The organism is Actinoallomurus sp. CA-150999 (assembly GCF_050942425.1).
In the GTDB taxonomy this organism is placed as follows: domain Bacteria; phylum Actinomycetota; class Actinomycetes; order Streptosporangiales; family Streptosporangiaceae; genus Actinoallomurus.
Map to the genome: position 1 here is coordinate 3426339 of NZ_CP192063.1, position 115343 is coordinate 3541681.

At 70.7% G+C, this 115343-nt stretch carries 98 protein-coding genes (2 of these 98 cut by a window edge); 65 read left to right on the forward strand and 33 right to left on the reverse strand.

Features of this window, described 5'->3' with window-relative positions; translation table 11 throughout:
* Nucleotides 1–2456 carry the 3' portion of a DNA polymerase III subunit alpha gene (dnaE, locus tag ACQP2O_RS16360; RefSeq protein WP_433185172.1) on the forward strand. The gene continues 1069 nt to the left of window position 1, outside the view, so 2456 of the gene's 3525 nt are visible here — the last part of the coding sequence; its start codon lies beyond the left edge, outside the window; the stop codon is at nucleotides 2454–2456.
* A 195-nt stretch (nucleotides 2457–2651) separates the two neighbouring features.
* On the opposite strand, the gene ACQP2O_RS16365 is transcribed toward dnaE, so the two are convergent.
* On the reverse strand, nucleotides 2652–4052 hold the full coding sequence (locus ACQP2O_RS16365) for an FAD-binding oxidoreductase (protein ID WP_433185174.1): 1401 nt from the start codon (nucleotides 4050–4052) through the stop codon (nucleotides 2652–2654).
* Nucleotides 4053–4275: 223 nt separating this feature from the next.
* Between ACQP2O_RS16365 and ACQP2O_RS16370 the strand changes: the two genes are divergently transcribed.
* Nucleotides 4276–5802 (forward strand): sensor histidine kinase, encoded by a 1527-nt coding sequence (locus tag ACQP2O_RS16370; protein WP_433185177.1) that lies wholly within the window; start codon nucleotides 4276–4278, stop codon nucleotides 5800–5802.
* The gene (locus ACQP2O_RS16375) at nucleotides 5799–6488 is read left to right on the forward strand and encodes a response regulator (RefSeq protein ID WP_433185180.1); all 690 of its coding nucleotides are present in this window, start codon (nucleotides 5799–5801) and stop codon (nucleotides 6486–6488) included. The genes ACQP2O_RS16370 and ACQP2O_RS16375 overlap by 4 nt, the downstream gene beginning before the upstream one ends.
* 5 nt (nucleotides 6489–6493) lie before the next feature.
* On the opposite strand, the gene ACQP2O_RS16380 is transcribed toward ACQP2O_RS16375, so the two are convergent.
* On the reverse strand, nucleotides 6494–7459 hold the full coding sequence (locus tag ACQP2O_RS16380) for a GlxA family transcriptional regulator (protein WP_433185183.1): 966 nt from the start codon (nucleotides 7457–7459) through the stop codon (nucleotides 6494–6496).
* A 71-nt stretch (nucleotides 7460–7530) separates the two neighbouring features.
* On the opposite strand from ACQP2O_RS16380, the gene ACQP2O_RS16385 reads away from it, so the two are divergent.
* Entirely contained in the window at nucleotides 7531–8802 is a 1272-nt protein-coding gene (locus ACQP2O_RS16385) for an MFS transporter (protein ID WP_433185186.1), read from the forward strand.
* Nucleotides 8803–8857: 55 nt separating this feature from the next.
* On the forward strand, nucleotides 8858–9487 hold the full coding sequence (locus ACQP2O_RS16390; RefSeq protein ID WP_433185189.1) for a GOLPH3/VPS74 family protein: 630 nt from the start codon (nucleotides 8858–8860) through the stop codon (nucleotides 9485–9487).
* Between the two features lie 30 nt (nucleotides 9488–9517).
* Here ACQP2O_RS16390 and ACQP2O_RS16395 read toward each other — a convergent pair whose 3' ends face one another.
* Nucleotides 9518–9922: a RidA family protein gene (locus ACQP2O_RS16395; RefSeq protein WP_433185192.1), complete on the reverse strand. Its 405-nt coding sequence runs from the start codon at nucleotides 9920–9922 to the stop codon at nucleotides 9518–9520.
* Nucleotides 9915–10679, reverse strand: a complete 765-nt coding sequence (locus ACQP2O_RS16400; RefSeq protein WP_433185194.1) for an IclR family transcriptional regulator — start codon at nucleotides 10677–10679, stop codon at nucleotides 9915–9917. The genes ACQP2O_RS16395 and ACQP2O_RS16400 overlap by 8 nt, the downstream gene beginning before the upstream one ends.
* 162 nt (nucleotides 10680–10841) lie before the next feature.
* Here ACQP2O_RS16400 and ACQP2O_RS16405 point away from each other — a divergent pair, with 162 nt between their 5' ends.
* The 3 genes from ACQP2O_RS16405 (at nucleotide 10842) to ACQP2O_RS16415 (ending at nucleotide 15412) form a co-directional block, all read left to right on the forward strand.
* A complete protein-coding gene (locus ACQP2O_RS16405) occupies nucleotides 10842–12098 on the forward strand; it encodes an amino acid deaminase (RefSeq protein WP_433185197.1) in 1257 nt (418 codons plus the stop codon).
* Nucleotides 12098–13687, forward strand: coding sequence for an N-acyl-D-amino-acid deacylase family protein (locus ACQP2O_RS16410; protein WP_433185199.1), 1590 nt, complete (start codon nucleotides 12098–12100; stop codon nucleotides 13685–13687). Before ACQP2O_RS16405 ends, ACQP2O_RS16410 begins: the two co-directional genes overlap by 1 nt.
* Nucleotides 13688–14026: 339 nt before the next feature.
* On the forward strand, nucleotides 14027–15412 hold the full coding sequence (locus ACQP2O_RS16415; RefSeq protein ID WP_433185201.1) for a GntP family permease: 1386 nt from the start codon (nucleotides 14027–14029) through the stop codon (nucleotides 15410–15412).
* Between the two features lie 53 nt (nucleotides 15413–15465).
* Here the strand turns inward: ACQP2O_RS16415 and tuf are convergent, their stop codons facing one another.
* Both tuf and ACQP2O_RS16425 read right to left on the reverse strand, forming a co-directional pair.
* A complete protein-coding gene (gene tuf, locus ACQP2O_RS16420) occupies nucleotides 15466–16650 on the reverse strand; it encodes an elongation factor Tu (RefSeq protein ID WP_433185204.1) in 1185 nt (394 codons plus the stop codon).
* 265 nt (nucleotides 16651–16915) lie between these two features.
* A complete protein-coding gene (locus ACQP2O_RS16425; protein ID WP_433185207.1) occupies nucleotides 16916–17596 on the reverse strand; it encodes a DUF6882 domain-containing protein in 681 nt (226 codons plus the stop codon).
* Nucleotides 17597–17755: 159 nt separating this feature from the next.
* Between ACQP2O_RS16425 and ACQP2O_RS16430 the strand changes: the two genes are divergently transcribed.
* Complete coding sequence (locus ACQP2O_RS16430) at nucleotides 17756–18307, forward strand: hypothetical protein (RefSeq protein WP_433185210.1); 552 nt, start codon at nucleotides 17756–17758, stop codon at nucleotides 18305–18307.
* Here the strand turns inward: ACQP2O_RS16430 and ybaK are convergent.
* Together ybaK and ACQP2O_RS16440 are read right to left on the reverse strand one after the other, a co-directional pair.
* Entirely contained in the window at nucleotides 18191–18688 is a 498-nt protein-coding gene (gene ybaK / locus ACQP2O_RS16435) for a Cys-tRNA(Pro) deacylase (RefSeq protein WP_433185213.1), read from the reverse strand. The genes ACQP2O_RS16430 and ybaK overlap by 117 nt on opposite strands.
* A 24-nt stretch (nucleotides 18689–18712) precedes the next feature.
* On the reverse strand, nucleotides 18713–19375 hold the full coding sequence (locus ACQP2O_RS16440; protein ID WP_433185216.1) for an LON peptidase substrate-binding domain-containing protein: 663 nt from the start codon (nucleotides 19373–19375) through the stop codon (nucleotides 18713–18715).
* 265 nt (nucleotides 19376–19640) lie between these two features.
* Here ACQP2O_RS16440 and ACQP2O_RS16445 point away from each other — a divergent pair, with 265 nt between their 5' ends.
* The 7 genes from ACQP2O_RS16445 (at nucleotide 19641) to ACQP2O_RS16475 (ending at nucleotide 25156) form a co-directional block, all read left to right on the forward strand.
* Nucleotides 19641–19814, forward strand: a complete 174-nt coding sequence (locus tag ACQP2O_RS16445; RefSeq protein WP_433185218.1) for a hypothetical protein — start codon at nucleotides 19641–19643, stop codon at nucleotides 19812–19814.
* A gap of 150 nt (nucleotides 19815–19964) precedes the next feature.
* Nucleotides 19965–21272 (forward strand): histidinol dehydrogenase, encoded by a 1308-nt coding sequence (gene hisD / locus ACQP2O_RS16450; protein ID WP_433185221.1) that lies wholly within the window; start codon nucleotides 19965–19967, stop codon nucleotides 21270–21272.
* Entirely contained in the window at nucleotides 21269–22342 is a 1074-nt protein-coding gene (locus ACQP2O_RS16455; RefSeq protein ID WP_433185224.1) for a histidinol-phosphate transaminase, read from the forward strand. The genes hisD and ACQP2O_RS16455 overlap by 4 nt, the downstream gene beginning before the upstream one ends.
* A gap of 20 nt (nucleotides 22343–22362) precedes the next feature.
* Complete coding sequence (gene hisB / locus ACQP2O_RS16460; protein ID WP_433191046.1) at nucleotides 22363–22953, forward strand: imidazoleglycerol-phosphate dehydratase HisB; 591 nt, start codon at nucleotides 22363–22365, stop codon at nucleotides 22951–22953.
* Nucleotides 22950–23576: an imidazole glycerol phosphate synthase subunit HisH gene (gene hisH, locus ACQP2O_RS16465; RefSeq protein ID WP_433185227.1), complete on the forward strand. Its 627-nt coding sequence runs from the start codon at nucleotides 22950–22952 to the stop codon at nucleotides 23574–23576. Before hisB ends, hisH begins: the two co-directional genes overlap by 4 nt.
* Nucleotides 23576–23908: a hypothetical protein gene (locus ACQP2O_RS16470; protein ID WP_433185230.1), complete on the forward strand. Its 333-nt coding sequence runs from the start codon at nucleotides 23576–23578 to the stop codon at nucleotides 23906–23908. The genes hisH and ACQP2O_RS16470 overlap by 1 nt, the downstream gene beginning before the upstream one ends.
* A 222-nt stretch (nucleotides 23909–24130) precedes the next feature.
* Nucleotides 24131–25156 carry a trypsin-like serine peptidase gene (locus ACQP2O_RS16475; protein ID WP_433185233.1) on the forward strand — a complete coding sequence of 342 codons (1026 nt, stop codon included), beginning with the start codon at nucleotides 24131–24133 and terminating at the stop codon, nucleotides 25154–25156.
* Between the two features lie 177 nt (nucleotides 25157–25333).
* On the opposite strand, the gene ACQP2O_RS16480 is transcribed toward ACQP2O_RS16475, so the two are convergent.
* Nucleotides 25334–34693 carry an ADP-ribosyltransferase gene (locus ACQP2O_RS16480; RefSeq protein ID WP_433185236.1) on the reverse strand — a complete coding sequence of 3120 codons (9360 nt, stop codon included), beginning with the start codon at nucleotides 34691–34693 and terminating at the stop codon, nucleotides 25334–25336.
* 144 nt (nucleotides 34694–34837) lie between these two features.
* Nucleotides 34838–36937 (reverse strand): hypothetical protein, encoded by a 2100-nt coding sequence (locus tag ACQP2O_RS16485; protein ID WP_433185239.1) that lies wholly within the window; start codon nucleotides 36935–36937, stop codon nucleotides 34838–34840.
* A gap of 386 nt (nucleotides 36938–37323) precedes the next feature.
* Between ACQP2O_RS16485 and ACQP2O_RS16490 the strand changes: the two genes are divergently transcribed.
* The 10 genes from ACQP2O_RS16490 to ACQP2O_RS16535 all read left to right on the forward strand — a co-directional run bounded on the left by ACQP2O_RS16490 (nucleotide 37324) and on the right by ACQP2O_RS16535 (nucleotide 46916).
* Nucleotides 37324–37626, forward strand: coding sequence for a hypothetical protein (locus ACQP2O_RS16490; protein ID WP_433185241.1), 303 nt, complete (start codon nucleotides 37324–37326; stop codon nucleotides 37624–37626).
* A gap of 241 nt (nucleotides 37627–37867) precedes the next feature.
* Nucleotides 37868–39238 carry a C40 family peptidase gene (locus ACQP2O_RS16495; protein WP_433185244.1) on the forward strand — a complete coding sequence of 457 codons (1371 nt, stop codon included), beginning with the start codon at nucleotides 37868–37870 and terminating at the stop codon, nucleotides 39236–39238.
* A gap of 819 nt (nucleotides 39239–40057) precedes the next feature.
* Complete coding sequence (locus ACQP2O_RS16500; protein ID WP_433185246.1) at nucleotides 40058–40333, forward strand: hypothetical protein; 276 nt, start codon at nucleotides 40058–40060, stop codon at nucleotides 40331–40333.
* Nucleotides 40334–40416: 83 nt separating this feature from the next.
* Complete coding sequence (locus tag ACQP2O_RS16505) at nucleotides 40417–40983, forward strand: hypothetical protein (RefSeq protein ID WP_433185249.1); 567 nt, start codon at nucleotides 40417–40419, stop codon at nucleotides 40981–40983.
* A 181-nt stretch (nucleotides 40984–41164) separates the two neighbouring features.
* Nucleotides 41165–41893, forward strand: coding sequence for a bifunctional 1-(5-phosphoribosyl)-5-((5-phosphoribosylamino)methylideneamino)imidazole-4-carboxamide isomerase/phosphoribosylanthranilate isomerase PriA (priA, locus tag ACQP2O_RS16510; protein ID WP_433185252.1), 729 nt, complete (start codon nucleotides 41165–41167; stop codon nucleotides 41891–41893).
* Nucleotides 41890–42294 carry a RidA family protein gene (locus ACQP2O_RS16515; RefSeq protein WP_433185254.1) on the forward strand — a complete coding sequence of 135 codons (405 nt, stop codon included), beginning with the start codon at nucleotides 41890–41892 and terminating at the stop codon, nucleotides 42292–42294. The genes priA and ACQP2O_RS16515 overlap by 4 nt, the downstream gene beginning before the upstream one ends.
* Nucleotides 42291–43043, forward strand: coding sequence for an imidazole glycerol phosphate synthase subunit HisF (gene hisF, locus ACQP2O_RS16520; RefSeq protein WP_433185257.1), 753 nt, complete (start codon nucleotides 42291–42293; stop codon nucleotides 43041–43043). The genes ACQP2O_RS16515 and hisF overlap by 4 nt, the downstream gene beginning before the upstream one ends.
* Before the next feature lie 391 nt (nucleotides 43044–43434).
* The gene (locus ACQP2O_RS16525) at nucleotides 43435–44493 is read left to right on the forward strand and encodes a glucose 1-dehydrogenase (RefSeq protein WP_433185260.1); all 1059 of its coding nucleotides are present in this window, start codon (nucleotides 43435–43437) and stop codon (nucleotides 44491–44493) included.
* Entirely contained in the window at nucleotides 44490–45905 is a 1416-nt protein-coding gene (locus ACQP2O_RS16530) for a sugar porter family MFS transporter (protein ID WP_433185263.1), read from the forward strand. Before ACQP2O_RS16525 ends, ACQP2O_RS16530 begins: the two co-directional genes overlap by 4 nt.
* Nucleotides 45906–45935: 30 nt before the next feature.
* Entirely contained in the window at nucleotides 45936–46916 is a 981-nt protein-coding gene (locus ACQP2O_RS16535; RefSeq protein WP_433185265.1) for an aldo/keto reductase, read from the forward strand.
* Nucleotides 46917–47025: 109 nt separating this feature from the next.
* On the opposite strand, the gene ACQP2O_RS16540 is transcribed toward ACQP2O_RS16535, so the two are convergent.
* Nucleotides 47026–47499, reverse strand: coding sequence for a RidA family protein (locus tag ACQP2O_RS16540; protein WP_433185268.1), 474 nt, complete (start codon nucleotides 47497–47499; stop codon nucleotides 47026–47028).
* Between the two features lie 77 nt (nucleotides 47500–47576).
* Between ACQP2O_RS16540 and ACQP2O_RS16545 the strand changes: the two genes are divergently transcribed.
* Both ACQP2O_RS16545 and ACQP2O_RS16550 read left to right on the forward strand, forming a co-directional pair.
* On the forward strand, nucleotides 47577–48365 hold the full coding sequence (locus tag ACQP2O_RS16545; RefSeq protein WP_433185270.1) for an IclR family transcriptional regulator: 789 nt from the start codon (nucleotides 47577–47579) through the stop codon (nucleotides 48363–48365).
* Entirely contained in the window at nucleotides 48362–49135 is a 774-nt protein-coding gene (locus tag ACQP2O_RS16550) for an alpha/beta fold hydrolase (RefSeq protein WP_433185273.1), read from the forward strand. Before ACQP2O_RS16545 ends, ACQP2O_RS16550 begins: the two co-directional genes overlap by 4 nt.
* An 85-nt stretch (nucleotides 49136–49220) precedes the next feature.
* On the opposite strand, the gene rfbB is transcribed toward ACQP2O_RS16550, so the two are convergent.
* The 5 genes from rfbB to ACQP2O_RS16575 form a co-directional block, all read right to left on the reverse strand.
* Complete coding sequence (gene rfbB / locus ACQP2O_RS16555; protein WP_433185276.1) at nucleotides 49221–50267, reverse strand: dTDP-glucose 4,6-dehydratase; 1047 nt, start codon at nucleotides 50265–50267, stop codon at nucleotides 49221–49223.
* Between the two features lie 45 nt (nucleotides 50268–50312).
* Nucleotides 50313–51182 carry an SDR family oxidoreductase gene (locus ACQP2O_RS16560; protein ID WP_433185278.1) on the reverse strand — a complete coding sequence of 290 codons (870 nt, stop codon included), beginning with the start codon at nucleotides 51180–51182 and terminating at the stop codon, nucleotides 50313–50315.
* Nucleotide 51183: 1 nt separating this feature from the next.
* A complete protein-coding gene (locus tag ACQP2O_RS16565; protein WP_433185280.1) occupies nucleotides 51184–51732 on the reverse strand; it encodes a PadR family transcriptional regulator in 549 nt (182 codons plus the stop codon).
* Between the two features lie 95 nt (nucleotides 51733–51827).
* The gene (locus ACQP2O_RS16570) at nucleotides 51828–53201 is read right to left on the reverse strand and encodes a glutamine synthetase family protein (RefSeq protein ID WP_433185283.1); all 1374 of its coding nucleotides are present in this window, start codon (nucleotides 53199–53201) and stop codon (nucleotides 51828–51830) included.
* Between the two features lie 27 nt (nucleotides 53202–53228).
* Nucleotides 53229–53786 (reverse strand): TetR family transcriptional regulator, encoded by a 558-nt coding sequence (locus tag ACQP2O_RS16575; protein ID WP_433185285.1) that lies wholly within the window; start codon nucleotides 53784–53786, stop codon nucleotides 53229–53231.
* A gap of 106 nt (nucleotides 53787–53892) precedes the next feature.
* Here ACQP2O_RS16575 and ACQP2O_RS16580 point away from each other — a divergent pair, with 106 nt between their 5' ends.
* On the forward strand, nucleotides 53893–55029 hold the full coding sequence (locus ACQP2O_RS16580; RefSeq protein ID WP_433185286.1) for an FAD-dependent oxidoreductase: 1137 nt from the start codon (nucleotides 53893–53895) through the stop codon (nucleotides 55027–55029).
* Between the two features lie 166 nt (nucleotides 55030–55195).
* Here the strand turns inward: ACQP2O_RS16580 and ACQP2O_RS16585 are convergent, their stop codons facing one another.
* Both ACQP2O_RS16585 and ACQP2O_RS16590 read right to left on the reverse strand, forming a co-directional pair.
* Nucleotides 55196–56425 carry a HEAT repeat domain-containing protein gene (locus tag ACQP2O_RS16585; RefSeq protein ID WP_433185289.1) on the reverse strand — a complete coding sequence of 410 codons (1230 nt, stop codon included), beginning with the start codon at nucleotides 56423–56425 and terminating at the stop codon, nucleotides 55196–55198.
* Between the two features lie 96 nt (nucleotides 56426–56521).
* Nucleotides 56522–57493, reverse strand: a complete 972-nt coding sequence (locus ACQP2O_RS16590; protein WP_433185291.1) for an Lrp/AsnC family transcriptional regulator — start codon at nucleotides 57491–57493, stop codon at nucleotides 56522–56524.
* Nucleotides 57494–57604: 111 nt separating this feature from the next.
* Between ACQP2O_RS16590 and ACQP2O_RS16595 the strand changes: the two genes are divergently transcribed.
* Nucleotides 57605–59080 (forward strand): MFS transporter, encoded by a 1476-nt coding sequence (locus tag ACQP2O_RS16595; RefSeq protein ID WP_433185294.1) that lies wholly within the window; start codon nucleotides 57605–57607, stop codon nucleotides 59078–59080.
* A 68-nt stretch (nucleotides 59081–59148) separates the two neighbouring features.
* Here ACQP2O_RS16595 and ACQP2O_RS16600 read toward each other — a convergent pair whose 3' ends face one another.
* Entirely contained in the window at nucleotides 59149–59787 is a 639-nt protein-coding gene (locus tag ACQP2O_RS16600) for a TIGR03085 family metal-binding protein (protein WP_433185296.1), read from the reverse strand.
* Nucleotides 59788–59899: 112 nt separating this feature from the next.
* On the opposite strand from ACQP2O_RS16600, the gene ACQP2O_RS16605 reads away from it, so the two are divergent.
* The 3 genes from ACQP2O_RS16605 to ACQP2O_RS16615 all read left to right on the forward strand — a co-directional run bounded on the left by ACQP2O_RS16605 (nucleotide 59900) and on the right by ACQP2O_RS16615 (nucleotide 63957).
* On the forward strand, nucleotides 59900–61693 hold the full coding sequence (locus ACQP2O_RS16605; protein ID WP_433185299.1) for an ABC transporter ATP-binding protein: 1794 nt from the start codon (nucleotides 59900–59902) through the stop codon (nucleotides 61691–61693).
* The gene (locus ACQP2O_RS16610) at nucleotides 61690–63465 is read left to right on the forward strand and encodes an ABC transporter ATP-binding protein (RefSeq protein WP_433185302.1); all 1776 of its coding nucleotides are present in this window, start codon (nucleotides 61690–61692) and stop codon (nucleotides 63463–63465) included. Before ACQP2O_RS16605 ends, ACQP2O_RS16610 begins: the two co-directional genes overlap by 4 nt.
* 288 nt (nucleotides 63466–63753) lie before the next feature.
* The gene (locus tag ACQP2O_RS16615) at nucleotides 63754–63957 is read left to right on the forward strand and encodes a cold-shock protein (protein ID WP_360878471.1); all 204 of its coding nucleotides are present in this window, start codon (nucleotides 63754–63756) and stop codon (nucleotides 63955–63957) included.
* Between the two features lie 12 nt (nucleotides 63958–63969).
* Here the strand turns inward: ACQP2O_RS16615 and ACQP2O_RS16620 are convergent, their stop codons facing one another.
* Nucleotides 63970–64524 carry a PadR family transcriptional regulator gene (locus ACQP2O_RS16620; protein ID WP_433185305.1) on the reverse strand — a complete coding sequence of 185 codons (555 nt, stop codon included), beginning with the start codon at nucleotides 64522–64524 and terminating at the stop codon, nucleotides 63970–63972.
* 98 nt (nucleotides 64525–64622) lie between these two features.
* Here ACQP2O_RS16620 and ACQP2O_RS16625 point away from each other — a divergent pair, with 98 nt between their 5' ends.
* The 13 genes from ACQP2O_RS16625 (at nucleotide 64623) to ACQP2O_RS16685 (ending at nucleotide 77188) form a co-directional block, all read left to right on the forward strand.
* Nucleotides 64623–66098 carry an MDR family MFS transporter gene (locus tag ACQP2O_RS16625; protein WP_433185308.1) on the forward strand — a complete coding sequence of 492 codons (1476 nt, stop codon included), beginning with the start codon at nucleotides 64623–64625 and terminating at the stop codon, nucleotides 66096–66098.
* Between the two features lie 9 nt (nucleotides 66099–66107).
* A complete protein-coding gene (hisI, locus tag ACQP2O_RS16630; RefSeq protein ID WP_433185311.1) occupies nucleotides 66108–66476 on the forward strand; it encodes a phosphoribosyl-AMP cyclohydrolase in 369 nt (122 codons plus the stop codon).
* A complete protein-coding gene (locus ACQP2O_RS16635) occupies nucleotides 66473–67060 on the forward strand; it encodes a Trp biosynthesis-associated membrane protein (RefSeq protein ID WP_433185314.1) in 588 nt (195 codons plus the stop codon). Before hisI ends, ACQP2O_RS16635 begins: the two co-directional genes overlap by 4 nt.
* A complete protein-coding gene (locus tag ACQP2O_RS16640; RefSeq protein WP_433185317.1) occupies nucleotides 67060–67707 on the forward strand; it encodes a response regulator transcription factor in 648 nt (215 codons plus the stop codon). The genes ACQP2O_RS16635 and ACQP2O_RS16640 overlap by 1 nt, the downstream gene beginning before the upstream one ends.
* A 236-nt stretch (nucleotides 67708–67943) precedes the next feature.
* Nucleotides 67944–68333, forward strand: a complete 390-nt coding sequence (locus ACQP2O_RS16645; RefSeq protein ID WP_433185320.1) for a DUF2752 domain-containing protein — start codon at nucleotides 67944–67946, stop codon at nucleotides 68331–68333.
* A 356-nt stretch (nucleotides 68334–68689) separates the two neighbouring features.
* Nucleotides 68690–69496 carry an indole-3-glycerol phosphate synthase TrpC gene (gene trpC / locus ACQP2O_RS16650; protein WP_433185323.1) on the forward strand — a complete coding sequence of 269 codons (807 nt, stop codon included), beginning with the start codon at nucleotides 68690–68692 and terminating at the stop codon, nucleotides 69494–69496.
* A 109-nt stretch (nucleotides 69497–69605) separates the two neighbouring features.
* The gene (gene trpB / locus ACQP2O_RS16655) at nucleotides 69606–70832 is read left to right on the forward strand and encodes a tryptophan synthase subunit beta (protein ID WP_433185326.1); all 1227 of its coding nucleotides are present in this window, start codon (nucleotides 69606–69608) and stop codon (nucleotides 70830–70832) included.
* A 68-nt stretch (nucleotides 70833–70900) separates the two neighbouring features.
* Nucleotides 70901–71719 (forward strand): tryptophan synthase subunit alpha, encoded by an 819-nt coding sequence (gene trpA / locus ACQP2O_RS16660; RefSeq protein WP_433191048.1) that lies wholly within the window; start codon nucleotides 70901–70903, stop codon nucleotides 71717–71719.
* Between the two features lie 111 nt (nucleotides 71720–71830).
* Nucleotides 71831–72466 carry a DoxX family protein gene (locus ACQP2O_RS16665; RefSeq protein WP_433185329.1) on the forward strand — a complete coding sequence of 212 codons (636 nt, stop codon included), beginning with the start codon at nucleotides 71831–71833 and terminating at the stop codon, nucleotides 72464–72466.
* 23 nt (nucleotides 72467–72489) lie between these two features.
* Nucleotides 72490–73323: a DsbA family protein gene (locus ACQP2O_RS16670; protein WP_433185332.1), complete on the forward strand. Its 834-nt coding sequence runs from the start codon at nucleotides 72490–72492 to the stop codon at nucleotides 73321–73323.
* A gap of 209 nt (nucleotides 73324–73532) precedes the next feature.
* Nucleotides 73533–74972, forward strand: a complete 1440-nt coding sequence (gene lgt / locus ACQP2O_RS16675) for a prolipoprotein diacylglyceryl transferase (RefSeq protein ID WP_433185335.1) — start codon at nucleotides 73533–73535, stop codon at nucleotides 74970–74972.
* Between the two features lie 202 nt (nucleotides 74973–75174).
* Nucleotides 75175–75939 carry a hypothetical protein gene (locus ACQP2O_RS16680; protein WP_433185338.1) on the forward strand — a complete coding sequence of 255 codons (765 nt, stop codon included), beginning with the start codon at nucleotides 75175–75177 and terminating at the stop codon, nucleotides 75937–75939.
* Between the two features lie 484 nt (nucleotides 75940–76423).
* Entirely contained in the window at nucleotides 76424–77188 is a 765-nt protein-coding gene (locus tag ACQP2O_RS16685; RefSeq protein ID WP_433185341.1) for a hypothetical protein, read from the forward strand.
* Between the two features lie 119 nt (nucleotides 77189–77307).
* On the opposite strand, the gene ACQP2O_RS16690 is transcribed toward ACQP2O_RS16685, so the two are convergent.
* Nucleotides 77308–78831, reverse strand: coding sequence for a bis-aminopropyl spermidine synthase family protein (locus tag ACQP2O_RS16690; RefSeq protein WP_433185343.1), 1524 nt, complete (start codon nucleotides 78829–78831; stop codon nucleotides 77308–77310).
* A gap of 99 nt (nucleotides 78832–78930) precedes the next feature.
* On the opposite strand from ACQP2O_RS16690, the gene ACQP2O_RS16695 reads away from it, so the two are divergent.
* From ACQP2O_RS16695 to ACQP2O_RS16715, 5 genes are all read left to right on the forward strand, one after another.
* Nucleotides 78931–79956: a hypothetical protein gene (locus ACQP2O_RS16695; RefSeq protein ID WP_433185346.1), complete on the forward strand. Its 1026-nt coding sequence runs from the start codon at nucleotides 78931–78933 to the stop codon at nucleotides 79954–79956.
* Nucleotides 79957–80373: 417 nt separating this feature from the next.
* On the forward strand, nucleotides 80374–84930 hold the full coding sequence (gene gltB / locus ACQP2O_RS16700; protein ID WP_433185349.1) for a glutamate synthase large subunit: 4557 nt from the start codon (nucleotides 80374–80376) through the stop codon (nucleotides 84928–84930).
* 10 nt (nucleotides 84931–84940) lie between these two features.
* Nucleotides 84941–86404: a glutamate synthase subunit beta gene (locus tag ACQP2O_RS16705; protein ID WP_433185351.1), complete on the forward strand. Its 1464-nt coding sequence runs from the start codon at nucleotides 84941–84943 to the stop codon at nucleotides 86402–86404.
* A 265-nt stretch (nucleotides 86405–86669) separates the two neighbouring features.
* Nucleotides 86670–88190 carry a substrate-binding domain-containing protein gene (locus tag ACQP2O_RS16710; protein WP_433185354.1) on the forward strand — a complete coding sequence of 507 codons (1521 nt, stop codon included), beginning with the start codon at nucleotides 86670–86672 and terminating at the stop codon, nucleotides 88188–88190.
* A 248-nt stretch (nucleotides 88191–88438) separates the two neighbouring features.
* The gene (locus ACQP2O_RS16715; protein ID WP_433185357.1) at nucleotides 88439–89197 is read left to right on the forward strand and encodes a trypsin-like serine peptidase; all 759 of its coding nucleotides are present in this window, start codon (nucleotides 88439–88441) and stop codon (nucleotides 89195–89197) included.
* Nucleotides 89198–89310: 113 nt separating this feature from the next.
* Here ACQP2O_RS16715 and ACQP2O_RS16720 read toward each other — a convergent pair whose 3' ends face one another.
* Together ACQP2O_RS16720 and ACQP2O_RS16725 are read right to left on the reverse strand one after the other, a co-directional pair.
* Entirely contained in the window at nucleotides 89311–90327 is a 1017-nt protein-coding gene (locus ACQP2O_RS16720; RefSeq protein WP_433185360.1) for a hypothetical protein, read from the reverse strand.
* Between the two features lie 12 nt (nucleotides 90328–90339).
* Nucleotides 90340–92427: a hypothetical protein gene (locus tag ACQP2O_RS16725; RefSeq protein ID WP_433185362.1), complete on the reverse strand. Its 2088-nt coding sequence runs from the start codon at nucleotides 92425–92427 to the stop codon at nucleotides 90340–90342.
* Nucleotides 92428–92596: 169 nt separating this feature from the next.
* Between ACQP2O_RS16725 and ACQP2O_RS16730 the strand changes: the two genes are divergently transcribed.
* From ACQP2O_RS16730 to ACQP2O_RS16740, 3 genes are all read left to right on the forward strand, one after another.
* The gene (locus tag ACQP2O_RS16730) at nucleotides 92597–93673 is read left to right on the forward strand and encodes a WD40 repeat domain-containing protein (protein ID WP_433185365.1); all 1077 of its coding nucleotides are present in this window, start codon (nucleotides 92597–92599) and stop codon (nucleotides 93671–93673) included.
* A gap of 88 nt (nucleotides 93674–93761) precedes the next feature.
* The gene (locus ACQP2O_RS16735; RefSeq protein ID WP_433185368.1) at nucleotides 93762–94343 is read left to right on the forward strand and encodes a hypothetical protein; all 582 of its coding nucleotides are present in this window, start codon (nucleotides 93762–93764) and stop codon (nucleotides 94341–94343) included.
* 138 nt (nucleotides 94344–94481) lie between these two features.
* Nucleotides 94482–97304 (forward strand): tetratricopeptide repeat protein, encoded by a 2823-nt coding sequence (locus ACQP2O_RS16740; RefSeq protein WP_433185370.1) that lies wholly within the window; start codon nucleotides 94482–94484, stop codon nucleotides 97302–97304.
* Between the two features lie 15 nt (nucleotides 97305–97319).
* On the opposite strand, the gene ACQP2O_RS16745 is transcribed toward ACQP2O_RS16740, so the two are convergent.
* Nucleotides 97320–97592, reverse strand: a complete 273-nt coding sequence (locus ACQP2O_RS16745; protein ID WP_433185373.1) for a hypothetical protein — start codon at nucleotides 97590–97592, stop codon at nucleotides 97320–97322.
* 119 nt (nucleotides 97593–97711) lie between these two features.
* Here ACQP2O_RS16745 and ACQP2O_RS16750 point away from each other — a divergent pair, with 119 nt between their 5' ends.
* Nucleotides 97712–98548, forward strand: a complete 837-nt coding sequence (locus tag ACQP2O_RS16750; RefSeq protein ID WP_433185375.1) for a helix-turn-helix domain-containing protein — start codon at nucleotides 97712–97714, stop codon at nucleotides 98546–98548.
* The gene (locus tag ACQP2O_RS16755) at nucleotides 98548–98664 is read left to right on the forward strand and encodes a DUF397 domain-containing protein (protein ID WP_433185378.1); all 117 of its coding nucleotides are present in this window, start codon (nucleotides 98548–98550) and stop codon (nucleotides 98662–98664) included. The genes ACQP2O_RS16750 and ACQP2O_RS16755 overlap by 1 nt, the downstream gene beginning before the upstream one ends.
* A 63-nt stretch (nucleotides 98665–98727) precedes the next feature.
* On the opposite strand, the gene ACQP2O_RS16760 is transcribed toward ACQP2O_RS16755, so the two are convergent.
* The 3 genes from ACQP2O_RS16760 to ACQP2O_RS16770 form a co-directional block, all read right to left on the reverse strand.
* The gene (locus ACQP2O_RS16760; protein ID WP_433185380.1) at nucleotides 98728–99465 is read right to left on the reverse strand and encodes a dienelactone hydrolase family protein; all 738 of its coding nucleotides are present in this window, start codon (nucleotides 99463–99465) and stop codon (nucleotides 98728–98730) included.
* Nucleotides 99466–99623: 158 nt separating this feature from the next.
* A complete protein-coding gene (locus tag ACQP2O_RS16765) occupies nucleotides 99624–100007 on the reverse strand; it encodes a TIGR03618 family F420-dependent PPOX class oxidoreductase (protein ID WP_433185383.1) in 384 nt (127 codons plus the stop codon).
* Between the two features lie 72 nt (nucleotides 100008–100079).
* Entirely contained in the window at nucleotides 100080–100463 is a 384-nt protein-coding gene (locus ACQP2O_RS16770; protein WP_433185385.1) for a hypothetical protein, read from the reverse strand.
* Between the two features lie 117 nt (nucleotides 100464–100580).
* Between ACQP2O_RS16770 and ACQP2O_RS16775 the strand changes: the two genes are divergently transcribed.
* From ACQP2O_RS16775 to ACQP2O_RS16785, 3 genes are all read left to right on the forward strand, one after another.
* The gene (locus tag ACQP2O_RS16775; RefSeq protein ID WP_433185388.1) at nucleotides 100581–101405 is read left to right on the forward strand and encodes a helix-turn-helix domain-containing protein; all 825 of its coding nucleotides are present in this window, start codon (nucleotides 100581–100583) and stop codon (nucleotides 101403–101405) included.
* A gap of 54 nt (nucleotides 101406–101459) precedes the next feature.
* Nucleotides 101460–102779 carry an FAD-binding oxidoreductase gene (locus tag ACQP2O_RS16780; protein WP_433185390.1) on the forward strand — a complete coding sequence of 440 codons (1320 nt, stop codon included), beginning with the start codon at nucleotides 101460–101462 and terminating at the stop codon, nucleotides 102777–102779.
* Nucleotides 102780–102970: 191 nt separating this feature from the next.
* Complete coding sequence (locus ACQP2O_RS16785; protein WP_433185392.1) at nucleotides 102971–103591, forward strand: dihydrofolate reductase family protein; 621 nt, start codon at nucleotides 102971–102973, stop codon at nucleotides 103589–103591.
* A gap of 136 nt (nucleotides 103592–103727) precedes the next feature.
* Here the strand turns inward: ACQP2O_RS16785 and rox are convergent, their stop codons facing one another.
* A complete protein-coding gene (gene rox / locus ACQP2O_RS16790) occupies nucleotides 103728–105164 on the reverse strand; it encodes a rifampin monooxygenase (protein WP_433185395.1) in 1437 nt (478 codons plus the stop codon).
* A gap of 358 nt (nucleotides 105165–105522) precedes the next feature.
* Here rox and ACQP2O_RS16795 point away from each other — a divergent pair, with 358 nt between their 5' ends.
* Complete coding sequence (locus ACQP2O_RS16795) at nucleotides 105523–105852, forward strand: hypothetical protein (RefSeq protein ID WP_433185397.1); 330 nt, start codon at nucleotides 105523–105525, stop codon at nucleotides 105850–105852.
* A 62-nt stretch (nucleotides 105853–105914) separates the two neighbouring features.
* Nucleotides 105915–106133 carry a hypothetical protein gene (locus tag ACQP2O_RS16800; RefSeq protein ID WP_433185400.1) on the forward strand — a complete coding sequence of 73 codons (219 nt, stop codon included), beginning with the start codon at nucleotides 105915–105917 and terminating at the stop codon, nucleotides 106131–106133.
* Between the two features lie 55 nt (nucleotides 106134–106188).
* Here the strand turns inward: ACQP2O_RS16800 and ACQP2O_RS16805 are convergent, their stop codons facing one another.
* The 3 genes from ACQP2O_RS16805 to ACQP2O_RS16815 form a co-directional block, all read right to left on the reverse strand.
* Entirely contained in the window at nucleotides 106189–107553 is a 1365-nt protein-coding gene (locus ACQP2O_RS16805) for a pyridoxal phosphate-dependent decarboxylase family protein (protein ID WP_433185402.1), read from the reverse strand.
* Nucleotides 107554–107728: 175 nt separating this feature from the next.
* Entirely contained in the window at nucleotides 107729–108631 is a 903-nt protein-coding gene (locus ACQP2O_RS16810) for a Gfo/Idh/MocA family protein (protein WP_433185405.1), read from the reverse strand.
* Nucleotides 108632–108745: 114 nt separating this feature from the next.
* Nucleotides 108746–109114 carry a DUF427 domain-containing protein gene (locus ACQP2O_RS16815; protein WP_433185408.1) on the reverse strand — a complete coding sequence of 123 codons (369 nt, stop codon included), beginning with the start codon at nucleotides 109112–109114 and terminating at the stop codon, nucleotides 108746–108748.
* Between the two features lie 65 nt (nucleotides 109115–109179).
* Between ACQP2O_RS16815 and ACQP2O_RS16820 the strand changes: the two genes are divergently transcribed.
* The 3 genes from ACQP2O_RS16820 (at nucleotide 109180) to ACQP2O_RS16830 (ending at nucleotide 110872) form a co-directional block, all read left to right on the forward strand.
* Nucleotides 109180–109620, forward strand: a complete 441-nt coding sequence (locus ACQP2O_RS16820; protein ID WP_433185410.1) for a helix-turn-helix transcriptional regulator — start codon at nucleotides 109180–109182, stop codon at nucleotides 109618–109620.
* A 75-nt stretch (nucleotides 109621–109695) separates the two neighbouring features.
* Nucleotides 109696–110151, forward strand: coding sequence for a VOC family protein (locus tag ACQP2O_RS16825; RefSeq protein WP_433185413.1), 456 nt, complete (start codon nucleotides 109696–109698; stop codon nucleotides 110149–110151).
* Nucleotides 110152–110296: 145 nt separating this feature from the next.
* Nucleotides 110297–110872 carry a YceI family protein gene (locus ACQP2O_RS16830; protein WP_433185416.1) on the forward strand — a complete coding sequence of 192 codons (576 nt, stop codon included), beginning with the start codon at nucleotides 110297–110299 and terminating at the stop codon, nucleotides 110870–110872.
* 114 nt (nucleotides 110873–110986) lie between these two features.
* Here the strand turns inward: ACQP2O_RS16830 and ACQP2O_RS16835 are convergent, their stop codons facing one another.
* Entirely contained in the window at nucleotides 110987–112108 is a 1122-nt protein-coding gene (locus ACQP2O_RS16835) for a hypothetical protein (RefSeq protein WP_433185419.1), read from the reverse strand.
* 27 nt (nucleotides 112109–112135) lie between these two features.
* On the reverse strand, nucleotides 112136–113566 hold the full coding sequence (locus ACQP2O_RS16840) for an alkaline phosphatase family protein (protein WP_433185422.1): 1431 nt from the start codon (nucleotides 113564–113566) through the stop codon (nucleotides 112136–112138).
* A gap of 539 nt (nucleotides 113567–114105) precedes the next feature.
* Here ACQP2O_RS16840 and pyk point away from each other — a divergent pair.
* Nucleotides 114106–115343 carry the 5' portion of a pyruvate kinase gene (gene pyk / locus ACQP2O_RS16845; RefSeq protein WP_360878613.1) on the forward strand. It continues 199 nt past the right edge of the window, so the window shows 1238 of its 1437 coding nt (coding positions 1–1238); it begins with the start codon at nucleotides 114106–114108; the stop codon falls past the right edge of the window.

Consider the following 115343-nt stretch of genomic DNA (forward strand, 5'->3'; position numbering starts at 1 on the left):
TCGTCGTCGCCGACTTCATCATGTGGTCGAAGAACAACGGCATCGCGGTCGGCCCCGGCCGTGGCTCGGCGGCCGGGTCGCTCGTCGCGTACGCGATGGGCATCACCGACCTGGACCCGCTCCCGCACGGACTGATCTTCGAGCGGTTCCTCAACCCCGACCGCGTGTCCATGCCCGATATCGACGTCGACTTCGACGAGCGTGGGCGGGCCGACGCCATCCGCTACGTCACCGAGAAGTGGGGCGCCGACAAGGTCTCCATGATCGCCACCTTCGGCACCATTAAGGCGAAGGCTGCGATCAAGGACGCGGGCCGCGTCCTCGGCTTCCCGTACGCCCTCGGCGACCGCATCTCCAAGGCGTTCCCGCCCGCCGTCATGGGCAAGGACATCCCGCTGTCGGGGATCTTCGACGACAAGCACCCGCGGTACGGCGAGGCCGGCGAGCTGCGCAAGCTGTACGAGGAAGAGACCGACGTCAAGCAGATCATGGATCTGGCGCAGGGCCTCGAGGGCCTGATCCGCCAGACCGGCGTGCACGCCGCCGGTGTGATCATGTCGGCGGAGCCGCTGACCGACCACATCCCGATCATGCGCCGTGACTCCGACGGTGTGATCATCACGCAGTTCGACTACCCGACCTGCGAGACGCTCGGCCTGCTGAAGATGGACTTCCTGGGCCTGCGCAACCTGACGATCATGCAGGACGCGCTGAAGGCCATCAAGGCCAACAAGGGCGTCGAGCTCGACCTGCTGAAGCTGCCGCTGGACAACAAGAAGGCGTACGAGCTGCTGGCCCGCGGCGACACGCTCGGCATCTTCCAGCTGGACGGTGGCGGCATGCGCTCGCTGCTGCGGCTGATGCGCCCCGACAACTTCGAGGACATCTCCGCGGCCCTCGCGCTGTACCGCCCCGGCCCGATGGGCGCCAACTCCCACACCAACTACGCGCTGCGCAAGAACGGCCAGCAGCCGATCAGCCCGATCCACGAGGCGCTCGAGGACGACCTCAAGGACATCCTCGACACGACCTACGGCCTGATCGTCTATCAGGAGCAGGTCATGGCCATCGCGCAGAAGGTCGCGGGCTACAGCCTCGGACAGGCGGACCTGCTCCGCCGCGCGATGGGCAAGAAGAAGAAGTCGGAGCTGGACAAGCAGTACGCCACCTTCGAGTCCGGCATGAAGGAGCGGAAGTACCCGGCCGCGGCGATCAAGGCGCTGTGGGACATCCTGCTGCCCTTCTCCGACTACGCCTTCAACAAGGCGCACACCGCCGGGTACGGCCTCGTCTCGTACTGGACCGCCTACCTCAAGTCCAACTACCCCGCCGAGTACATGGCGGCGCTGCTCACCTCGGTCAAGGACGACAAGGACAAGAGCGCGCTCTACCTCAACGAGTGCCGCCGCATGGGCATCAAGGTGCTCACGCCCGACGTCAACGAGTCCGACTCCGACTTCACGCCGAAGGGCGACACCGAGATCCTGTTCGGCCTGTCCGCGATCCGCAACGTCGGCGAGAACGTCGTCGACGCGATCGTCAAGGCCCGCATCGAGAAGGACCGCTTCACCGACTTCCAGGACTTCCTGCGCAAGGTGCCGCCGCAGGTCTGCAACAAGCGGGTCGTCGAGTCCCTGGTCAAGGCGGGCGCGTTCGACAGCCTCAAGCACGAGCGCAAGAGCCTCGTCATGGTCCACGAGCAGGCCATCGACGCGATCATCGACATCAAGCGCAACGAGGCGATCGGCCAGGACTCCCTGTTCGGCGGGGGCGAGGACGTGGTGGACACGACGTTCGACATCGCCATCCCGGAGGGGGAGTGGGACAAGACCACCCTGCTCGCCTTCGAACGCGAGATGCTCGGCCTCTACGTCTCCGACCACCCGCTGCTCGGCATCGAGCACATCCTGTCCGCGAACGTCGACTGCTCGATCGCCGCTCTCACCGCCGACGAGCGGGCGGACGGCCAGATCGTCACCGTCGGTGGCCTGGTGTCGGGCCTGCAGCGGAAGGTCACCAAGAAGGGCGACTCCTGGGCGCTGACCGTCCTCGAGGACCTCGAGGGCGCGATCGAGCTGATGATCTTCCCGTCGGCGTACCAGCTGTGCTCGACGCTGCTGGCCGAGGACGCCATCCTCGTCGTCAAGGCACGCCTCGACAAGCGCGAGGACACCCCGAAGCTGATCGCCATGGAGGTCACCCAGCCGGACCTCACGGTGAGCGACTCCGGCCGGCCACTCACCGTCTCGATGCCGGTGACCCGGGTGACCCCGCCGGTCGTGCAGAGCCTGAAGGAGGTGCTGGGCGCCCACCCCGGGCAGACCGAGGTCCACCTGCAGTTGCAGAACGGCCCCCGGACCACCGTCGTCCGTCTCGACGACAGGCTCCGGGTCACGGCCTCCCCGGCGCTGATGGGCGACCTCAAACAGCTCCTCGGCCCCACCTGCCTGGTCTGATCGGCCGGCCCGCCCCCAGCGGCGGGCCCCGCGGCCTCGTCACGGCGGGGGCAGTGGCCCGGACGCAACAGGCCGTCCGGGCCCCACGCCGCGCGTCACAGCCGGGGCGAGACAGGCCGTCCGGGCCCCACGGCGCGTCACAGCGGAGGGACGCGGCGCGGACGGCGGAGGTCGTCCGGGTCGCGCGTGGCTCCGTCACAGCGGGGGGATGTGGTGGCCCGGGCGGAAGAGGTCGCCGGCGTCCCAGGTCTTCTTCGCCTGGGCCAGGCGCGCGTGGTTCTCCGGCGTGTACGCGGTCGCGGTCCGGTCCGGGTCGGCCAGGAAGTTCAGGAAGGACCCGCCGGTGGCGTACGGTCGCAGCCGGCCGGCCAAGCCGTCGACGGCCGCGTCGACGCGGGACCGCTCGGCAGGGTCGCCGTACCCGGTGCCGGCGGGCCCGTACGGCTCGCTCGCGAGCACCGAGAACGGCACGTCGCGGTGGCCGACCGGCCCGGCGTCCGGCGCGGGCCGCGCCATCGCGCCGCCCCAGTGCCGGACCTCGACCGCCGGTGCCGGCGTCCCGCCGAACACCGCGTCCGGCAGCGCTTCGAGCACCGCGCCGGGCAGGTCACGGAACAGGTCGATGTGCTGGCGGACCGCCATCGGAGGCGGCGGCGACCCGGAGATCGCCGTGCTCGCCTCCCCGAACGTCATCGCCCGGAAGCCGTCGGCCAGCGGCGGCCCCGCCGCCTCCAGCAGCGAGTCGAGTCGCGGCTCGGCCTCCTCGTACGTGCCCAGATGGAACACCCGGACGCCGACGACCGGCCGGCCGCGTACCGTGTCGGGGAGCCCCGGGGCGTCCGGCATCCGCATCAGCACCACGGCGGTGTTCAGCTCGTCGGGCTCATCGGCCGCCCACTCCCGGTAGCGGGCGAGCGTGTCGGCGGCACGCTCGGCGTCGTAGAGGGAGAGGCCCGCGAACACCCGGCCGACGCGGTGCAACCGGACCTCCAGCGCGGTGACCACGCCGAAGTTCCCGCCTCCGCCGCGCAGCGCCCAGAGCAGGTCGGCGTGGTGGTCGGCGTCCGCCGTGACGTGCTCGCCTTCGGCGGTGACCACGTCGGCCCGCACCAGGCCGTCGGCGGCGAAGCCGAATTTGCGGGACGGCCAGCCCGCCCCACCGCCGAGCGTGTACCCCGTCACGCCGACGAACGGGCTGCCCGACACCGGCACGAGACCGTACGGCGCGGCGGCGGCGATCACGTCCGACCAGCGCGCGCCGGGGCCGACCCGCGCGACGCTCCGGTACGGGTGGACCCGGACCTCCGCCATCCGTGACGTCTTGAGCAGGAGGCCGCCGTCGGCGGGCACGATCGTGCCGTGCCCGGTGGCCTGGACGGCGAACGGCAGGCCGTGCTCGCGTGCGGTGACGACCGCGGCCCGTACGTCGCCGGGACAGGTCGCCTCGGCGACGATCAGCGGGTGCGGGTCGACCCGGAGATTCCAGGCCGTCCGCGCCTCGTCGTACGCCGCGTCGCCGGGCAGGTGCACCGGTCCGGCGAAGGCCTCACGCAGCGTGCGCGCGATGCGTTCCGCGGTCGTCGCAGTCAACGTCATGTCGTTCGCTCCCCGGGAGTGTCGGCCGTCACCGGCGTGACGGCGGCCGTCATCGGTCGTCTCCGATGCTCGCCCCCCGGCCGCCCCGCCGTCGTCGGCCGGGGGACGGGAGTCGCGCTGCCCCACGCGGCGCAGCGACGGCCCACGTACTCCCGGGGGAGTAGCGCGCGGCTCCGCTTCCCGGAGGAGCCGCGGGGCGACGTCCGCGGTTTAAGCTGCCCGAATGGGGATCCAGCACCGGCTGCGTCCGCCGGCCTCCGACCTGATCGTCTCGACCGCCGTGGCGGCCGTCGCCCTGATCGGCGCCGCGATCGCGCCTCCCGGGCGTACCGGCCTGGACGCTCTCGGCTACCTGCTCCTGCTGGCCGGGTCGGCCGCGCTCGTCGTACGCCGCCGGCACCCGGTCGCCGTCCTCCTCATCACCACCGCGTGCGTTCTCGTCTACCTCGTCCGCGGATATCCGGGCATCGCCGCCGCCGAGCCGGTGATGGTGGCACTGTTCACCGCCGCCCGCGCCGGGCACCGGATCATCGCCCTGGTGCCCAAGGCCGCCCTCGTCGTCGTCATCATCACGGACCTGACCCTGCACCACGGAGAGCCGTTCCGGCAGGTGCTCCAGGACCGGTTCCTGCTCGCGGGCTGGCTGGTCGCCAGCGTGATGATGGGCGGGGCCTTCCGGCAGTGGGACGCCTACGTCCGCGAGGCACGGCAGCGGGCGGCGGAGGCCGAGCGCACCCAGGAGGAGATGGCGCTGCGCCGCGCCGGCGAGGAACGCCTGCGCATCGCCCGCGAGCTGCACGACTCGCTCACCCACAGCATCTCCATCGTGAAGGTCCAGGTCGGCGTGGCGATCCACCTCGCCCGCAAACGCGGCGAGGACGTCCCGGAGGCGCTCCTGGCCATCCAGGAGGCCAGTGGCGAGGCGATGCGCGAGTTGCGGGCGACGCTCGAGGTGCTGCGCGAGTCCGACGCCGAGACCAGCGGCAGCGGGCTGGACCGGCTGCCGCAGCTCCTGCGGCGGGCCTGCTCCGCCGGCCTGCAGGCCGACCTGACCATCGTGGGCCGGACCCGCGAACTGCCGCCCGCCGTCGACCGCGCGGCGTACCGCATCGTGCAGGAGGCGCTGACCAACGTCGCCCGGCACGCCGGCGCCGCGTCCGCGTCGGTGTGCCTCGACTACGGCGCGGACACGCTCACCGTCCAGATCGACGACGACGGCACGGCCCGGCCCGGGACGCCCCCGACGCCCGGCGTCGGCCTGACCGGCATGCGGGAACGGGTCACCGCCCTCGCCGGGCGGCTCAGCGCCGCACCCCGCCCGGAAGGCGGATTCACCGTACGCGCCGAGCTGCCTCTGAACGACCCGCCGGAACACCCGACGGACGGCACCGCTCCCGAGCGAACGCCCGCCGCCGCCCGCACCGAGGACGGGCGCGCGGCCGGGGACGGGCCCGAGCGCATCGTCGGGACCGTGACCGCCGGCGGGAGCAGCGCCGGCACCGCGGCCGGGACCGTCACCGGCTCCGGGACTGTGGCCGGGGAAGGTGCCGGGACCATGGTCGCGACCGGGGCCGGGAACAGCGCCGGCACCGAGGCCGGGTCCGCCGCCGCGACCAGCAACGCCGCGACCAGCACTGGTACTGCCGCCAGGAGCATTGCCGGCACCGGGACCGGGAGTGCGGCCGCGTCCAACACCGGGACTGCGGTCGGGAGAATCGCCGGGACCGGGGTCGGCCGGGAGATGCCGTGATCCGGGTGCTGCTCGCCGACGATCAGGCGCTCATCCGCGCGGGATTCCGCGCCCTTCTCCAGGCCGAGGACGACATCGAGGTCGTCGGCGAGGCGGCGAACGGCGAAGAGGCCGTCGCACTCGCCCTCCGGCACGGGCCCGACGTCGCCCTCGTCGATGTTCAGATGCCCGTGGTCGACGGCATCGAGGCGACCCGCCGGATCACCGCCGACGAGCGCCTGGCCGGCGTCCACGTCGTGATGCTGACCAACTACGGGCTCGACGAGTACGTCTTCGACGCGCTGCGCGCGGGCGCGTGCGGCTTCCTCGTCAAGGACACCGAACCGGCCGACCTGCTGCACGGCGTCCGCGTCGCCGCGCGCGGCGACGCGCTGCTCGCACCGGCCATCACCCGCAGGCTGATCAGGGAGTTCGTGTCCCGGCGCCCGCGGGTCTCCACGCCGGACGCGCTCGCCGCCCTCACCAACCGGGAGCGAGAGGTGACGGCGCTGGTCGCCCGCGGCCTGTCCAACGACGAGATCGCCGCGCACATGGTGATCAGCCCGACCACGGCGAAGACACATGTCAGCCGCGCCATGACCAAGCTGCGCACGCGTGACCGCGCCCAGCTCGTCGTCCTGGCCTACGAGTCCGGCCTCGTGACGGCCGGCGACGCCACCGTCCGCCCGTGGGACCCGGACGGCTGACGGAGTCAGGTCGCCGAGGCGCCGAACGTCCGGCGGTAGGTGGCCGGGGAGACGCCCACGGCGGAGTGCAGATGCTGGCGCAACGACGCGGCCGTGCCCAGGCCGGCGCGTGCGGCCACCTGGTCGATCGGCAGGTCGGTGGTCTCCAGCAGCCGCCGGGCCTCCTCGATCCGCTGCCGGACCAGCCACTGTGCCGGGCTGAGCCCCGTCTCCGCGCGGAACCGCCGGGTGAACGTCCGTACGCTCATGCCCGCCCGGCGGGCGAGTCGTGCCAGGTCGAGCGGCTCGTGCAGCCGCTCGAGCGCCCAGGCGCGGGTCTCCGCCGTCGAGGCTCCCGTGGGCTCCGGCAGCGGCCGTTCGATGAACTGCGACTGGCCGCCCTCCCGCCACGGCGGCATGACCGAGCGCCGGGCCGCGCGATTGGCGACGGCGCTGCCGTGGTCGCGGCGGATGACGTGCAGGCACAGGTCCACTCCGGCGCCCACCCCGGCCGAGGTCAGCACGTCGCCGTCGTCGACGAACAGGACGCCGGGGTCGAGCCGTACCGTCGGATACAGCGCGCGGAACCGCTCGGCGTGCAACCAGTGCGTCGTCGCCGGGCGGCCGTCCAGCAGGCCCGCGGCGGCCAGCACGAACGCGCCCGTGCAGATCGACATCACCCGCGTGCCCGGTCGCCGCCGGGCCAGCGCGTCGGCCACCGGTGACTCGAGGACGCCCTCCTCGAGGGCCGAGCCGCCGTGCACGCCCGCGATCACGATGGTGTCGGCGGTGGCGAGGATCTGCGGCCCGTGGTCGGGGACGGCCGCGAACCCGGCCGACGTGCGCACCGGCCCGCCGTCCGGGGTGCAGACGCGGACCCGGTAGAGAGGCCGTCCGGCGGTGTCGCGAGCCGCGCCGAAGATCTGCGCGGGCACGCCGAGGTCGAACGCGACCACGTCGTCGAGGGCGAGGACGACCACCTCGTGAGGCATGGCCCGATTCTTTCATATGTTGGCCTTCGGGCCACTCGCCGCCGGAGGCCGTGGCCGCGAGACTCCCTTGAGTGACCCAGACACTTCCCGACACTCCGGCCCGGACCGGCCCGCGTCTGCACCGTGCCTGGATCGTCGCCGCGGTGACCCTGGTGGCCCTCGTCGGGGCGGCCGGATTCCGCGCGACGCCCGGCGTCCTCATCGACCCGCTGCGCGCCGAGTTCGGCTGGCCGCGCGGCACGATCGCCTCGGCCGTCTCCGTCAACCTCCTCCTGTACGGCCTCACGTCGCCGTTCGCGGCTGCCCTGATGGACCGGTTCGGCATCCGCAAGGTCGTCTCCGGAGCGCTCGTGCTCGTGGCGGCGGGCAGCGGCCTGACCGTCTTCATGACGGCGTCCTGGCAGCTCATCGCGTGCTGGGGCGTGCTCATCGGCCTCGGCACGGGGTCGATGGCCATGGCGTTCGTCGCCACCGTGACCAGCCGGTGGTTCGTCAAGCGCCGGGGCATCGTCACCGGAGTGCTCACCGCGGGCGGCGCGGCCGGGCAGCTGGTGTTCCTGCCGGTCCTGGCCCACCTGACCCACATGTACGGCTGGCGGTCCGCGGCCCTCACGGTCTGCGTCACCGCGCTCGCCGTCGTCCCGCTCGTCGCGCTCCTCCTGCGCGACCACCCGTCCGACGTCGGGCTCCCGCCGTACGGCGCGGCCGAGCCGGTGCCGAAGCCGCACAACGAAGGCGCCGCGCGCCGGGCGCTCGGCTCCCTCGCGACCGCCGTCCGGACCCCGGTCTTCTGGCTGCTCGCGGGCGGTTTCGCGATCTGCGGCGCCTCCACCAACGGCCTCGTCGGCACGCACTTCATCCCGGCCGCCCATGACCATGGGATGCCGGAGACCACGGCGGCGAGCCTGCTGGCCCTCGTCGGCATCTTCGATGTGGCCGGCACGGTCTTCTCCGGCTGGCTCACCGACCGGGTCGACTCCCGGGTGCTGCTCGGCGTCTACTACTTCCTGCGCGGCGGCTCGCTGCTGGTCCTGCCGAGTCTGTTCGCCCGGACCGCGCACCCGAGCATGCTGGTGTTCGTCATCTTCTACGGCCTCGACTGGGTGGCGACGGTGCCGCCCACGGTCGCCCTGTGCCGGGAGCATTTCGGGCTGACCGGCCCGATCGTTTTCGGCTGGGTCTTCGCCTCCCATCAGATCGGCGCGGCCGCCGCCGCCGTCACGGCGGGCATCATCCGCGACCACCTGGGCGACTACGCGGCAGCCTGGTACGGCGCGGGTGTCCTCTGCCTGCTCGCCGCTCTCCTGTCGATCCGGATCAAGAGGCGCGTTATGACTGGTTAAAACGCTTTGCTTGGTGTTTACCGAAGCGTCGTGCGGGCCGCCTACAGTTCCGGGCGTGCCCGAGACACTGGCCGAGGAACTGCTGCTTCTCGCCTATGACCTGCGCGGCAAGTGCCGCATCGGCCCCGTCGAGCTCGACTGCGGGGTCGGCGGCGCGATGCTGTCGGACCTCCGGCTCGCCGGCCGGCTGCGGCTGAACGGCGCGGCGCTGGCCGTCGCCGACCCCGAACCCGTCGGCGACCCGGTCCTCGACGGCCTGCTCACCGACATCGCGTCCTCGCCGCGCAACCGTACGCCCCAGGAATGGGTGACGCGCCTGCGCGCGACGGACCACCAGCGGCGCCTGCTGGCACGCCTGGCGGACCGCGGTCAGGTCGAGGTCGACCGTCACCGTACGCTCGGCGTGTTCGTCGAGACCCGCTATCCCGTGCGGGACATCGTGGGGCTGTGGGAGGCGCAGCAGCGGGTGGTCGCCACCGTCACGACGGGCGCGGCGCCCGCCGACGCCCGTACGCTCGCCCTCGGCGCGCTCGTGGCGGCCTCGGGACTGGGCAAGGCGGTCTTCGCGACCTCCGGGAACTGGCGGATCCTCCGCGACCGGATGCGCGAGATGGCGGCCGGCGACTGGGTCGCCACCGCCGTGCGCGGGGCCCTCGCGGTCGAGCACCGGAGCGTGTCCGCCTGACCGGTGCTCGCCGCCGAGAGGCTTCGGCCGTCAGCCGGTGAAGGCCAGGGCGTCGATCTCGACCAGCATCGACTCCTGCGGCAGGCCGACGAAGACGGTGGTCCGGCAGGGGAGCACCCCACCCGGGCAGTTCGCCTTGACGAACTCGCCGTACGCCTCGTTCATGGCGGCGAAGTCGTCGCGGTCGGTGAGGTAGACGCGGAACATCACGACGTCCTCGATGCTCGCGCCCCCGGCCTCGAGGATCGCCTTGACGTTCTCCAGGGTCCGCGTGGTCTGTGCCTTCACATCGCCCGGGTGGACGTACTCGCCGGACTCCGGGTCCTGCGGGCCCTGCCCCGACACCTGGATGAGCGGTCCCCGGCGCACGCCCTGGGAGAACACCCACGCCGGGGCGGGCGCGCCCTCGCTCCGGATCTCGATTTTGTCAGCCATGGCCGTTCCCTTCGATCTCGGTGTATCCGCAGTCGGCGGAGATGGTGCGGGTGGTCGTGAGCAGGTCGGGGAGCAGGTCGAGCACCTCGGCACGGCTCAGCAGGACGTGCGGTACCGAGATCGAGACGGCCGCCGCCACCCGGCCGCTCGCGTCGCGAATGGGCGCGGCGACGCAGGTGATGAACGTCTCGTGCTCCGCGTCGTCCATCGCGTACCCCTGCCGGGCCACCCGGGCCAGCTCGGCGAGCAGGGCCTTCGGGTCGGTGATGGTGTTCTCGGTGAACCGGGTGTACTCGATCGCCTGGACGACCTCGCGTCGCCGCTCGTCGGGCAGGTCGGCGAGGAGCACCTTGGCCAGGGCCGTGCAGTGCAGCGGCACGCGGAGACCGACCCGGGAGTACATCTGGATCGACTGCCCGGAGTCGCGCTTGTCCAGGTAGAACACCTCGCCGCCCTCATAGACGCCGAGGTGCACGGTCTGCCCGGTGGACCGGTTCAGGCGCTGGAGGTGGGGCGCGGCGAGGTCACGGATCTCGCGTTGGGCGAGGGCCGAGTCGGCCAGCGCGAACAACCGCGCGCCCAGGTGGAACCGGTGGAGGCCGTCGCGGTAGACGAACCGCTCGTCCTCGAGCGTGCGCAGCAGCCGGAGGACGGTGGTCTTGTGCACGCCGAGCTCACCGGCGAGGTCGTCGAGGGACCGCGGGCCCTTCTCGAGGCCGACGAGTATCCGCAACGCGCGCGCCAGGCTCTGGCTCACCGCACCCTCCGCTCATCACCGCCGGTTTCAATCGCAGCACGATGCCCCATTGCTGCCCACCTGCGACACATGCCCCATTGACTCTCGCGTGGCGGCGATGCTACAACCACTGGAACATATCGCGCAACGGACGTTGCAGAATACGCAACGCCGGAGGTGATCGTGGCAGAGAAGATCGACAAGGACGCCGTCAGCGCGCTGCGCGACGAGCGTCTCGACTGGCGCTTCAAGGCGGTGCCCGCGGCAGCCCACGGCTCGACCGTGGGGGAGTTCCTCGCGGCGCGGCCGGCGCTGGAGGAGTTCGGCACCCCACTGCTGACGCTGGACGCCGACGCCCTCGACCACAACATCGCCACGATGGCCGACTGGGCCGCGACCGCGGGCGTCCACCTCGCGCCGCACGGCAAGACGACGATGGCGCCCGCGCTGTGGCAGCGGCAGCTCGACGCCGGCGCCTGGGGGATCACCCTCGCGAACCTCCCGCAGCTGCGGGTCGGGCGGGCGTTCGGGGTGAGCCGGCTGATGCTCGCGAACGCCCTGCTCGATCCGGCCGGGCTGGCGTGGGTGGCGGCCGAGCTCGACCGCGATCCGGACTTCGAGTTCACGTGCTGGGTCGACTCGGTACGCGGAGTGGAGCTCATGGACGCCGCCCTGCGCGCGGCCGGGGCTCGGCGTCCCGTCGACGTCTGCGTCGAACTGGGCGGGCCCCACGGCCGCACCGGGGTCCGCGACGACCGTGAGGCGCTGCGCGTCGCCGACGCCGTGCGCGCGACGCCGACCCTGCGCATGGCCGGTGTCGGCGGCTACGAGGGCGCGCTCGCCCACGACGCCTCCTCCGCCGGGCTCGCCGCGGTGGAGGCGTACCTGGAGCGGATGGCGGCGCTGCACGGGCGGATGCCGTACGAGATCGCCGACCCGATGGTGACGGCGGGCGGCAGCGCCTACTTCGACCAGGTCGTCGAGGTCCTCGGCGGACTCTCCGGCCGGGTGGTGCTGCGCAGCGGCGCGTACGTCATCCACGACGACGGCTTCTACCGCGCCATCTCGCCGTTCTCGCGGGGCGCGGGGACGCCGTTCCGCCCGGCCATGCACGGGTGGGCGCGCGTGGTCTCCCGGCCGGAGCCGGGCCTGGCGCTGCTCGACGGCGGAAAACGCGACTTCCCCTACGACGAGGGGCTGCCCGAGCCGCAGTCGATCCGCGGCAAGGGCGTGCTCGACGGCGCCCGGATCACCGCTCTCAACGACCAGCACGCCTTCCTCCGGCCGGCGCAGGACGGCACGGCGTTGCCGGACGTCGAGGTCGGCGACGTGATCCGCCTGGGGCTCTCCCACCCGTGCACGGCCTTCGACAAGTGGACGCTCATCCCCGTGGTGGACCCCTCCGGCGCGGTCGTGGACCTCGTGCGGACGTGGTTCTGATGGCCGACCTGGTGATCCGGGGCGCGTACGTCGTCGACGGCACGGGCGCGCCGGGACGTACGGCCGACGTCGCCGTCACCGACGGCCGGATCAGCGACGTCGGCGGCGCGCCGAGCGGCCGCTGGGTCATCGACGCCTCCGGGCTCGCGCTCGCCCCCGGGTTCATCGACATGCACGCCCACTCGGACCTCCGGCTGCTCGTCGAACCCGACCACGAGGCCAAGGTGAGCCAGGGCGTCACCACCGAGGTCCTCGGCCAGGACGGCCTGTCCTACGCCCCCGTCGACGACACCACGCTCGGCCAGACCCGCCAGGCCATCGCCGGCTGGAACGGCGACCCGCCCGGCTTCTCCTGGGACTGGCGGAGCGTCGGCGAGTACCTCGACCGGCTCGACCAGGGCATCGCGGTCAACGCCTGCTACCTGGTCCCGCAGGGCTCGGTGCGGATGCTCGCGATGGGCTGGGCCGATCGCCCGGCCACCGACGCTGAGCTGGCCCGGCAGAAGGACCTCGTGTCCACCGGCATGCGCGAGGGCGCGGTGGGGATGTCCAGCGGGCTCACCTACGCGCCCGGCATGTACGCCACGACGCCCGAGCTGGTGGAACTGTGCCGGGTCGTGGCCGGGCTCGGCGGCTTCTACTCGCCGCACCACCGCTCGTACGGCGCCGGAGCCCTCGACGCCTACGCCGAGATGATCGACGTCTCCCGCGCCTCCGGCTGCCCGCTGCACCTCGCGCACGCGACGATGAACTTCCACGTCAACGCCGGCCGCGCCCCCGACCTGCTGGCCCTGCTGGACGACGCGATCGCCGGCGGCTGCGACATCACGCTCGACACCTACCCGTACCTTCCGGGCTCGACCACGCTCGCGGCACTGCTGCCGAGCTGGGCGTCCGCCGGCGGCCCGGACGCCACCCTGGCCCGGCTGCGCGACCCCGCCGCGCGGGAGCGGATCCGGCACACGATGGAGATCGAGGGCTCCGACGGCTCCCACGGCGTGCCGATCGAGTGGGAGACCGTCCAGATCTCCGGCGCGCGCGACCCCGCCGTCGTCGGCCGGACCCTCGCCGAGCTGGCCGTCGCGTCGGGGCGGACCCCGTTCGACGTCTACTGTGACCGGCTGCTCGCCGACGAGCTCGCGACGACGATTCTGCAGCTCGTCGGGAACGAGGAGAACGTCCGCGCGATCATGCGGCATCCGGCGCACACCGGCGGAAGCGACGGCCTGCTCGCGGCGGCCAGGCCCCATCCCCGCGCGTGGGGAACGTTCCCGCGGTACCTCGGCCACTACGTCCGCGAGCTGGGCGTCCTCACGCTCGAAGAGTGCGTCGCACACCTGACCGGACGCCCGGCGCGCCGGCTCAAGCTGACCGACCGCGGACTGATCCGGCCCGGCCACCACGCCGACCTCGTCCTGTTCGACCCGGCGACCGTACGCGACACCGCGACGTTCGACGAGCCACGGCAGCGGCCCGAGGGCGTCCCGTACGTCTTCGTCGGCGGCGTCGCCGTCATCGCCGACGGCCGGCACACCGGGGCGCTGCCCGGACGGTCGCTGCGCCGCACCCCGCACGGAGACACCCGCTGAGCCCCAGCGGTCTACGGACCGCCCGATCACCTGAGCCCTTCAGACCGCCCCGACCACCCGAGCCCCCGACCACCCCAGCCTCTCGATCACCCGAGCCCCCAACCACCCGAGCCCCCGGCCACCCGAGCCCCCGGGATCGCCCGACCACCGGAGCCCCTGGGACCGCCCCGACAACCCGAGCCTTTCCCCCGAGACCGCGCCGACCTCCTGAGCCTTCTTCTCCGAGACCCCCCGACAACCCCGGCCTTCCCCGAGACCGCGCCGATCACCTGAGCCTTCTTCCCCCGGATCCCCGCCGCACCGCGGGCGATCACCCCGCTCCCAGAAGGGTCACGCATCATGCACTGGCTGCAACACGAGACCGGAGGTCTGCTGCTGCTCTGCGCGGTGGCGATCGCCGTTCTGCTCTTCCTCATCATCAAGGTGAAGCTCGAGCCGTTCATCGCGCTCATCGTGTCGGGCCTGCTGCTCGCGCTGGCCGCCGGCCTGAGCGTGACCCAGATCGTGGGCACGGCGCTGAGTTCCAAGACGTCCATCCTGGAGACCGGGTTCGGCGGGATCCTCGGGCACATCGCGCCGATCATCGGACTGGGCACGATTCTCGGCGCGATCCTGGAGGCATCCGGTGGCGCCGACGTCCTGACCCGGCGGCTGCTGGGGGTGTTCGGCGAGAGGGGTGCCCCGCTGGCGATGGGCCTGTCCGGCCTCATCTTCGGAATTCCGGTCTTCTTCGACATCGGCATCTTCGTCCTCGCGCCGCTCGTGTACATCACGGCCCGGCGCGGCACGCGTTCCCTGATCACCTACGCGCTTCCGCTGCTCGCCGGCCTGTCCATGACCCACGCGTTCCTGCCCCCGCACCCGGGCCCCGTGGCCGTCGCCGGGCTGCTCGGGGTCAGCCTCGGCTGGCTCATCGTCATGGGACTGGTCTGCGGCATCCCGGCGTTCCTCGTCGCCGGTGTCGCGTGGGGCGCGTGGATCGGTGACCGGGTGCGCGTCGAGGTGCCCGAGGACTTCGTCGCCGGTGAGGAGAGCGCCGAGCGCGCGGAGCGGCCCGAACCGCCCCTCAGCCTGGTGGGCGCGATCATCGCCGTGCCGCTCGTGCTGATCCTCCTCGCCACCTTCGGTGACGTCTGGTGGAAGAAGAGCTCCGTGCTTCCCGTGCTGACCTTCCTCGGCACGCCCGCCGTCGCCCTGACCATCTCCGTCCTGCTCGCGATGTGGCTGCTCGGCACGCGCCGCGGCATCCCGGCCTCCGAACTCGCCTCCCTGGCGTCGGCGTCACTGCGCCCGGTCGGCATGATCCTGCTGGTCGTCGGCGGCGGCGCGTTCTTCGGCGCGGTCATCGCCGCGACCGGTGTGGGCAAGGCCCTGGCCGGCACGATGTCCGACGCGGGCCTGCCGGTCATCGTCCTCGCCTACCTGATCAGCTGCGGGCTCCGGCTCGCCCAGGGCTCGGCGACCGTCGCGCTCGTCACCACCGGCGGCATCATCGGCCCCTTGGTTCAGAGCCATCACTACAGCCAGGCGCACCTCGCGCTGATCGCGATGGCGGTCGCCGCCGGCTCGATCATCGCCTCGCACCTCAACGACGGCGGCTTCTGGATCGTGTCCCGCTACTTCAACATGTCGGTCAAGGAGACGTTGAAGACCTGGACCGTGCTCGAGACGATCCTGTCCGTCGTCGGGTTCGCGATGGCGGGCCTGCTCAGCCTCGTGATCTGACCAGGCCGGTCTTCGGCCACACCCCTTGGCGGGGTGTGGCCGAAGACCGCGGACTACCGGCCGGGCAGGGCGGTGACGGTGCCCGCGCCGACCGTACGGCCGCCCTCGCGGATCGCGAAGCCGAGGCCCTCCTCCAGGGCGACCGGCCGGCCCAGCTCCACCGCCATCGTGACGGTGTCACCGGGCAGCGCCATCCCGCCCTCGCCCAGGTCGATGTCGCCGACCACGTCCGTCGTCCGGATGTGGAACTGCGGCCGGTACCCGGTGAAGAACGGCCGGTTCCGGCCGCCCTCCTCGGCGCCGAGGACGTACACCTCGGCCTGGAACCGCGCGTGCGGGCGGATCGCCCCCGGCGCGGCGACGACCTGACCGCGGCGCACCTGCTCCCGGCGGACGCCTCGCAGCAGCACGGCCGTGTTGTCGCCGGCCTCCGCGTGGTCCATCGACTGGCCGAACGTCTCCAGGCCGGTGGCGACCGTGGTCAGGGTCGCACCCAGCCCGACGACCTCGACGTGGTCGCCGACCCGGATCGCGCCCTGCTCGACGACGCCGGTGACGACGGTGCCCCGCCCGGTGATCGTCAGCACGTTCTCGATCGGCAGCAGGAACGGCCGGTCGAGGATCCGCGCCGGGATCGGCACGTACGCGTCGACCGCCGCGAGAAGGTCCTCGATCCGCTTCGTCCAGTACGGGTCGTCCTCGAGGGCCCGCAGCCCGGACACGCGGACCACAGGGATCTCCTCCCCGGGGAAGCCGTAGGCCGACAGCAGCTCACGGACCTCCAGCTCGACCAGGTCGAGCAGCTCCGGGTCCTCCACGGCGTCGGCCTTGTTGAGGGCGACGACGACGTGGCGGACACCCACCTGCCGGGCGAGCACCACGTGCTCGCGCGTCTGGGGCATCGCGCCGTCCAGCGCGGACACGACGAGGATCGCCCCGTCGATCTGCGCGGCGCCGGTGACCATATTCTTGATGTAGTCGGCGTGGCCGGGCATGTCGACGTGGGCGTAGTGCCGCGTCGACGTCTCGTACTCCACGTGCGCGATGTTGATCGTGATGCCGCGGTCGCGCTCCTCCGGAGCGCGGTCGATGCCCTCGAAGGGCACGACCCGGGCCAGCCCCTGCCGGCTCAGCACCTTGGTGATCGCCGCGGTGAGGGTGGTCTTGCCGTGGTCGACGTGGCCCATCGTGCCGATGTTGAGGTGCGGCTTGCCGCGTTCGTAGATCTGCTTGGCCATGATTCGTCCTCGCGTCGTGATCGAACGTGAGAACCCGGGCAGGGGGCGACGCCCCTGCCGTGCCACCCTCCTCCGCGGGTTCTCGAAGGACGGGGCGGAGGAGGGTCAGCGTCGCAGGCCGTCGGCGAGCACGGCCGCGGCGCCCGGCGCGTCGAGGTGCGCGGGCGACAGGAGGGCGGCCATGCGGAACATGCCACGAAGGTACGGCGCGCGGCGCCGCCGGTCGATCGATTTTCCGCCGAGGATCTTTCCGGAACCTCGGCGATCAGGAACGGACGGTCACGGCCAGGTTCGCCAGGCGGTCCTGGTCGTCGAACTCCGCGACACAGGAGCCGCCGTCCGGCAGCGTCGCGGTGATGGACGTCTCGGTCTGCCGGTACGCCAGCCGGTGGTGGCTGAAGAACCGCATGACGGTCAGCCGATGATCGGCGGGGAACAGGGAGAGCGCGTTGGTGATCAGGCGGGGCGCCGTGGCGGAGTCCCACGTGGCCGCCGGGACGGCCGGGTCGCGGACCGCGAAGTAGGCGATCCCGCCATCGTAGGGACCGGGGATCGTGCCGGTCAGGCCGAGCATGCTGGTGGCGACCATGGCGATCGGCTCACCGCCGTTCCGGGCCGGACCCTCGTACCAGGACAGGTCCAGCTCGCCCGAGGTCATCTCGGCGATCCCGAGGCGGGAGCCCATGGCCTTCGGGTTCAGCACCCCCGGGTGGGACGGGCCGAACTGGGGGTTGGCCCAGCCCCACAGCCAGCTGCGGTCTTTCTCGGCGAAGCTCCCGATGAGGGCCACGTGCAGGGTGACGTCTCCCTGCGTATAGGTGCCGGTCGTCAGGTCGGTGCTCCAGTCGGCCGCCGGCAGGAACTCCGCCAAAACCTCCTGTTGCTGTGCGGCGACCGCCGCGTAGGCGGCCCCAAGCCGCTCGAACGCCGGGCTGAATCCAGACATGGCGGGCACACTATCTCAGAAGATTCATGCTGCGACGTGGGCCAGTTGACGTCCAGGTTAAGGCGGTACGCTGCGATGTTCACCGACGCCGGGGGAGGGCGAGTGGCGAGCCGGATTCGCGCAGGAGTGCTGACGGCGCTTGCGATCACTGTGCTGGGCGTGCCCATTGGGTTTCTGTGGGTCGCCCTCGCACCGCGGACGGCCTATCAGGTATCGGGCGGCAAGGCGCTCCTCGCCGATCCGGAGGCCCAGACGATGATCGCGGCAGATGGTTGGTTCGCCGTGGTCACCGCCGCCGCGGGCCTGCTGTGCGGCGTCGCCGCCTACCTCCTGGCCGGGCGCCTGGGAGAGTTCGGCATGCTCGTCGGGACCGCGGTCGGCGCCGGCGCGGCGGCCGTCGTGGCGTGGCGGCTGGGCCATCTCATCGGCCTGAGCGCCTACCACCACGCGCTGCGTGGCGGGGACGGCACGCTGGTCCGGGCCCCGCTCGCCCTGCACGCCCTCGGCGTGGTCCTCGCCTGGCCGCTGACGGCGGCGGTGGTGTTCGGCCTGCTGGAGGCGCTGGACGTGGCGGGCCGGGAGTCGCGCAGGCGGCTAGCCGCGGGCGATCCCGGCCGTGGCGGCGCCGGTCAGCCGGACCAGGTCGGCGGGGGCCAGTTCGATCTGGAGGCCACGCCGACCGGCCGAGACGTAGATCGTCGGGAACCCTGACGCGGACGCGTCGACGACCGTCGGCAGCCGCTTGCGCTGCCCGAGCGGGCTGATGCCGCCCCGGACGTAGCCGGTGACGCGCTCGGCCTGCGCCGGGTCGGCCATGGCGGCGCGCTTGCCGCCGGTCGAGGCGGCCAGGGCCTTGAGGTCGAGCGTGGACGACACCGGCACGACCGCGACGGTGAGGTCGCCGTCGACCTCGGCCACCAGCGTCTTGAAGAGCCGGTCGTGCGGCACGCCGAGGGCGTCGGCCGCGGCCTCGCCGTAGGAGTCCGCGTCGGAGCCGGCCTCGTACGGGTGGAGGGTGAAGGGGATTCCGGCGCGTGTCGCCGACACGGTCGCGGGCGTGCCCTTGCCGCCCGATCGCCGGTTGGATGCCACTGGTGGTTCTTTCCTTCCTCAGGGTCAGTTGGGACTGACGGTGCCGCCGAGGAACTCCGCCGCGGGAACGGTCGGGAAGGCCTCCAGGAGGAGGTTCTCCCGGCGGAGCAGGCCGTACTCGAGGCGGAGCCGGGTCGCGGCGTCCTCGGCCTCGAGCAGCCGCTGTTTGTCCGGGCGGTCCAGGACCACGGAGGCGGCGACCAGATACGACAGCTGGATGGGATCCGTCGGCAGGTCGTCGAGCTCGGCCACCTCGGCGCCGTGCTCGGTCAGCCGGTCGCAGTAGCGGTGGAACAGGCGGTTCACCGGCCCGGTGATCTTGTCGGCCCCGGGGCCGTCCTCCTCCGGCAGGAGGGTGACGTCGGCGTTGAGGTAGGAGAGCGAGTCGTCGATGTGCTCGATGTGGAAGCGTGTTCCGCCGGTCGTGACGACGTCGTACCGGCCGTCGTCGTGCCGCTGGACGCCCCGGATCTCCGCGGTGCAGCCGACGGACGAGAGCCGGCGGGCGGCACCGGGGCCGACCTCATGGCCGAGTTCGATCGAGACGACGCCGAACCGATGCGGCTCTTCGGACTCGAGGAGATCGCGCATCAGGTCGCGGTACCGCTCCTCGAAGACCTGGAGGGGCAGCACCAGCCCCGGGAACAGCACGGCTCCCAGCGGAAAGATCGGCAGCCGTTCGGTCACGGCGTCAGCGTACGACGTTCCGGCCCTCGCCGTCGCGTCGCATTTCGGCCGTGTTTGTGATCTACAACGTAAAGGCCCTGGCTCGGAACGATCATCCGGCCAGAACTAGGAACGTTCCACGGGCGATGTGACCGTAGTCACCTTGAACTAGATCGCGTCAACCGGCACACACCACCACGACCTGCGGAGTTACGGTCGGACGACCGCGCGGCCACGCCGTCGCGGCACGGCGGTACCTCCCGCCGGTGTTTTCCCGGAGGCCCGTATGTGGCTCAGCATGTTCTTCCTGACGATCGCCAGTCTCTGCGTCGGATTCATTCTCGGCTGGATCGTCGCCCGCCCTCGCCGCTGGGGCGGTTTCCCCGACGCCGCCCAGGTCGGCGCCGAACGGCCGGAGACCCGGCCGGAGTTCACCGGAGGCGCACGACCGGGCGTGTAGGCCCGAATGATCAACGGTGACGGCATGCGCGTGTACGTCGTGGCCGCCTCCACCGATCGCCCGTCGACCTACCGGCGCGTACGGATTCTTGGTGTCTCGGTGGGTGAGACCGGCGTCCGGGCCGGTGGGGGTCCTTCGTAGACTGATCAGGTGATATCCCGTATCGACCTGCGCGGGTCCCTGCCGGACGACCTGCGCTCCGTGCTGCCGAGAGCCGAGCTCGACGTCGAGGCCGCCCTGGAGAAGGTGCGGCCCATCTGCGATGACGTACGCCATCGCGGCGCCGAGGCCGTACGGGACTACACCGCGCGATTCGACGGGGTGAAGGTCGAGTCGGTGCGGGTGCCCGTCGCGGCCATCGGCCGTGCCCTCGACGAGCTGGACCCGGCCGTCCGCGACGCGCTCGAGGAGTGCGTCCGCCGCACCCGCGTCGTCCACCGCGCCCAGCGGCGCACCGACGTCACCACCCAGGTGGTGCCGGGCGGCACCGTCACCGAGCGGTGGGTGCCGGTGGAGCGGGTCGGGCTCTACGTCCCCGGCGGCCAGGCCGTCTACCCCTCCAGCGTCGTGATGAACGTCGTGCCCGCCCAGGAGGCGGGGGTCGACTCCCTCGCCGTGACGTCACCCGCCCAGCAGGAGTTCGGGGGGCTGCCGCACCTGACGATCCTCGCGACGTGCGCGCTGCTCGGCGTGGACGAGGTGTACGCCGCGGGCGGCGCGCAGGCCGTCGCGATGTTCGCCTACGGCACCGAGGAGTGCCGGCGCGTCGACATGGTCACCGGGCCGGGCAACATCTGGGTCGCGGCGGCCAAGCGGCTGCTCAAGGGCGTGATCGGCATCGACTCCGAGGCCGGTCCGACCGAGGTCGCGGTCCTCGCCGACGCCACCGCCGACCCGGTGCACGTCGCGGCCGACCTGATCAGCCAGGCCGAGCACGACACGCTCGCCGCCGCCGTCCTCGTCACCGACTCCGAGGAGCTGGCCGCCGCCGTGGAGCGCGAGCTGGCCGCGCAGGTCGCGCGGACCAAGCACGCCGAGCGCATCACCGCCGCCCTGGCCGGCCGCCAGTCCGGGATCGTGCTCGTCGACGACGTCGACGGGGGGCTGAAGGTCGTCGACGCCTACGCCGCCGAGCACCTGGAGATCCAGACCGCCGACGCCCGTACGGTCGCCGCGCGCGTCCGCAACGCCGGCGCGATCTTCGTCGGCCCGCACGCGCCGGTGTCGCTCGGCGACTACATGGCCGGCTCGAACCACGTGCTGCCCACGGGCGGCTGCGCCTGCCACTCCAGCGGCCTGTCGGTGCAGACGTTCCTGCGCGGCATCCACGTGGTCGACTACGACGAGCAGGCCCTGGCGGACACGACCCGGCGGGTCGTCACGCTCGCCGAGGCCGAGGACCTGCCCGCCCACGGCGCCGCCATGAAGGCGCGGTTCGATTGGGGAATCCCCGAGTGACCTCCTTGAGCGATCTGCCGATCCGCGACGACCTGCGAGGGAAGGAGCCGTACGGCGCGCCGCAACTCGACGTGCCCGTACGCCTCAACACGAACGAGAACCCCTACCCGCCGTCGCCGCGGCTGGTCGAGGCGCTCGGCCGCGCGGTCGCCGACGTCGCCGGCGGCCTCAACCGCTACCCCGACCGCGACGCCGTCGAGCTGCGCAAGGACCTCGCCGACTACCTCGGCCACGGGGTCACCGCGCGGCAGGTCTGGGCGGCCAACGGCTCCAACGAGATCATTCAGCAGATCCTGCAGGCGTTCGGCGGCCCGGGGCGTTCCGCGATGGGCTTCGAACCGTCGTACTCCATGCATCCGATCATCACGCGGGTCAGCGGCACGGCGTGGATCGACGCGTACCGCGACGAGGACTTCGGGCTGGAGGCCGAGCGGGCGGTCGCGGCGATCGAGGAGCACCGGCCCGACATCGTGTTCCTGACCTCGCCGAACAACCCGACGGGCACGTCGCTGTCGCTCGAGGCGATCGAGGCGGTGCTGAAGGTCGCGCCGGGCATGGTCGTGGTCGACGAGGCGTACGCCGAGTTCCGCCGGGAGGGGACGCCGAGCGCGCTGTCGCTGCTGCCCGGCAATCCCCGGCTGATCGTGACCCGGACGATGAGCAAGGCGTTCGCGATGGCGGGCACCCGCGTGGGCTACCTCGCCGCCGACCCGGCGGTGATCGACGCGCTGCTGCTCGTCCGCCTGCCGTACCACCTGTCGGCGGTGACGCAGACGGTGGCGCGGACGGCGATCGCGTTCCAGGAAGAGCTGCTGGGCGCGGTGCAGGCGCTGCGTACCGAGCGCGACGCCCTGGTCGGCTGGCTGCGCGGCGAGGGTTTCCAGGTCGCCGACTCGGACGCGAACTTCGTCCTGTTCGGGAGGTTCCCCGACCGGCGCGCCGTCTGGCAGGGCGTGCTCGACCGCGGCGTGCTGATCCGCGAGGTGGGGCCGCCGGAGTGGCTGCGGGTGAGCGTCGGGACGCCCGAGGAGATGGCGGCGTTCCGCGCCGCGCTGAAGGAGAGTACGTGAGTTCAACCGGAGGAGAGCGGATGCGGACCGGACGCGTCGAGCGGGGCACGAAGGAGACCCAGGTCCTCGTCGAGGTCGACCTGGACGGCACCGGGCGGGTGGACGTCGCCACCGGCGTCGGCTTCTTCGACCACATGCTGACGCAGCTCGGCAAGCACGGGTCGTTCGACCTGACCGTGAAGACCTCCGGTGACCTGCACATCGACAGCCACCACACGATCGAGGACACCGCGATCGCGCTGGGTCAGGCGTTCCGCGAGGCGCTGGGCGACAAGTCCGGCATCCGGCGGTTCGCCGACGCGAGCGTGCCGTTGGACGAGACGCTCGCGCAGGTCACGGTCGACCTGTCCGGCCGGCCGTACCTCGTGCACACCGAGCCGGAGGGCATCGCCCCGATGATCGGCCCGGACTACGACACGACGATGACCCGGCACATCTTCGAGGCGTTCGTCTTCAACGCCGCGATCTGCCTGCACGTCCACGTCCCGTACGGGCGCAACGCGCACCACATCGTCGAGGCCCAGTTCAAGGCCCTCGCCCGGGCGCTGCGCGACGCCGTCGCCCACGACCCGCGCGCGCACGGCATCCCCTCGACCAAGGGCACGCTGTGAAGAACGTCGTCGTCCTCGACTACGGATCGGGCAACCTCCGGTCCGCCGAACGGGCCATCGCCCGCGTCGGCGCGGACGTCACGGTCACGGCCGACTTCGACGCCGCCCTGAACGCCGACGGCCTGGTCGTGCCGGGTGTCGGCGCCTTCGCCGCCTGCATGAACGGCCTGCGTGGCGTCCGCGGCGAGCAGATCATCGGCCGCCGGCTCTCCGGGGGCCGTCCGGTGCTGGGCATCTGCGTCGGCATGCAGATTCTCTTCGAGAAGGGCGTCGAGCATGGGATCGCCACCGACGGCTGCGCGGAGTGGCCGGGCACGGTGGAGCGCATCGAGGCGCCGATCCTGCCGCACATGGGCTGGAACACCGTGGAGGCCCCGGAGGGGACGGTCCTGTTCGCCGGCCTCGAGCCGGACACCCGGTTCTACTTCGTGCACTCGTACGGCGTGCGCCGCTGGGAGATGCAGCCCGGCCGGTTCACGCCGCCGCTGGTGACCTGGAGCGAGCACGGCGAGCCTTTCGTCGCCGCGGTGGAGAACGGCCCGCTGAGCGCGACGCAGTTCCACCCGGAGAAGTCCGGTGACGCCGGGGCCGCCGTCCTGAAGAACTGGCTGTCGACGCTCTGATGAGCAAGGAACGTCAGCGGCGGCGAGCCGAGCGGGAGGCCGAACGCGAGCGCGCCGCCGCCGAGGCCGCCCGCCGGAACGCCCGCGCGGCCCGCCGCCGGGCGCTGGTCGCCCGGTTCACGCGGTGGGTGCCGCGCCGGTCCGGCCGGCCGGGCGGCATTCTCGCCCGCCGTCGCCGCGAGCAGAACGCCATCGTCGCGGTCGTGTTCGTGCTCGTCCAGGTGGTCACCTGGATCAACCTGTCCTCGTGGATGGAGCGGCTGGGAGTGCTGGCGCTGTCGGCGTTCCTGGTCCCCGTGTTCGTCACGCTCGCCTTCGACCGCAGGTCCTGAGCCCTTCTCGGTGTGCCCGGCGAAGGTCGCGGTGACGCCACGTCCGGCGGTGCGGTCGCCCGATGCCCGGCCGCGAGCGTCATGGTCGGTGTCGGATGGGTGAACGATCACCGTCGCTTTGGTTAACGATCTTGTGGGAGCGCTCCCAGATTGATTCGATCATGAAAACCGTACGGTTGCGTATGGTGATGTCGCGGATTTCATGATCATTTGGGAGGACGCATGCCACAACGTCGTAAGGCCATCATGTCCGTACTGACCGCGGCCATGGTGTCGCTGGCCCTGGGGACCGGGCAGGCTCGGGCCGATACGTCGCCCGACGCGGCGGCGTTCGCGGACGCGGACCAGACCCCGGCGGAGATCCAGGCCTACTGGACACCGGAACGCCTTCGCACGGCCGACGAAGAGTCCACCCCGGCCCCCGAACCCGACGATGAGGGGACCCCCACCACGACCCCTGCCTCGACGATGACCGACAGCGGCACGGGCAGCGCGCCCCCCTCCGCCCTCACGCGGGACGCCGACGCGCTGACGCCGTTCTCGCAGTCGAAGGTCTGGTCCGCGCACGGTACGGGGCCGGCCGCCATGATCGGCAAGCTCTACTTCACCGACCACGCGGGAGAGCGTCACTTCTGCACCGCGACGGTGATCAACTCCGACAACCACAGCACCATCTGGACCGCCGGGCACTGCGTCACCGACGGGCACAAGCACTGGTACTCCAAGTTCCTGTTCGCGCCCGACTATCACGACGGAAAATGGCCGTACGGGACGTGGGCGTGGACGAAGGTGGCGGCTCCGAACGGCTACCACGACGGGAAGAGCCGGAGCTTCGACATGGCCGCGATCGCCCTCGCCCCGAACTCCGCGGGCCGCAGGGTCGGTGACGTCGTCGGATGGCAGGGGTACAAGTTCGGCAAGGCCTACGACCAGACGGACTGGTCCGACGTCCGCTCCTTCGGCTTCCCCGAGAACACCCATCCCTCCAGATCCGGGATCAGCTCCGCCGACCTGCGGTTCTGCGTCGACAGTAAGACGTACCGCGAGAGCCTCTTCCAGGTCATCGACTGCGACATGGGCAGCGGCTCCAGTGGCGGCCCGTGGCTCGAGGACCTGGACGTCTCGCGCGGCTGGGGCTACCTCATCGGGCACAACAGCCACCACACCGATGCCGGTATGGCGACGGAGCGCAGCCCCTGGCTGGACAACGCCGCGATCAATGCCCGCGACGCGGTCCGCCGCGCCTGAAACGACGCCGCAACACCCTCGCCGCTCGGCGGCCTCCACGGCCGTGGAGGCCGCCGAGCGGCGCCGGCGGAGCCACCTGAAGGGTCCTGTCCCCCTCGCCTTCGACCGGAGGTCCTGACCCGTCCGCTCGGCGGTCCATCGGGATGGTGGTGGGGTCCCCGACACCGTTCTCCGCCATCAGTTCGGCCCACCGGCCTTCAGCGGGCGGTCGCCGCCTTGGGTGCCGCCGTTGGTTCCGGCGTTGGGGTTACTTTCGTTGGAGGTGTCGCCTCCGCCGTTGCTGCTCTTGCCGTTGTCGTTGCCTCCGCCGTTATTGTCCTTGCCGTTTCCACCGCTGTCGTTACCTCCGGCATTGTTGTCCTTGCCTCCGCCGCCGCTGCCGTGCCCATTGCGGTTGTCGTTCTCGCTCCCGCCGCTGTTGTCGCTATTGTTCGAATTAGACTGACTCTTTTCTTTGTGGTTCTTCTTATAGGATTTAATATCAAGATGTGCAGCATATCCGCCATGCTTGCCTTGGTCGTCTTTATTGCTCGAACCGTCGCCTGTGGGATCGCTGCTGCCTTTGGTGTCTTGATTTCCACTGCTGCTGTTGACGCTACTGTCTAGCTCATCGTGACCGTTGTTTTGGTGTTTGTCGTCCTTCTGGTTTGCGGTCGCGGTGTCGTTGCTGTTGCTGTTGCTGTTGTTATCACCGGCGGTGCTTGGGCGCTCCCCGCCGCCGTACTGGCCGGCGATGAGGTTCCCGTTGCCGTTGTTGTCATTTCTGGTGGTGCTTTGGTGCTCGCCGCCGCCGTATTGGCCACCGATGAGGGTGCTGTTTTCGTTGCTGCTGTTGACGCTGCTGCCGAGCTCATCGTGGCCGTTGTTATCCTGTTTGTTGTCCTTCTGGTTTGCGGTCGACTCGGCGGCGCTCAGTTCGCTTGGGGTTCCCGAGTGAGGGACGGGTTGGGTGGTGGGTCGCGTACCAGTGCCGCTGACGCCGTTGTCGTTGTTGGTGTCGATGCTGGCACCGTTGTTGGACATATAGCCATCGCCGTTGGCTGTGACGCAATGGTTGCCATGGCATCCACTGTTGCCGTGGCCGAGTTTGCTGACGAGATTGGGGGAGGTTGGTTGATTGCTGGTTGTAATTGTAGTTTCGCCGCCGCCGCTAAGTTGTTGCTGGACGGCGTCCTTGAGGCGGTTGTTGGCGACTTGCCGCTGGTCGTTAGCGACCCTCTGCTTTTCGGTCGCCATGGACTGGGCGCAGCTCGGGTTCTTCTGGCAGGCTTTGTCCTGGATGTTTCTTTGGGCATCGACCGTCTGATCGACGTAGGCGGTGGAGTCGGTGCCATCGGTGTTAGCCGGGTCGCCCAGGTAGTGGTTCTTCTGGTTCGGATCCGGCGGCATGTTGGTGGTGACGTCCGATTGCGCCTGGCCGGCGGCGATTCCCTTTTGCTGCTCGGCGGCAATCTTGGCGGCGGCCTCATCCAGGCGCTTGGCGTAGGCCTCGGGTGATTCCCCGACGTAGGGCCGGATGTTGTTCCTGGCCCAGATCAAAGCGTTGAAGCGATCGGTCTGGTAGGTGTCGTTGGCCGAGTTGAAGTATTGCGTCACCGTTGAGTTGATCTTCGCCCCGACTGTATCCGCCGAACCGGCGGACCCGTTGCCGCTGTACCAGATCTTGCCGTTGCCGTCGATCCACACGTTGTAGCCGGCGTCCTTCAGCGATTTTACGGCCTTTTCTTTGGCGGTCTCGAACGTTTGCCCTTGCGCCTGCTGCTGGGACTGGTTGATCTGGTCGTTCAGGACGGCCAGGTCCGTTGCCTGGCTCTTGATCTGGTCCAGCTCCATGTTCAAGGATGCGGCCTGGGCGATCGCGGCCTGGTCGTTCGGGTCTTTCGCGTTGAAGAACCCGTCCTTGTACGTGATCGACCCACCGGTGAACGGCAACATCGAGGGGCTCAGGTCCGCGGCACTAGCGCTGTTGACCGCGTTGGTGTTCTTGTTGAGCTGCGTCGTGATGTAATTTTCCAGGTTTGTGACGTTCTGGACGTTGCTGATCTTCGGGTCCCAGGTGTAGCCGTTGATCAGCCCCTGGTAACCGAGGGCGGATACGGTGGCGTTGTCGGCTTGGATGTTGTACAGCCCGGCCAGTTGGGATCGACGACCCTGTCGCTGCCACTCATAAATGAGCTGCAGATAGGGATCGGGCTTGCCGGTCCGCTTGTTGATCACGGCAGTAATCTTGCCGTTCTCGTATCGCGGTTGAGCGATTTCCGTCGGATCGGACCCGTAGGCTGCCTGTTCGTCGCTGATCTCCTGGGGGAGGGAGAGATCGTACAGGGTCTGCCAGTCGGCCTCCTTCTGCTTCTCGCACGCGGAATCACCGCGGCAGTCCCTGCCGGCGACCTGCAGCGCAGCCGGTTCATTGATCAATCGGTCGTACATCAACTGCGCTTCGCCTGGATCAGGGCTTGAGGTCAAACCCTGGCTAATGCCGCTCTGGATGGTTTGAATATTCTTGTCGACGACGCCTGGCTTCGTTCCCGAATAAGAAGCGATCAACTCGGCCGGGTCGCCGTTGTCCGGCGCGCCGGCGACCCGTGCATCGTTTCGTGCGAACTCCAGCATCTTGAGGTATGCCTGGACTCTGTTCATCACAGTGTCCCGAGTCGGATAACGGGACTCCTGATAGCGGGTAATCCCGTTGGCCAGCTCGTCGGTGCCCAGCCCCGCCACCCCGGCCAGCCCGCCAGAGACCCCGGTCTCGGTCTCGTTCAACCCCGTCTCATCGGGCGTCGATGTCGTGGTCTTGGGCAGGTCCGCGTCCACCACGATCGGCTGTCTCGGCGCCTCTACGTCGGAGGATCGGACTACGGGCGGCTGCTCGACCACCCCGTTCACGATGATCGGTTCTTCGGGGGGAACGGTGTTCGACGTTTCACCCGACTCGTATGCGTTGTGCTGTCCGCCCTGACCGATCTTCTCCGTGGGGCGCTCGTCGGGCGCGGCACCGGACGATCCGGTCGAGGTGTCCTCGCTCGCGTCGCCGAATACGCGGTTGTAGTTCTTGAGCGCCTTCTCGAGCGTGTAGCCACCGGTCTCGCCCCGGTCGGTCGAGGACACGGACCTCGTACCGCCGTTGGTCCGGCCGCCGCCGGGGAGCGTGCAGTTGTGGACCAGGAGTTGGGCGGCGCTGACGTAGTAGTCGTGGTCGCCGGCGACGGAGAAGTTGTAGACGGTGGTGGAGACGCGGCGTTCGGTCGCCCGGAGCAGTACGGCGGTCCCGCCGTCGCGTCGGGCGAGGTGGTCACCGGGGCGCAGGTCGCCGGCCGTCGTCCAGCCGCGTCCGGGGATCCAGAAGGGGTGGTCGGGGGTGACCTGGACGGTGACGCCGCCGGAGACGGTGAGGGTGAGCATCCGGGTGGCGTGGCGGTTGAACAGGGCGGTCACGCGGCGGAGTTCGGTGCGCCCGGTGGTCAGGCTGTGCGCCCAGACATGGTCTCCGACGCGGATGTCCTGGATGGGCACGCTGCCGCGGGTGGTGGCCACGGGCGTACCGGCGGGGAAGCAGTTACAGACCGGCTGGGCCGCCTCTTCCTCCTCGGTTGTCGACAGTGGGGAGTCGCCCCCGCCGCGGCCGATGAGGCCGGTTCCGCCGTACTCCGGGTTCTGGGCGCCGTACGACGGAGACAGCGAGGTGAACCGGACGTAGCTTTCGCCGGTCTGGCCGCCGGTGGCTGGCAGCCGGGTGAACTGGACGTAGTTCTCTCCGCCGATCGATGAGGCGGGCAGGGACGATCGCGCCGACGTCCCCGGAATCGCCACCTCGCTGCCGTTCCACTGCGGGATCTCCGTCGTCGGAGTCGTGGAGGTGATCCGCGTCGTGGGGGCGGTCACCGTGGTCTGCGGGAGAGCGATGCGGCTCCCGGGAGCCGGGACGTACTCGGGAACGGCGGAACCCGGGGACGAGGGGGTGATCGGCAGCGTCACTCGCCGTCCGTCGGGGAGCGTCACCTCGACCGGCGTCTGCTGCGGCTGCGTACGGTACGGAACGACCTCGGGCGGGAGGGGCGGAGTGCCGGTCGAGATCGGCTGGGCGACCTCGTTCGTCTTGCCGGTACCGATGGTCCGCCCCCCGGTGGCGCCCGTGTTCGGCACTGGCGTTCGGATCGCCGTGCCCCCGTCCACCTGCGGGGTGGTGACGATGGTGTGCAGCGTCGTCCGGAGCTGCTGTTCCAGGTCGTCGATGAGGCTCTGATCGGCCTGGTCGCCCTTGGCCCGTTCCTGCTGGATGCGGTGGATCAGGCTGCCGGCCTTCTGCAGGTCCGGATAGAGGAGCGGCCGTCCGGGGGTGATGCGCTCCGGCGTCAAGCGGCCGATCAGACTTGAGATCTCGTCGATCGAGACCGAGCCGGGATCGGTGTTCATCCGAACGTACAGCTCAGTGAGCCGGTCGAGCGCCTGCTGCCGGGCCGCCTCGGCGGCGTCGCCCTGGAGCGACGGGTCCGAGGCATCGGTGGCGTACTGACCGCCGTTGTCCCGGGCGTTCTCGAGAGCCTGGGCGATCTGCTGGAGCAGGCCCGCGATCTTTTTGTTGCGCGCCTGCCGCACGGTCGTGGAATCGGACGGCAGGGCGGAGGCGAGTTCCTGCTCGATCTGCCGCATGATGTTCTGCACGTAGCCGGTGCGGTCCCAGCCCTGCCCGTACACCTGGGCGAAGAACTGCCGGATCATCGCTACCTGCTTGGCGTCCGCTCGCGCGTCACCGAGGAACGCGACGCCGTCGCCGCCCACCACGATGATCGCGGACGGTATGCCCTTCTGGCCGGCCGTCTTCGACAGGGCGTTTCCGACGGACTGCGCCGACGCGCCGGACTTCGACAGGTCGACGACGATGCCGCCCAGCGGTGCGCCGTCACGGCTCGGCTCGGCCGCCAGTTCCGCGTACTTGGCGCGCAGACCGGAGGCGATCTTGTCCGGGGCGGCGGACGCCGGACGGTAGATGCCGTACCGGTCGCCGTCGATCACGAGCTCGGCGGCCCGGGATGAACCGTAGCGTCGCCGGACCGTGACGTCGCGGTTCGCGCGGGCGATGTCGTCGGCCACGTCGGTCACCGTCCGCGGGAAGGCGCGGCCGGTCTCGACCTTGGCCCGTACCGACCCGCCGGTCCCGGTCTTGGCCCGTACCGGCTGGGACGTCTCGCCCATCAACGCGGCGATCGCGTCGGGATCATCGCGCATCAGCTTCTTCAGCGCGTCGGCGGCCGCATCCGCGTTGTCCTGAGGAAGTACGACGGCGAACACGTCCCATTTCTGCTCGCCCTGTTCATCGGGCCCCTGCCGTACGCCGACCACGAAGTATTTGAGGTTCCGCGCGAGAAGCAGTTCGTTCTCATCGTTACGGCTCAACGTGCCGAGGTACACCGCCGGTGTGCCACGCGGGACACGGAGATGGAGCCTGACCGGACGCGAGGGCGAGAAGACCTTGCCGCCGAGACTCGTCGACATGAATCCGGGCTCGTCGACGACGGTTCCCGCGAGAGCGTTCAAGGGCGCCCCGAACGCGCCGGCGGTCACGCTCCGTATCACGTCGATGTCCTGCGGTACCGGCCGGCGCCGCATGATGCGATCCAGCGCCGCGGCCTTCCGCTTGAGCGCGATGCGCCCCCACGGCGACGAATTCCTCTTCCCTCTCAGGAAGTCATTCAGCTCGGCGAAGTGACCTTCGGAGTAGTCCCGCAGCGTCTTTTTCTGGCCACCGGAAAGGCGGGCGAGTACGGCATCCCACGTCGTTTCGCCGAACTGAGGCGCGACCGACAGACCACCGATCGGGGTGACAGCGGGTTTCGCCCCTCTGGGACTCGACACGGCGGACGTGGCGGGTTCGGTCGGCAGGAAGCCACGGTTGCGCGCGTTCTGTCCGGATGCCCTGACCCGGGTCGTCGGCGTGGCGGTGTCCTGGTCGGCGCCCGACTGCGGCGACGCTACCTGGCCGGAAGGAACGTCCGGGGAGTAGATCGGAGCGTTGACGCCCTTGAAGCCTTTGCCGAGAGGAACGACGAACGCGCTCTCGAAGGAGAGGTTCACCCCGGACAGGGCCTCTTTGAGGACGTCGACGATGGCGTCCAGGGGCGGCGATTTGATGCCGTGGGCCTCCAGCCACTGGGAGAGGCCCTCGGCAAGGGTGTTCGGGTTGTAGTCGACACCGGCGACCAGTTCGAGGGAGGGCTTCAGCTCGAACAACCGCGCCATCGCGTTGGGGGCGGAGAAGTCGAGCGGGAAGTCCTCGGCGACTTCGAAGGAGAGCTTGGCCTCGATGACCGACGGCACCGACCACGCCTCCTGCTGGCCCGGCAGCCGGAACGCCAGCTTGAGCGGAACGTCGACCTTGGTGGAGACCTTCCGCTGACGGGTCAGCTTGCCGGACTGCGCGTTGTCGGAGCCGCCGCTGATGACCCACGGGCCGCGTTTGAAGGGGGACAGCTTGTAGGCGGACCACTTCTCCTGCCCGAGCTGCTTCTCCCACTTCAGCCCGAAGGAACTCTGGGTGTTCGCGACTCCTTCGAGTACGAAACCGACCTGGACGCCGCGGATCTCACCGACCTGCCAGAAGGGCGATTCCCCGATCTTCGTCTTGATCCGCGCGGCGTTGGGGATCTCTTCGACCTCGACCTTGTCACGCCGGTTGCGCAGCAGCAGGTAGAAGCCGCCGTCGACGGGATCGCGGACGATCTGCACGCCCGCGGAACCCGTGACCCGGCGCGACCAGGCGATGATCGGCGCGGTGACCGCCTTGCCGGCGCCCTTGACGGTTCGCGCCACCTTCCCGGCGGAGCCCGGTGCGGGCAGGGCCTTCGTGCTGCCCTCGCCCGGGTTCACGAGCGAGGTGTCGTACTGACGGTCCAGTTCTCCGGACGCGGCGGCGTCGGCGAGGTGGCGGTGGCCGTGGGGGATCCGCTTGGTGCGAGCCATGTACGGCAGGGCCCACTCCATCCCGAGTTTCTCCACGCGGGCGCGCCAGGTGCTGCCGCGGGCCCACTGATCCCGCTGGATGGCGCGCCATTGCGCGGATACCCGCTCCACCTCGCGGATCTGGGCCTGCCGAAGCCACCCGGCCTTGGCCTTCTTGCCGCCGGCAGAGGTGATCTTGTTGCCGAGGCGGATCAGTTCGTTCTCGGTCTTGATCTGCGCGTCGAGAGCCTTGTGCAGCCGGTCCGCCAGAGTGGAGATCGTCTCGGGTGGTGCGGGTGCCCCCTGCGCAGAGAACTGCGCGGTGCGAAGGGCCCGTTCGGCCGCAGCGGTCGCCTGATCGGCCTCTCCGAGCTTGGTGCGCAACGTGTCGAACTGACCGATCCGTCGTGCCAGATCCGTGTCGATGGGCGGCGTCGCGTTCGGCGACGAGCCCTGTTCACCGGCTCCGGTGGCGAGTGTTTCCGGACGTTCGGCGCTCGCACCAGAGCTTTGGGAGAGGAAGTCGGTGGGGATCAGCTCGATCTTCTTCAGCGAGTCGATCCGTGGCAGAGCGGCGAATCCGCCTCTCCCGCCGTCGACCTTCTGGCTGTCGAGGAACACCACGCCATTGGCGTCGTGGACGACGTTGAGGATGTGAGCGGAGCCGTCCTTACGCCACAAGGCGACCAGCGCACGGGCACCCTCACCGGCGCGCTGCATCTCTGCGACGATCTCGTCCCACGACGACACCGGGTGGACGCCCTGCCGTGACACGATCTCGCGCTGCAGCTCATAGGCCCGCTCGCGGTCGGTGGCGTCGAACACCGGCGGGGCGGGAGCCGGATCACGGGTTCCGGTGGCCACTGCCTCGTCTGTCCCGATCGCGCAGTACAGGCAGTTCTGGTCGTAGCCGGAGGACGGCCGGTAACGTGGCGTGTTGATCTTGGCCAGGGCGGCGTAGTCGCGTTCGTACAGCCTGGCCAGCTCGTCCGGATCGGCCGACCCGTCGAAGATGGCCGGCAGCGTTCCGTCGGGCACCCGTGAGGCGGTCCGGCTCGACGACTGCCGCCGAAGCCGGTTCAGCAGGTTCTGCAGCCTGTCGGACGGAGACTTCCCGTCTGGAACCGTTGCGGTGCTCGGCACCGCCGGCGAAGCGACCGCCGGTACGGAGCCCTTTCCCTGATCGCCGGCCGGGGTGCCGCCCGAGCCCGACAACAGCCCTCGATAGATCCAGGAACCGCCCGCGTCGCGGACCATGTCCGCCCGGACCCGTGATGGGCTCGGCAGCGTTGCGTCCGGGACCAGTGTCCCCGTCTCGAAGGCGTCCGCCAGCGCGGCCACCTGGCCGGGCTCGAACACGGTGCCGCCGACCCTCAGCCACACACCCGCGTCGGCGACACGGGCGACGAACATCTTCGCGGGCTCTCCCTCGACCCGGTCTTCTTGCGTCAGCCGACCCCACTTGCCCGTGCTCTCGATGCGCATCGTGGCTCGCCGGTGGATGGGATCGGCGGCCTGCCATCGCTCGAGCCGGGGCAGCTGTTTGATCGCACGTGTGTTGCTGGTGGTCGCGGCGGCCTTGAGCTCGTCGATGTGCAGTAGGCCGTCGGCGCCCATGTACAGCGCGTCGATCTCGGCGCCGCGCTGTCCGGCCTCCGCCCAGATCTCCAGTCCGGGAACGACGGTTCCGTCGATCACCACCGCCGGGCTCTTCTCGGTGCGTTTGAGACCGGCGTAGACGGTCGTGCCGGACTTCGCCTCATTCCGGGCGATCGCGCTGACCTCCCGGAGCTCGGAAAGGTGATCGACGCTCTGCAGCGTGTCCGCGACCAGGGAGGAGGCGCTGTCGCGGTCGATCCGGGCGATCCCGCCGGCCGCGTCCAGGGGGAGGTCGGCGATGGCCCGCAGTACCTCGTCGGTCTCGGCGCGGCGCTTGGCCGCATTCGGCGGCTGCGCCCGGGTGAGGAACTTCTGGAGAACGGGTTCCTTGATGTTGATCCGGGCCAGCACGGGCCGGACCGCGGCGAGCAGGGCAGCGTCCGCGTCCGCCGCGGTGGCGGTCTTCGGGGCCTCCCTCTTGATCCGCTGCGCGTACAGCTCAGTGAGGACCTGGTCGAGCGTCCGGCCGGGGCGCTTGCGCAGGTCCGCCAGGTATCGCGTCATGCGCCCGACGTCGTGTTCAGCCCGCTCCCACGCGAACGCGAACTGCCGGCGACTGGGTTCGCCGGTCAGCTCGTTGTCGTAGACGGCGCGCAGCGTCGGGTCGGTGAGACCCGGCAGGTCGTCGGACGAGGCGGCCAGCGTGACCCCGGTGCCTGGGACCGACGTCGGCCGCAGGGTCACATCTGCCTGCGGGATCAGACCACCGAGCAGTCCGAACACCAGCGCGGCGGAGGCCACCGCCCGGCCCCGCACCAGGTGCCACGGCTTCGCCTTAAGCCGCCTCGGGCCCTCGCCCACGCCGGCCACGACGGAGTCCGGGCGGGTGGCGGGATCCGGGCGCACTCCGGCACTCGGAGCGACGCGCCTGCCGGTCCGCCGGGACGTCAGCGCGGCCGCGACCAGCAGTACAGAGGCGATACCGAAGAGGAGGGAGTTCATCGCGAGACCGTCACCTTCACCGAAGCCTCGATCGTCCGGTCACTACGCCCTGGAAGATGGCCGTCGCCGCCTCCGCGCCGCGTGGCGGCGACGGCCGACTCGATTCCGCTCAGCGCGGGCCGAGCTTTCTCCACGGGTCCCGGGTCACCTGACCGGCTGCGCGTCGTACGTCTGCGCGCCGCCCATGACGGGCTGAGCGACGGCTTGGGCGGCGTCCGAGCCTGTCGGTGAGGAGCCGTCGTCGCTCGATGACCGCACTCCCGCATCCGCGCCGGTGGCGTACGGAGCCGTAGCCCCCGGAGCGGCGTACGAGGTCGTCGCCGTCGCGTGGTGACCGGCCGAGGCGTAGCCGTCCGAGGACGGCGTGGCGCCGGTCAGCAGGCACAGCGGGATCATCTTGTGCCCCTGCGCCGAGGCGAGAGGCCGAGCGGTCGAGCACGGGGAGCACGGCAGGTAGGAACCGCGGGCGGTGTCCGGGCACAGGGGGACCTGGCCCGGCCCGTCCGAGACGGTCGGCTTGTCACTGGCGGCCTGCGCGGCGTCGCTCGGCCGGGCGCCGTCATCAGACTGGGTGTCGTGGTCGTGTGACCGGTTCCCGTCGTGGTGGCCGTGTCGGTGCTCTGGCCGGGCGCCGTCATCGGACCGGGTGTCGTGGTCGTGTGACCGGTTCCCGTCGTGGTGGCCGTGTCGATGCTCCGGCCGGGCGCCGTCATCCGACCCGGCGTCTTGGCCGGCGTGGGCGCCGTCGTCCCGACCGGTCTGGGCACGGGCGGCCGCCTGCGTGCCCTGGCCGGTCTTGGTGCCGTCGGTGGAGTGGTTCGAGTCGCTCGACGAGTCGTCCGAGTTGGAGGCGCTGTTATCGCGCCGCAGCGTCACGCACAGGCGCTTCACCGCCTTGCCGTCGGCGTCCGTGAGGCCGTTCGCGTCGCCGCCGGACGCGGACGCGATGGAGCAGGGGACGCAGCGCGTCACCTGGCTCCGGCCGTCGCCGTCCTTGATCAGGCAGAGTCCCGTGGCCTGGTCGTCGCTGGAGGTGGAGTCCTGGCTGGACGAACCATCGCGTGAGGAGCCGGCGGTGTCGGAGGCGGGCGCGCACACCTGGGCGGTCAGGTCGGCCGTACGGGAAGGGAGACGATGGCAGCCCCCGCAGGCGGTCGCCTGCGACGGATCCTGTTCGTCGGACGTGGCGCTCTGGCCGGTGTCCGAGCCGCCTTGGACGCAGATCCGGGGCTGCGAAGCGGACGTGCCCGCAGCGGCTGCCATCGGGTCGCCCGAGACCGTGCCGGACGCCGCATCGGTCGTGTCGCCGGGCGTGGCGGCCGGTGTTGTGTCGGTCGTGTCACCTGCCGTGGCGGCCGGTGTGGCGTCGGTCGTGTCGCCGGCCGCGGTGGCCGGTGTCGTGTCGCTGGGCGTGGTGGCGGCCGTGTCGTACTTCGCGGTGCCCGAGGTGTCGGTCATCCCGCACAGGGACGGCTCGGCGGTGCAGACGGCGAGGTAAGTCGACAGCCCGGTCGTGTCCGTGCCTCCGGAGAGAGCGGCGACCGTGTCGGCACCGGCGGCAGGCCCGGACTGGACGGCCGGCGCACCCGCCTTCTTCGCCTCCTTGGTCGCCTTGGCGGAGGTGCGCGCGGCGGCGAGAGTGACCTGCGGCAACGTCGAACGCCGGGCGGCGGCCTTGTGCTCGGCGGCGCGGGCTGCCTTCCAGGACCGGGCGGCGGCGATGAGATGGGTCTGCTGCGCGGCGAGCTTCTTGTCGCGGGACCGTAGTTGCGCCGCCAGCTTGTTCAGCTCGCCGGACGGCTTGCCCGACTGGGCGACCGTCTTCTGCTGCATCGCGCTGATCGCCGCCAGCGACTTGCGGATGAGTGCGCGCTGGTGCCCGGCGGTCGCAAGCCGGTGCTCGTACGGCGTGCCCGCCACGACCTTCGTCGCTGCCGGAGTCGAGGCGTGACCGGGCGTGGAGGTCTTCTTGGGCGTCTGCTTCGCCGCCTTGCGCCGCACCGTCTGCTTCGCGCCCTTGTGCTGGACCGCAGTGTGGGTGGTCCGCGCGGTGGCCGGTGACGGGCGATCCTGCGCGGCCGTCTTCGTACCGGCGCCCGAGTGCACCGACATGGCCACGGCGATGATGCCGCAGACGATGGCGAGGACGAACAGCAGCAGCGGCCAGGATCGGTCGGTGCGCTCGGCGTCGCGGGTACCAGAGGGGAGGATCCGGGCAGAGACGGATCTGGGCTTCTTCGACACGGGAGGGTCTCCTCGTCGGCCGCGCCGGGGTCCGTACGAGGAGGCCGGCGCGCGGCGGATGCGAATGCGTGAACAGTCTCGGAACACGGGGCAACGCCCCGGAGAAAGACGACGACGGAGCACCGTCGTCACGCACGTCGCGGCCTGGCCTGCGACCCGCCTTCACGTACATCAGGGACTGGCGCCCAATGCACGTGGGATGTCGAAGCCAAGAATGAGGGGACGACCGATCACTGTCAAGGTCTCTCGGCCGTACGTTCCCGGGCGTGGCATCCGTGCGGGATGTCCGCCATGAGCGAGCCGCTGTCAGTCCGCTGACGCGTGCTCGCGGCGGACACCGCTGCGGTGACCCGCCTAGGAGATGGCTGCGATGACCCCCTACAGCGATGACCCCCTACAGCACGGTGACCTCCTCCGAGGACGTACCGGCCGACGCGTTGCACCCGCCCCTGCGGCGACCGGACGGCGTGAGCCCCCAGGGTCGTAAGTCGGCGTGGGCGGCGTTCCTGCTGGGAGTAGTGGTCAGTGTCGCGGCGAATGTCGCGCACACCTGGCACCCGGCCGCCGCCACCCTGCGGACCCACGCCGCCCTGCACGGCGGTTCGACCGGCGGCCGGCATCCAGAGCCCGGGGCGCAGCCGGCGGTCGCGATCGACGGTGAACGGGGCGTCCGGCCGAAGAGGTCTTGACGCGAAGCGGATCTTTTCGCACACTGGCCCTGCCATCGGCGCGATGGCGGAGCCGTTGCTGAAGATTCGCAGCGGTGTCCGGTCTGCCTGTTGCTGAGCAAGCAGGGGGCGTGCCGCGTCGGGATGGTGTTGGTCGCCAGGGCTTGGCGACGCACCTTGCGTACTGCACTTCGTCGTTGACTCGTCGTGATCAGGTGCGGGCGCGCCTCCCGGCGTCTCCGCGCATCCTCAGGAGCAGACAATGCGCCCCCTCCGCCACATTCCGCCATGCCTTCCTGCCCTCTGGGGCGCCATCAGCCGCTGCGCCGCGGTACGACGCCGCATCACCGGTGCGCTATCGACGCCGCGCGCGATCTCCATCCCGAACAGGCCACCGGTCGGCGCCTGGCTGCCGCCCATGATCGGCGTACTGATCGGTGCCGTGCTGGTCATCTCGATCGTGGGAGTCCCCGGCGTCGAGCCCGGTTCGGCGTCCGCGCCGGCCTCCGATCGGAGACCGGCACAGGCGTCGGCCGTCGCGGGAAAGGCGCCGGTCGCCGCCGCGCCCGTCCAGAACGCCCCCCTGTCCGCCACACGGCAGGACCTGACGAAGGTCCGTCGCGCGCTCTCCGCGCTGAGGAAGGCGCGCGCCGAAATCGCGGCGCTGCCCGGCGCGTCCGTCGCCGACCTCGACCGTGCCATCGGCGAGCTGGCCCGTACGGCACAGGCCGGGCAGGTCACCGACGCGGTGGCCCGAACCGCGCCGACGAACGTCTCGGCCGCCTCCCGCGGCGAACGAGAAAGCCGCGCCATCGCCACGGCCGTCGCCTACGCCCGGGCTCAACTGGGCAAGCCGTACATCTACGGCGGCGAGGGCCCGCGCGGCTACGACTGTTCCGGGTTGACGATGAAGGCGTACGAGGCCGCCGGCGTCTCGATCCCGCGGACCTCCGACGTCCAGTACTGGCACACCCACCACGTCAACCTGGGCCACGAACAGACCGGCGATCTGGTCTTCTTCGAATACCACCGAGGAATGAGCGGACCTGGCCACGTCGGCATCGTGATCGACCCGAAGCGTCACCTGATGATCGCCGCTCCGCACACGGGCACGGACGTCAAGATTCAGAACTACCTCACGGTCGGCAACGCGGACGGCTTGGTCGGCTTCGGTCGTCCCGTGAACGGGCACGCCATCCACCCGGCCCACCCGTTCCACGGCCGGATCCCCGCGATCAAGACCGCCGACGCCTCCCCATCGGCCCACCGGGCCACCGCGCACACGGCCCGTACGGCGTCGGCCGCGCCGGCGGGCTACACGGTGTCCCCAGCGCGTCGATCCGCAGGCTCGGCCACCCGCCGGAGCACGCGACCGGCGGTCGATCGGCCCGCGCGGGTGTCGCCGTCCCGACACGGCCGTGCGCATCGGCTCACGCGGGTACCGGCTCGGCACGGCAACCGGATCGACCGGTCGGCCCGAACGCCGGCTCACCCGTCTTCTCCGCAGCGTTCCACCTGGTCGGCGCCCACGCCCCCGTCGAGCCGCCGCGCCACGCCCAGGACGGCGGTACCGCACCGTTCCGGCACGGCCGCACGTCACATCGCCTCCGGCCACGGGGACGGCGCCCGATGAGCCCGCTCGCGACGGCACCCGCCGCCAGGAAGGTGTGCCGGCTGGACGAATGCGATCAGTCGGTCCCGCCCACGGTCGACGGGTCGCCCCGGTTGTACTGTTCACCCGCTCACCGGGCCGAGGCACGCCGGCGGCGACGTGCCGCCGTGCCGGTCGGCGGCTCGCCGGAACGAGTACCGGTGCCGGACCGGTCCGCCCCCGCCGCGCAGGTCGCCAGCGCGCCACCCCGGACCGTGGATCACGAGACCGCCGGCCGGCCGGCACCCATGCCCCCGCGCGAGCGGAAATCCGCGCGGCCCGGACGACTGCGTTCGGAGAGGGGGCGTCTGGAAACGGCGCCCTCGGGAGCGGAGCGCCGGGAAACAGAGCGCCCAGAAGCCGCACTCCCGGAAACAGCGCGCGCGGATGGTCCGCGAGAGCCCGCACTGGTCTCCGCCGTGATGTCGGCCGCGGGTATGCGGGGTACGCCGGTTACTTCGGGCGGGGACGGGGTGAAAACCGCGAGCCGGGCCAGAGGCTCCGCCGTCACGTCGGCCGCGGGTACGCGGGGTACGCCGGTCATCCCGAGCGGGGACGGGGTGAAAACCGCGAGCCGGGCCAGAGGCTCCGCCGTCACATCGGCCGCCGGCACGCGGGGCACGTCGGTCACTTCGAGCGGGGACGGGGCGGAAACCGCGGACCGGGTCAACGGCTCCGCGAAGCGCGCCGGGCAGGAACGCTCGCAGGCCGGTCGCCGGAATTCGACGACGATTCCCCTGCAGACGGGCGGACGCCGATCGCGCGGCGCCGGAGGCCGACGCCGATCCGGGCCTGCAAGTGGTGGGCGTCGATCGAGTGCTGAGGAAGGCGGGCGCCGATCCGGGCCTGCAGGCGGCGGGCGTCGACCGGGTGCCGGGGAAGGTGGACGCCGATCCGGGCCTGCAAGTGGTGGGCGTCGACCGGGTGCCGGGGAAGGCGGACGCCGATCCGGGCCTGCAAGTGGTGGGCGTCGATCGGGCGGTGGGGGAGGCGGGCGCCGACCGGGCTCTGCCGGGGGCGGGCGTCGCTGGACGACGCGGTTGCGTCCGTCGGTCCAGCTGCCTCGCGGACGCCTGAGCGGGCCGTCCCGGGTTTGGAAGAGGCTGAGGCCGTCGCAGCGGATCCGCCCGCTCCGTTGGGCGGCGGCCGGATTGGTCGCGTTGATCCTCTTCGCGACCGCGGCAGCCGCGCAGCCGTCCGTCTTCACCGGCCATCGCGCCGGGCCGCGCCGCGGGGCATCGGCCCGTACGGTGGCGCCGGTCACGGGGGAGGCGCTCATCCGCCTGCGGTCCGCCGAGGTCGCTCGGTCCCTGAAGCGCGTCGAGGGCCGGATCCGGACGCTGCGGAACGCCCGGCGGGAGCTCACCGGCCTGCCCGCCGCGCGCAGGACGCCGGCGGTTCTGGCGGCGCTGGCGCAACTCGGTCGGCAGCAGGAGAGCCTGGACCGGCTCGCCACGGCGCTACGCCGTCGGACGGCCGAAGCGACGGACCGGTCGCGGCGGCCGGCCGAGCGGGCCCGCCTCGCGAGCGCCCTCGCCGACGTCGAGGGCGCGCTGACCGAACTGCGCGGACTCCCCCCGGACTCGCGGACGCCTTACCTGCGCGCGGCCGTGAGCCGGTTGGCGGAACGCCGTACGGTCCTGCGGCGGCGACTCTCGGCGGCGGACCGGGCCATCGCCCGCCTGGACGAGGAACTGAGCGCTCCACTGCCGGCAGGCGCCCCCTGACCGGGCGACGGCGCGCTCGAACCGCCACACGTCACTGGTCACCGTCTCCATGTAGGCCTCCTAGCCGCGGATCAGGGCGGAGACGATCGCGTACGACGGTTCGAAAGACGGGGCCGGGCGCGCTCCAGCCGCCGGACCTGCGCGGCAGGACGACCGTCACCGCTTCGGTAGGGTTTCGCGTATGACACTGACGCTGCTTCCCGCGGTCGACGTAGCCGATGGCCAGGCCGTGCGCCTCGTGCAGGGGGAGGCCGGCACCGAGACCTCGTACGGCGAGCCCGTCGAGGCGGCCCTGGCCTGGCAGAGCGCGGGCGCCGAGTGGGTCCATCTGGTCGATCTGGACGCGGCGTTCGGCCGGGGTTCCAACCGTGAGCTGCTCGCCGCGGTGATCGGCAAGCTGGACGTCAAGGTCGAGCTGTCCGGCGGCATCCGCGACGACCAGTCGCTGGCCGCCGCGCTGGCCACGGGCTGCGCGCGCGTCAACATCGGGACGGCGGCGCTGGAGAACCCTGAGTGGTGCCGGAGGATCATCGCCGAGCACGGGGACAAGATCGCGGTCGGGCTCGATGTGCGCGGCACCACGCTCGCCGCCCGCGGCTGGACGCGCGAGGGCGGCGACCTGTGGGAGGTGCTCGACCGTCTCGAGGCCGACGGCTGCCCGCGCTACGTCGTCACCGACGTGACCAAGGACGGCACCCTGCGGGGACCGAACACCGAGCTGCTCCGCGAGGTGTGCGCGCGCACCGACCGCCCCGTCATCGCGTCGGGCGGCGTGTCCTCCCTGGACGACCTGCGGGCGCTCGCCACGCTGGTGCCGGCCGGTGTCGAGGGCGCCATCGTCGGGAAGGCGCTGTACGCCGGCGCGTTCACCCTGGAAGAGGCCCTGGCGGCGGTGGGAGGGGCCGCGTGATCAAGCGGATCTCCTCGGGCGGCCCGTGGGAGAACGTCGTCGGCTACTCGCGGGTGGTCGTGGCCGGCCCGTGGGTGCTGGTCGCGGGCTGCACGTCGACCGTGGACGGCGAGGTCCGCCACGAGAACGACGCGTACGGCCAGACGAAGACCGCGTTCGGCATCGCCCTGCAGGCGGTCGAGCAGGCCGGCGCCGAGGCCGAGGACGTCGTACGGACCCGGATCTACGTCCGGGACATCGCCGACGCCGAGGCGGCGGGGCGGGCGCATCACGAGATCTTCGGTGAGATCCGCCCGGCCACGACGATGATCGAGGTCTCCGGGTTCATCGATCACCGGATGCTGGTAGAGATCGAGGTGGACGCCTATTCCGAGGCGCTCCAGGACGGAGACAGGCCATGACCGTCGCGATCCGGGTGATCCCGTGCCTGGACGTCGACGCCGGGCGCGTGGTCAAGGGCGTCAACTTCGAGAACCTCCGGGACGCCGGCGACCCGGTCGAGCTGGCCCGCCGCTATGACGCCGAAGGCGCCGACGAGCTGACCTTCCTCGACATCACCGCCTCCAGCGGAGAGCGGGAGACGACGTACGAGGTCGTGCGCCGTACGGCCGAGCAGGTGTTCATCCCGCTCACCGTCGGCGGCGGCATCCGTACCGTCGACGACGTCGACCGGCTGCTGCGCGCCGGGGCCGACAAGGTGTCGATCAACACGGCGGCGATCGCCCGGCCGGAGTTCCTCCGGGAGGCGGCGCACCGGTTCGGCTCGCAGTGCATCGTGCTGTCGGTGGACGCCCGCCGGTCCGGTGACGGCTTCGAGGTGACCACGCACGGCGGGCGGCGCGGCACCGGCCTGGACGCGATCGAGTGGGCGCGGCGCGGCGAGGAGCTGGGCGTCGGCGAGATCCTGCTCAACTCCATGGACGCCGACGGCACCAAGAGCGGTTTCGACCTGGAGATGCTGCGGGCGGTCCGCGAGGTCGTCGGCGTGCCGGTCATCGCCAGCGGAGGCGCGGGCGCGCTCGAGCACTTCGCCCCGGCGATCGACGCGGGAGCCGACGCGGTGCTCGCCGCCAGCGTCTTCCACTTCGGCGAGCTCAAGATCGGCGACGTCAAGGAGTCCATCCGGCAGGCGGGTCACCCCGTACGCTGACCGGCCCCCCGCCCCAGGTCTCCGGCCGGGTCGAGCGTTCGCCGGGTAGGGGTGGCTGTGCTTTTCCCGCACTCGTCGTAACGACGATTCTCCGGTCACTGACGGGGCTCCTGGGGTGACGTGTGTCTCGAATCCGCTTCGAGCGAGCATGTTCGCCGGTGAGTGGGGCACAGGTGGGACGTGTCCCACAGAAGTGACATAGCCCTAAACCTGGCCTATCGGGCGGTCCGCCCGATACTCGGGTGCGGCGGCGCGGCCATCGTCCTGTGCGGTCCGTGGCGGTTCGATCACGCTGAATATGTGTACCGTTGTCACAAACGCACATTTCGGACATCCAGGGCCGAGGTCACTTCGGGGGGAATGGGGAAGCGGCTCTGGGCGGGAGATGATCATGCGTGCTCTTACGGTGGTGCCGTTGAAGGCGGGATCGCTCGAGGTCAGCGAGGTCCCCGAGCCCGCACGAGGCGAGGGCGAACTGCTCGTCGACGGCGTCGCGCTCGGCGTGTGCGGCACGGACCGGGAGATCATCGCCGGTGACTACGGCTGGGCGCCACCGGGCGCGAACCGGCTGATCATCGGACATGAGTCGCTCGGGCGGGTCCGGGAGGCTCCTGAGGGCAGCGACTTCAGCCCCGGTGACCTGATCGTCGGCATCGTGCGGCGGCCCGATCCGGTGCCGTGCGGCGCGTGCGCCCGCGGCGAGTTCGACATGTGCCGAAACGGCGAGTACACCGAGCGGGGCATCAAGCAGATCCACGGTTTCGGGTCCGAGCGGTGGACGATCGAGGCCGACTACGCGGTCCGCATCGACCCGGCACTGGGCGACCTCGGCGTCCTCATGGAGCCCACGACCATCGTGGCCAAGGCCTGGGACCACATCGAGCGGATCGGCAACCGGGCCTGGTTCGAACCCCGCCGGCTCCTGGTGACGGGCGCGGGCCCGATCGGCCTGCTGGCGGCCCTGCTGGGCGCGCAGCGGGGGCTCGACGTCCACGTGCTCGACCGGGTCACCGGCGGGGTGAAGCCGAAGATCGTCGCCGACCTCGGCGCCACGTACCACACGGGGTCCGTCGCCGACGTCACCGCCAAGGCGAACCCGGACATCGTCATCGAGGCCACAGGTGTCTCTCACCTCGTCATGGACGCGATCACCAACAACGCGGCGGCGAGCGTCGTGTGCCTGACGGGCGTCTCGCGCGGCGGCCATCAGATCGAGATCGACGCCGGTTCGCTCAACCGGGAGATCGTCCTGGGGAACGACGCCGTCTTCGGATCGGTCAACGCCAACCATCGCCACTACGAACTGGCCGCCGAGGCGCTCCTGCGCGCGGACCGGTCGTGGCTGGCGCGACTCATCACCAACCGGCTGCCACTCGAGCGAGCCCCCGAGAAGCTCGAAGGAGGTAGTGGCGACGACGTCAAAGTCGTCATTGACCTGGGATCGGGATGACCATGACCACACAAGCTCCCGCCGTGCGGCAGGAACACCTCGCGCATGTCGTCTTCATCAGCGCGGCCGCGGCTCTCGGCGGCTTCCTGTTCGGGTACGACAGCGCCGTCATCAACGGAGCCGTGGACGGCATCAAGGGCCACTTCGGCGTCGGAGCCGGCGTCACCGGTCTGATCGTGTCCGCGGCGCTGCTCGGGTCGGCGCTGGGCGCCGCGATCGCCGGCAAGCTCGCCGACCTCAAAGGACGTCTGCTCGTCATGCGGCTGGCCGCCGTACTGTTCGTGATCAGCAGCTTCGGGGCGATGTTCCCGTTCGCGGACTGGGAACTGGCGTTCTGGCGGATCATCAGCGGCATCGCCATCGGCATGGCCTCGATGGTCTCTCCGGCCTACATCGCCGAGGTGGCGCCGCCCGCCTACCGCGGCCGGCTGGCCTCCTTCCAGCAACTGGCCATCGTGCTCGGCATCGCGATCTCGCAGCTCGTCAACTTCGCGATCGCGGCGCTGGCCGGCGGCAACACCCGCAACCACCTGGTCGGCCTCGAGGCGTGGCAGTGGATGCTGGGCGTCGCGGCGATTCCCGCGGCGATGTACCTCATCTTCGCCCTGATCATCCCTGAGTCGCCGCGTTACCTCGTGGAGGACGGGAAGCTCGACAAGGCCCGCAAGGTCCTCGCCGAGGTCGAAGGCGAGCACATCGACCTCGACGCCCGGGTCCGGGAGATCCAGTCCGTGCTCGCCGCGGAGCACAAGCCGCGGCTGCGGGACATCCGGGGACGCGCGGCGGGCCTGCTGCCGATCGTGTGGGTGGGCATCGGCCTGTCCGTCCTGCAGCAGTTCGTCGGCATCAACGTGATCTTCTACTACTCCGCGTCGCTGTGGCATTCGGTCGGCATCTCCCAGACCAACTCGCTGCTGATCAGCCTGTCGACCTCGATCATCAATATCGTCGGCACGTTCATCGCGATCGCGTTCGTCGACAAGATCGGCCGCAAGCCGCTGGCGCTGATCGGCTCGATCGGGATGACGATCTCGCTGGCGACGATGGCCTGGGCGTTCAGCGCCGCGCACAAGATCAGTAGCACCGAGGTCCGGCTGCCGCACGCCGAGGGTCTGGTGGCACTGTTCACCGCGCACACGTACGTGCTGTTCTTCGCGCTGTCGTGGGGCGTGGTCGTCTGGGTCATGCTGGGTGAGATCTTCCCGAACAAGATCAGGGCGGCCGCGATGTCCGTGGCCGTGGCGGCCCAGTGGATCGCCAACTGGCTGGTCACGGTGACGTTCCCCAACCTGTCGGAATGGAGCCTGTCCGGGGCGTACATCGGATACTCGATCTTCGCCGCGCTGTCGGTGCTGTTCGTCGTCAGGTTCCTGCATGAGACGAAGGGAAAGAAGCTCGAGGAGATGGGCTGACCGCCCGCAGCGGCCGACGAGGAGGAGCAGATGACGCTGCCCACGGCGCGCCTGGGCGCGACCGACATGGAGATCACCCGCGTCGGGTTCGGCGCCTGGGCGGTCGGGGGATCGTGGGAGTACGGGTGGGGTCCCCAGAGCGACGAGGAGTCGATCAACGCGATCCGGCACGCCGTCGACCAGGGCGTGAACTGGATCGACACCGCGGCGGTCTACGGTCTCGGACACTCGGAGAAGGTCGTCGCCCAGGCGCTCAAGGGCGTGTCCGACCGCCCGTACGTCTTCACCAAGTGCGGGATGCTCTGGGAGAGCGACGGGAACGTCGCGCGCGTCGCCCGGCCGGAGACGATCCGCCGGGAGGTCGAGGACTCGCTGCGCCGGCTGCGGGTCGAGCGGATCGATCTCTACCAGGTGCACCAGACGCCCGATGACGGCACGCCCGTGGAGATGTACTGGGAGACGATGGCGGAGCTGAAACAGGAGGGGAAGGTCCGGGCGATCGGCCTGTCCAACCACAGCGCGCTGCGCCTGGAGAAGGCCGAGCAGGTCGCGCACGTCGACTCCTTGCAGCCGCCGTTCTCGCTGATCGATCGCATGGCCGCTCCGGAGATCGACTGGTGCGCCCGCGACGGCGCCGGGGTGATCGTCTACTCGCCGATGCAGTCCGGCCTGCTGACCGGCGCGTTCTCCCGGCAGCGGGTCGACACGCTGCCCGAGGACGACTGGCGGCGCCGCTCTCCGGACTTCACCACCGGGCTCGACGCCAACCTGGCGCTGGCCGACGCCCTGCGGCCGGTCGCCGAACGGCACGGTGTGTCACAGGCGGCCGTCGCCGTCGCCTGGACGCTCGCCTGGCCGGGCGTGACCGGCGCGATCGTCGGCGCCCGCAGCCCCGAGCAGGTCGACGGCTGGCTGCCCGCCGCGTCCCTGGAGCTCACACGGGAGGACCTGCACGAGATCGCCACGGCCGTCGCGCGCACCGGCGCCGGCCGCGGCCCCGTACGCCCCTGACTCAGGCGACCTCGATCTCCCCCCGGCCGGTGCTCGTACCCCCCTGACCTCAGGCGACCTCGACGATCGCGTCGATCCCGCGTCGGCCGGTGCTCCTGCGCCCCTGACCTCAGGCGATCTCCACGATCGCCTCGACCTCGACCGGCACCGCGAACGGCAGGGCGCACACGCCGATCGCGGAGCGGGCGTGGCGGCCCGCGTCGCCCCACAGGTCGCAAACGAGGTCGCTGAAGCCGTTGACCACGGCCGGTGTCTGCTCGAAGCCGGGCGTGCAGTTCACGTATCCGGTGACCTTGATCCACCGCCGTACTCGCGACAGCTCGCCGAACTCGCGTTTGAGGGAGGCGAGGGCCGCGAGGGCGCACTGACGGGCCGCCGCCCGGCCCTCTTCCACGGTGAGGTCCGCGCCGACCTTTCCGCGAGCCAGCCGGCGCGGCCCGTCGGCCGGGCCGTGCCCGGACAGGTACGCGAGCGGGCCCGCCACCGTGACGAACTCCAGCCGCAGGGCGACGCCCGACGGCGCGGCGATGGGCGAGGGGAGGACCGCTCCCAGCTCGGACAGGCGTCGTTCGATCAGATCCATGCGGGCAACCTAGAGAAATAAAACGGCGTTCCGCAAGACCTTGAAGAATGAAACGGCGTTCCGTATCTTGTCGGTCCATGGTTCCGCGAAACGACGGCGACGAGCAGCCGGTGCAGGCCGTCGCCCATGCCCTCGACGTTCTCGAACTCCTCGCGGCCGGGGGACCCCGCTCCCTCGGCCGGATCGCCGAGACCTGCGGGCGGTCGAAGGCGACCACGCATCGGCTGCTCGCCACCCTGGTGATCCGGGGCTACGCCGAGCAGGATCCCGAGACGGGCATGTACCGGGCCGGCCTGCGCTGTGTGGAGCTCGGCATGAGCGTCCTGGCGGGAGTACGGATCGGCGACATCGCCCGGCCGCACCTGGAGGAGCTGAACGCCGTCACCGGCGAGGTCGTCCACCTGTGCGTGTACGACCGGGGCGAGGTCGTCTACATCGCCAAGCTGGACTCCCGCCTGCCGGTCGCGCCCCAGTCCCGGGTCGGTGCCCGCGCCCCGGCGCACTGCGTCGCCCCCGGCCGTGCCCTCCTCGCCCACCAGCCGCCTGCCGAGCTCGCGCGCGTCACCGACGCCGGACTGCGGCGCTTCACCGAGAACACGATCACCGAGCCCGATCGGCTGGCCGAGGAACTGACGCGGGTCCGCGAACGGGGATACGCGATCAACGAGTCGTCCTGGCGTCCCGGCGTGTGCGGAGTCGGCGCCGTCATCCGGGACTACACCGGTACGGCGGTCGCCGCCGTCGGCTGCTGCGTACCCGAGTCCCGCTTCGGCGCCGCGCACCGGCGCGACCTGGCCACGGCCGTCACGACGGCGGCCGCCCGGATCTCGACGGCCCTGGGGCACGCCGAGGCGGTGACCGGATGACCTCCCGCCTCTTCGCCGAGATCACCGGCACGGACTCCGGCCGCGACCCGGTCCTGCTGCTGCACAGCCTCGGCCTCGACCACACGATGTGGCGCTCCTGCGCCCCGTACCTCGCCGCCGAGCGCCGCCTGATCACCGTGGATCTGCCGAGCCACGGGCGATCTCCGGCCGACGCGGACACCGGCGCGGGCCTCCTGGCGCTGCTCGACGACGCCGGGGCGGCTCGGGCCCACGTCGTCGGCGTGTCGCTCGGCGGGAACGAGGCTCTCGCCCTGGCCGCCCGGGCGCCGGAGCGCGTGCGGTCGGTCACGGCATCCGGTTCGTTCGCGTTCCTGGACGAGACGGTACGCGCGGCGAGACTGGACGCGACGGTCACGCGCGCGGCGGAGCTGGGCATGTCCGCGTTCGCCGACGCGTACATCGCGGGCACCCTGAGCGCGGAGGCCCGGCAGAAGGACGGGCACCGCCTGCGCGAGGTCCTGGCCGGGACACCACCGGAGGCGTACGCGGCGGCGGCCCGCCGCTGCTTCGCCACCGACCTTCGCCCGCTCCTGCCCGCCGTCCACTGCCCGGTCCTGCTCCTCGTCGGAGAACACGACACGAGGACACCCCGCTCCAGCGCCGAAGGCATCGCCGCCGGCCTCGCTCACGCCGAGATCCAGGAGATCCCCGGAGCCGGTCACCTGGCCAACGTGGACGAGCCGCAGCACTTCGCCACCGCTCTACGGGCGTTCTGGGACGCCGACCGACCGGCGAACGTCACGGGGTGAGCCACGACCGCCTCGACCTCGACCGGCATCGCGAACGCAGCGACCGTGTCGGGTGGGCTCGGTGAGCTCAAAGTGCCTCAGGGGCTCACGTGGACGAACGGCCGGCGGGTGAGCTTGCGACCGGGCGGGCCGGCCAGGCGTCCTCGGTGACCAGGCGGCGGGACAGCAGGGGCTCCCACCAGGAGCGGTGGTCGCGGTACCAGCGGATCGTCTCGCGGATCCCCGTCTCGAAGGAGACCGTCGGCCGCCAGCCGAGCTCCCGGCGGATCTTGCGGGCGTCGAGCAGGTAGCGCCGGTCGTGGCCGGGGCGGTCCGGGACGACCGTCTTCAGTGAGGCGGGGAGGCCGAGCTCGTCCAGGACGAGGTCGGCGAGCTCCTCGATGCTCGCCTCCTCGCCCGTGCCCACGTGGTAGGTGGCACCTTCGGCGCCGCGTTCGACGATCGCCGTGATCGCCGCGCAGTGGTCCGCGACGGAGATCCACTCCCGGCGGTGGCGCGTCGAGGCGTACATCGGCAGGGGCCGCCCGGCCAGCGCGTTGGTGACGAACAGCGGCAGCACCTTCTCGGGGAACTGGTACGGCCCGTGGTTGTTCGCGCAGTTGGAGATCGTCACCGGCATCCCGTACGTGCTGTGGTAGGCGCGCACCAGGTGGTCGGCCCCCGCCTTGCTGGCGCTGTAGGGGGTGTTCGGCCGGTAGGGGCTGGTCTCAAGGAAGCCCTCGGCGGCATCGAGCGGCAGGTCCCCGTACACCTCGCAGGTCGAGACGTGGTGGAAGCGCCCGACTCCGACCCGGCGGCACACGTCCAGCAGCACCTGGGTGCCGAGGACGTTCGTGCGGAAGAAACGCTCCGGCTCGACGACGGCGAGACTGTTGTGCGACTCGGCCGCGAGGTTGACGACGACGTCGATCTCCCGGCCGCCGAGCAGGGCGAGCATCCGCTCCTCGTCGCCGATGTCCGCGTGGGCGAACTCGATGTCGCCGTCGAGCCCCGCGAGGTTCCTCAGGTCACCGGCGTACGTGAGGGCGTCGATCGCGACGATCGTGTCGGCCGGCTCGGCCGCGCGCCAGTGCCGCACGAGGTTGCCGCCGATGAACCCGGCCGCCCCCGTGACCACGATCGTCCTCGGCATCTCCCCGCCATCCGTCACCGCTCCGTCTGGAACCTCGCAGGATACTCACCGGCTCGCGGCCTGCGCGGTGAAGGCGGTGAGGTTGGCGGCCGCCCAGTCCCGGAAGGTCCGGGGCGGCAGCCCGGTGATCTGCTCGACGGTCGGCAGGGGCGTCTGCCCGCGACCGTGGAGCGGACTGCCCATGGCCGCGATCGTGGCGTCGGCGAGCCGCTCGTCCAGGCCGTAGGCGACCATCTGGTCGCGGGACTGCTCCGGGGTCTGGACGGTGACGCCGATGGGCCTGTCCAGCAGCTCGGCGAGGACGGCGATCTGACGCCGCGGCGAGATCGCCTCCGGGCCCGTCACGGGATGCCCCGCGCCGGTGGGGGCCCGGCCGACGAGCAGGTGGTACGCGACGGCGGCGATGTCGACCGGATCGACCGGGGCGACCGGAAGATCGGCGAAGGGCACGGACACCGCATCGGCCGCGGCGATGGACGCCGTCCAGTGCAGCGCGTTGCTCATGAACGCCCCCGGCCGGACGAACGCGCAGCGCACGCCCGAGCGGACGACGGCCTCCTCACCTTCCCGGTGCCAGCGGGTGAGCGGGTCGTCCGCGCCCTCGTCGATGCCGAGGACGGAGAGCTTGACGAGATGGTCGATCCCCAGGGCGGCGGCCGCCTCGGCCACGATGTGGTCCTGCCGCGGACCGTCCGGCCCGCCGGTCAGCAGGAACACCCGGCGTACGCCGGTCAGCGCCCGCCGGACCGCTTCGGGGTCGTTCAGGTCGGCGGCGTACGGCTCGACGCCGGGCAGCCGGTCTCCGCGCTCGGGATGGCGGGACATCGCCCGTACGGTGGCGCCCCGGGCCGACAGGAGGCGGACCAGGGCGCTGCCGACGGTCCCGGTGGCTCCGGTGACGAGGAAATCGGGCATCTCAGTCTCCTTCGCGGGTGATCTTGGGGAGGGCCTGGAGCAGGTGCTCGTGCCAGTCGACCTCGGCCCGCAGGCGGGCGATCTGGTGCTCCGACACGACCAGCTCGGCCGCGCTCAGCCAGGGGCGGGCCGCGGCGAGCCGGCTCTCGGCCGAGGTCAGCCGGGCCCGGAACTCCAGCAACCGCGCGTCGACGATCTCCTGCAGGGTCTCCTCGGCGACCGTCTGGGCGTGGGCGAGGGCGAGATCGAACGGATCGGTGGGGACGACGACCGCCCGCAGCATCTGGTCGTGCAGGGTGCTCAGCGCCCGCCGGCCGTCGGCGGTGATCTCGTAGACGGTCCGCTCGGGATAGTTGCCCTCCCGCTCGGTCCGGACCTCGGCGACCAGCCCCTCGCGGGAGAGCCGTGCCAGCGCGCCGTACAGGGCGCCGGGCTTGACGTCCGCCCAGTGCTCGGCCCGGTCCTCGGCGACCTGCAGGCGCATCTGGTGCCCGTGCATCGGGCCTCGCTCGGCCAGCGTGCTCAGCACGAAGAGACGAATAGCACTCACGAGCGACTACTCTCGCATGAGTAGTCGCGCATGGTCAATCACGAGTCCCGTACGACCAGCGGCGGCGGACGCCGAGCGTCACATCCGATGCCCGCTCAGAACTTCGTGAAGTGGTGGAAGCACTCGTAGGCGACGTCCTGGGCGGCGAACGCCTCGACGTCGGCGCGTTTCACGGCGAGGTAGGCGGCGCTGCGCAGCGGGCCCAGGGCGTCCATGAGCAGGGCGTCGGCCTCGAGGGCGTCGAGCGCCTCGCCGAGGGAGGAGGGGAGACGCGGCGGGCGGTCGGCCTCGGGGAGGGTGTCCGGATCGACGTCGACCGCCGCGCCGGGGTCGGTCTTCGACCGGATGCCGTCCAGGCCGGCGTGGATCACCGCGCCGAGGGACAGGTACGGGTTGGCGCTGGAGTCCGATGGCTTCAGCTCCAGGTTGGTGGTCTCCTCGGCCGCGTCCCGCATCGGCGAGCAGATCCGCACGGCGGCCTCGCGGTTGTCCATGCCGTAGCAGGCGTACGCGCTCGCCCACGACCGCGGGGTGAGGCGCCGGAAGCCGTTGACCGTGCCGGAGGTGAGGGCCGTCAGGGCGGGCAGGTGCGCGAGGAGCCCGCCGATGAACCAGCGGCCCTCATCCGACAGCCCGTACTTGCCGCCCGGGTCGTGGAAGACGTTGCGGTCGCCGGACCACAGTGACAGGTGCAGGTGGCAACCGTTGCCCGCCTGGCCGGGAATGGGCTTGGGCGCGAGCGAGGCCCACAGCCCGCGGCGCATCGCCACCGCCCGTACGGTCTCGCGGTAGAGCACGTGGTTGTCGGCGGCGCGCAGGGCGGCGGAGGGCCGGATCGACAGCTCCTGCTGGCCGTGCCCCAGCTCGGGGTAGTAGTGCTCGACGCGCATGCCCTGGGCCTCCAGGGCGTGGACCAGTTCGATGGCGAAGTCGTGCGCGGCGTGGAAGCCGGTCGCGGAGTAGCAGAGGCTGTCGTCGATGGGGACGAGCCGGTCCGGGCCCTGGTCGGCGGGTATCCGGCGGCCCAGCGTGAACTCCGGTTCGAACGCCGCGACGACGGAGTGGCCGGTGTCCGCCAGCGCGGCGATGGCGTCCTTGAGGAAGGCGCGCGGGCAGGCCTCCCACGGCTCGCCGTCCGGGTGGACGAGGTCGGACAGCATCGCGGCGGCGCCGGGGGCGTACGGGAGCGGTGTGAACGTGGACGGGTCCGCCAGGATGCGGACCTCGCCCACGGGCCCCATGCCCTCGACCGGCTGCAGCGTGTCGAGCATGGTCATCGCCATCATCGCGACGGTGTGCCCGATGCCCGTGTACAGCCGGTCGGCGATCCGGGCCCCGGCGGCCGATTTGCCGCGGATGATCCCGCCGTGGTCGGCGTAGAGGAACCGGACGAGGTCGATGCGGCCCGTCTCGACCCGCTCGGCCACGTGCGCCGCCACCGGGTCGTCGCGCCTTTTTCTGGCGTCCATGCCTCTGGAGTAACACGGAGGGTGAGTTCAGGCCAGTGGCGCGCCGATGTACCGCTGCACTGTCGGGGCCAGGTCGGCGACGAGCGCGTCGACGTCGAGGGCGACGATCGGCGGCAGCCGCAGGATGTAGCGGCACAGGGCCGCGCCGAGCAGCTGGCTCGCCACCAGGGCGGCACGGGTGGGGCCGTCCTCGCCGCCACCCAGGGCCGTGGCGACCTGAGTGGCGAAGATCGTGCGCATGCGCTCGGCCGCGCCGTCGTTGGTGACCGCGGACCGCAGCAGCACGGTCAGTACCTCACCGGGCCCCTCGCCCTCCCACTGTTCGAAGAAATGGCGCACGAAGGTCTCTCCGACCTGGTCGGGCGGAATCGTGGTGAGGTCCGGCAGCCGCAGGTCGAGGTCGACCGCGGCGGCGAACAGGCCCTCCTTGGACCCGTAGTAGCGGATGACCATCGACGGGTCGATGCCGGCGTCGGCGGCGATCGCGCGGACGGTCGCTCGCTCGTAGCCGTCGGCGGCGAAGCGGCGGCGGGCGGCGGTGAGGATCGCCGCGCGGGACTCCTGGGATCGGGCGGTGAAGGCCATGCCCACAAGTGTAGGCCAACAAGTGTTGGCAAAGGGCCGGTGGGGGGCTAGTGTCATTGTCAACAGACGTTGGCCATCAAGCGTTGGCCGCAAGGAGGTCACCGAAATGCCTGAGCTTCCAGACACCACCGAGGTCGCCATCGTCGGCGCCGGCCCCACGGGCCTGGCCCTCGCCGCCTCGCTGGCGGACCGGGGAGTGGAGTTCGTGCTGCTGGACAAGGCGGCCGAGGGGACGAACACCTCGCGCGCCGCCGTGGTCCACGCCCGCACCCTCGAGGTCCTCGAGCCGCTCGGCGTCACCGGCGAGCTGATCGAGCGCGGAGTGATCGTCCCGACGTTCACGGTCCGTGACCGGGACCGGACGCTCATGAAGGTCGACTTCGGCGGCCTGCCCACCGCGCACCCCTACACGCTGATGGTCCCGCAGAGCACGACCGAGGAGGTCCTGCTCCAGCGCCTGCGCGCGCTCGGCGGCGACGTCCACCGGGGCAGCGCGGTGACCGCGGTGACCGGTGACGCCGAGGGCGCCACCGTGCGGCTGGCGGACGGGGGGACCGTCAGGGCGCGCTCCGTCGTCGGCGCCGACGGCATGCACAGCGTCGTCCGCGAGCAGGCCGGCATCGGCTTCACGGGCGATGCGTACGCGGAGTCGTTCATCCTCGCCGACGTCCGCGTGGAGTGGGAGCTGCCGGACGACGAGGTCCAGCTGTTCCTGTCCCCGGAAGGAGTCGTCGTGGTGGCCCCGCTTCCCGGAGGCCGGCATCGGGTCGTCGCCACCGTCGGTGAGGCGCCCGAGCACCCGGACGCCGACGACGTGCGTGAGGTCCTCGGCACTCGGGGCCCGCAGACCTCTCCGGCGCGGATCGGCGATGTCGTGTGGAGCTCACGGTTCCGGGTGCACCACCGGATCGCCGACCACTACCGGGCCGGGCGGACCTTCCTCGCCGGTGATGCCGCCCACGTGCACAGCCCGGCCGGAGGCCAGGGCATGAACACCGGCATCCAGGACGCCGTGGACCTGGCCGGTCGCCTCGCCGACGGGACCGAGGACGGTTATGAGGCCGCGCGGCGCCCGGTGGCCGCCGAGGTCGTGGCGATGACCGACCGGATGACCCGCGCCGCCACCCTCGACGGAAACGTGGCTCGCATGGTGCGCAACACCCTCCTGACCGTGGCCGGCCACAACCCGACGGTCCGGCGCAAGCTGGCGATGCGGCTGTCCGAGCTCTCGGTGGGCCGCTGAGCGGACGGCCGCCGGGCCCGAGTCGCCCAGCGGGGCACGGACGGTGCGCCGCGGCTCGGCTCAGATCGGCGGCCAGGCGCCGTACGTCGGTGTCCTTGGCGGCTCGGTTCAGGTGGTCGGACAGGTGCCAGGTGGCGCCGGGACGTACGTCGGTGTCCTTCGCGGCTCAGTTCAGGTGGTCGGACAGGCGCCGGGCGGCGGCGGACCGCACGTCGGCGTCCTCGGCGTCCTCGTGGCGGAGCCGCCGTAGCCGGGCCCGCGTCGCGCCGTCGAGGGGCACCGCCCCGGCGGCGATCCGGCGCACCCCGCCCTCGCAGTCCCACAGCCCCTCGACCAGGTACGGCTCCGCGACGTGCGGATCGATCCTGCCGAGAGCGCCCAGCAGGTTGGTGCGCAGCTGAGACGAGGCGCTCTCCGTCCAGCCGTACAGCAGCAGGGGGATCGCGGACCGGGTCCGCAGGCGGCCGAGCCCGTCGGTGGGCACTGCGGCCAGGTCCCAGTCCTCCTCGTCGAGGGCGATCTCGAGGGCGTCCAGGAGCGGCCCGGCGTCCACCTCCGTGCCGTGCGCGGAGAGCACGTCGATCCCGACGTCGGAGTACGACCGCTGCTCGGCCACCCAGACGCGGGCGCGGGTCAGCGCGGCGGGTCCCAGGTCGCGGACGGCGCGGCACAACGGCCCGTCGTAGGAGCCGGTGGGCAGGCACTCCTCGACGAGGTCGAGGACCAGGGGACTGTGGCGGCGGCCGAGCTCGAGGATGGCGGCGGTCGCGCCGTCGCCGCGGGCCCGCACGCGGGCCGCCAGGTCGGCGGCGGAATGACCGGTGAGGGAGATCCGCGGCTCGTGCGGGCGTGTCTCGGGTCTGCGCGCCGCGGCGATCCGGGGTTGTCGGCGCGCCCACATTCGCGTCACCGCGCCGTCGACCCCGCACAGCCAGGCGAGCGCGCGGTCGTCGCAGCGGGCCGCCGCGACCTCGTCCAGTCCGTCGGCGAGGGCGGGGTCGTCGAGTTCGACCAGGGACTGCAGGGCGGTGTACCAGTTCGCGCCGTCGGCGGCGTAGCGCCGCAGGGGGAGGGCGGCCTCCCGCCGGCCGAGGCGGACCAGTTGGGCGAGCACGTCGAGGGCCAGGTTGGTCCGGTCCGGCTCGGTGTCCAGCCGATCATCAGGATCGAATATATGTTCGATTATGGGGGTGATCTCGAGCTCCAGGTCGAGGATCAGCCGTGCGAAGTACAGTCCGCGGGCCTCGAGGGTGTCCCATCGAGGGTCGCGGCTGACGCAGTCGTAGATCAGGTCACGCGCGCCAGGCGTGCCGGCGGCGCGGCGCGCGGCGCAGCCACGGCCGCGCTGCAGTCGGCCGTGCAGTGATTCCGCCGGATGAATGACGATGGGTTCCACTGCTGCAGGATGCGCACTCGACCACAAATCGGGCAAGCAAATTATGAGACAGAGTCATGCCCGCTTAGCGAACGCCGGGGAGCGCCGTCCTTCCGCTCAGGGCAGCAGCGGCGCGCCCGCGCCCTTGATCGTGCGGATCACCGGGGCCGTCTCCACGTGGCGTACGCCCTCCAGCGCGCCGACCCGCTCGGTCAGGTAGCGGTACAGGTGACGCGTGTCCCGGCAGGCGAGGGCGACCAGCAGGTTGGTCGGGCCCGTCGTGGCGGCCGCGAAGGTCACCTCCGGATGCCCGCCGATCGCCTCGCCGACGGCCACCAGCTCGGAGGGCAGCACCGACACCCACAGCCGCGCCTCGGTGTGATAGCCGAACGCCTCCGACTGCACGTCGAGGTCGTAGAACAGCACGCCCACGCGGCGCAGCTGGTCCATGCGCCGCCGCACCGTGGACTCCGACCAGCCAGTGACGGAGGCCAGCTCGGCGTGGCCGGTGCGCCCGTCGGCGGACAGCGCCGACAGCAGCGTGTGGTCGGCCTCGCTCAGCTCCATCGGCTCGTACTCCGGCGAGGGCGGCTCGGGCCGTAGCCGGTCGGCCTGCTCCTCCGAGAGCGAGCGGACGCCCGCCCAGCCGCCCGGGCCGCCCGCGAACAGGTGCAGGAGCGCGTGGGCGGTGACCGACGACACCCGGCCCGTGCGCGGCAGTTTCTGCAGCAGCAGGTTGTCGCGCTCCTCCGGCGTCCGGGCCATGGTCCCGCAGGCGATCTCGGTGCCGCCCGACAGCAGGTGCACCCAGAAGGTGTCCGTGCGGCGGGCGAGCGCGGCGGCGACCGCCCCTGCCGCGTCCGGCGTGGCCCGTACCCGGAGCGCCCAGGACACCAGGCCGGCGCGGGGCGCGTCGACGGCGCCGACGACTCGCGCCACCCCGGTCGTGCGCAGCCGCCGGTACCGGCGGGCGATCGTCTGGTCCGAGACCTCGAGCACCTCGGCGATCTTGCTGAACGGGGCCCGGCCGTCGAGCTGCAACGCGTGGACGAGGTGCCGGTCCAGCTCGTCGAGCGTGAGGGAATTCACCACAAGAGAGTAGCGAACGTCGAGAAGCGCCACTCGCGGGCTGCTGGCTGGAGAGTTCCCGTTCGTACGGCGAGGGTGAGGGCCGTCCCCAGAAACCGGAAGGAATCACTCATGCGCAAATGGTGGCCGCTCGTGGCGGTCTGCCTCGGGGCCTTCATGCTGCTCGTCGACGTCACGATCGTGACGGTCGCGCTGCCCGCCATGGCCAAGAGCCTCGACGCGTCGTTCACGGCCCTGCAGTGGGTGCTGGACATCTACGCGCTCGCCCTGGCCGCGCTGCTGCTGGGCGCGGGCTCGCTCGCGGACCTGTTCGGGGCACGCAGGGTGTACGTCGCGGGGCTCGTGCTGTTCGCCGCGTCCTCGCTCGCCTGCGGGCTGGCGCCGAACGCCGCGACCCTCATCGCCGCGCGCGGCGCGCAGGGCGTCGGCGGTGCCGCGATGTTCACCACGACGCTCGCTCTCCTCAACAGCACCTACCAGGGCCGGGACCGGGGGGTGGCGTTCGGCGTGTGGGGCGCCGTCAACGGGCTGGCCGCGGCCGGCGGCCCGATCCTCGGCGGCCTGCTCACCCAGCACGTGAACTGGCGGTCGATCTTCCTGGTCAACCTGCCGGTGACCGTCATCGCGATCGCGCTCACGCTCGCCGTCGTCGGAGAGTCCCGCCGCACCAGTGGCGCCCGGATCGACCTGGCCGGGATGGCCTCCTTCACCGCCTGCGCCGGAACGCTGACGTACGGGCTCATCCGCGCGGGTGACGACGGCTTCACCGCGGCGGTACCGCTCGCGATGTTCGCGCTCGCCGCCGTCGCCTTGGCCGTGTTCATCGTCGTCGAGAGGAGGGCCCGGGACCCGTTGCTCGACCTGGGCCTGTTCCGTAACCGGTCGTTCGTCGCCGTGCTGATCGGCGGTGCCCTCCTGATGGCCTCGGCGTTCGCCTGCCTCGCCTTCACCTCCCTGTGGCTGCAGGGCGTCCTCGGCCTGGGACCGGTACGGGCCGGGGCCGCCCTCATCCCGCTCGCCGGCGCGTCCTTCGTGGTGTCCGCCGTCGCCGGGCGGTTCCTGCACGGCGCCTCGCCCCGGCTGACCATCGGGATCGGGCTGCTGCTGATCGGCGCCGGTTCGGGCCTGCAGGCCGTCCTGGACGCCGGGTCCTCGTCCACCGCGATCATTCCGGGGCTGATCGTCGGCGGCGTGGGCGTGGGAACGTCGATCCCCGTACTGTCGGCGGCGGCGATGAGCGCCGTCCCGCCCCAGCGCGGCGGGATGGCCGGCGGCGCCCTCAACACGTTCCGGCAGCTCGGCTACGCCCTCGGCGTCGCCGTGCTCGGCATCGTCTTCCGCGGCCGGATCGAGCACGTGCTCACCGGCCACGTCGCGGACCCGCACGCGATGGCCGGTGCGGCGAGCGGCGGGCAGGCCCCCCGCCTGCCGATCATCCGCGCCGCCGTGGCGTCCGGCCTCAACGAGGTCTACGCCGTCTCGGCCGGCCTGGGAATCGCCGCCGGGATCATCGTCCTCGCGCTGTTCCGCACGCGGCGGCGGACCGCCGAACGACCGGCGCCGGAGCGCGAGAAGGCCGCCGCCTAGATTCCCCGGGCGAGGGCCTGTCTCGAAGCCGCGCAGTAGGACGGCGGGGCTTCGAGACAGGCCCTGGGTCAGACGCGCCAGCGGCCCTGGTTCAGGACGTTGATCGCCTCGGCCTCGCCCGTCATCTCGACCTGCGCGGCGTCCTTGCGGCCCATGGCCCACAGGGTCAGCTCGCTCGGCCGGCCGTGCACCCGGACCAGCCTGCCGCCCTTCGTGACGCGCTGGGTGCGCCCGCCCGGGTCGACGAATGTGATCTCCACCGGCAGCCGCCGCAGCGCGAACCGGGCCGTCTTCAGCCGCCGCCACAGCTGCTCTTCGAGGGCCGTCGGCAACGCACGGGGCTCCCAGCCCTCGCGGGCCCGCCGCACGTCCTCGTGGTGCACGAAGTACTCGGTGGTGTTGGCCGCGGCGTCCACCACGGACAGCGCGAACGGGGACCAGCCCGGCGGCCCGGCCCGGAAGCGTTCGACCAGCTCGGCGAAGGGCATCGAGTCGCGGGTCTGGAGCCGTACCTTCTCGGTGTGGCCGGCCAGCAGGGGGATCATGATCCCCGGCGTGGCGTCGGGCCGGTGCTCCCGGATGACCAGATGGGCGGCCAGGTCACCGGTGGTCCACCCCTGGCAGAGGGTCGGGGCGTCGGGGCCGGCGTCGATCAGGGCGTCGCTCAGGGCATGGCGCTCGACGCGCGCCCAGTTCTCGTTCCCCATGCCGCGATCGTAGGCCCGCGTCTTCCCGGAGCGGAATAACCCGGGGCCTCCGCGTGATAGGGAATAGCGGCCCCACCATCTGCCACGAAGGGGGAGTTTGTTGTCACAAAAAGTGACATCGGACATTTTGAAGAAGGGGATCGGTGTCCTCTGGGTCGCCGCCCGGGCCGAGCCGCGTCTCCTCACCGCCGCCGTGCTCAGCAGTGGGCTGTACGCGGCGATGACCGTGGGCAGCGCCTGGGTCCTCGGCCGGGTCACCCAGGACGTCGTCCTGCCCGCCTTCAGAGACGGCCGCACCACGGCCGGCACGCTCGCCCTCGGCGGCCTGGCGATCGTCGGCGTGGCCGCGCTCAAGGCGCTCGGCATCGCCGGACGGCGGCTGTACGCCGGGATGGTGCAGTACAACATGCAGGCGACCTACCGGCGGGCGGTCACCCGGCAGTACCTCCGGCTGCCCCTCGCCTGGCACCAGCGGCACCCCACCGGCCGGCTCCTGTCCAACGCCAACGCCGACGTCGAGGCCGCCTGGGCTCCTCTCGCTCCGCTGCCCATGGCCCTCGGCGTCGTCCTGATGCTGATCATCGCCGCCGTCGCCATCCTCGCCACCGACCTCGTCGTGGCGATCGTCGGCTTCCTCGTCTTCCCGGCGATCGCCGGGCTCAACGTGATCTACCAGCGGAGGCTCGCTCCGGTCGCGGCGCGGGCGCAGCGCCTGCGGGCGGGCGTCAGCGAGGTCGCGCACGAGAGCTTCGAGGGCGCGCTGGTCGTCAAGACCCTCGGCCGGGAGGCCGACGAGACCGAGCGCTTCGCCGCCGTCGCGCACGAACTGCGCGACGCCAACGTGGCGGTCGGCCGCCTGCGCGGGCTGTTCGACCCGATCCTGGAGGCCCTGCCGAACCTCGGCGTGCTCGCGGTCCTGCTCGTCGGGTCGATCCGGCTGCGCTCCGGCGCGATATCGCCCGGCGACCTCGTGCACGTCGCGTACCTGTTCACCCTGCTGGCCTTCCCGATCCGGGCGCTCGGCTGGGTCCTGGCCGAGGTGCCGCGCAGCGTCGTCGGCTGGGAGCGGGTGCAGAGCGTCCTGGAGGCGACCGGCTCGCTCCCGTACGGCGAGCGGGCCGTCGACGGGGACGGTCCGGCGCGCCTGGAGGCACGCGCCATCCGGTTCGGCTACACCGACGACGACGTCCTGCACGACGTCGCCTTCACCGCCGAGCCCGGCCGTACGATCGCGGTCGTCGGCCCGACCGGTTCGGGCAAGTCGACGCTGACCAACCTGCTCGTCCGCCTCGTCGACCCGGCGAGCGGCAGCGTGCTGCTCGACGGCGTGGACGCGCGCGACGTGAAGCGGCACGGCATGTCCGCGACCACGGCGCTCGTGCCGCAGCAGGCGTTCCTGTTCGACGACACCGTGCGCGGCAACGTGACGCTCGGCCTGGACGCGCCGGACGAGGACGTGTGGGAGGCCCTGCGGCTGGCCCAGGCGGACGGCTTCGTCTCCGGGCTCGCGGACGGCCTCGACACCCACGTCGGGGAGCGGGGCACCACGCTGTCCGGCGGGCAGCGCCAGCGTCTCGCGCTCGCCCGCGCCCTCATCCGGCGACCCCGTCTCCTCGTGCTCGACGACGCGACCTCCAGCGTCGACCCCCAGGTGGAGGCCCGCATCCTGGACGGGTTGCGCGACTCGGCGGCGACCGTCGTGGTCGTGGCCTATCGCAAGGCGACCATCGAACTCGCGGACGACGTCGTCTACCTCGAACGCGGCCAGGTCACCGCCCAGGGCTCGCACAAGGAACTTCTGGAACGGTCCGCCGGATACCGGAATCTGGTCACCGCCTACGAACGCGCGGACGCCGAGCCGGAGCCGGCCGACGATGAGGACGAGAACGAGGAGGCCGTGGCGTGACCGCCGTCGATACGAGCCGGCCGTCCGGCCTGGCGACGCTCCGCCGCGGCCTGCGGCTCACCCCCGAGTTCCGGCGGGGCATCACCGGCACGCTGCTGCTCGCGCTCGTGGCCACCGTGGGACGGATCGTCGTCCCGGTGGCCGTCCAGCAGACGCTCGACAGTGGGTTGCGCGCCAAGGGCGGGCCCGACATCGGCTTCATCCGCACCGCCGTCATCGTGTGCGCCGTCGCCGTCGTCGTGACCGCCCTCGCGGCGTACCTGATGAACGTCCGCCTGTACCGCACGAGCGAGAACGGCCTGGCGGCGCTGCGGGTCCGGGCGTTCCGGCACGTGCACGACCTGTCGATGCTCACGCAGAGCGGCGAGCGGCGCGGCTCGCTCGTGTCCCGCGTCACCAGCGACGTCGACCAGATCAGCCAGTTCATGCAGTACGGCGGCCTGATGATCATCATCGCCGGCGGCCAGCTCATCGTGGCGACCGTGCTCATGGCCGTGTACTCCTGGCCGCTCGCCCTGCTGGTCTGGGTCGTGTTCCTGCCCCTCGCGTACGCGCTGCGGATCTTCCAGCGCTGGCTGTCGAAGGCGTACGGGACGGTGCGCGAGCGGGTCGGCGACATGCTCTCGGCGGTGAGCGAGTCGGTCGTCGGCGCCTCGGTCATCCGCGCGTACGGCGCGGAGGAGCGCACCGCCCGCCGGATCGACGAGTCCGTCGGCGAGTACCGCGACGCGCAGGTCCGGGCCCAGAACCTGGTCGCCCTGACCTTCCCCTCCACCGAGCTGGCCTCGGCGCTCGCGACCGCCGGCGTGGTGGTGGCCGGGACGCTCTTGGGGATCGGCGGCCACCTGACCGCCGGTGAGCTCGTGGCGTTCCTGTTCCTGGTCACCCTGTTCGTCAGCCCCTTGCAGGTGGCCACCGAGGTCCTCAACGACGCCCAGAACGCCATCGCCGGCTGGCAGCGCGTGCTCGGCGTGCTGGACATGACGCCGGACGTGGCCGACCCCGGACCGGATGGAGTGGAACTGCCTCGAGGCGCGATCGACGTGCGCTTCGAGGACGTGTCCTTCGCCTATCCCGGCGGGCCGACCGTCCTGCACGACGTGTCCGCGCGCATCGCGCCGCGCTCCCGGATCGCGATCGTGGGGGAGACCGGATCGGGGAAGACGACCTTCGCCAAGCTGCTGACCCGGATGATGGACCCGGCGTCGGGGCGGGTGCTGGTCGATGGCGTGCCACTGACCGACGTCCGGTTCTCCTCGCTGCGCGAGCGGATCGTGATGGTCCCGCAGGACGGCTTCCTGTTCGACGGGTCCCTCGCCGACAACATCCGCTTCGGCCGGCCGGACGCGTCCGAGGAGGACATCCGCCTGGTCCTGACCGAACTGGGACTGGCCGACTGGCTGGGCGGCCTGCCGGAGGGGCTGCGGACCCCGGTCGGGCAGCGCGGCGAGTCGCTGTCGGCGGGGGAGCGCCAGCTGGTCGCGCTGGCCCGCGCCTACCTGGCCGACCCGGACCTGCTCGTGCTCGACGAGGCGACGTCCGCCGTCGACCCCGCCACCGAGGTGCGCCTTCAGCGCGCCATCGAGAGCATCACCCGGGGCCGTACCGCCGTCTCGATCGCCCATCGGCTCTCCACCGCGGAGGCCGCCGACGAGGTCCTCGTCTTCGACCAGGGCCGTCTCGTCCAGCGGGGCCCGCACGCCGCGCTGGTCGCCCAACCCGGACGATATGCCGAGTTGTACGCATCCTGGGCAGCGCAGTTGAAGATTTGATTTTCCGGACACTCGCGCCGTTCTCGCCGGTGAGAGGTGGGTTGCCGCGACAACGGCGGGGAATATCGACGGCGGAAAACAGTCTTTCGCACCGGGGCGTGTGACAGAGCACCGAACTTGGTAAACTGAAACCGGTTGCTGTCGTAGTTCCACGTTCGTTTGCCAGACGCCCGCGGACCGATGACTGGCGGGCGTGTTCTTGCTTCTTCAAGGGCCTGCGCACACCCGCGGTAACCACAAAAGTGACCCACAACCTGTGGGTTTTGTTTGTCCCGCAAGGAGTTAGGCATGGCCCAGGGCACCGTGAAGTGGTTCAACGCTGACAAGGGGTTCGGCTTCATCGCCATTGACGGCGGTGGTCCGGACGTCTTCGTTCACTACTCGGCGATCACTTCGAACGGATACCGTACGCTCGAGGACAACCAGCGGGTGGAGTTCGAGGTCGTCCAGGGCGACCGCGGCCCGCAGGCGGACCAGGTCCGTCCGCTGTAGTTCAGATAATGTTCACTTAGGTTCACCCGTCGGGGTCCGTACCGTTTCGGTGCGGGCCTCTTCGCTTTTCTGCAACCGGTCGATCGCCCAGAGCGCCCAGTCGCGTTCGGCGGCCATGTGCCGAAGTCCGCGTTCAAGGGCAAAACCCCCAAAACTGGACTCGCCGACCCGGCAGCGCAGCGCCTCCAGATCGGCCTTTCTCGCCTCGGCGGCACGCGCCTGCTCCGTGAGCAACTCGATGGCCTTCTGTGGGGGCAACAGGGGGATTAGGAACGCCCGCAGCGACGCTTCGTTGCGTATCCGCTGCTCGGGCTTTGCCTCGACCAACCATTCGTGCAGTTCCGCCTGGCCGGCCGCGGTGATGGCGTAAGTCTTGCGGCCGCGCGGCCCCTCCTCTTCGACCTTCAGCAGCCCGTCCGCCGCCATGCGGTTCAGCTCGGGATAGATCTGGCTGTGGCTGGCCTGCCAGACGTGGGCGAGCGATCCCTCGAAGCTCTTGGTGAGGTCATAGCCGCTGGACGGCCCCCTGACCTCGATCAGTGCCAGCAGTGCGGCGCGCAGTGACATGCGATCACCTTAGCTCGGCTCTTACATGTTGGGATTGACATGTCGGCTCATACGTGTTGATATCGACGCGTTGATCGAGTCTGAGGAGAGGAACCGGGATGTCGACCGCTACGAGCACCGCGCCGCCCGGCACGGAACGCCGCCCCAAGATGGGCGTTGTGATCATCGCCGTCGTCGGCGGCATGTTCCTCGCGATGCTGGACCAGACGATCGTCGGCACGTCGCTGCCGACGATCGTCCGGGACCTGCGCGGGGAGGACCTCTACACCTGGGTCGTCACCGCCTACCTGCTCACCTCGACGATCACCGTTCCGCTGTACGGGCGGCTGTCGGACGTGCACGGCCGCAAGCCCCTGCTGCTCATCGGAGTGACCGTCTTCCTCATCGGGTCCGGCCTGTGCGCGGCCGCGCAGAACATGCCCGAGCTCATCGCCTTCCGCGCCGTCCAGGGGCTCGGCGCCGGCGCCCTGATCCCGCTGTCCCTGGCCCTGGTCGCCGACATGTTCCCGCCCGAGCGGTCCGGCAGGGTCCAGGGCGCGGTCGGCGGCGTGATGGCCCTCAGCTACGTCGCCGGCCCGTACCTCGGCGGCCTGCTCACCGAGCAGGCGAACTGGCGCTGGGTCTTCCTCGTCAACCTGCCGATCGGCGTCGTCGTCCTCGCGGTCATCGCCCTCCGCCTGCCCCACCAGCGGCGCGAGCGCGTCCACGCCCGGCCGGACTACCTCGGCATCACGGTGTTCGCGGCCGGCATCGGCCTGCTCCTGTTCGGCCTGACCGAGAAGGGCCGCGCGACGGCCTCCGGGGCGACCCACGCCTGGACGAGCGCGACCGTGGCCGGGCCGATCGCCGCCTCGCTGGCGCTGCTCGCCCTGTTCGTCCTCGTCGAACGGCGGGCAGCCGAGCCGATCGTGCCCCTGGGGCTGTTCCGCAACCGCACCTACACCGCGGCCAACGTCGGCTCGTTCTTCACCGCCTTCGGGATGTACGCCGCGATCATCTTCCTGCCGCGGTACTTCCAGACGGTGCACGGCGACAGCGCCACCACCTCGGGCCTGAAGGTCTATCCGCTCATGCTCGGCATGCTGGTCGGCAGCTTCCTCACCGGCGCGCTGATCAGCCGGACCCGCCGCTACAAGCCCTGGCTGGTCGCGGCCCCCGTCCTGCTCGCCGCCGGGGCCCTGCTGTGCGCGAACCTCGGCGTCCACACCGGCGTATGGGCCCTGGCCGGCTGGATGATCCTGATCGGGCTCGGCATCGGGCCGATGCTGTCCGGGCTCACCGTGGCCGTGCAGAACGCCGTCGACCCGGAGCACATCGGCACGGCCACCAGCAAGATCACCTTCTTCCGCCAGGTCGGCGGATCCGTCGCCCTGGCCATCGCCGGCACCGCGTACGCCTCCCACGTCCGCGAGGTCGCCCCGGCCCACGGCCCGGCGAACGCGGCGGCGTCGGCCACCGCGACCGTGATCCCCTGGCTCGGCGTGGCCGGCGCGGCCATCGCCCTCGTCGTCTTCGTGCTGATGCCGGAACGCCCGCTGCGCCGCCTCGCCCCCTCCGCGCCCTCGGTCGAGTGAGGCGGCACAATGGATGTCATGTCCTTGGACCCCAAGATCGCTGATCGTCTCAAGCGCACCGAAGACGGTCTCGTCCCGGCCATCGCCCAGCAGTACGACACCGGCGAGGTGCTCATGCTCGCCTGGATGGACGACGAGGCCCTGCACCGCACGCTGACCACCGGCCGCGCCACCTACTGGTCCCGCAGCCGTAACGAGTACTGGGTGAAGGGCGAGTCCTCCGGCCACCAGCAGTGGGTCAAGGAGGTCGCCCTCGACTGCGACGCCGACGCCATCCTCATCAAGGTCGACCAGGTCGGGGCCGCCTGCCACACCGGCGACCGCACCTGCTGGGACGCCGACAAACTCGACGCTGTGGTGGGAGAGCCCCCGAAGTGACGAGCCGCCGCGAACTCGCCGCCGCCGCGCTGCTCGGCGCGGTCGGCGCGGGGCTCGCCGCCGGTTTCACCGGCCGGACCTGGGCAACGGTCACCGTACGCGGCGGCATGAACCTCATGCCGTCGCTCCAGCCGCTCACCGGACGGTCGCTGAGCGGCGGCGTCGCCGCCCTCGGCCTGGCCGGGCTGGCCGGGATCGCCGCCCTCCTCGCCACCCGCGGGTGGGCGCGGACGGCCGTCGGCGTGCTGCTGACCGGCTTCGGGGTGCTCATCGCCGTCCTGTCGCCCGTCGCCGTCCGCCACGCGCACGTCGTCTCCGCCGCCGCGAACCGCACGAACCTCACCCGGCTGACCGGCGACGTCACCGTCCAGGTGAACGGCTGGTGGATCGTCGCCCTGGCGGGCGGTGTCCTGCTGGCCGCCGCCGGGCTCCTCACGGTCGTCCGCGGCCGGCGCTGGCCCGGCATGTCCGCCCGCTACGACCGTCCCGGCAACGCCCCGCGCCAGGGCGACGACCCCGCCTCGCTGTGGAAGTCGCTCGACCGCGGCGACGACCCCACCAGCGAGGACCTCCAGGACCGCTGATGAGCGGGGCCCGCGGGCAGGGCACCGTTCTGGTGGTGGAGCACGACCCGAGCGTCGCCGAACTCATCCGGCTCTACCTCAGCCGCGAGGGATACCACCCGCACCTCGTGACCGACCCGGCGTCGGCCGCCGCGCTCGCCCGCCGCCTGCGACCCGACGCGGTCGTCCTCGACCTGACGACGGGCGTGCACCGTGAGATGGCGGAGGCGGCCGGCGCCGCGGTCATCGTGTCCGTCGTGCCGCCCGGGATGACGCCGCCCGGCGGGCACACCGTGCCCCGGCCGTTCAGCCCGCGGGCCCTGCTCGCCACGCTCGGCCGGGCCCTGCGCGGGCACCAGGCGGAGGCTCCCCCTCCCGACGACGTGCTGCGCGCCGGCGACGTCATCCTGGACCCCCGGACCCGCACCGTCACCGTCGCCGGTGCGCCCAAGGCCGTGACGACCATGGAGTTCGACCTGCTCGCCTTCCTCATGCGCAACCCGGGCCGGGTGTTCGGCCGCGAACAACTGCTCGCCGCCGTCTGGGGATCGGCGGAGTCGGCCGGGGCCCGTACCGTCGACGTCCACATCGCCCAGCTGCGCGCCAAGCTCGGCGCCCGCAGCCCGCTCCGCACCGTACGCGGCGTCGGCTACGCCGCCGACCTCTGAGGCGAGGCCCGGGCACACCACCGAGCCGCCGGTCTTTGGCGTGAACCCTGGCGGCCACCGCCGAGCCGCCGGTGGAGCGAACGTGGGGGTGCATCGGTGGGCCTCCGGGCTTTGACGCGGGGCCTGGCACGCAACGGCGGGCCGCCGATCTTTGAGTTCCCGGGCCGTACGCTGGGAGCGTGACAGTGGGGCAGTGGAGGAGTCGGCCGAGTGGGGTGGTGGCGCCTCGTCGTCGTATGGGGCGTTGGGGGCCGTACGCCGTGCTCGCGGCGGTGATCGGGGTGGCCGGGTACGTCGCGGCGGTCGACCCTAACCGGCCGGGGCACTATCCGACGTGCCCCTTCCTCGCCGTGACCGGCTACTACTGTCCCGGCTGCGGAGCGCTGCGCATGATCCACGCGATCGGGCACGGTCACCTCGCCGAGGCGTTCGGGCGCAACCCGCTGGCCTTCGTCACACTGCCATTCCTGGCTTACCTCTGGGTGAAGTGGGCGTGGGCCGTCCGTGCGGGCGGGCCGGTGCGCTCCAAGGTCCTCCATCCGGCTGTGATCATCGGGTTCTCGGTGGTCATGCTCGTGTTCTGGGTCGTCCGTAACCTGCCGGTCGGGCGTGCGCTTGCGCCGTGATCTCGTACCCGCGGAAGGGGTACCGGGGCGGCCGGGCTACGATCGAGAAACGAACGTCCGACAAAGGGGGACCGTGTTCCGTGAGCGAGCTTGTGAGGCAGGACTCGGCGCGGGTGCGGTGCGGGCGTGCGGCGAACATCATCAGCAGGGAGGACCTGTGAGCGATGTGAGCGACCGATCCGGCACAGCGGCGTCGCGTCCGATCAGCGAGGCGAAGAAGGTGGGCCCTGTGAGCGAGCGGATCGTAAGCATGGCGCGCATGGTCACTCCCCCGACGAAGGAGGCCCCGTGAGCGAGCGGAGCGAGCGAACCATAAGCATGGCGCGCCCGGTCACTCTTCCGACGAAGGAGGCCTCGTGAGCGTGCTGGACGAGATCCTGGACGGGGTACGCGAGGATCTCGCGGAGCGGCAGCAGGCGGTGTCGCTCGACGCGCTCAAGGAGATGGCGCGCCACGCGCCGTCGCCGCGCAACGGCCTCGCCGCACTCCGCGGGCAGGGCGTCTCCGTCATCGCCGAGGTCAAGCGGTGCAGCCCCTCCAAGGGAGCGCTCGCCGCGATCGCCGACCCGGCCGCGCTCGCCGCCGACTACGAGGCCGGCGGCGCCGCCGTGATCAGCGTGCTGACCGAGCGCCGGCGCTTCGGCGGCAGCATCGACGACCTGGCCGCGGTCCGCAACCGTGTCGACATCCCGGTGCTGCGCAAGGACTTCGTCGTCTCCTCGTACCAGCTGTGGGAGGCGCGGGCGTACGGCGCCGACCTCGTGCTGCTGATCGTCGCCGCCCTCGAGCAGGAGGCTCTGGTCTCCCTGATCGAGCGGGCCGAGTCGATCGGGCTGACCCCGCTCGTCGAGGTGCACACCGAGGAGGAGCTGGCGCGCGCCGTCGACGCGGAGGCCAAGGTCATCGGCGTCAACGCCCGGGACCTGACCACGCTGCGCGTCGACCGGAGCACGTTCACGCGGATCGCCCCGCAGATCCCCGACGGCATCGTGAAGATCGCGGAGTCGGGTGTTCGCGGGCCGCACGACCTGCTCGCCTACGCCTCCTCCGGGGCCGATGCCGTCCTGGTCGGGGAGAGCCTGGTCGTCGGCAAGGACCCGCGCTCGGCGGTCTCCGACCTGGTCGCGGCCGGAGCGCACCCTGCGTTGCGGCAGGGCAAGTAGGCGGCGAACCCAGTAGGCTGTGGGCATGCTCCTGCGCGAACGATGGCGAGGCCATCCGTACCTTGACTGACCGGATTCGGCCTCTTACACCTTCGACAGGACCATTGCGATGACCATCGATGCCGCACGCGAGTTTCCGGACCTGACCGGCCACTTCGGTCGTTTCGGCGGCCGGTTCGCGCCCGAGGCGCTCATGGCGGCGCTCGACGAGCTGACCACCGCCTACCAGACGGCCGCGGCCGACCCGGAGTTCCGGGCCGAGCTCGACCATCTGCTGAAGACCTACGCCGGGCGCCCGAGCCTCCTCACCGAGGCCGAGCGGTTCGGTGCGGAGGCGGGCGGGGCGCGGATCCTCCTCAAGCGCGAGGATCTCAACCACACCGGCTCCCACAAGATCAACAATGTGCTGGGGCAGGCGCTGCTGACCCGGCGGATGGGCAAGACCCGGGTCATCGCCGAGACCGGCGCGGGCCAGCACGGTGTCGCGACCGCGACCGCGGCGGCCCTGCTCGGCCTGGAGTGCGTCGTCTACATGGGCGAGGTCGACACCGTACGCCAGGCGCTCAACGTCGCCCGGATGCGGATGCTCGGCGCCGAGGTGATCCCGGTCAAGACCGGCAGCCGCACCCTCAAGGACGCCTGCAACGAGGCGTTCCGTGACTGGGTGGCGAGCGTCGAGTACACCCATTACTGCATCGGCTCGACCATGGGCCCGCACCCGTTCCCGATGATGGTCCGCGACTTCCAGCGGATCATCGGGGTGGAGGCCCGTGAGCAGGTCCTCGAGCTGACCGGTCGGCTGCCCGACGCGGTGGTGGCCTGTGTCGGCGGGGGTTCCAACGCCATCGGCGCCTTCCACGCGTTCGTCCCGGACGAAGAGGTCCGGCTCTACGGCTTCGAGGCCGGCGGCGCCGGGGTCGACAGCGGCAAGCACGCGGCGACGCTGGTCGGCGGGTCCGTCGGCGTCATCCACGGCATGCGCACCTACCTGCTGCAGGACGACGAGGGCCAGACCCTGGAGACTCACTCGGTGTCGGCCGGGCTCGACTATCCCGGCGTCGGCCCCGAGCACTCCTGGCTGCGCGACACGGGCCGTGCGACCTACCAGGCCGTCACCGACGCCGAGGCCATGGACGCGTTCGCGCTCCTGTGCCGCACCGAGGGCATCATCCCGGCCATCGAGTCCGCGCACGCCCTGGCCGGCGCGCTGCGCGTCGGCCGGGAGCTCGGCCCCGACGCCACGATCGTGGTCTGCCTCTCCGGCCGGGGCGACAAGGACATGCACACGGCCGCCGAGTGGTTCGGGCTGGTCGAGGGCGAAGGGTCCGCGCGATGAGCGGGGGACCGGTGGCCGAGGGCGACGCGCTCACCGGCCAGGCGCGAGACGATCGGCGGACTGGATCCATGACAGGCGACGCACCGACCGTTGCGACGGCGTTCGAGAAGGCCAAGAGCGAGGGGCGCGCGGCGCTCGTCGGCTACCTGCCCGCCGGATTCCCTTCGTACGAGGGGGCCGTCGCCGCCGCCACGACCATGGTCGAGGCCGGCTGTGACGTCATCGAGATCGGCCTGCCCTACACCGACCCGCTCATGGACGGCCCGACGATCCAGGACGCCGTCCACCAGGCGCTGACCGGCGGCATCCGGGTCGCCGACGTGTTCCGCACCGTCGAGGCGGTCGCCGCCACCGGGGCGCGCACGCTCGTCATGACGTACTGGAACCCGGTCGACCGGTACGGCGTCGACGCCTTCGCCCGTGACCTGTCCTCGGCGGGCGGTTGCGGCCTGATCACTCCGGACCTCACGCCGGAGGAGGCCGAGCCGTGGCTGGCCGCGTCCGACGCGTACGACCTCGACCGCGTCTTCCTGGTCGCCCTCAGCTCCACGGACGAGCGCCTCGGCATCATCACCGGCGTGTCCCGCGGGTTCGTGTACGCCGCCTCGCTCATGGGCGTGACGGGTGCGCGTACGGCCGTCGACACCGGCGCCGCGCACCTGGTCGAGCGCACCCGCAAGGCCATGGCCCAGCGGTCGCCGCTGCCGATCGGGCTGGGCCTGGGCGTCAGCAACGGCGAGCAGGCCGCCGAGGTCGCGGGCTTCGCCGACGGGGTCATCGTCGGCTCGGCGTTCATCCGCCGGCTGCTCGACGCGCCGTCCCCCGAGGCCGGGATCGACGCCGTACGCCGGCTCACCGCCGAACTCGCCGAAGGCGTCCGCCGATAGCGGGCCCGCGCATGCCGGGAAGGTGACAGGATCTACCGTGCTTGACGGTGTCCTTACATTCTCGTCGCCTATGCTGGCGCGCGCCGGATCATGACAGGGTGAGGAACGACAGTGGCTGAAGCCAAGGCTGACTCCGCGAGACGCAGGACCAAGGCCACCGGGGGAGCGTCCGCGGGCGGGAAGACAGTGTCCGCGACGCGCGGCTCGACGACCGAGAAGACCGAGGCCGCGGAGGACAGGGCCGGTCTCATCGGGCGGATCCGCCTTCCGTCGGCCATTCAGCGCCGCCAGGACTGGATCACGCTCGTGGTGCGCGTCGCGCTCGCGGCCGTCCTCGGGATCGCCGGGTACGCGAAGTTCAGCGAGCCGCCGGCACTGCAGAAGACCGCGGTCTCGGCGTACCAGATCCTGCCCAAGGGCATGGTCACGCCGGTCGCCCTCGGGCTGCCGGTGCTGGAGATGGTCCTGGCCGCGATGATCCTGCTCGGCTTCGCCACTCGGGTCATGGCGATCTGTGTGGGCCTGCTGTTCATTGTCTTTATTGCCGGGATCATCTCCGTGGCCGCACGTGGACTTTCGATCAACTGCGGCTGTTTCGGGGGCGGCGGCACGGTGGGCAAGGGCCAGACCCATTACCTTAGGGAGGTCTTCCGAGACCTCGGCTTCCTCGCCCTCGCCGCCTGGCTGATGGTGTTCCCGCGCGGAAAACTCGCGCTCGACCGGGTGCTCGGTCTGTACACCACCTGAGATATTCAAACTAGGAGAACCAGATGAGTAAGGCCGCTCGACAGCGGTCGGCCCGCGAGCGGCTGGCGGAGGAGCGCAAGCGTCAAGCGCAGAAGCAGCAGCGGATGCGGGCCCTCACCATCGCCATCAGCGCCCTCGCGATCGTGGCGCTGGCCGTGGTCGTCACCGTGTACGTGGTGAACAAGAAGGACAAGAACACGTACACCGGTGCGCTGGCGCCGGCGACCCGCATGGCCGACGGCCGGATCCTCATGGGCAAGCCGGGGCTCAAGGCGCCCATGCTGGAGATGTTCGAGGACTTCCAGTGCCCCATCTGCAAGGAGATGGAGAGCACCAGCGGCAACACGATCAAGCGCCTCGCGGCCGAGGGCAAGGTCAACGTCATTTACAACCCGTTCTGGCTGTTCAAGGAGCGGGAGGAGCCGATCCGCGGCAACTCCCAGCGGGCCGCCAACGCCGCGCTGTGCGCTCCGGCGGACAAGTGGGTCAAGTACCACGACACGATCTACAAGAACCAGCCCGCGGAGGGCTCGGCCGGCTTCTCCAACAAGGACCTCATCGGCTGGGGCAAGGACCTCGGCTTCGACACCCCGGCGTTCGAGCAGTGCGTCAAGGGCATGCAGAAGCAGAGCCAGGTCGACTCGATGACGAACTACGCCGAGCAGGCCCGCAAGGTCACCGGCACGCCGACCGTCTACCTCAACGGCCAGTCCCTGGACCTGAGCAACGTTCTGCTGAAGCCGTCCGCCCTGGAGAAGGCCATCCTGGCCGCCAAGCCGGTCGACGCCACGCCGAGCGCGGCGCCGACGGCCACTCCGAGCGGTTCGGCCAGCCCGACGGCCAAGTCCAGCAAGTAACGACGACGCCGGACGGGGCACGGCCGAGCCACGCCGTGCCCCGGTCGGCGCGGGCACCCGCGAACGCCTGAGTACATGGGGGTACGGCCATCGGCCGTGCCCCCATCGCCATGCTGCGGGGACTCACCTCGGCGGCGATGCGTATTCGACGCCCGATCTTCACCGTCGTCGCGCCGTCCGATGCCCGCCAGACGGTAATCTCACATCCCATGCAGCCGCTCGCCTTCATCCCCAGCCCATCGCAGGGCAGCATCCATCTGGGGCCCCTGCCCCTTCGTGGATACGCCTTGATGATCATCATTGGGGTGATCGTCGCCGTCTGGCTCGGGGAGCGGCGCTGGACGGCCCGGGGCGGCGCGTCCGGGACGGTCGTCGACATCGCGGTCTGGGCGGTCCCGTTCGGCCTGATCGGCGGGCGGCTCTACCACGTCATCACCGACCACCAGCTGTACTTCGGCCACGGTCGCCACCCCATCGACGCGTTCAAGGTCTGGAACGGCGGGCTCGGCATCTGGGGGGCCATCGCCCTCGGCACGTTCGGCGCCTACCTCGGCTGCCGTCGCCGGGGGATCTCGCTGCGCGTCTTCGCCGACGCCGCCGCGCCGGGCATCGTCCTGGCCCAGGCGATCGGGCGATGGGGCAACTGGTTCAACCAGGAGCTGTACGGCCGGCCCACGACGCTTCCCTGGGCCGTGAAGATCGACGCGGCGCACCGCCCGGCGAACACCTCGGACATCGCGACGTACCAGCCGACGTTCCTGTACGAGTTCCTCTGGTGCATCGGGGTGGCCATCCTGGTCATCTGGGCGGAGAAGCGCTTCCGGCTCGTCTACGGGCGGGCGTTCGCCCTGTACGTCGCCGCCTACACCGTGGGCCGGGCCTGGATCGAGTGGCTGCGCGTCGACCCCGCCCACCACATCCTGGGCCTGCGGCTCAACGACTGGACCGCGCTCATCGTCTTCCTCTGCGCGGTGGCCTACATCTACTTCCAGCGGGACAAGACGGAGAACCCGGCCGGGGCCTTCGGTACGGCGGCGGAGGAGTCCGCGAGCGAGGACGGCACCGCGGCAGCGGGCACCACCGCCGTGGACCAGCCGGCGGGGGAGACGCAGGCCGAGGAGCCGGCCCAGGCGAAGGACGCCGAGGAGCCCGCCGAGGCGGCCGAAGCGGAAGCGCCCGCCGAGCCTGACGAGGCGGCAGACTCGGAGGACGCCGCCGAGACCGTGGAAGCCGCAGAGGCCGCCGAGAAGACGGAGACCGAGAAGGCCGAGCCGGAGGGCGGCGAGTCCACCACCGACGCCCGGGAGGACGGCGAGTCCGCCGCGGACGTCCCGGAGGACGGCGCCGACGACCCGGCCGAGGCTCCTACCGCGGAGGCGGCGGAGGAGCCGGAGGCCGACGGTGCGCGCGCCTCGGAGCGCTCCGAGACGGACGAGGCGGAGCCCGCGGACGACGACGCCGCGGCCGCTTCTGGCGACGAGGCGGAGGACGGCGCCGAGACCACCGACTCTCAGGCCGCCGGCGACGCGCCGAACGACGAGGAGAGCCGCTCGGAGGGCGACGCGGCCGACGAGTCCGAGGCCTCCACCGCCGAGAAGGACTCTCCGGCGGGAAAGACGGACCGGTCGTCGGCGGGCCGCGGCGCCTGAGCAATGATCTTGCGCGCAAGCCCCGTCATCCGCGGCGGGGCCGGCGCGTCCTAGACCTGCGCCCTGCCGTCAGGCCGGGCGTTTCCCTCGGCCCGGAGAGGCGTTCGGCGGTCCGTGGGGTGCGCCACAAACGGCGGGACAAAAGGGGGCAGAGCGGCGATATGGACATCTCGTCCCTGGAGGTTCGCTAAGCTCACGGCTCGTGAGCGACATGGGTTACGAGGACGGCGAGCAGGGACAGGCATCGCGGGGACGTCGCACCGCGCGAGGCTCGGCCAGTGGTTCCAAGCGAAACCTCCTGGTCATCGGAGTGACCGCGGTGGCCATGCTCCTCACCGCCGGCTGTGGCGGTGGTGACAAGAAACCGGAAGCCGCCGCAGCGGTGAAGGTGCTGCCCAAGGTCTACGTCAACACACCGCCCAATTCCCAGGTGAAGAAGCTGTCCGAACGGAGCAAGGACAAGCGTCCGCTGAACAAGAACGAAGTGTTCGGCGACGACGACAAGACCGTCTCCAGCGGCAAGTTCACCTTCACCCTGGCGGGATCCGACATCGCCAGTGACTGCAAGACCGTCACCTGGGGGCAGCAGCTCCAGGCCGACCTGCAGAAGTACGGATGCAGCCAGATCGCTCGCGGCGCGTACGTCAGCAACGACAAGCAGTACGTCGGCCAGTTCATCGCCCTGAACCTCGAGACCCTCGACGGCGCGTCGCAGATCATCCGTGACCTCGACCCGGGCAGCAGCGCGGGTTTCGTCTCGCCGCTCACGGTCAAGGGCACGACGAACTTCACCGGCGGCTTCAGCGCGGCCTACAGCCAGCCGTTCGGGCACTTCGTGGTCATCAGCTGGGTGGAGAAGGCCGGCGGAGCACAGCCGCAGACGATGAACGAACTGCTGAACGCCAGCATCGCCATCGAACGGGCCGACGACTTCGTCTGGGAACGACTCGTCCTCGCCGGTGGATAGCCGGAACAACGGCCCCTCCCAGGGCTGGGACGGGCAGCAGCCTGCCGCGTGGAACGGCGGCCGGCCTCCCGGCGGGCAGCCGTCTCCGGGATGGAACGGCGGCAACCCAGCGGTCCCAGAGGGGCAGCAGCCCCCGGGGTGGAACGGCGGACCACCTCCCGGCGGGCAGCCGGCTCCAGGGTGGAACGGAGGTCCGTCCGGGGGACAACCGTCCCCGGAGTGGAACGGCGGAGGTCCTCCCGGCGGGCAGCCGGCCCAAGGATGGAACGGAGGTCCTCCCGGGGGACAGCCGACTCCAGGGTGGAACGACGGACGACCTCCCGAGGGGCAGACGTCCCCGGAGTGGAACGGCGGAGCGCCTTTCGAGGGACCGCAGCCTGCAGGGTGGAACGGCGGCCCGCCTCCGGACGCGCCGGACGACCTGAACGCCGACCCCGAGGGCGATCCCGGGAAGGCACCGCGGAGACCACGTCCGTCCCTCCGGTTGCCCGCGATCAAGGGCCGGGCGCGGCTCGCCCAAGGTGAGAAGGGGCCGGGCACCCTGCCTCCCGCCGCCTATTTCTTCGCGGCCGGAGTGGTCCTGGTCGTCGCGCTCATCGCCGTCGCCGGCGTGGTGGTGCTGCTCCACGACGAGCCGAAGCCCTCGGCCCCGCAGTCGGGCGGCCCGTTGGCCGGTGGACCGTCGCCGTCGGTGTACTCCGCAGCGGCATCCACCGACGTGTTCGGCCCCATCGCCCAGCGCAAGGCCGATCCCAGTCCGCTCACCGAGAACGAGGTCTTCGACAAGAAGACCATCGCGGATGCGGACTCGAAGGCGTCGTTGAAGCTGACCACGTCCAAGCTGGACGCCCGGTGTGCCGACACCGTCTGGGGTCAGGCACTGGTCAAGCTGCTGCAGCAGGCGGGCTGCACCCAGGTGGCTCGCGGAGTGTACGAGGACAAGCGCTTCACGGCCATGGTGGCGATCTTCAACCTGGCCGACTCCACGGTCGCCGACAAACTGGTCACGGCGGCCGATCCGCGGACCGGCAACGGGTTCGCGCGGCCACCCTCCGACGAGGCGGGGTTCGGCCAGGGCTTCAGCACCGCGCGCGGGGTGGCGATGGGCCACTACGCGGTGATCACCTGGGTACGGCGGGCGGACGGATCGGGCAGCGAGACGGACCCGAAGCTGCTGTCGCTGCTCGTCACGGTCGGCCCGCCCCCCGCCGTAGTCGGGCGCGTCGCCGACCAGGGCCAGAAGAACTGACGCCGCCCTGACCGGCGCGGACCGTGAGCGAGGTCGGCTGTGAGCGGTGTCGGCAGTGATCGAGGGGCTCGGCCGGCGCTCGCTCGCTGGTGCGTCGGCGCGCTCGCCGTCCGTACGGGTCAGAGGTCGAGTGTCCGGCGTACCGCGTCGGGGAGGTCGCTGAGGCGGTGGGCGGGCAGGTCCAGCACCGTCGCGTCGCCGAGCCAGGGGGCGGCGTCCTGGATCCGGGCGCGGGCCTGGTTCTTGGTCAGGTCGCCGGTGGAGTGCCGGATGAGCCCCTCACGCCAGGAGCCGGCGACTCTAACGTGGGGCCGGTCCAGGATGTACCGCAGGACGGCGCCCGCCCCGCCGGGCGGCGCGACGCGGGAGGCGACGATCTCGCCGGGTTCGGTCTTCATGTGGTACACCGCCGCGAGCACGCTCTTCAGCGCCCGGGGGAGGACCGCCGGCGTCAGCACGCGCACCCGCTCGGCCCGCGACGCGAGGAGCACCCGGGGCAGCAGGGCGTCGTACCCCGCCGGTAGCGCGACGACCACGTCGGCGGCCCGGCCGGCGTAGGGCTTGGCCAGCCATGTCGCCAGGTGGACGCGCGGGGTGCCGGGCGCGAAGCCCTTCGGCCACTCGCCGACCAGCAGGCCGGCGGGCTCGGCGACGGCCGGATCGACGGGCCGGTCCGGGGACTCGACCGCCTGCGGTCCCTGCGTGTAGATCCGGGTGCCCGCGACGGCCGATCCGAGGGCCTTCCCCGTGCGGCTGGTGGGCCGCAGGACGTACAGGTCGCTGGCCGAGCCGATCGCCGGCGCCCCGTGGTAGCGGTTGAAGTCCGGCCAGATCGCCTCGTACGCCAGGTGCAGTGGCCCGAGCGCCTCCTGCACCTTCAGCGCCAGCGCGGGCGTGCCTTCGCTGGCGCCGTACGCGACCAGCACGCGGCCGGTCTCGCGGTCGCGCAGCCCTTCCAGGCCGCGCCGGGTGAACAGCGCGACGCCGTCCGGTGTGTACGGCGGGTCGGTGAAGACCAGGTCGGCCCATTCGCGCGCGCCGGCCGGCAGTCCCAGCCGCAGGTCGGCGAACCGGCAGCGGACCGGCAGGCCGCGCCGGGCCGCCTCATCGCCGATGAACTCCAGGATGCGGTCGTCGATGTCGACCACCGTGATCTCCACGCCGGGGTGGGTGAGTGCGACGGCGAGGGAGGTGAGGTCGTGGTCGCCGACGCACAGCAGCCGCGCCGAGCCGAGCCAGAACCGGGCGCCGAGCAGCAGCGCCCGCCGTACGGCGGTCTCGGCGGTGGCCGCGACGTGGTCGAGCGCGGTACGGGCGCGGGGCGCGGCGGCGATGAGCTCGTCCATCGCGGCTACGGCCTCGGCGTGCTCGGGAAGCAGGTGGGCGACCGGATCGGCGAGGAGCGGGGAAACGGTCAGGGGGCGGTAGGCGTCGATCCGGTCGGGCCGGATCCGCCCGCCGTCGAGATCGTCGCCGAGCGCGGCCAGCAGCGCGTCGATCGTCCGGCGGGGCGCGGCGGTGGCGCGGACGAGCGCGTCGGCGTCCCAGGAACGCGCGCTGATCAGCAGGGCGAGGGCGTGACGGAGGCGGCGGGCGCCCACGCCTTCCAGAAGTCGTGCGGCCTCTTCGGGCACCTGACACATGGAGTCCAGCGTAGACGTGTCAGAATCCGGCCGAATGGGTGGGAACCACACCCTAGGCTTCTCCCTCTAAGAGGCGAGGTCATCAGAGGAGAACACGATATGAGTTACCCGTACCCGCCCACCGGCCCCGGCGAGCAGCCCCCGGGAGGCCAGTCCGGCGGGTGGGGCGCGCCCCCACCGGGCGGATACGATCCGTCCGGTCCCGGCTGGCAGCACCAGGAGACGATGGCGGGCGGCGTGCCCATGGGGCCGCCGAGCATGCAGCCGCCTCAGATGCAGCCCCCGATGGGTCCGATGGGCCCGATGGGCCAGCCGCCCATGGGACCGCCGCCGAAGAAGGGCAACGGTGGCATCGTCATCGCGGCGATCGCCGGTGCCGTCCTCCTGATCGGCGGGGTGCTCGGCGGCGCCTACTACGCCGCCTCGAGTGGCGGGGACGACAAGACCAAGACGGGCACGTCGCCCGCCGCGGTCGGCACGCCGGGGACGGGGGGCGGCCAGCCGGCGCCTGGCCAGCCGGGCTCCGCGAACGGCCAGTACAAGCCGTCCTACTACAACGCCACCAAATCCTGGTCACTGTGGGACAAGCTGAACGCCTCCTCGTCGGACTCCGCGCCGATGACCCTGACCGAGGTCTTCAGCGACGCCGAGGCCAAGGCGCAGACCAACAACATCGAGCACATCACGATGCAGCTCCAGGGCTCGGGGCGGCTGGACACCGACTGCGGGAGCGCGGTCTGGGGCGACGGGCTGAAGACGGCCCTGCAGAGTTACGGCTGCACGCAGGCGATCCGCGCCGCGTACGTCTCGTCGGACCAGCGCTGGGTCGGCCAGGTGGTGATCTTCAACCTCCGCGACGTCAACGCCGCGAACAGTCTGATCGGGGACATGGACCCGGACGCGGGTAACAAGGGCTTCTTCCTGCCGGTCTCGGGGCCCGCGCCGGTCAGTAACTTCGGCAAGGGCAACACGGGCGCGTCCGGCGGGGCGTACGGGCACTTCGTCGTGATCGGCTGGAGCGGCAGCGCGAACGGCACCGCGTCCAGCCCCGACACGATCGCTCCGGCCTCCCTCGTGGAGCGCGCGGGCAAGACGTTCCTGTTCACCAGGAACGTCAGGAGCTGAGCAACGAGCTGAGCAACCGGGAACCGCGTCGGACGGCGGGCCCTGTCGAACATCCGGAGAACATCCGGTGACGGCGGCGCCGTCCGGCGCGGTTCTTTCGTCTCGCCTGCACCAAGACGACGGTCTTCTCCGTCTCGCCTGCACCAAGACGGTCTCTCCGTCTCGTCTCCACCAGGACGGTTCTTCCCTCTCGCCTCCGCCAAGGCGGAATCCAGCCGCATCAACGGAACAACCGGGCGAAAGCCTCGGTTCGCACAAGATGCGGAAGATTCACCAAGTTTCGTGATCACGCCGCGTCGGGGATGAATCAGGCAGTGATGTAATCTCTATTCACCGCAGCGGGCCAACGTCGTCCCAGTCTGCAACTGATGGGGAGCGGAACGAAGACGACGAGGAGGGTTGATGGTGCCTGCTGCCATGAGTCCGGGCCGAGGACGTCCAGAGCGTCAAGGTCTGTACGACCCCGCGGGTGAGCATGACGCCTGTGGCGTCGGCATGGTCGCCGACCTGAACGGCCGCAAGAGTCACGACATCGTCGTGAAGGCCTTGACCGTCCTGCGTAACCTGGATCACCGCGGTGCCAAGGGCGCCGAACCGGACGACGGCGACGGCGCCGGGATCCTCACCCAGCTGCCCGACGCCCTGTTCCGGGAGGTCGTGGACTTCGCGCTGCCCGAGCCCGGCGCGTACGCCGCGGGCATCGCGTTCCTGCCCACCGACGAGGCGGAGCGGGCCGAGGCGGTCGCCGTCGTCGAGCGGATCGCGGACGAGGAGGGCCTGACCGTCCTCGGCTGGCGTGAACTTCCGCACGACCCGAACTTCTCGGGCCCGACGGCGCGCGCGGTCATGCCGCACTTCGCCCAGCTGTTCCTGAGCGCCCGCGGCGGCGCCCGGGAGCTGGAGCTGGACCGGATCGTGTTCTGCGCCCGCGAGCGCATGGAGCAGGACACCGGGGTGTACTTCCCGAGCCTGTCCAGCCGCACGATCGTCTACAAGGGGATGCTGACCACCCCGCAGCTGGAGCCGTTCTTCGCGGACCTGTCCGACCGGCGGTACGGCACCGCGATCGCGCTGGTCCACTCGCGGTTCTCCACCAACACGTTCCCGGCGTGGGAACTGGCCCACCCGTACCGGTTCATCGCGCACAACGGCGAGATCAACACGGTCAAGGGCAACCGGAACTGGATGCGGGCCCGCGAGGCGCTGCTGAAGTCCGACCTGCTGCCGGGCGACCTGTCCCGGATCTACCCGGTGATCGACATCGAGGCCAGCGACACCGCGTCCTTCGACGAGTGCCTGGAGCTGCTCCACCTCGGCGGCCGGTCGCTGCCGCACTCGGTGCTCATGATGATCCCCGAGGCGTGGGAGAACCACACCGAGATGGACCCGGAGCGGCGGGCCTTCTATGAGTTCCACTCCACGCTGATGGAGGCCTGGGACGGCCCGGCGAGCGTCACCTTCACCGACGGCACCGTCGTGGGCGCGGTCCTGGACCGCAACGGCCTGCGTCCGGGCCGGTTCTGGGTCACCGACGAGGGGTTCGTCGTGCTGGCCAGCGAGGCCGGCGTGCTCGACATCGAGCAGTCGAAGGTGGTCCGCAAGGGCCGCCTGCAGCCCGGCAAGATCTTCCTGGTCGACACCGCCCAGGGCCGCATCGTCGAGGACGACGAGATCAAGGCGGAGCTCGCCCGCGAGCACCCGTACGCCGAGTGGCTGAGCGACGGCCTGGTTCGCTTCGGGGAGCTGCCCGAGCGCGAGCTGCGCGTCGTCGAGGAACTGCACGAGGGTGACCTGCCCTCGCACGAGACGCTGGTCAAGGGCCAGCAGATCTTCGGCTACACCAACGAGGAGCTGAAGATCCTCCTGGCGCCGATGGCGAAGAACGGCGCCGAGCCGATCGGATCCATGGGCACCGACACGCCGCTGGCCGCGCTGTCGGACCGTCCGCGGCAGCTGTTCGACTACTTCAAGCAGCTGTTCGCGCAGGTCACGAACCCGCCGCTGGACGCCATCCGCGAGGAGCTCGTCACCAGCCTGCAGTCGACGCTCGGCCCCGAGGGCAACCTGCTCGAGCCCGGCCCGGGCTCCTGCCGCCGGCTCGTGCTGCCCACGCCGATCCTCGACAACGAGGAACTCGCCAAGATCACCCACATCAACGACGACGGCGACCGGCCGGAGTTCCAGCCGTACGTCGTCTCCGGCCGGTACGACGTGGCCGGCGGCGGCGAGGCCCTGCGGCGCCGCCTGCGGGAGATCTGCGCCGAGGTGTCGGCGGCGATCCGCGACGGCGCCCGCCTCCTCGTCCTGTCCGACCGCGGGGCCACCGCCGAGAAGGCGCCGATCCCGTCGCTGCTGCTCACCGGCGCGGTGCACCACCACCTGATCCGGGAGAAGACCCGTACGCAGGTGGGGCTGGTCGTCGAGACCGCCGACGCCCGCGAGTGCCACCACATGGCGCTGCTCATCGGGTACGGCGCGTCGGCCGTCAACCCGTACCTCGCCATCGAGACCGTCGAGGACCTGGTCGCCGGCGGCGTCCTCACCGGTGACCCGGCCAAGGCCGTCCGCAACCTGGTCAAGGCGTACGGCAAGGGCGTCCTGAAGGTCATGTCCAAGATGGGCGTGTCCACGGTCGCCTCGTACACCGGTGCGCAGATCTTCGAGGCGGTCGGGCTCGGCGAGGAGGTCGTCGGCGAGTGCTTCACCGGCACGACCTCCCGCCTCGGCGGCGTCGGCTACGACGTGCTCGCCGAGGAGGTCGCGCAGCGCCACCACCGGGCGTACCCGCCCGGCGGCAACGAGCTGTCGCACCGCACCCTCGAGGTCGGCGGGGAGTACCAGTGGCGGCGCGAGGGCGAGCCGCACCTGTTCAACCCAGAGACGGTGTTCAAGCTCCAGCACGCCACCCGCACCCGCCGCTACGAGATCTTCAAGGACTACACGAAGCTCGTCGACGAGCAGGCGCAGCGGCTGATGACCCTGCGCGGCCTGTTCAAGCTGCGCGAGGGCGTACGCGCGCCGGTGCCCGTCGAGGAGGTCGAGCCCGTCTCGGAGATCGTCAAGCGGTTCTCCACGGGCGCGATGTCGTACGGTTCGATCTCCGCCGAGGCCCACGAGACCCTCGCGATCGCGATGAACCGCCTCGGCGCCAAGTCCAACACCGGTGAGGGCGGCGAGGACCCGGAGCGGTTCACGCCGGACGCCAACGGCGACCTGCGCCGCTCGGCGATCAAGCAGGTGGCGTCGGGCCGGTTCGGCGTGACGTCGGAGTACCTGACCAACGCCGACGACCTGCAGATCAAGATGGCGCAGGGCGCCAAGCCCGGCGAGGGCGGGCAGCTGCCCGGCCACAAGGTGTACCCGTGGATCGCCAAGACCCGGCACTCCACGCCCGGCGTCGGCCTCATCTCGCCGCCGCCGCACCACGACATCTACTCGATCGAGGACCTGGCCCAGCTCATCCACGACCTGAAGAACGCCAACCCGGCGGCGCGCGTGCACGTCAAGCTCGTCGCCGAGGTCGGTGTCGGAACGGTCGCGGCGGGCGTGTCCAAGGCGCACGCCGACGTCGTCCTGATCTCCGGGCACGACGGCGGCACCGGCGCCTCGCCGCTCACCTCGATCAAGCACGCCGGCGCGCCCTGGGAGCTCGGCCTGGCCGAGACCCAGCAGACGCTGCTGCTCAACGGCCTGCGCGACCGCATCGTCGTGCAGACCGACGGGCAGATGAAGACCGGCCGCGACGTCGTCATCGCGGCGCTGCTCGGCGCCGAGGAGTACGGCTTCGCGACCGCGCCGCTGGTCGTCTCCGGCTGCGTGATGATGCGCGTCTGTCACCTGGACACCTGCCCGGTGGGCGTCGCCACCCAGAACCCGGAGCTGCGCAAGAAGTTCAGCGGCAAGCCGGAGTTCGTCGTCAACTTCTTCGAGTTCATCGCCGAGGAGGTCCGCGAGTACCTGGCCGCGCTCGGCTTCCGGTCCCTCGACGAGGCGATCGGGCACGTCGAGATGATCGACAGCGCCGAGGCCGTCGGCCACTGGAAGGCCGCCGGGCTCGACCTGGCCCCGATCCTGCACCGGCCCGACCTGCCCGACGGCGCGGCGCTGAGCCGTGTCACCGGGCAGGACCACGGCCTGGAGAAGGCGCTCGACAACACGCTGATCCAGCTCGCCGAAGGCGCCATCGCCTTCGGTGACCCGGTCAAGCTCGAGCTGCCGATCCGCAACGTCAACCGCACGGTCGGCACGATGCTCGGCCACGAGGTGACCAAGAAGTGGGGCGGCGAGGGCCTGCCCGCTGACACGATCGACGTCACCTTCACCGGGTCGGCGGGCAACTCGTTCGGCGCGTTCGTGCCGCGCGGGATCACGCTACGGCTGATCGGCGACGCCAACGACTACGTCGGCAAGGGCCTGTCCGGCGGGCGCCTCACCGTACGCCCGCCCGCCGACGCGCCGTTCAAGGCGGAGGAGCAGATCATCGCCGGCAACGTCATGCTGTACGGCGCGACGTCCGGTGAGGCGTTCGTCCGCGGCGTCGTCGGCGAGCGGTTCTGCGTCCGCAACTCCGGCGCGACCGCCGTCGTCGAAGGCGTCGGCGACCACGGCTGCGAGTACATGACCGGCGGCCGGGCCGTCGTCCTCGGCCCGACCGGCCGCAACTTCGCGGCCGGCATGTCCGGCGGCATCGCCTACGTCCTGGACCTGCGGCCCGAGCGCCTCAACGCCGAGATGGTCGACCTCGACCCGCTCGGCGACGACGACCGCGCCTACCTGCGGGACATCGTCGAACGCCACCGCGCCGAGACCGGATCGACGGTGGCCGCCGCGCTGCTCGCCGACTGGGACGCCGCGGTCGGCCGCTTCGCGAAGGTCATGCCGCGCGACTACAAGAGAGTCCTGAACGCCCGCGCTGCCGCCGAGGCCGAGGGACGCGACGCCGACCAGGCCGTCATGGCCGCCGTCAACGGGTGAAGGGGGAGACATGGCTGACCCTAAGGGCTTCATGACCCATCAGCGGGAGCTCCCGCAGCGTCGCCCCGTCGACGTTCGGATCCGCGACTGGCGTGAGGTGTACGAGAACTTCCCCAAGGGCTCGCTGGAGAAGCAGGCGTCCCGCTGCATGGACTGCGGGATCCCGTTCTGCCACAACGGCTGCCCGCTGGGGAACCTCATCCCCGAGTGGAACGACCTCGTCCACCGCGACGAGTGGCAGGGCGCGATCGAGCGGCTGCACGCCACGAACAACTTCCCGGAGTTCACCGGGCGGCTGTGCCCGGCGCCGTGCGAGTCCGCCTGCGTCCTGGGCATCAACTCCGACCCGGTGACGATCAAGCGGGTTGAGGTCGAGATCATCGACCGGGCGTTCGCCGAGGGCTGGGTCACGCCCCAGCCGCCGGCCGTCAGGACCGGCAAGAAGGTCGCGGTCGTCGGCTCCGGCCCCGCGGGCCTGGCCGCCGCCCAGCAGCTCACCCGCGCCGGCCACGACGTCGTCGTGTACGAGCGGGCCGACCGGCCCGGCGGGCTGCTGCGCTACGGCATCCCCGAGTTCAAGATGGAGAAGAAGCACCTCGAACGGCGCCTGGACCAGATGCGCGCCGAGGGCACCGAGTTCCGCACCTCGGCGAACATCGGCGTCGACGTCACCGCCGACGAGCTCCGCGCCTCGTACGACGCCGTGGTCCTCGCCGGTGGCGCGACCGCCTGGCGTGACCTGAAGGTCCCCGGCCGGGAGTTCGACGGCATCCACCAGGCGATGCAGTACCTCCCGCCCTCCAACAAGGTCCAGGAGGGAGACATCGCCGAGTCGCCGATCTGCGCCGAGGGCAAGCACGTCGTCGTCATCGGCGGCGGCGACACCGGCGCGGACTGCATCGGCACCGCCGTCCGCCAGGGCGCGCTGTCGATCACCCAGCTGGAGATCATGCCGCGTCCGCCGGAGAACCGTCCCGGCGGCCAGCCCTGGCCGACCTACCCCATGCTGTTCAAGATGGAGTCGGCGCACGAGGAGCTGGTCGACCTCGGCGGCGAGCGCGCGTACGCGGTCAACACCCTGGAGTTCCTCGGCGACGAGGACGGCCGGGTCCGGGCGCTGCGCGTCGTCGACGTACGGGGCCCGGAGACCGGCTTCGAGCCGATCGAGGGCACCGAGCGGGAGATCCCGGCCCAGCTGGTCACCCTGGCCATGGGCTTCGTCGGGCCGGAGCGCGCGGGCCTGCTCGAGCAGCTCGAGGTCGAGCTGGACCAGCGCGGCAACGTCGCCCGCGACACCTCGTACGCCACCTCCGTCGACGGTGTCTTCGTCGCCGGCGACATGGGCCGCGGCCAGTCGCTGATCGTCTGGGCGATCGCCGAGGGCCGCTCCGCGGCGGCCGCCGTAGACAAGTGGCTGCAGGGCCACTCCCACCTGCCGGTCGCCATCCCGCCGACCGCCCGCCCGCTGGTCTGATCCGTACCGTGGGGCGTGTCCCGGCCGGGATACGCCCCACGGCCGCGAATCCGTACACATCCCAGAAAATCGGGCGCGCCGCAATTCTCTTGTGGTTTCGACCGTCCTTGTGGTGGCCAACTCCGTGCGAACATTGCGCGGCCAGCAAGTTAAGGACGTAATTAACTCACCTGTCGCCAAATACCCTGTTGAAGGGGCAATTTTCGGGGCGTGCTTCACAACAGTGAGGCCGGGGGGCTCCGAATACATCGGCAGGGGCGCGGACGTGAACTGGATCAGCCCGGAGAACATCGTCGCGGTGATCGCCGCGCTGCTGGGACTTATCGCGCCCGCCATCGGCGCGATCTTCCAGCAACGGACGCGGCGCGGCAAACGCATCGGCCACCGTAAGCAGATGGACACCGCGATCGGCGGCGACCGCGGCGACGGCCAAGGGCAATCGAAGGAAGGGTTCGGGCTCTTCACGGCGCAGACCGGCACACAGAAACCCACCCTCGTGCTTCTGCGCATCGAGAACAACGGCACGAGCAGCATCGTGAAGGAGGACTACACCAGCTCCGACGAGGATCACGGCCTGAAGGTCGTATTCACCGGACGCACCATCTCGAGCGTCGAGGTCATCGCGGATCCCAAGGCGGACCATCTGCTCAGCCACTTCGCCCAGGGCGGGATGCAGTTCCACGGCAACACGATCGATCTGCCCCGTGTCCCGCTCAACGTGGACCAGTATTTCAAGCTGCTCGTGCTTCTCAGCGGCGGCCCGGTCGGCAGCGAGGTCACGGTCAGCGGAGGAATCCGGGACGGCAGAGTGGCGCCCAGCCGCAGTATGTCGGTCGACGACAAACCGCCCCTGTTCAGCAAGGTCGCCTTGGGGACCACCGTCGTCCTCGCGGCCTGCCTCCTCATCCTGGCGGGCATCGTCGTCTTCGGGCGTTCGATCCCCATGGGCTGTGTCGATGGAGACCTCAGAGTGGTCGGCTCGACGGCATTCGAGCCTGCCGCGGAGAAACTCGCCCGCCGGTACGAGGCGGAATGCCCGAGTTCGCAGATCACCGTGGACGCGCACGGCAGCACCGAGGGCGTACGGGAACTGGCGAGCGGCAATGCCAAGAACGGTTCCCCGGCCCTGCTCGCCATGTCGGACGGCACCGAGCCGGCCGGCTTCACCCGGCTGAACGAGAACCGGGTCGCCGTCGTCGCCTTCGCCCTCGTCGTGAACGACCAGGTCCACCTCCAGAACCTGACGACCGACGAGATACGCCGGATCTACCGCGGCGATGTGGTCAACTGGCAACAGCTCGGCGGCCCTGACCTGCCCGTCCGGCTCGTCAGCCGGGACGCCAACTCCGGCACCCGCGACCTGCTCCGCCGACGCCTCCTCGGCGGCCAGGGCGAACCCCCCTTCACCTCGCGGGACTGCGTGAACAAGAACTCCCCGCAGGACAAGGTCATCCGCTGCGAGCTGGGCAGCACCGGCGAGGTCCTCACGACCGTCGCCCAGGTGCCGGGCGCCATCGGCTACGGCGAACTGCGGGCCGCCGAGACCTCCAAGAACGTGCACACGCTGAGCATCGACGGCCAGGCGCCGTCGACCACGGCCATCAGTGCCGACACCTACCGCTTCACCGAGATCGAGTACGCGTACACCAACGGCACACCGGCCCCCGGTTCCCTGACCTCGAGCTTCCTCAACTACATGATCAGAGGCAGCGGCCAGGACGTGCTGAAGGCCTTCGGGCACGTGCCGTGCTACTCACCCGACGGCCTGAAGCGCTGCCAGCCGTGACCTCCGGACAAATTCCCCTTAGGTGGTAATCCGCCGGTTTTAATCATCCTCTGACCAGATCTGGTTAGGATCGGCAAGACCAACGGGTCCCCGGCGCAAACAGTGGAAGGTCACACTTGCTGCCTAAACTCTCCCTCGCATTGACCGCTGCCGCATGCGTACTCGCGTCCTCGGGTATCGCGCACGCCGATTCGGCGATTCCTCGGCCACGGCCCACAGGTTGGCCCATCAAGGTGGACACCGGGTCGTTGAACGATACGAAGGCGGAAGCCGAGGCGACGATCCGCTACTGGACCAAGACAAGGCTGTTGCAGAACTCACCCTCGGCGGAGGCTCCGAGCCCGAAGTCCTCGGATCCGGCGGATCCCGTCCCCACGGTCGGGCGGATCGTCTTTCCCGGGTTCAACTGCACGGCCACCGTCATCGGGTCGGACCTCATCCTCACCGCGGCCCACTGCATCAAGCGATACGGCGTGCCGATCGGAAGGCTCGGCGCGTTCGTGCCGCAGTACAACGCCGGCAACGGTCCGCGGGGCAGTTGGCCGCTGGCCGACTACTACATCGACTCACGCTGGGGGGTCACCGACAACCCGCGGTACGACTACGCGCTGGTGAGGCTGTCGATGACCGGCCATGACTACCACCTGGGCGACAAGACCGGAACCGTACGGATGTCGGCCGACCCGTTCAAGGCCGGTGAACAGGTCGACCTCCTCGGATATCCCGGCGACCAGGACGTCCCGTACCGATGCGAGACCCCCGTCAGCTCCGTGAAGTTCAGCGGCGTCGGTTACTGGAAGGTCGACTGCGCCTCGTACACCGATGGGGTCAGCGGAACCTCCTTCCAGCACTACCAATCCGCACCATGGAACACCACGACCATCGGCGCGGTCGTCGGCGGATACCAAGAAGGCGGCTCGACCGTGGAGACGAGCTACGCCTCCCAGTGGGACTCCAGCATCTACGCCCTGTGGCAGCAGGCGAACGCGGGCAGCGCCGTCTCCTGAGCCGCGGACGGCCTGGCCCTGAAGGGCCGGGCTGCCTCAGGCCGGCTGGTCCTGAACCGCTGCCATTTCCCCTGGTGTAACGACGTAACTCGAAGGTACGAGGGCGGCGCGGCTCAGTCGGCCGCCTTTCGCAGAGCTTTCAGGTAGCCGTCCCCGGACTGGTTGAGCCGCTTGATCAGATGCTCGAGCTCTGTGTCCGACTCGTCGGCGGGCCGGGCACTGCCCGCCCAGAGGATCGCGACCTCGATGAGCTTCTGATCGGCGTATCCCACGACCCCGCATTCGCCGCGAACCCGATTGGCACCCACCTCGGGCAGATTGACCTTGGCGACCGCGGCCTCGGCGATGAGCATGAACCCCATCGAGGCGAAGCCCGTCTGCGGGATCAGCGACCATTCCTCGATGAGGCCGCCGCTGGCGTTCTTGTCGTTCAGGCCGGTCTGTGCCACACCGTCCTCAGGGCTGGGCGCCTTGGGGTTGTCCTGGGTGAACTTCCGGCCGCCGAACGTTCCTTCGGTCATGATCGCCCTTGCCTGGCGGGCACCGGTGCCGCGAAGGACGATGACGTGACCGTCGGCGGGGATGTCCGCCCGCCCGGCGCTCTTGTCGAGCAGTTCCTTCTGCTGTTTGTGCATCTGGTCGAGTTTCTGCGCCATCTGCCGATTGGCGGGGGAGTTGAGGATGCTCGTGCAGTCGGCACGGGCCTTGCCGGCTTCCGCCACCGCCCCTGCCGCCTCGGCGATGATGGCCCCATAGGCCGTACGGACGTTGACCTCGGTGAACATCTCCTTTTTGCTCTGATTGGCCGCCGCGACGATGTTCTTCAGCAGCTTCAGCCGCATCTGGCCCTTTTGCTCGTCCGCCGGGGGGTTCAGGGTAGTGCCGAAGGTCTTGATCGCCTGGGTGTCGGTGATGGACACCCGCTTGCCGTTCAGGGTCAGGCCGGTCGCAGGGCGCTTTCCGGTCGCCTTCGCCGCGTTCGCGGTCGGTGCCGCCGTGAGGACGGACTGACGCAGCGGCGTCCCGGGGACGGCGTTGTCGGGGGTCGCGTCCTGGTTCAGCAGTCGCGCTTGCGCGCTGTTGTCGTCTTCGTCCTTGTTCGGGTTCGGAGCTATTTCTTGCTTGTACATGGTCGGGCCCGGTCACATGGCAGGCGCGGTGCCGGCTTGTCCGTTGCCCGCGACAGGCGGGCTGCCGACCGCAGCGTGGTCGATCTGGTTGACCACCGAGGGGATCGGGAAGGCGCGCCGGTAGAGGTCGACGCCGGTGCTGTCGCCGGACTGGACGAGCTGGAGGGCCAGCCTCAGTTTGTCGGTCTCGGCCTGCCTGCGGTCGTTCTCCACCTGCTGCGCCCGGACGGCCTGCGTTTGCAGCCCGGCGGAGTAGGCGTCCAAGGCGTCTCCGTCGCCCAGGACCGAGTCGACGACCACCCCGTCGGTGCGCAGCACGTGGCTGTCGGCGCCCACGACGATCCCTGGGACGGTGTGCGTACTCCCGTCGTCGGCGGTGTAGGTGGAGGTGTAGCCGGGGGTGACGCGCAGGTAGGAGACCGCCTGCCCGTCGGCGCCGGTCAGGGAGACGGTCTGCACGAAGTCCTGCCGGGCCTCGCCGGACACGTCGACGATCTTCTGCAGTTCCCGGGTGATCGCCTCGCGTGCCTCGGCGACCTTCTCGGGCAGCAGGCAGTCGCCGAGCAGCCGGTCCAGGTCGGCCAGGGGGACCTCGTCGCGCGACTCGGCGTGTCCGTTGAAGAAGGCGACGCGAATGTCCACCAGGTGAAGCAACGTCAGATACTCGTGATTCATCTGCCGGAAGACGAAGTTGAGGGTGCGGCTGACGTTGATGTTCTCGAGCGTACGCTCGACCGCCTGCTCCTCGCCCTCCTCCAGCTTCATGTCCATGCTCGTGTCGATCTGGACGTCGCGGCGGGAGGATGCCCGGGCGCTGTTCTGCGCGACGGCGTTGGTGAGATTCTTGGTGAACTCCTCCCGGGCACTGTTGGAACTGCCCGACACGCCGGCGCTGGCCTTGGCGCTCGCACTTCCCCAGCCCCAGTTCGCATTGCCCTCGGCCTCGACCTCGGCGCGGTACTCGAAGCTCTTGGCGGAGTTGTCCTGATTCGACTGCTCGGAGTTGACCGTACGGCTGAACTCGTCCTCGGTATCGGTGCTGGTGGAGTCGAGGATCGAGGCGGCCTGCTGCTGGCTGACGGCCGACCGCCGGTAGGTGCTGATTCGGATGCTGGTCTGCTCGCCCGGCAGTAACGAGAAGGTCTTGAGCACACGGCCGGCGCCGTACCGGCCCGGTAGCGAGGTCAGCCGGTAGTACTCCACCAGCACCAAGCCGGGAGCGCAGTGCCCCGGTGCGGGCAGGAAGCGGTAGCCGTACTCACCGGTGGGCGCGCGGCTGACCACCAGGCGTGCCCCGGACGACAACTGCTGGACCACCGTGGCGTCGTCCAGGCCCGCGACCGCCTGCTGCATCCCGGCGCGCGCCGCGTCGTCGGTCCCGTTGGCGACGTTGGGGAAGACCGCGGGATCGAAGTAGCCGGTGGTCTTCGCCGTCTGCCAGGCCGTGCTGATCCGCTGCCGGGTCAGCGCGAACGGCGGCACCCTGGTGCCAGGCGTCTCGTGCCCGGTGTCGGGGTCCTCATAGCCGTGCAGGTAGATCAGCGGGGTCCGGGGTTCGGGCCGGTCCTCGTCCAGGCCGCGCAGGGAGGTGGAGGTCACGGGCTGCTCGCGCAGGCGGAAACAGAGCCGCCGCTTGTCGAGCGCCTCGGTCAGTGGCTGGTCGAAGTCCAGCGGCACGACGACGTCCTTCACCTGCTGGCTTCCGGTGTAGTTGAAGCGGAATGTCAGCGAGTTGCCGTGCACCAGGTCCGTCCAGGGGCCGTTGTCGTTGCCTCCGTCCTGCAGTTGCCGCAGTGTGATGCCGAGGGAACGGGCCCCCGGATTACGGGTGTCGGGGAAGTTGTCCCACGTCTGGAGCGGCTCGCCGGACTCGTCGTACACCCCGCAGGTCAGCTCCATGCCGTCGGGCGAGATGAGCGAGATCGCGAATGATCCCGCCTGGGACTCCGCGAAGGGCGTGAGCCAGTAGGTGAGCCCGTAGTAGGTCCGCCACGCCGACTGGTCGACGTCCAGCGGAATGATGAACTGTCCCCGATAGCTGGTCGGCTCCGGAAGACTCTCGTCGCTGATCACGGCCGACGTCGGCAGCGCTGTTTCCATGCTCTCCTCCTTGAGAAGCCTGAGTGCGCCTCCGCATCGTGAATCTCCGATGGTCGAAGCACCATCCGGGTAAACACCGAGTCTCTGGCCGGAAACGGCACGGTGGCCGCGACGAGTCCGCCGCCCGCCCGGGCCGAGGCCCTTCGCGAAGATCACTACGCTTGGCCGGATGACTGATGATCGAATGATGCGCGGTTACTCCGGCCACTCGCATGACCCGGGCCGCTACCCCACACCCGTCATCGAGCTGGACGGCGCGCCCGTCTCGGTCAGTGTCGACATAGACGCGGTGCTGTGGACCTGCGATCTCCGCGGCGGCGAATGTACCAGCCGTCCCCTGGACCTCGACGCCGCCGGCCCCGACGACGCCTGGTACCTCGAGAACGACTATTGGGACGAAGGCGACGACGAGTACGGGCGGCGAAAGATCGTCATACGGGCCGACAACATCGCTCAGCGCATGACGGTGTCGCGGCTCGACGGGCGGCCCGTGGTCGTCACCGGCGGTGACCGGTTCGACTTCTCCTTCGAGGACGACTACGACTCCAGCGGCGGAATCGTACGGGTCTGGGATCTGCGCACCGGAAACCGGGTCGGTACGGTCATGGTCGGTCACGGTCTCGGCGTCTGCTCGCTCGCCACCGTTCCCTCCGAGCGAGGGCCGCTCGTCGTCAGCAGTAGCGAGGAGGGCAAACTCCTGGCGTGGGCGATGGCCACCGGTGAACCCGTGGCAGAGCTCGAAGGCGGCTACAACGGAGAGATGGCCGCCGCCCTCGTCGACGGCCGGCCGGTCGCCGTGACCGGAGGAGACGACACCTTCCTGCAGGTCTGGGACATCCGGGGCGGCGAACAGATCGGCGAGGATCTGAACGGTATCGAGCCCTGCGTCAGGGCCATCGCGATAACCGAGCTGGCAGGCCGGGCGGTGGTGGTGGCCGGCGGCGACGACGCCGCGCTGCATGTCTGGGACCTGGCGACCCAGGACCCGATCGGATCGCCGATGACCGGCCATACCGAGGGCATCGAAAGACTGGGCATCGCGACCATCGCCGGACGGACGGTGGCCGTCACCGGAAGCCCTGGCGACATCCGCGTATGGGACCTCGCCCGAGGAGAACAGGTCGGAGACCCGCTCACCGGCCACCACCTTCAGACGGTCACCGAGATCGCGGGTACTCCCGCCGCCGTCGTCCAGGGCTCTGGCGGCACCCTTCGCCTGTGGGACCTGACGCTCGCAGCCCGCTGACGATCAAGTCGGCCCTGAGAGAACAACCGCCAGGTGAGGTCGAAGATCGCGTTGGCTTGGTCGCAGGACCGAACCCTCGGGAGGGTGCATGGGCGAGCACGAGGCATTCTGGATCGACCGGGACTACGACCGGGAGCGCGCCGCCGACGGGTCGAGCCGCTACGCCGAGCACGTGCGGCAGAACGCCGCCGCGTTCGACGGATCGTGGGGCGACATTGCCCCGGTCACCTTCGCCTGCGCCGCCTGGCGGCTCGCCACGACGCCGGTGCCCCCGTACGTGCGCTGGCACCGGCGGATCCTGACCGCCGCCTGCGACCGCAACCCCTGGGACGGCGGCCTCACCGTTCACGCGATGCTCGCCTCACCGCTTCCCGCGCAGCTCACCACCTCCCGCGACTGGTGGCGTGACCGCGGCTGGCGCGATTGGCCACAGACCGTCGGGCAATACCTGGATCCGACCGACCAGGACCTGACCCGGAGTCCTTTCCTGCGAACGACCCTGCTGGTCGACGCGCCGGTTCCGCTCGGCGCGCTTCCACCGGCCCCCGACGGCCCATCCGACACGCTCGCCGACACGGCGGGCCTCGCCGTGGCCGCCATGGTCAAAGAACTCAACGAGTTGCTCAGCCCGATCATCCGCCGGCTGGAGACCGCGCCGACACGCGATTGAATCGTCGACCGGATCGGCGGATTCGGCGGAAATGAGCGCCATTCATATGGCGTGGGCTCGGCCGAGATGGCTAACGTCATCAGCGTCGCGCCCAAGCGTCGCCGGCGCACGGGCCCAGGACTCGTACGGGAAGCAGCGATGGCACGCGACCGGGGCGGGGACCAGGTGTCCCAGAACGTTAGAGCGTCCGGGCACGGCCAGGTGAATGCGGCCGCTCGTGACCTGCACATCCATCATCACTACGCGCCGGATGCGGGCTCGGCGCCGCAGGCGCCGATGACCCTGCCGGCCGCGCCGGCACTTCTGGTCGGCCGTACGGAAGAGACCGCAGGCCTGCTGGAGTTGCTCGATCCGCGAAGTCGGGAGTCCAAAGCGGTCGTGGTGTCGGCCGTGCACGGGCTGGGCGGAATCGGCAAGACCGCCCTCGTCCTGGACGCGGCGCACCAAGCGGTCGGGCGCGGCTGGTTCCCCGGCGGGGCGGTCTTCGTGGCACTGCGCGGGTATGACCCGGCTGGCCAGGTCACCGCCGCCCAAGCGGTGGACATCCTGCTGAGGGCACTGGGCGTTCGGGATGAGGATCTGCCGCCCGGCTATGAGGAGCGGGTAGGGCTGTACCAGTCTGAGCTGGCGCGGCGAGCCGATCAGGACACGTCCGTGCTGGTGGTCGCGGACGACGTGGCTTCCGCCGATCAGGTACGGCCGTTGATTCCCGCCCAGGATGTGCACCGGTTGCTGGTCACCTCACGGGACACCCTGGCATCCCTGCCGGCCCGTCTGATGTCGCTCGACGAACTACAGCCCGGCCCCGCCGCCGAGATGATCAGCGGAATCCTGACCCTGGCCCGTCCCGGCGACACCCGACCGGCCAACGAGTCTCCCGCACTCAATCAGGTGGTCGAGCACTGCGGTCGGCTACCACTGGCCCTGCAGATCGCCGCGGCGATCCTGGTCGGCGACCCTGGCCTGCCCATCGCCTCGCTGGCCGCCGACCTGGCCGATGAGCGCACCCGGCTGGACCGGCTGCACTACGAGGAGATGAGCGGTCGGTCCACGGCGGTGCGCGCCGCCTTCGAGCTGTCCTACCGGCGACTGAACCCCGGCCAGCAGTCACTCTTCCGGTTGCTGTCCCTCAACCCCGGTCCCGACATCTCCACCGATGCCGCCGCCGTACTCGCCGTATGCCCCACCGCTGAAGCGCGTCGCCTGCTGGCAGCACTGGCCCGGGCCGGTCTGGTGACCGAATCACCAGCAGGATCCGGGCGCTGGCGACGACACGACCTCATCGCCGTGTACGCGGCCGAACTCGCTGAGCGACAGGACATCGACCGGCTCGACCAGGCCCGCAGCCGTCTCCTGGAGCACTACTCGGCGATGGCCGAAGCCGCCGCGACGGACTTCCGGGCGCTGCCCGACGATCCACGCTCAGGGCGGTTCACCGACCGTGAGGATGCGCTGGCCTGGCTGGACGCCGAACGGCCCAACCTCGTCGCTGCGGTCGCGCAGGCCGCCCCGGCACATCCGCGCACGGCCGTCGCGTTGACCAAGTCCCTGGCCGGGTATCTGGACTGGCGCCGCCACGTCGACGACGCGATCGCGACCGGAGAACAGGCCCTCACCGCCGCACGGCAACTCGGTGACCGGAGCGGCGAGGCCGCCACCTTGCACAATCTCGGCATCGCTCTACGTACGGCGCGCAGGTTCCCCGAGGCGGTCGATGCCCAGACCCAAGCACTGGCCATTCGGCGGCAGATCGGGGATGGCAACGGCGAAGGCGACGCGCTGACCGGCCTCGGTGGCACGCTGTGGCAGGTACGTCGGTTCGACGAGGCGGTCGACGCCCTCAACCGCGCCATCGCCATCCATCGAGAGACCGGTGACCGGCACGGCGAAGGATTGGCATTGGGCAATCTCGGTAGGGCCCTGGTAGGCGAACGCCGATTCCAAGAGTCCATCGACGTCCATCACCGCGCCGTCACCATCTTCCAAGAAACCGGTGACCGGCACCGCGAGGGCACGGCATTGGGCAACCTCGGTGCCGCCCTGGCAGGCGAAGGCCGATACAAAGAGGCGATTAATGCCTATGCCAAGGCCGGCGCCATATTTCAGAACATGGGTGATCGGCATGGCGAAGCCGGCGCACTGACCAACCTGGGTAGGGCGCTGAAGGACATAGGCCTGTTCGCTGAGGCGATCGACGCCCTCACCTGCGCCGTGACCGTCTATCGAGAGACCGGTGACCGGCACGGCGAGGGCATCGCTCTGGAGAACCTCGGTTCCGCCCTCGGAGGCGCGGACCGGCCCGATGAGGCGATCGACGCCCACAACTGCGCTATCGCAATCTCCCGGGAGACCGGTGACCGGCACGGCGAAGGCATCGCGTTGAACAACCTCGGCCGAGCCCTACGCGGCGAAGGCCGGTTCGATGAGGCAATCGATGCCTTCACCCGCGCCATCGCCATCTACCGGGAGGTCGGTGACCGGCATGGAGAAGGCGGCGCACTGCACAACCTCGGTGATTCACTGAGGGACGGCGGCGAAGCTGCAAAGGCGATCGACCGTTATACGCAGGCCACTGTGATCTTCAACGAGATCGGCGACCGGCCCGACGAAGGTGCTGTGCTGATCAATCTTGGTGGCGTCCTGCGAGAGGTCGGGCGGTACGAGGAAGCGATCGAAGCCGCCACCCGCGCCGCCGTGCTCTTTCGAGAAGTCGATAACCAGTATCTCGTAGGCGGCGCCTTGAACAACCTCGGCACCGTCCTGCACGAAGCAGGCCGACCCGAGGAGGCCGTCGACGCATTCACTCAGGCCGCTGCGATCTTCGGCGAGATCGGTGAGCGGACCGCCGAGGAGAAGGCCTTGGCCAATCTCAGCCGGGTGGTACGGGAAGGGCGTAGGCGCGGTGCACGGAGTGGATGGCGAGGGGCACTGGATCGGCTGCGTGGGACAGGCGACCGCTGAGCGCGAGATCGCAGGTCATCCTGGCGCGTCGAGCCAGACCAGCGTGACCGTTCGCGTACGGGAGAAGACGCGTCGCGCTGTTTCGGCGTCCTCGAACCGCCCGCGCCAGTCTCCGGACTCGGCGCAGACCAGGGCGTGACCGTCGCGGAGCTGCAGGCCCCAGCACAGGACGCCCCCGTCGTCCTGCTCGGCGTCGATCCAGCACAGCGCGAAGGGCCGGGGTGCGACCTCGACGGCGAGCTCCGCCGCTTCCTGCTCGAGGTCAGTGAATGCGGAAATCTTCGTCATGCACCACACTCTGTCCTTGCTCATTTACTCTGAGTGTGCATTCGCATCCGTGGTGAAGGGGCCGTGAGGGCGGCTCATCCGACGTCGGATCGCGTCAGCGCGAGGTGAGGAGCCCGGCAATGGCATCAACGACATCACGCAAATCGACCACGTCCACCGTCTCCGGCACCACGGCGCTCGCCTACTGGGGCGACGAGCTGCGCTTCTACCGCGAACAGGCAGGACTCACCCAGGAGCAGCTGGGCCGCGCGATCCACATGTCGCCCTCCATGATCGCCATGGTCGAGACGGGCAGGCGCGCGCCCCGCATCGAGTTCATCAATGCGTGCGACGGCGTCCTGGGCACCAACGGTGCCCTCGCCCGCCTCTGGAAGAGGATCATGGAGCACTCCTATCTCGAGTGGTTCCGCCCCTTCGTCGAGGTCGAATCCGAGGCCACCGAGATGCTCAAGTACGAGCCACAGGCCGTGCCGGGCCTCCTCCAGACCGAGGACTACGCTCGTGCGCAGCTGGCGATGGGCTATGTCCGTGAATCCGATAAAGAGATCGAGAAGCACGTCGCCGCGCGGATGAGTCGTCAGGAGATTCTCACTCGCGACAATCCGCCGTTCCTGTGGGTGGTCCTCGACGAGGCCGTGCTCCGCCGTCCGGTTGGCGGCGCCGAGGTGATGCGGGACCAATTCGCCCGGCTCGTGCACGTCTCACAGCTGCCGCACGTCGTGCTCCAAGTGCTGCCGTTCACGGCCGGGGCGCATGGCGGTATGAGCGGCCCGATGACCTTGTTCACCCTCCCCGACGACACGAAGCTGGTCTACGCTGAAGCCTTCGGTGGCGGGCAGATCATCGGGCTCCCGCAGGAGGTCACGAACTGCCATACCATTCTCGACTTCTTGCGTGCCTGCGCGCTCCCGCCCGACGACTCCGTCCGGATGATCGCAGACCTGATCGGAGAATGATGAGCGGCGAGGTCCAGTGGCGTAAGAGCAGTCGCAGCAGCAGCCAGGGCGGTGACTGCGTCGAGGTCGCTCGGTTGAGCGCTGGGCAGGCGGCCGCCGAGGCGACTTCGGGCTGACGCGAACGCGCCGGCCGGGAAGTAAGACCGACCGGCGCGTCTCGAGCTACAAGGCGGCGGCCCCTAACCGAGGTGCCTCGCGAAGAACTGCAGCGCGCTGTCGGTTTCGAACGCGGGGATTTCCCCGTGGTCGCCGGGGTTGGCGTGCAGGGTCTTTTCGGGCGAGCCCAGGGCGTCGAACAGTGCCAGGGCCTGGTCCCTGTTCACCAGCGAATCGTCCCATTGGAGCAGGAACTGCACCGGCACGGTGACCTTGGCGGCGGTCTCGACCAGCCCGTGTACGCCGAGCAGGCCCAGCACCGCGGCGCGGATCCGGGGTTCGGCGGCGAGCAGCGGCACGCCGAGACCGCAGCCCATCGACACACCCCAGTAGCCGACCGGGCCGGCGCCCACATGGTCGAGCTCCTGGACCGCGGTCAGTACGGCCTGCCAGTCGGCGACGGCCTGCCCGGCCAGTAGGTCGTGCATGGCCGCGACCAGTTCGGCCGGATTCTCTCCGGCGGCCATGCGGGCCCGCCAGTCGTCCACGAGCTGGATGAACTGGTCGTCTTTCGGCCGGTCGCCGTGGTCAGGGGCGTCGATCGCGGCGACGGCGAAACCCCCTTCGGCGGCGAACCGGTGCGCACCGGCCAAGACGCCGGGGGCTTTCTTGTGCTGGCCGCCGCCGTGTCCGATGAGGATCAGCGGACGGGGGCCGGTGGCGTCTTGCGGCGTGAAGAGCACGCCGGGGATCTCGCCGAGGGCGAAGGACTGTTCGGTGACGCCGTCGGCCGACGTCTGAGAGGTGAAGTTGAAGCGCATAGCGTCTCAAGGCCTTTCAGGTGCCTTGTGCGGGCGCTCCCTAGGCCATGCGCGGGAGGGAGGCCCGACCTGTCATCACAGCGTTGATCGGTCTCACCTCCTCCAGTCGCGGTGCTGCACGGCGCCGCCGAACTTATCACAGAGACCTCGGCGCCGATCTAGCCCATGCCGACTCGTTGGACCGATGGCTCGATGAGCGCGACGACGCGCTCCTCGGCGCGCGTGTAGGGCTGCCCGATGTACCTGGTCGCGATCCGGTCGATGACCTCCCAGGCGGCGTCTCCTTCGAGCCACTCGACCACCCGGCCGCGGACGATGACGGGGGTGAAGGGGTCGTCCGGTGGCACGAGGGAGAGGGCGACGCGTGGGTCGCGGCGCAGGTTCCGCGCCTTGCGGGATCCGGGGCCGGTGAGGATGGCGACCCGGTCGCCTTCGGCACCGACCCAGAGCGGAACGGAGTGCGGTGATCCATCCGGCAGGACCGTGGCGAGATGGGCAACGGCAGTGGTGCCGAGCAGGCGGCGTACGTCGGGTTCGAGCATGGGCTTTCCCTCACTTCTCGACTTGGTAGCGCAGGTGGGTGACTCCGGGTGCGGGCAGAGCCTCGATGAGGCTCAGTCCGATGTGGGTGGGCAGTTCCTGAAAGAAGCGGCGGCCCTCGCCGTGGTCTGCTCGTCCGTCGCCTCGGGTGGCGCCGTACGGTGGCTGACCACGAAGAGCGGAGCCGTCGGGTGCGGGCCCGCGCCTCCGAAGCCATCGGAGTCGTCGTACGTGTTCCGGCCCGTGACGACGGCACCGACGCGCCCCGCGAGTTCGTCGAAGATGGAGCGGCTCGGCTCGTACAGCCGGAAGCCGGGGAACAGCCGGCTCGGGGCGTCGCCGTCGCCGTACCAGCCGAAGAGGGTGCCACCATCGCCGAGTCCGTGTCCGGGACCGGGACCGCGTCCGGTGATGAAGCCGTCGACGGAGACGGCCAGTGCGGTGAAGACCTTGCCCATGGGGTCCTTCCTGGATGCGGGTGATGGCTCCGCTGTGGACGCTAGGGCGGCGCGCGCTCGACGGCTTGAACGAATCGTGCGCGTCGCCTGCCGGCGAGATCTCGCTACGCTGACGGCGTGGATCGCGCCCAGGCGTACGACGAGCGTCTCCCGCTGCCTGCCCTGGCAGCCCGGGTCCGTACGGTCTGGGTCCAGCGCACCGGTCCACGGCCGGTGCTGCAGCGCAACCTGCCCACCGGAGGCGTCGAGCTCCACTGCCCGATCGGCGCCACGCCACGGCTGGTCGGACCGCTCACCCGTGCCAAGGTCGAGATTCTGCCTCCCGGCCTGACGATCGTGGGCGCGAGGTTCTGGCCGGGTGCGGCATCGCCTCTGCTCGGCGTGCCCGCTGACGAGCTGGTCGACCAGCTCGTGCCGTTCGACGACGTGTGGGGTGCGGCGTCGGACCTGTCGGCCCGGCTGGCGAAGGCTCCCGGGCCGGACGCGGCACTGCGGTCGCTGCAGCTCGACCTGGTGCGCCGCCAGGCGCGTACGCCACCTCCGGACTCGCTCGTGGCCGAGGCGGTGCGGCGGCTGATGCCGTGGCGGCCGACGGGAGTCGGCCCGCTGGCGGAGGACCTGGCGATCTCGGAGAGCCAGTTGCGGCGCCGATTCCTGGCCGAGGTCGGCATCGGGCCGAAGACGCTGCAGCGAACGCTGCGCTTCCAGGGCTACCTCGCGCTGGCCCAGGCGGCGAAGCAGGGCAGTCGGGTGGCCGACCTGGCGGCCGAGGTCGGGTATGCCGACCATGCGCACCTGGCCCGCGAGTGCCTGCGGCTGACCGGCCAGACTCCGCGAGAGCTGCTCGGCGACGCGGTCGACCGGTGCGGGTGCGGGCACGACCACGCGGCGTCGTACGGATCGTTCCTGGCCGCTCGCCCACGTGCCGCACTGACGGGCTGAGGACGCTCGTTCCGCTCAAGCCGGAGATGCCCGCGCGGACCTAGCGTCGGACGGGTGCGAGAGTTGCGTTCCTTGCAGGCGGCCCTCGACGGCGAGCTGATCACACCGGATTCACCCGCGTACGACGCGGCACGCCGTCCAGCGCCGGCCCGATTTCACGACGTGCGCCCGATCGCCGTCGTCAGATGCGCCTCCACCCGCGACGTGACGACCACGCTCGCCTTCGCGAGGCACAGCGGCACGCACGTCGTCCCCCGTGGAGGCGGCCATTGCTTCGCGGGCCGATCCTCGACGGCGGGTCTGGTCCTCGATCTGGGCCACCTCGACGCCGTCACCGTCCGCCCCGACGGGCGCGCGAGGATCGGCGCGGGCGCACGCCTGGCACAGGTCGACGACGGGCTGCACCGATCCGGCCGCGCCATGCCGGCCGGCTGTGGTCCCACGGTCGGGATCGCCGGCCTCACCCTCGGCGGCGGGCTGGGCCTCATGGGACGACTCCACGGGCTGACCTGCGATGCCCTGCTGAGCGCCCAGGTCGTGCTCGCCGACGGGCGCGTCGTCGACTGCGACCTCGATCGCGAACCGGAGTTGTTCTGGGCGCTGCGGGGCGCGGGCGGGGGGCAGTTCGGGGTGGTCACCTCCTTGGTGTTCGCCACGGTCACCGAGCCGCGCGCCACGCGTTTCGAGGTGCGCTGGCCCGAGGCGGCGGCCGTCGACGTCGTCAGCGGGTGGCAGGTCTGGGCATCCGAGGCCCCGGACGACGTGACCGCCAACCTGAGCCTCGTCGCCGCGCCAGGCCACCCGCTGCGCGCCGTCGTCTTCGGCGCCGCGCTGCGCCACGCCGAGCCCACCATCGTGCTCCTTGAGAGCCTGGCCGCCCGCGTGGGCGTCGAGCCCGAGATCCGCCATCACGTCCTGACCTGGCGTGATCTGAAGCGATCGTTCGCCGGTGAGGAGTCGCGCAGCACAGTGCCGACGGTCAGCCGTTCGGAGTTCTTCTCCCACCCGATGCCGGCATCGGCGGTCGTCTCGCTGATCGACGAGTTCACGTCCGGGGCGGCCCCCGGCCGGCGCGAGCTCAACTTCACGGCCATGGGCGGCGCGTACAACCGCGTGCCGCCGGACGCGACGGCGTTCGCCCACCGCGGCGAGCGGTTCCTGCTGGAGCACGTCGCCCACGACGGGGACCATTGGCTCGAACGATCCTGGGCGCTCGCGCACGCCCACGCATCCGGCCGCGTCTATCCGAACTTCCCCGATCCCGATCTCGACGACTGGGCGACCGCCTACCACGGCGAAAACGCCGAGCGCCTGCGAGCGGTCAAGCGCGATTACGATCCCGAGAGGCTCTTCCGCTTCCCGCAGGCGATCTGATGGCGCGCGACCTCGCCGAGGTCGTGACAGGATCGGCGGATGGTTGCCGGACCTCCGGAAAGGTGCCCGACCGGGCCCTGCCGGCGCTGCTCGTCGCGTACGCTCCTCGGCGGCTCGCGATGAGTTTCCACTCCGGTGACGGTCAGATCAGGGGATACGCGACCTCATAACGGTGATCAAGGAGTGGTTCGATGCGGAAGATAACCGCCGGCCTGTTCATTGCGCTCGACGGCGTCGTCGAGAACCCCCACTATTGGCACTTCCCGTACTTCAATGACGAGATGGGCGCGGCCGTCACCGCCCAGCTGGGTGCCGCGGACACGCTGCTGCTCGGCCGCAAGACCTACGACAGCTTCGCCGGTGCGTGGCCGGACCGTGAGGCCGCGGGCGGCGAGGACGCCGGTATGGCCAAGGCGCTCGGCGACGCGCGCAAGATCGTGGTCTCGAACCAGGATCTCCAGTTCACCTGGCGCAACTCCGAGCTGCTGCGAGGCGACTTGGTCGAGGCCGTCACCGCGCTGAAGAACGAGCCGGGCGCGACGGATATCGCGATGAGCGGTTCCGTCTCCGTCGTACGTCAGCTGCTGGCCGCCGGTCTCCTTGACGAGCTGCACCTGCTGGTCCACCCGATCGCCATGCGCAAGGGCATGCGCCTGTTCGACGAGGGCGACTCTCCGATACCGCTGCGGCTCGTCTCGTCCCAGGCCTTCGCCACCGGCGTCATGCACCTCATCTACGCCCCGGACGAGTCGGCCCGCACGGGCACGTACGACGATGCCAAAGCGCATCTGCCCCAATCTGAGAACGGCTGACTTTCACGACCTCGAAGGCCTCACCGGGGCGGATTACGGGACTCTCTTCCGCCCCGGGCTACTGCCCTCGTTCTGCGCTGTTTCGTCAGACTGAAATGTTCTCAGCCTCAATGAACACCGCAGAACGAGGGCGTACTCAGCCGACCGGCGCGCCGAACCACTTGGGCAGTCGGCTGAGCAGATCCGCCTGGTCTTCGCCGACCCAGGCCACGTGGCCGTCCGGTCGCAGCAGCGCCGCGGGCACGTCCAGTTCCTCACTGACGTCGACGACATGGTCGACCCGATCCGCCCACCCGGCGACCGAGAGCCGGCCGGTCTGGTCGAGCAGCAGTCCACGGCCGCCGTGCATCAACTCGTACAGGCGCGCCCGCTTCAACCGCACGTCGCGCAACCGTCGGCCGAGCAGTGCGTGTCCCTCGCCGAAGTCGTAGCGGATCCCGACCGCGATGATCTTCTCCATCATGTACCGGTGCACGTCCTCGAACTCCATCAGTTCCGACAGCAGCCGGCGTACGGACTGGGGGCCCGGCTCGGGGGACAGCAGCTCGATCTCCGCGCGGGTGTGGTCCAGCACGCGGGCGGCCACCGGGTGCCGTTCGGTGTGGTAGCTGTCCAGCAGCCCCTCCGGTGCCCAGCCGCCGACCTCGGCGGCCAGTTTCCAGCCGAGGTTGAACGCGTCCTGAATGCCGAGGTTGAGGCCCTGCCCGCCGATCGGCGGGTGGATGTGCGCCGCGTCGCCGGCCAGCAGCACCCGGCCGGTCCGGTAGCGCTCGGCCTGCCGGGTGGCGTCGCTGAAGCGGGACAGCCAGCGCGGTGAGTGCACGCCGAAGTCGGTGCTGGCGTACACCCGCAGCCGCTGCTTGAATTCCTCGAGGGTCGGCGGGACCGTACGGTCCTCGGCCACCCCTTCGGCGGGCACCACGACGCGGTACAACCCGTCCCCGGAGGGCGCGTAGGGCCCGAGACCGAACCCCCGATGCGTCTTGCGGACTTCGGCCACCACGGCGGCCACCTCCTCCGGTGCCGCGGTCACCTCCATCTCGCCCAGCAGCGTCTCGGCCCTGGCGGGCTCGCCGGGGAAGCCGACGCCGAGCAGCTTGCGCACCGTGCTGCGGCCGCCGTCGCAGCCGACGAGGTAGCGCGAGCGCAGCCGCGTGCCGTCGGCCAGCTCGGCGGTCACTCCGTCGTCGTCCTGGCTCAGCCCGACCAGTGCGCAGCCGCGCCGGACCTCGGCGCCGAGCTCGGTGGCGTGCTCGGCCAGCAGGCGCTGGGTGCTGGGCTGCGGAATGCCGAAGACGTACGGGTACGTGGTGTCCAGCCGTTCGGGCGCGGGCTTGCTGATGCCGGCGAAGTAACCACGGAGCGGGTGCTGCTTGCCGTGCGCGAGGAACCGCTCCAGCAGACCGCGCTGGTCCATCACCTCGACGCTGCGCGCGTGCAGGCCGAGCGCGCGGACCTGCCTGGTCGGCTCCGCGTCCTTCTCCAGCACGAGCACGTGCACGCCGTGCAGCCGCAACTCACCGGCCAGCATCAAGCCGGTCGGCCCGCCCCCGGCAACGATCACGTCGAACATGAAAGCCCCCCATTCGAAAAGATTGCATCTCGGCCAGCCGCTCCGCGCGGTTCAGCGGCGCACATCCACGAGCACACGTACGCGAACCCCCGAATTTCCGCAGGCCCTGGCCTCGGCGGACGATTTTGCAGCACGACCCGGGTCTTGCCGCAAGCCCCCCAGTGCGCTATAGATTGAAAATGGAGGGAGTACCGAACCCTCGCCTTTCCCGCCCAAGAAAGTCGGCGTGCGCCTGACGAAGTAGCCTCCGGTCACGTCGGCGACCTCCGCGGAGCAGGCCAGGTACACCGGGGTATCGGGACCGGGCTGGAAGGGACCTGCGCTTGTCCGCGCGTCGATCGTGCGGAACCATGACCGGATGGCGGCAGTTGGCGTGGATGAGCAGCATGCTCTCGATATGGCGATAGGGAACCTGGTCCTTCGTGAGATGTACGAGGAGGACACCTGGGCTGAACTCACGATCAAGATCGATCGGGTTCGGCACTATTTCATGCTCCGAGCCGATACACAGCCAGGCATCGATCCGGCCGGCGAACTGCATCACGCCATCGCCCAATTGGTCAATGTGCATGTCCACGCCGGTTCAGACCTGACAACAGCGATCTACCGCTACGACAAGGACCCCAACGGTCGATGGGACATGGTCGCTCGGTTCTCCTATGCGCCCGATCTCTCACCGAATGAGTGACCCTTCGGGTAGCCGGCCCCTGGGCGGGCGTTGCCCGCGCGCTGCGCCGTTACGTTTTCTGGGTGGCGTCCGAAGAGGACAAGCTGGCATTGGTGCAGGACGAGGCGTCGCCGTTCTTCACCACCGCGCATTTCGACGGCCACCTGTCCGTGCTATTGAGGGCTAGCCGTATCGGAGAGCTCACCCGGGAGGAACTGGCGGAGATGGTTCAGGACGCGTGGTTGTCACGCGCGTCGGCCCGCCGAGCCGCAGCCTGGCTCAACGCTCACCCCCCGAAATGATCACATCCCGTTCGCCGGAGCATCGGACGGAGGGCCCGGGCGCCCTCGGGTGCTCTCAGCGGGTGGCGAGTGCTTCGACGCGGGCGTGCAGGTGCGGCACCCAGTCCTCGGACTCCGGTTTCATCAGCACGCTGCGGAGGATCCGCGCTCCGTCGGCGTCAGAGGTGATCTTCGGGTGGCGGGCCGCCATCGCGCCGGCGTCCACGCGCAGCGTACTGAGGAACACCGGGTCGTCCGGGTCGGCCATCCCGTCCCGCAGGATCCGGGCGCCGGCCTCGTCGATGCGTGACAGCGCCATCGGCTCGGTGGCCGGGAAGTAGCCGACGATGTCGAGCTCCGGCCACTGGTACAGCTCGATCGACGGCGACGCCTCGATCAGCCGCGCCCACTCCAGCGCGGCGCGTCGGCCGGCCGCCAGCACCCGGCCGAGCCCCTCGTTCGTCGGAGGCAGCAGGCGGAAGGTGAGCCACAACGCCGCCGCTGCCGCCCCCGCCCGCGAGCATTCCAGACTGATCTCGCCCAGGTGCAGGTCGTCGGAGGTGAAGTAGGTGTAGGGCGAGTCGTGCCGGTAGAACCGGCCGACCGTCGGGTCGCGGAACAGGACGGCGCCGCAGCCGTACGGTTGCAGGCCGTGCTTGTGCGGGTCCACCACCACCGAGTCGCACCGGGCGATGGCCCGCCATGGCTCGGCGGCCAGCCCCTCGGGTCCCTCCGCGCCGGCCAGGAGGGTGAAGAAGCCGCCGTACGCGGCGTCCACGTGGATGCGGACGCCGTACCGCTCGCGCAGGGTCAGCGCCTCGTGGATCGGGTCGATCGCGCCGAGCCCCGTTGTGCCCGCAGTGAGCACCACCGTCCCGACGCGGCCGGTGCGCAGCAGCGCCTCCAGCGCGTCCAGGTCGATGCGGCCGCGGGCGTCGGCCGGGACCGGGTGCGCCTCGATCCCGAGGACACCGCACATGCGCGCGTGCGTGTAGTGCGCCTCGGCGCCGAACGCGACGCCCCGGCCGGGGTGCAGCTCCCGGGCCACGAACAGCGCTTCGAGGTTGGCGATGGTACCGCTGCTGGTCAGATGGCCCAGGTGGTCGCCGAAGCCGAACATCGCGGCGAGCTGCCGGACCACCTCCCGCTCCATCCGCGCCGTGGCCGGGCCGCCGTCGAGGGCGTGGTTGTTCGGGTTGATCAGCATCGTGGCGAGGTATCCGGCGACGGCCGCCGGGTGCGGCGGCTTGAGCATCTGACCGGCGTAGCGGGGGTGGAAGAACGGATAGTTGTCCCTCAGGCGCTCGGTGAGCGCCGCGAACTCCTCGGCGAACCGCTCGTCCCCCACCTCCAGCGACGGATGCGGCCGGTAGGGGCCAAAACCCGCCGACCACTCCCGTACGGAGTCCAGCGCCTCGCCGAGCCAGTATCGAAGATCCATGGTCGAATCAGACATCCACGCCTCGAATCGTTTGGCTCCAAATAAGCTAGCTGAGGCCGATTCTGGCGGTCAAGCATCGCATCGACAGGGTTACGACGTGACATCGACTGGGGTATCGTTTGGTTCCCAATGAAATCTATGGGAGGCGGGCTGGCTCCCGCTCGCGGTCCGGGCCTCACCCGATCTCTTGGGGACCCGATCCGTCCTCCGGCGGGAGCCGGCGAGCGGCCTGATCGAGGATCTCCGTGACGTGGAGGCCGAAGGCGGCGTCGCAGTCATGAGCTCGGCCGGTGCGGGCCGAGTCGATCAGGGTGTCGATCATCCGCCGCAGCGCGGTCACCGCTGTGTCCTCGCTCGACGGCATCGCGGTGACGCCGTGGGCGCCGCGCAGCTCCACCGCGGCGCCGGAGGCGGGGCCCGGTGCGGTGAGGGTGAGCGTCACGGTGCTGGACGCGCCCGCCTCGTGCCGCAGGACGAGGTGCACCGTGTCGCCCGGGCCGGTCGTGGCGGTCGCCACCTCGCGTACGTCGCCGAGAACGGGAAGCAGCACGGACAGGGCGTGCGGGCCGACGTCCCACAGTGCCCCCTTCTCGTGCCGCCACGGCGAGTTCGCGAACGGCCCGCCGTCGAGCGCGCCGATCCACGCCGCGTGTGCGGTGAACCAGCCGCCCTTCCGGGCCTGCTCGGCGATCCACGCCCGTGGCTCATCGGTGAACCGGGAGGTGAAGAAGACCGCCGAGGCGACACCGGTCTCCTTCACCGCGTCCGCGACCTCCCGGGCGGCGGAGACGTCGATGGCCAGGGGCTTGTCCAGCAGAAGGTGGCGGCCGGCCCGCGCGGCGCGTACGGCCAGCGGCGCCTGGACGGCCGGCGGGAGGGCGATCGCGACCGCGTCGCTGTCGGCGACCAGGGCGTCCACGTCCGCGTACGCGCGGGTGCCGAAGCGATCGGCGAGCGCGCCCGCCGCCTCGGGCCGTCGGCCCCAGACTCCGGTGAAGTCCACCTCGGGGTGGTCGCGCAGAGCCGGCGCGTACGCCAGCAGCGCCCACGGGCCGGTGCCCAGAAGCCCGACGCGCATGCGTCCGCCGCGGCCCATCACCGCCCGCCCTCGACGAGCCGGGCGAGGTCGGCCCGCGCGTGACCGCTCATACCGTCGGGAACCCGCCACTTCGTCATCGCGTTCGGCCCGCGGCTACGCGGGCTGCCCGTTCACCTCGAGGGTGACGCCCGGCTTCTCGGTCCAGAAGGCGAGCAGCCCCGTGATCTCCTCGACCCTCGGGAACGGCTCCGGGTAGGACCAGACCACGTCCTCGGCGACACCGTCACCGGTCTCCACCGACCAGTAGCGGGCGTCACCCTTGAACGGGCAGTGCGACGTCGTCGCCGACGGCCGGAACAGATCCGTTTTCACGTCCTCCGGCGGCAGGTAGTACCGCGCCGGGCAGCCCGTCTCGGTGAGGACGACCGGCCGCGACGAGGTCGCGACGACCGTGTCCTTGATCCGCACCACGACCTGGTCCGAGCCGGGTGTGACCTCGATGTCATGTCCCTTCGTGTTCATGCCTCGATCCTTACATCTTTGGCGCGAGATTCCAGTGCCGCCCCGCTCCTGGAAGAATCGCGACCATGGTCACCACGGCGGAGCGGGCGCGCGGTACGGCGAAGACCCCGGATCTGGCCGTGCTGCGGCGGCTGCGGCTGGCGAAGGACCTCATGGACCGCGACTGGTCCGAGCCGCTCAACCTGGACGCGGTGGCCGCGCACGCCGGTTACTCCCGCTACCACTTCGTCCGGCGGTTCCGGGACGCGTACGGCGAGACGCCCGGCCAGTACCTCACCCGGCGCCGGATCGAGCGCGCGCAGGACCTGTTGCGTTCGGCCAACCTGACCGTCACCGAGATCTGCATGTTCGTCGGCTTCACAAGTCTCGGGACCTTCTGCACCCGCTTCCGGCGGCAGGTCGGCATGACGCCGAGCGAGTTCCGCGCGCAGGCGCACCGGTCCGTCCCCGCGCCGATCCCGGGCTGTTTCGTCATGCTGTGGGCCGGCGGCTTCCGCGCCGACTGAGCAACATTCGAGAATCCGCAGTTCAAGGCCGTTCCCTACGGTGGGTTTCGTTACCTCACGCGAAGGAGCGAAGCCATGATCACCGGACTTGGACTGGCCACGATCTGGGTCCTGGACCAGGACTCGGCCAAGGAGTTCTTCACCGAGAAGCTCGGCCTGGAGCTCCGCAACGACATGACCCTCGGCGAGGGCGGCATGCGCTGGGTCACCGTGGGGGCGAAGGGCCGGCCGGAGCTGGACCTCACCCTCATGATCCCCGGCCCGCCGTCGCTCGACGCGGAGTCCGCGGAGCAGCTCAAGGCGCTCATCGCGAAGGGCGTCCTCGGCGCCGGGGCGTTCACCACCGACGACTGCGTGGCCGAACACCGGGCGCTCGCCGCGAAGGGCGTCGAGTTCCTCCATGAGCCGCAGCGTCGCCCGTACGGCATCGAGGCCGTCTTCCGCGACGACTCGGGCAACTGGTACAGCCTCACCCAGCCGTTCGAGACCCTCGACGAGAGCGCCGACTGGGGAGACGTCTGCAGCGGCTGAGGAACCGTACGGCCGCCGTGACCGTTCACCGGGAACGGCGGCCGTGCTCGGCCGTCCGCTCCGTCTCACCTGCCACGATGTGCCATTTGTGCATCATTCGACTACCTTGGGCGTTCGTGCGTAGTTTCGAACCCGGGGGAGTGAGATGACCGAGACGGCCGTACATCCCGGTTTGACCGCCGGGATCTGGACCATCGACCCGGCGCATTCGGAGATCACCTTCAGCGTCCGGCACCTCATGACGACGGTGCGGGGAAGCTTCACCGATTTCGGCGGGAGCATCGAGATCGCCGACGATCCCTTCCTCTCCACCGCGACCGCCGAGATCGCCATCGAGTCCATCGACACCCGCAACACCGAACGCGACGCCCACATCCGCTCCTCCGAGATCATGGACATGGCGAACCACCCCGCCATGACGTTCACCGCCACCGGGGTCGCCCCGGCCAGGACCGGCCGCCGCGCCCGCCATCCCCGCTACGGCGTCGACGGCGACCTGACCATCCGGGACATCACCCGCCCGGTCCACCTGATCACCGAGTTCCACGGCACCAGCGTCGATCCCTGGGGTGGCCTGCGGGCCGGGTTCACCGCCTCCACGCGGATCCTGCGATCGGACTTCGGCATCCAGTTCAACGTCCCGCTGCAGGGCGACCGCCTCGTCCTCGGGGACGAGATCGAGATCGGGCTGGAGATCCAGGCCGTCCTCGCCGACGGCTGACTCGGCCCGAGCCGTCGGTCGGTAGGTCCCGGTCGCGCCGGAGGCCACCGGATCCCGTCGGCCGGTTCCCTCCTCGGCCGGTCGCCCGCGCCGGGCCGGGGGAGCGGCCGGCCTTCAACCCGGGGCCTTCGCGAAGGCGATGCCGAGCGGCGCCGCGTCCAGCGGCTTCGTGCCCGTACCACCCGCGATCGTCGCGATCACCGCGTCCGACGCCGTGCTGATCACCGAGACGCTGCCGGAGAAGACGTTGCCGACCCACGCCTCCGCGCCGTCCGGTGTGATCGCCACCCTGGACGGCAGCTTCCCGACCGCGACCGTACGCCGCACCTTCCGCGTCGCCGTGTCGACCACCGCGACGACGTTGGCGTTCATCCGGCTCACGTAGGCCTTGGCGCCGTCCGGCGTCACCTGCACACCCCACGGCTCATCCCCGACACGGATCCGGGCGCGCTCCCGGCCGCTCGCCGCGTCGAGCACCGACACCGTGTCCGCCCGGGGATTCGTCACGTACAGCGTCCGGCCCGTGTGATCCACGGCGATCCCCTGCGGGCCCGCCGCGTCGCGGATCCTGCGGACCACCCGGTCGCCCCGGGCGTCCAGCACCGCGACACCGGTGTCGTACGTCACGTACGCCCGCGCGCCGTCCGCCGCGAACACCACCTGCCGGGGAGCGGTCCCGACCCGGATGCTCCGCACGACGGTGTCGGACCGAGTGTCGATCACCGCGACGGTGTCCGCGCCGCCCTTCCCGGTGTCACCTCCGGTGACCGTCGCGTACACCTTCGTCCCGTCCGGGGAGACCGCCACGTCCCGGGGGTACGGGCCCACGTGAAGCGGCCGCGCCGAGCCACTCGCCGGATCGACGACGAGCACGTCGTACTGGCCGGTGTCGGCGACGTACAGCTTCCTGCCGTCCGGCGTCGCCGCCACGCCCTGCGCCGCGTCGGTCTCGATGTTGGTCGCCACGATCCGGTGCGTCGCCACGTCCACGGTGGCCACGCTGTACCCGCCGGTCAGGGCCAGGTACGCGAGGTACGGGCCCGTCGCACGCCTGGCCTGCGGCTGTACGCGCGACGGTTCCCACTTCGCGCCGCCCGGGGCGCTGTTGCCCGGCCGCGGCCGTGGACCCGGCCCCGTCAGCCCGAGCGCGGAGCCGGCGGGCACGGTGAGGACGACCAGACCCGCGACGCCTCCCGCCGCCAGGAGCAGACGCCGCCGTGAGATGTTCTTCGGCACGGTGAAACTCCTTCCCGTCCGCCGGGCTCAGCCGCGAGGCCGAGGCCGGGAACCCTTCTCCTGCTGGGGCGGGGTCTGCTCGGCTCCCGGGAACCGCGGCGCCGGCAACCGCTCGACCGCCTCCACCGCCTGCGCCAGGTCCCTCTTCGTGCCCGGGAGGTGCGGCGGACGGCCGTGGGCCGCCATCCCCAGCGCGGACGCCATGTCCCCGAACGCCTGCCGCCGCCACGCGCTGAGGTTCGGCACCCGGACGCCGGTCAGGCGCTCCAGAAGGCGGAGCGTCGACGTGTGGTCGAACGGCTCGCGGGCCACCCAGCCGCCCTGCGTCCAGGGCGAGACGAGGAGACACGGCACGCGGAAGCCGCCCCCGATCGGCAGGCCCAGGACGAACTCGTCCGGCGTGCCCGCCGGAGGCACCGGGGGAGGGACGTGGTCGAACAGCCCGTCGTTCTCGTCGTAGTTGAGGATGAACAGCGTCTTGCGCCACACGTCCGGATTGGACGCGATCGCGTCGATCTTGCTGGCCACGTAGTCGGCGCCGGCCGCCGGGGTGTAGTCCGGGTGCTCCGACTGGTAACTGGTCGGGATGATCCACGAGACCGTCGGAAGCCGGTCGTGGGCCGCGTCGTATTCGAACCGGCCCGCCTCGTACGTGCGCAGCCCGTTGCGGAACAACGGTGAATCGGGCGTGGCGTTCTGAAACGCATCAAAGTATTCGAGGACGTTGCAGCCGTAATTGTCTACCTCCTGGTAGACCCGCCACTCGACGCCTGCTTCGGTGAGCGCCTCCGGATATGTCTTCCATCGGTACGGGGCGGGATCCCGGTTGCTGACGACCGGGCCGCCCAGCGTCCCGCCCGGGTCGATGGTGCCGCTCATCAGGTACAGCCGGTTCGGCCACGTCGGCCCCATCACCGAACAGAAATAGTTGTCGCAGATCGTGAACGACTCGGCCAGGGCGAAATGGAAAGGAATGTCCGCGCGGGTGTAATGCCCCATCACGTACGGGCCGTTCTCCCCGTCGGCCGCCCGGTGCGCCGGAAGCCAGTTGTCCATCTTCCCGTTGTTCCACGCCTGGTGCTGCACCTTCCAGGCGTGACTCGTCGACGGGATCGCCTGCGCGTTCGTCGTCCGCGTGTCCAGGTGGAAGGGCAGCAGGTAGCCCGTTGGGTTGAGCGAGTCCGGCTGGTAGAACACCGACCGTCCGGTGCTCAGCGTGATCGCCGCCGGATCCGAGAAACCGCGCACCCCCGGTAGCGTCCCGAAATAATGGTCGAACGAGCGATTCTCCTGCATCAAGATGACCACATGCTTGATGTCCGAGAGGCGCCCCTTACCCGGCGACGGCGCCTCCGCCATCGCCCGCCTCACATTCGGCGGCAGGAACTCCGCGGCGAACGCCGCCGCGGCCATCGCTCCCGCCGAACTGAACAGGCGGCGGCGGGTGAGTTCGGGCATCTGACACACGCTCCCGTCGAACCGAGGACCAGGAAAGACAAATAGAAAATGCCCATAGGCGGGGGTCGGACGCAACGTGAACGGACTAACGGCTGTCGATGATCATGCGACGGAAACGTTAACCGCGACAAACGGCAACACCGAGAGTCATGGCCGTATCAGGCCAGAAAAGGACCTATTGCGGCCATCCATGATTAGCCGTGGACCGCCAGCGCCGTCCCCGCGAGCCCACCCGCCCGGACGCTCACCCGTACGCACCCGTACGCACGCCCGCCTGTACGCCCGCCAGGACGCCCGCCCGCCTGTACGCCCGGATGCCAGGAACTCGTCGAGGCCTTCGCCGCCTGAGGCGGCACGCGGACACGCCCGGCCCGGCCCGACTTCCCGATCCGGCTGCCGTCCGGCGTATCGCGGCATACCCTCCTAAATGGCGGAAGGGGCCAGTGTCGGCCCCTTCGGTCTAGACCAATACGTGAACACTGGGCAACGCCGACCTGCACGAATGCGCGTACTGCCCAGTAACTACCTAGGGTTGTAGCGTGAGTCGCCGAGCAAAGATCGTCAGCACGATAGGTCCCGCCTGTTCCAGCAAGGAACGGATCCACGCCCTCGTCGAGGCGGGGATCGACGTCGCCCGGCTCAACATGAGCCACGGCACGCAGGAACAGCACGAAGAGGTCTACGGCTATCTCCGGGAGGCCTCCAACGCCACCGGACACAGCGTCGGCATCCTCGCCGACCTCCAAGGACCCAAGATCCGGCTCGGCCGATTCGCCGACGGACCCGTCCGCCTCACCCTCGGCGACGAGTTCACCGTCACCACCGAGGACGTCCCCGGCGACCGCAGCGAGGTCTCCACCACCTACGGCGGACTCCCCGGCGACGTCGCCCCCGGTGACACCATCCTCATCGACGACGGCCGCGTCGTCCTCAACGTCACCGCCGTCGACGGCCCCCGCGTCCGCACCCGCGTCCTCGTCGGCGGCATGGTCTCCGACCACAAGGGCCTCAACCTCCCCGGCGTCGCCGTCAGCGTCCCCGCCCTCACCGAGAAGGACGAGGACGACCTGCGCTTCGCCCTCCGCCTCGGCGTCGACATGGTCGCCCTGTCCTTCGTGCGCAGCCCCGCCGACGCCGAGACCGCTCGCCGCATCATGGAGGAGGAAGGACGCACCGTCCCCCTCCTCGCCAAGGTCGAGAAGCCGCAGGCCGTCGACCATCTCGAAGAGATCGTCGAAGCCTTCGACGGCATCATGGTCGCCCGCGGCGACCTCGGCGTCGAGCTGCCCCTCGAGCAGGTCCCGATCGTCCAGAAGCGCGCCATCGAGCTCACCCGCGAGAAGGCCCGCCCGGTCATCGTCGCCACCCAGATGCTCGAGTCCATGATCAGCGCGCCCCGCCCCACCCGCGCCGAGACCTCCGACGTCGCCAACGCCGTCTTCGAAGGCGCCGACGCCGTCATGCTCTCCGGCGAGACCAGCGTCGGCGACTACCCCATCGAGTCCGTCCAGACCATGGGCCGCATCGTCTGCGCCGCCGAAGAGCACACCCTCCGCGCCAGCCACTCCCTTGACCGCGTCCCCGAGACCGTCGGCGGCGCCATCGCCCGCGCCGCCGCCGAGGTCGGCGCCACCGTCGGCGCCAAGGCCCTCGTCGCCTTCACCATGTCCGGCGAGACCGCGCGGCGCCTGTCCCGCTACCGCTCGCCGATCCCCCTCCTGGCCTTCACCGCCCGCGCCGAGACCCGCAGCCAGCTGGCCCTCGTCTGGGGCGTCGA

Bases quoted from the DNA above. Each gene is read 5' to 3' on its own strand.
- hisI (WP_433185311.1), top strand. From the start codon at position 66,108: ATGGATGTCATGTCCTTGGACCCCAAGATCGCTGATCGTCTCAAGCGC.
- ACQP2O_RS16795 (WP_433185397.1), top strand. From the start codon at position 105,523: ATGGCGGCAGTTGGCGTGGATGAGCAGCATGCTCTCGATATGGCGATA.
- ACQP2O_RS16615 (WP_360878471.1), top strand. From the start codon at position 63,754: ATGGCCCAGGGCACCGTGAAGTGGTTCAACGCTGACAAGGGGTTCGGC.
- ACQP2O_RS16535 (WP_433185265.1), top strand. From the start codon at position 45,936: ATGACGCTGCCCACGGCGCGCCTGGGCGCGACCGACATGGAGATCACC.
- ACQP2O_RS16760 (WP_433185380.1), bottom strand. From the start codon at position 99,465: ATGCGCTTCAACTTCACCTCTCAGACGTCGGCCGACGGCGTCACCGAA.
- trpA (WP_433191048.1), top strand. From the start codon at position 70,901: ATGACAGGCGACGCACCGACCGTTGCGACGGCGTTCGAGAAGGCCAAG.
- ACQP2O_RS16545 (WP_433185270.1), top strand. From the start codon at position 47,577: ATGGTTCCGCGAAACGACGGCGACGAGCAGCCGGTGCAGGCCGTCGCC.
- ACQP2O_RS16365 (WP_433185174.1), bottom strand. From the start codon at position 4,052: ATGACGTTGACTGCGACGACCGCGGAACGCATCGCGCGCACGCTGCGT.
- ACQP2O_RS16560 (WP_433185278.1), bottom strand. From the start codon at position 51,182: ATGCCCGATTTCCTCGTCACCGGAGCCACCGGGACCGTCGGCAGCGCC.
- ACQP2O_RS16645 (WP_433185320.1), top strand. From the start codon at position 67,944: ATGGGGCGTTGGGGGCCGTACGCCGTGCTCGCGGCGGTGATCGGGGTG.
- ACQP2O_RS16805 (WP_433185402.1), bottom strand. From the start codon at position 107,553: ATGGATCTTCGATACTGGCTCGGCGAGGCGCTGGACTCCGTACGGGAG.
- ACQP2O_RS16580 (WP_433185286.1), top strand. From the start codon at position 53,893: ATGCCTGAGCTTCCAGACACCACCGAGGTCGCCATCGTCGGCGCCGGC.
- ACQP2O_RS16785 (WP_433185392.1), top strand. From the start codon at position 102,971: ATGCGGAAGATAACCGCCGGCCTGTTCATTGCGCTCGACGGCGTCGTC.
- priA (WP_433185252.1), top strand. From the start codon at position 41,165: ATGACACTGACGCTGCTTCCCGCGGTCGACGTAGCCGATGGCCAGGCC.
- trpB (WP_433185326.1), top strand. From the start codon at position 69,606: ATGACCATCGATGCCGCACGCGAGTTTCCGGACCTGACCGGCCACTTC.
- rfbB (WP_433185276.1), bottom strand. From the start codon at position 50,267: ATGCCGAGGACGATCGTGGTCACGGGGGCGGCCGGGTTCATCGGCGGC.
- ACQP2O_RS16735 (WP_433185368.1), top strand. From the start codon at position 93,762: ATGGGCGAGCACGAGGCATTCTGGATCGACCGGGACTACGACCGGGAG.
- ACQP2O_RS16725 (WP_433185362.1), bottom strand. From the start codon at position 92,427: ATGGAAACAGCGCTGCCGACGTCGGCCGTGATCAGCGACGAGAGTCTT.
- ACQP2O_RS16445 (WP_433185218.1), top strand. From the start codon at position 19,641: ATGTGGCTCAGCATGTTCTTCCTGACGATCGCCAGTCTCTGCGTCGGA.
- ACQP2O_RS16620 (WP_433185305.1), bottom strand. From the start codon at position 64,524: ATGTCACTGCGCGCCGCACTGCTGGCACTGATCGAGGTCAGGGGGCCG.
- ACQP2O_RS16640 (WP_433185317.1), top strand. From the start codon at position 67,060: ATGAGCGGGGCCCGCGGGCAGGGCACCGTTCTGGTGGTGGAGCACGAC.
- ACQP2O_RS16770 (WP_433185385.1), bottom strand. From the start codon at position 100,463: ATGGGCAAGGTCTTCACCGCACTGGCCGTCTCCGTCGACGGCTTCATC.
- ACQP2O_RS16480 (WP_433185236.1), bottom strand. From the start codon at position 34,693: ATGAACTCCCTCCTCTTCGGTATCGCCTCTGTACTGCTGGTCGCGGCC.
- ACQP2O_RS16745 (WP_433185373.1), bottom strand. From the start codon at position 97,592: ATGACGAAGATTTCCGCATTCACTGACCTCGAGCAGGAAGCGGCGGAG.
- ACQP2O_RS16495 (WP_433185244.1), top strand. From the start codon at position 37,868: ATGCGCCCCCTCCGCCACATTCCGCCATGCCTTCCTGCCCTCTGGGGC.
- ACQP2O_RS16705 (WP_433185351.1), top strand. From the start codon at position 84,941: ATGGCTGACCCTAAGGGCTTCATGACCCATCAGCGGGAGCTCCCGCAG.
- ACQP2O_RS16840 (WP_433185422.1), bottom strand. From the start codon at position 113,566: ATGCCCGAACTCACCCGCCGCCGCCTGTTCAGTTCGGCGGGAGCGATG.
- ACQP2O_RS16830 (WP_433185416.1), top strand. From the start codon at position 110,297: ATGACCGAGACGGCCGTACATCCCGGTTTGACCGCCGGGATCTGGACC.
- ACQP2O_RS16380 (WP_433185183.1), bottom strand. From the start codon at position 7,459: ATGCCTCACGAGGTGGTCGTCCTCGCCCTCGACGACGTGGTCGCGTTC.
- ACQP2O_RS16625 (WP_433185308.1), top strand. From the start codon at position 64,623: ATGTCGACCGCTACGAGCACCGCGCCGCCCGGCACGGAACGCCGCCCC.
- ACQP2O_RS16530 (WP_433185263.1), top strand. From the start codon at position 44,490: ATGACCATGACCACACAAGCTCCCGCCGTGCGGCAGGAACACCTCGCG.
- ACQP2O_RS16415 (WP_433185201.1), top strand. From the start codon at position 14,027: ATGCACTGGCTGCAACACGAGACCGGAGGTCTGCTGCTGCTCTGCGCG.
- ACQP2O_RS16600 (WP_433185296.1), bottom strand. From the start codon at position 59,787: ATGGGGAACGAGAACTGGGCGCGCGTCGAGCGCCATGCCCTGAGCGAC.
- ACQP2O_RS16475 (WP_433185233.1), top strand. From the start codon at position 24,131: ATGCCACAACGTCGTAAGGCCATCATGTCCGTACTGACCGCGGCCATG.
- ACQP2O_RS16750 (WP_433185375.1), top strand. From the start codon at position 97,712: ATGGCATCAACGACATCACGCAAATCGACCACGTCCACCGTCTCCGGC.
- ACQP2O_RS16575 (WP_433185285.1), bottom strand. From the start codon at position 53,786: ATGGCCTTCACCGCCCGATCCCAGGAGTCCCGCGCGGCGATCCTCACC.
- ACQP2O_RS16740 (WP_433185370.1), top strand. From the start codon at position 94,482: ATGGCACGCGACCGGGGCGGGGACCAGGTGTCCCAGAACGTTAGAGCG.
- ACQP2O_RS16595 (WP_433185294.1), top strand. From the start codon at position 57,605: ATGCGCAAATGGTGGCCGCTCGTGGCGGTCTGCCTCGGGGCCTTCATG.
- ACQP2O_RS16540 (WP_433185268.1), bottom strand. From the start codon at position 47,499: ATGGATCTGATCGAACGACGCCTGTCCGAGCTGGGAGCGGTCCTCCCC.
- ACQP2O_RS16370 (WP_433185177.1), top strand. From the start codon at position 4,276: ATGGGGATCCAGCACCGGCTGCGTCCGCCGGCCTCCGACCTGATCGTC.
- ACQP2O_RS16670 (WP_433185332.1), top strand. From the start codon at position 72,490: ATGAGTAAGGCCGCTCGACAGCGGTCGGCCCGCGAGCGGCTGGCGGAG.
- ACQP2O_RS16525 (WP_433185260.1), top strand. From the start codon at position 43,435: ATGCGTGCTCTTACGGTGGTGCCGTTGAAGGCGGGATCGCTCGAGGTC.
- ACQP2O_RS16550 (WP_433185273.1), top strand. From the start codon at position 48,362: ATGACCTCCCGCCTCTTCGCCGAGATCACCGGCACGGACTCCGGCCGC.
- ACQP2O_RS16820 (WP_433185410.1), top strand. From the start codon at position 109,180: ATGGTCACCACGGCGGAGCGGGCGCGCGGTACGGCGAAGACCCCGGAT.
- ACQP2O_RS16570 (WP_433185283.1), bottom strand. From the start codon at position 53,201: ATGGACGCCAGAAAAAGGCGCGACGACCCGGTGGCGGCGCACGTGGCC.
- ACQP2O_RS16765 (WP_433185383.1), bottom strand. From the start codon at position 100,007: ATGCTCGAACCCGACGTACGCCGCCTGCTCGGCACCACTGCCGTTGCC.
- ACQP2O_RS16690 (WP_433185343.1), bottom strand. From the start codon at position 78,831: ATGTGTCAGGTGCCCGAAGAGGCCGCACGACTTCTGGAAGGCGTGGGC.
- ACQP2O_RS16815 (WP_433185408.1), bottom strand. From the start codon at position 109,114: ATGAACACGAAGGGACATGACATCGAGGTCACACCCGGCTCGGACCAG.
- gltB (WP_433185349.1), top strand. From the start codon at position 80,374: ATGAGTCCGGGCCGAGGACGTCCAGAGCGTCAAGGTCTGTACGACCCC.
- lgt (WP_433185335.1), top strand. From the start codon at position 73,533: ATGCAGCCGCTCGCCTTCATCCCCAGCCCATCGCAGGGCAGCATCCAT.
- rox (WP_433185395.1), bottom strand. From the start codon at position 105,164: ATGTTCGACGTGATCGTTGCCGGGGGCGGGCCGACCGGCTTGATGCTG.
- ACQP2O_RS16810 (WP_433185405.1), bottom strand. From the start codon at position 108,631: ATGCGCGTCGGGCTTCTGGGCACCGGCCCGTGGGCGCTGCTGGCGTAC.
- hisF (WP_433185257.1), top strand. From the start codon at position 42,291: ATGACCGTCGCGATCCGGGTGATCCCGTGCCTGGACGTCGACGCCGGG.
- hisB (WP_433191046.1), top strand. From the start codon at position 22,363: ATGCGGACCGGACGCGTCGAGCGGGGCACGAAGGAGACCCAGGTCCTC.
- ACQP2O_RS16755 (WP_433185378.1), top strand. From the start codon at position 98,548: ATGAGCGGCGAGGTCCAGTGGCGTAAGAGCAGTCGCAGCAGCAGCCAG.
- ACQP2O_RS16720 (WP_433185360.1), bottom strand. From the start codon at position 90,327: ATGTACAAGCAAGAAATAGCTCCGAACCCGAACAAGGACGAAGACGAC.
- ACQP2O_RS16395 (WP_433185192.1), bottom strand. From the start codon at position 9,922: ATGGCTGACAAAATCGAGATCCGGAGCGAGGGCGCGCCCGCCCCGGCG.
- ACQP2O_RS16490 (WP_433185241.1), top strand. From the start codon at position 37,324: ATGACCCCCTACAGCACGGTGACCTCCTCCGAGGACGTACCGGCCGAC.
- ACQP2O_RS16825 (WP_433185413.1), top strand. From the start codon at position 109,696: ATGATCACCGGACTTGGACTGGCCACGATCTGGGTCCTGGACCAGGAC.
- ACQP2O_RS16410 (WP_433185199.1), top strand. From the start codon at position 12,098: ATGGCCGACCTGGTGATCCGGGGCGCGTACGTCGTCGACGGCACGGGC.
- ACQP2O_RS16695 (WP_433185346.1), top strand. From the start codon at position 78,931: ATGAGTTACCCGTACCCGCCCACCGGCCCCGGCGAGCAGCCCCCGGGA.
- tuf (WP_433185204.1), bottom strand. From the start codon at position 16,650: ATGGCCAAGCAGATCTACGAACGCGGCAAGCCGCACCTCAACATCGGC.
- ACQP2O_RS16470 (WP_433185230.1), top strand. From the start codon at position 23,576: ATGAGCAAGGAACGTCAGCGGCGGCGAGCCGAGCGGGAGGCCGAACGC.
- ACQP2O_RS16730 (WP_433185365.1), top strand. From the start codon at position 92,597: ATGACTGATGATCGAATGATGCGCGGTTACTCCGGCCACTCGCATGAC.
- ACQP2O_RS16425 (WP_433185207.1), bottom strand. From the start codon at position 17,596: ATGTCTGGATTCAGCCCGGCGTTCGAGCGGCTTGGGGCCGCCTACGCG.